Consider the following 109,541-nt stretch of genomic DNA (forward strand, 5'->3'; position numbering starts at 1 on the left):
CCCCTTCGTCATCTTCGTCCGCCTTCGGCTCCCTTCAGATTCCCTCGGGCGCATCTACACGCCCCGCCCTACGCCCGCCGACGGCGCCAAGCGCTGGCGTTGGGGAATTAGCGCTGCGCCGCTGGGCGTGCGTGATGCACGCTTGATCCTGGTCGATATGAATCGCCGAATTCTGGTTGGCGAATTGACTACCGCTTGGGGGTGTGGCGGTGGGGATTGGGGCTGGCGTTGATCCGTTTTTTTACTGGCCCAGGAAGCCTCGGCGGTAGCCCATGCCTTGGGAGATGGATTGGGCGCAGGCGGCGACGTCGGGGGCCAGTTGTTTCATGCGGGCGGCGCTCAGGCGGTCCAGGGGGCCCGAGATGCCGATGGCGGCGACGGGTTGGTCCAGGCTGTTGAAGAGGGTGACGGCCAGGCCGCCTACGCCTTCGCGCCATTCGCCGCGGTTGACGGCGTAGCCGGCGCGGACGACTTTGTGCAGTTCGTCTTTCAGGAGGGGCATGGAGACGATGGTGGCGGGGGTGTGGCGGGCCAGTTTTTCGGCGTAGCGTTCGACGTAGCCGTCGGGCTGGTAGGCGAGCAGGGCTTTGCCTGTGGCGACCGCGTAGGCGGGGGCGCGGCCGCCGATCATGGAGTAGGCGCGGATGGGTTGGGGGCTGTCGATCTTGTCGACGTAGACGACGTCGAAGCCGTCCAGGACGGATAGGTGCACGGTCTCGCCGGTCTGGTCGGCCAGGGTGCGCATGTAGGGCGCGGCGAGTTTGCGGATGTCGAGTTGGCCGAGCTGGCGGGCGGCGAGTTCGAACAGGCGGACGGCGCCGCGGTAGCCGCCGCCGTCTTCGTCTTTGATGACGTAGCCGGCGTGGATGAGGGTTTGCAGGGTGCGGTGGGTGTTGCTGCGCGTGAGGCCGACGCGGGCCGCGAGCGCATCGATGGTGCGGGGCGGGTTGTCTACGTCGGTGACGGCCTCCAGCACCATCAGCCCCTTGAGCAGTGTCTTGTCCATTGTTCTGGTATTTCCCAATATTTAGGACGCGAACATAGCACGGGCGCCGGCCCGCGAACAGGTCTTACTGGGCGGGCAGCGCGGCGCGCACGGCGGCGGAGCGGTCCCACAGGTTGGGGATGCTGGCCGCGGAATATCCGGAGACGAAGGGTTTGGCCTGGCCGGTGGCGGGGTCGTAGACGTGGCGCGAGACGGCGCCGATGTTGCCGCCGTACATATGCACGCTGATGGAGACCTGGTCGGCAAAGGCGTTGGAGACGCGGTGGATGTCGCCTTCTTGCGGCGACAGGCGTTCGACGTCGCCGGGGCGCAGGGTGTCGGGTTCGCCGAGGGTGGACAGGCGGCCGTCGGCGGCGCGGGTGTAGCGCTGGTTGACTTCGGCGCCGCGCAGCATGCCGACGTAGCCCCAGACTTCGTGATCGTGCACGGGCGTCTGCTGGCCAGGGCCCCAGACGAAGCTGACGAGGCTGAAGCGTTCGAGGGGGTCGCAATGCAGCAGGTATTGCTGGTAGTACTGCGGGTGGGGCACGGTACAGGCGTCGGGCAGCCAGTCGTCGTGACGGATGAGCGCGGCGAATTCGGCTTCGAGTTCGGCGGATTGTGCCAATCCGGCGGGCGTGGCCAGGCGGGTGGCGGTGGCAATGAAGTGGCGCAACCGGTCCAGGCCGGCGGGTGCTTCGGACATGCTGGTGTCTCCGGATCGGGCAGGGCCGCGTCCGGGCCATGCCGTTGAACAATCCCAATTAGGCTATCCAGTATCCATGATTCGGGACGTTGGCGGCAATGCCCGATGCGGACCGGAAGGGCGCAAGGCTTGACAGGGCCCTGTCGGCGCGTGCAGCGTAGCGGGCTGTTCACTTGAGATGGTTTTGCGATGACCCCTGCCCCACTTTCCATTCCGCCCGCACTGGCCGACACGCTGGCGCGGGCGGTGAACGTCGTCGTCTTCACGGGCGCCGGCGTGTCGGCCGAAAGCGGCATCGCGACATTTCGCGATGCGCTCACGGGGCTGTGGTCGCGTTTTGATGCCAGCGCGCTGGCAACGCCCGAAGCGTTTGCCGCGCAACCCGACATTGTCTGGGGCTGGTATGAATGGCGTCGCGCGCAGGTCGATGGCACCGAGCCCAATGCCGCGCATCGCGCCATCGCGGCGTTGGCCGGGCACGTGCCGGCACTGACGCTGATCACGCAGAACGTGGACAATCTGCACGAACGTGCGGGCAGCGCCCAGGTGGTGCATCTGCACGGCAGCCTGCATGCGCCGCGTTGCTCGCGCTGTGCGCGCCCCGCGGCGTTTCCCGCGGATGACGCGCACGTCATTGCAGACGAAGGCCGCGCCATCGCGCCGCCGGCATGCGCGCATTGCGGCGCGCCGATACGGCCCGGGGTCGTGTGGTTTGGCGAAAACTTGCCGACCGACGCCTGGCAGGCCGCGCAAGCGGCCGCCGAACACTGTGATCTGTTCCTTTGCATCGGCACGTCGGCGCTGGTGTACCCGGCCGCGCAATTGCCGCTGCACGCGTTGCGGGCCGGTGCCACGGTGGTGCAGGTCAATCCCGCCGCGACGTCATTCGATGGGCAGGCCCACTACAACCTGCGCGGCGCCGCCGCAGCGGTGATGCCGCGGCTGCTGGAGGCGGCCGGGTTCTGAGTTGCGCCCTGCCTCGTGCCCTACCCCGCCCCCTACCATTTGCAGCCGTCATCGCGCACGGTATCGGCCAGCAGGAACGGCAAGGCCAGCAAGCCCAGATGGGCATGCGCGTCACGGCAAGGCGGCCTGGCGCTTTGGGCGATGCCCTTGGCCAGCGCCGAAGGCTCGGCCCGCGGCTTGGGCGCCAGGTCCACGCGGGCCTCGCCCCGCGCGCGCGGCGCCCCTTGCGCGGCTGCGTCTTCGCCGCGCCAGCGGAAATCATGTGGGGGTGAGCCGGCGGGCGCCGAGGTCGGCTTGGCCGTTGACGGTGTGGCGGTCGGCGATGTCGAGGTCATCGGCGCTGTCTGCGGCGCTTGCGGGGCCGCGCGCGATGCAGGACGCGGCGGCGTTGAAGGTGCCAGTCGCGTGGCGGGCGCCGAAGGCCTGGCCGATTCCCGCGGGCGGCTGGGCTGCCCGGATGCGGCCGGCTCCTGCGATCCCCCCGCCTGCGATGGCGGCAGCGCCTCGGGCAAGGTGGCCTCGCGCCGCGCCGGCTCGACCGGCAACAAGTCCACGAAGAATGCCGTTTCCTGCCGCGGCGGCAAGGGCATCGCGGGCCGTTCGCCCGCCTCGCACCACAAGCACCACGCAAGCAACGCATGCAGGCCGCACACGGCTCCCGCGGCCCACCAGGCAATCCTGTGCACGCGCGGCGCGGGCATGACGTGCGAGGTGTCGATCACAAGCGAAGACATGACGGCAAACCCGGTCGGACGCTGACGAACAACTCGCCATCTTGCTGGCAACGGGCCACGCACAGCCTGTTGCCGCGTGAAGATTTGTGAAGATGTTTGGTGGCGAGAGGACTACGATGAAGACGCGTTGGCGATGCAGGGGAAACCCCACGTCTCACCATACGCGCAGAGGGATACAGTGGCACAAAATCCTTGCAGCCCTGGAGATCATCATTCCGTTTTCCTGGAGACTTCCCGACGTGTTCGTGCGCTCGCCCGACGGTGTCTTGCACCGGGTGGTGCGCCATGCCACGACCACGGAAGCCATCGCCAAACTCGAGAGCATTCCCAGCAACTACCACCTGGATTGCGAATGCATGCTCGACAACGGCGAGGCCCTGTCCTGGATCGGCGAGAACCTCTATCGCCAGGTCAACGGCGGCACGATCTTCACCGCCGAGCCTGGCGCCGCGCCGCCGCCCGCCGATGCACGCAAAAGCGCCAAGGCCCGAAACACCCTGCGGGACGCCTGCCGCCCCGCCGCCGCGCACAAACCTCCCATTGCGCGGCAAAGCGTCGTACCATCAGCTGTAGCAAGTCTAAAAACCGGCAACGATTGGAGCCTGATACGCGCCTGGCGCGAGCACCTGAACATCAGCACTGCTGACATGGCCGCTCGACTGGGCGTTGATCACTCCATTTACATCGAATTGGAAAGGCCCCGCCCGCGGCCGCGCCAGATCATCCTGGACCGCATTTCGGAAGCCTTGGGCGTGTCACCCGACCAACTCGATGATTCATCGTTAGGAGGGCACTTTCATTGACGCCAGGCCAGGGTTGTCATGACCTGTTCGCCTGGCTTGATGAAACTGTTCGAGCAACTTTGGCGCCGCGTGAAAGACGGCCCGCGCATCGGAGGTATTTCAAATGCTCGGAACCGCAAGACGATTGACCGACGTCCTGGCCACTGCCCCGGACGGCACGCTGTACCGCATCGAGCGCTTCGTGTCGGACCCGGACGCCTATTCAGCGCTGGGCACGTCCCGCTTCGATCCCAAGACGCACTGCGTCTGCCGCACCAGTTCAGGCGAGAAGGTCTCGTGGCTGGGCGGACAGGTCTATCAGCTGATCAAGAACGGCACCTGCCTGACGGCGGTCGATCGACGACGCGGCTGATGCCCGCAAGCCCCTACCCGCCCCGGGCGCGCGCGCCCGCCTTTCCCGTGAAACGGGCCACGACGAAATCCACGAACGTCGTGAGCTTGGGCAGCGCCTGCCTGTCTTTTGCGTACAGCAACGTGATCGGCCGGGCGGCGGGCCAATGGGGCTGCAGGATCGGCGTCAGCCTGCCCGCGCGCACGTCGTCGGCCAGCAGGATTTCCGGTTGCAGCACGATGCCGAAGCCGGCCAGGGCGGCCTGGCGCAGCGCCTGGCCGTTATTGGAAATGAAGCGGCTGGTCGGCGGATAGTCGGCGTCGCCCCCCATGCCGTCGGCCAGGCGCCAGCCCGTGCGGCGCCCCCAATAGGAAAAGTCCAGGCATTGGTGGCGCGCCAGGTCGGCGGGCGTATCCGGGATGCCATGGCGCGCCAGGTAGGCCGGCGCGGCGCAGATGATCATCTGGTAGCTGCCGATGCGCCGCGCCACCAGGCCGGAGTCTTGCGGTTCACCAATGCGCACGGCCAGGTCGTAGCGCGAGGCCACCATGTCCTCGACGACGTCGCTCAATGCCAGCTCGACGCTCACATCCGGATAAAGGTCCAGGTAGTCGGCCACGGCCGGCGCCAGGGCCACCGACCCGAACGACACCGTCGACGTGATCCGCAACGTGCCGCGCGGCGCGACACGCAGCGCTTCGGCACCCTGCTCCGCATCGCGGATGTCGGCCAGGATGGCCTTGCTGCGCGCGTAGTAGGCCTGGCCCGCCTCGGTCAGGCTCTGGCGGCGAGTGGTGCGGTTCATCAGGCGCAGGCCCAGCCGCGCCTCCAGCGCCTTGATGTGCTTGGCCGCCATGGCGGGCGACATCTCGTGGCGGGCGGCGGCGGCCGTCAGGCTGCCCAGCTCGACCACCGCCACGAAGATCTCCATGCTGAGCAGACGATCCATGAATTACGCACCCTGAGTGTGAAGTGTTCCAACCATTCCTGGATTTTTCCATAGGAATGCAACCGGCAGAATGCTTTCATGCGCTGGCGGACGGTCCGCGGCGCCTCATTCACGGCATAACAGGAAACCCCATGAAAATCATCCTTATCGGTGCCAGCGGCACCATCGGCCGCGCGGTCGCCCAAGAACTCGGCCAGCGCCACGAGATCATCACCGTGGGCAAGACCCAGGGCCAACTCCAGGTGGACATCACCCGCAGCGACAGCATCCGCGCCCTGTTCGAACGGGTGGGTAAAGTGGACGCCATCGTCTCCACCGCCGGCGCCCTGCACTTCGGCCCGCTGGCGGAAATGACCGCCGAACAATTCAAGATCGGCCTGCACGACAAGCTGCTGGGCCAGGTCGACCTGGCCCTGATCGGCCAGCACTACCTGAACCAGGGCGGCTCGATCACGCTGACCAGCGGCATCGTCAGCGACGAACCGATCCGCTTCGGCGCCAACGCGTCGGCAGTCAATTCGGCCATTGATGGTTTTGTGCGCGGTGCGGCGGTCGAACTGGCGGGCGCACGCATCAACTCGGTGAGCCCTACGGTGCTGCAGGAGTCGTGGGAAGGCTACGGCCCCTACTTCCTGGGCTTCGAAGCCGCCCCCGCCAAGCGCGTGGCGCTGGCGTACAGCCGCAGCGTCGAAGGCGCCCAGACGGGCCAGACGTACCGGGTCTGGTAAGCCGCGCGTCGCGAAGTGACAGGGTGGAGATCGATGCCTGCCAGGGGCCGCGCAAGGTCAATGCGGACGACGCCTTGAAAGCGAAAATCGCGGTAGCGGTGTAAAGAGAAAAATGTACACTTTTCGCTCTTCCGGGAGAACCGCATGCGCAACGCCCTGATCCTGACGTGCCTGGCCGCCGCCGCCCTGTCCTCCGCCTGCTCGTCACGGCAAGCCTATGGCACGGGGCAGGCATGGCAGCAGAACGAATGCGGCAAGATTTCCGACATGCAAGAGCGCCAGCGCTGCATGGGGTCGGCTTCTACGTCCTACGACACCTACCAGCGCCAGCGACAGGACATTCAGAAATAGGCATCGCCGATATACCGCCACCAAAGCAAACGGCCTGACGGAAAACCGTCAGGCCGTTCGAATAAGGTGGCGCGCCCGGCAGGATTCGAACCTACGACCCCCTGGTTCGTAGCCAGGTACTCTATCCAGCTGAGCTACGGGCGCGCTAAAGAGGCGTGTTTATAACATGAAGCGGGAAGGGTCCGCAAATCAGCTAGGGCCCTGCCTGCGATGGGCGTCGGCATGCGGGGTTGCACAACACGGGGTTGCGTAACATCAAATGGCGTGCAGGCACGCCGCAGTACGCTGGATTGAACGGCACGCACGCCTTCACCCAGCGACTGACATGGCCAAGAAATTTCCACTGCATCCCAAACATCCCGAGCGCGTCTGCTGGGGTTGCGACCGCTACTGCGCGACCGACGCATTGGCCTGTGGCAATGGCTCGGACCGCACCATGCATCCCGCCGAACTGCTCGGCGACGATTGGTACACCGTCGGAAACTGGGGCTTGGATGACAGCGAAGAAGAGACCGTGGCGCAGACCCGCGCAGCTTGATGGGTCTGCTTGATGGGTCATCGCGGGATGCGTTATTGCTGGACTGATCATTGCAGGATGGATGGATCATCGCTGCATTGATCGCACCTGACACGCAAAATCACACGCAAAACCAACACACAAAACTACCGCGCAAAACAAAAAGGCCTTCGATGCGAGATCAAAGGCCTTTCCATTTTTACTGCTGCTTTCTTTGCGGTTTTGTTGGCGCGCCCGGCAGGATTCGAACCTACGACCCCCTGGTTCGTAGCCAGGTACTCTATCCAGCTGAGCTACGGGCGCTCCGGCAAAGAGGCAAAATTATATCAGAATAATTTTACCGCTGCACTGCAATCTGCTTTTTCACTATTTTTTCATTGAATTCAACGAATCGATTTCAATGGCGCGCCCGGCAGGATTCGAACCTACGACCCCCTGGTTCGTAGCCAGGTACTCTATCCAGCTGAGCTACGGGCGCGTGAAAAAGCAAGCCTTGAATCATAGCGTTGTTTCGCAAAGCGCGCAAGTCGGGGGCGGATGACAGCGACAGACTGCGCCGCGTTGTCCGCGCTCCGCCTCACCGCTCGCAGCCCCTGCTGCCCTACCCTCGCCACCTGCACATTGCCTCTGGGGCATTGACCACCCAGCGTCTCCACATCGGGTATCGACAACACGTCTCATTTTCATTGACTGACGGTCAGTCATGAAATATAGTCAATCCGGCCTATCGCGGCCCCGCACGCGTGCCCTCTTCCAGCCGTCCACCATGATCGCTCCCTTCCCTTTTGCCTCAATACCCGCAGCAGCGGATCGTTCGGCCTCCACGCCGCCTGCCTCGCATCCTGGGTGCATCGGCCCGCTGCCCATCGGCGGGCTCACGGTGGTAGTGGGGCCCGCGGGCTGCGGCAAGACACGGCTGCTGAGGCGCATCGCCCACCTCCTGGCCGATGACGAACCTGCTGCCCGCACCATCCTGGCGGATCGGCAGGCGGCCAGCGTGGCGTCACTGCGCGTGTTCGAAGCGCTGCTATTGGCGCATAAGCAAGGCGATCGCTGGGCCGTGGGCGCGCATGAAATCCAGGCGGTCGGCGCCAGACTCGAACAGGTGGGCCTGACGCAGGCCGCCGGCAAGCTGGTGGCCGACCTGGCCGGCGATGCGCATTACCGCTTGCGCTTGGCGCAGGCGCTGATTCGTCGCCCCGATGTGCTGCTGCTGGATGAACCCGATCCCCCACTGCCCCAGGCCGCGCAGGCCGGCATTGCCGCGCTGCTCAAGCGCGCGGCGGCAGAACAGGGCATGCGCGCGGTGATCGCGATGGCAGACCTGCACACGGCATTGCAGGTCGCCGACAAGCTGTTGGTGCTGCGGCAGGGGCGCCTGCTGGCCATCGGTACGCCCGATGAACTGCGCGACCCGCTGCGGGCGGGTCGTCTCGACATCGCGCCTGCGCCGCCTTGAGTCCCCATGCAGGGTGATCCGAATCGCCCACCGGCAACGACGCCTGATCAGGCGAAGCGCCCTGTAAGATCCGTCACCCCCGCAGCGGCACGCCCAGCATGCGCAGGTACGCATCGGCAACGCCATCCGCAAAATCCGTGGCATCCGGCAGTTTGGCCAGGATGGCGTCGTCCGTTGCACAGTGCACGCCCGCGTAGATCAACAGCGCGGTCATGCGGGGGTTGTCGAGCTTCCAGGCGCCGGCCTTCATGCCGGCCTGCAGAATGCCGATCAGTTGTCGGATCACGGCGTTTTCGGTGTGGCCTTCGCGCGCATGGTGATGCGTGTGCGTGAACACAATGTCGTGCACCCGATAGGTGCGCAGATACGTCGTCACGTTGGCGTGGATCCAGGCGCGCAGCCGCCCGACCCAGTCGTTGTCGGCGCAGGCGCCAATGGCCTCGTCCAGCGCCTGCACGAACTGGCCGACATAACGCTCGGCCAGCGCGACCAGCATTTCCTGCTTGGACGGGAAATAGACGTAGAACGTGCCCTTGGCCACGCCGGCTGCTTCCGTGATCTCGCTGATGGTGGTGGCGTCCACGCCCTTTTCCAGGAACAGCGCTTCGGCCGCGCCCATCAGTTCTTCCAGCCGCACTTCCGGCGGCTTGGTGCGGGACGGCGCCGCCTTGCGCGCCGATTCGGCTGCGGAATTGTCGGTCATTGCTTTCACTCGGGTTTCACCAATTCCACCAGTCTAAGGGAAATCTGCGCGGCGCTCCCCGGCGTACAGCTTGCTGACAGCAGAACGTCACATCGATAGAACCTTGCGTCTCTAGCCTAGCGGCCGTTAACGATGCCGGCTGTCATCCGGCGATCCCGTGGCGCAATGACAGGGCGCCGCCCTCTCCGCAAGGTCTACAACCATGTCTGAAAAAGAAAAGAGCGCGAACGCGCAGGCTGCCGCGACGCCGACGGCCGCTGACCCCGTGGGCGCCGATTCGCCTGTCCGCGCCACCCGCCGAGGCTTCCTGACCGGCATCGCCGCGCTCGGCGCCAGCGCCGCCACCCTGGGCGCGCTGGCCGGGTGTTCCAGCGATAGCGATGACGACAACAACGGCACCACGACGCCGCCTCCCGCCACGCCGCCCGCCGCGCCCGACGTCACTGCGCTGCTGCGCAAGAACGTCAAGACGGTGGTCGTGATCTTTGCCGAGAACCGCAGCTTCAACAACCTGTTCTCCAATTTCCCCGGCGTGGAAAAGCCGCTGTCCGCGCTGACCGCCGCCGACTACACGCAGAACGACCGCGACGGCACGCCGCTGTCGGTGCTGCCCCCCGTGTGGGGCGGCATGGTGCCGACCTCGCAACAGGCCAACCACGTCACCTACCAGGTCGACCAGGCCGCGCCCTACATGAACAACCTGGCCAACGCGCCGTTCGACCTGCGCGGACCGCAGGGCGAGCCGCTGCCGCAAGGCGTGGTCACGCGCGACCTCTGGCACGTGTTCTACCAGAACCAGATGCAGATCAACGGCGGCAAGAACGACCGCTTCGTCGCCTGGGCCGACTCGGGTGCGCTCGTCATGGGCCACTACAGCGATTCCGCCTACAACCTGCGCCTGTGGAAGCTGGCCCAGGAATTCGTGCTGTGCGACAACTTCTTCCAGGGCGCATTCGGCGGTTCGTTCCTGAACCACCAGTACCTGGTGGCCGGCCGTCCGCCGTTCTATCCCAACGCCACGACCTCGCCGGCCAGCACCCAGATCGCGCAGCTGCAAAGCAGCGACCCGACCGACCCGCGCCTGCAGCCCAAGCCCACCTCGCCCGCCAGCGCGCTCACCGGCATTCCGCAGTTCGGCGCCAGCGCGCTGACCCCGGACGGCTATGGCGTCAACACCATGGCCCCCCCCTACTGGCCGTCGTTCTCGCGCGACGCCACGCACCCCGAGCTGGCCGACGCCACCAGCCCGCAGACCATGGTGCCGCAGGACCACAACAACATCGGCGACCTGATGACGGCCAAGGGCCTGGACTGGGCCTGGTACGCGGGCGGCTGGCAAGCGGCGGTCGACTCGACCGCCAACACCGGCTTTCCGTCGTCGCCCAACTTCCAGGCGCACCACCAGCCGTTCAACTACTTCAAGACCACCGGCCCCGGCACCGCCGCCCGCTCGTCGCACCTGCGCGATGGCGGCCTGGGCGACCTGTCGTCGACCAACAAGTTCCTGGCCGACGCCGAAGCTGGCACGCTGCCCCCGCTGACGTTCTACAAGCCGCAAGGCAACCTGAACATGCACGCAGGCTACGCCGATGTGGACTCGGGCGACCGCCACATCGCCCACATCGTCGACAGCCTGCGCAAGAGCGCGCAATGGCAGAACATGGTGGTGGTCATCACCGTCGACGAAAACGGCGGCTGGTGGGATCACGTGGCGCCGCCCCAGGGCGACCGCTGGGGCCCCGGCACGCGCATTCCGGCCATCGTCGTGTCGCCCTTCGCCAAGAAGGGCACCGTGGATCACACCATCTACGACACCGGCTCGATCCTGCGCCTGGCTACGCGCCTGTTCGACCTGCCCACGCTTGACGGCCTGAAGGCCCGCGACGACGCCATGAAGGCACGCGGCCAACAGCCCATGGGCGACCTGACCAACGCGCTGACGTTCAGCGCGTAAGGCTGCAAGCGCTGGCGTCAGCGGCATCGTTCGCCGCTGACGCCGACGCATGCATTGCGACGTCAATATCGGCCGTCTTGTATGGCGGTCAACTCAGCACATTCCAATCCCAGTGGGCCTGCCTCGGGAAATCACCAATTCCCATTCTTTGCCGCCGCTCGTTATCGTCACTACCAGATACATCGAGAATTGTTTTGTCTCCTCAACTCATCAGGAGCGGACATGGCGAAGAACCCCCCTGTAGGCGACGGCCAACGCAAAGGCCAGGTACGAGAACGCAGCCAGACCCAAACGCCTTCTGGCAACTACGTGAAGCGCGACACCAACACAGGGCGCTTCATGGACGTGAAGTCAGACAAAACCCCATTCAAAGGCGTTCGCAAAGAAAAATGAACAAACCCCAGCGCCGCTCGTTCCTTCGACTCATCCCAAGCTCCTGCGTGCCACTCTGTGCGGGTGCACTGCTGGGGCTCACGCTCATCAGCGTTCCTCAGACATCCGCAGCACGCGGTAGCGGCTACAGCAGCAGCCATGGTTCATCGCAAAGCTACCACGCACCGTCCGCGCCCCGTTCAACCATGCCCAGCTACGGCACAGGATCCAAATCAAGCAGCACCGGCGTGCATGGCTACACCAACAACAACGGCACCTACGTCGCACCACACCAGCGCTCCACGCCCGACAGTTCCTTGAACAACAACTGGTCCACCAAGGGCAACACCAATCCGTATACGGGCCAGCCTGGAACCAAGCGCGGAAGCCCCTGGGGCAATTAGGCGCCGCGGACAGCCGGCAGAAGAGACGACCGAATGATCGGTCGTCCATGGCCGTGCGAGAATTCGCCATCCCCCACTGGATGGCTCCGCTTTGAAACACCTGCTCGCCGGCCTGGACAGACTGGATGATTTCGACGAAATCATCGACGTGCGCTCGCCGCTGGAATTCGCCGACGACCACATCCCCGGCGCGATGAATGCGCCGGTGTTCAGCAACGACGAACGCGCCCGCGTGGGCACGCTGTACCGCCAATCGCCGTTCGACGCGACCCGCCTGGGGGCTGCGCTGGCCGCGCGCAACATCGCCGCTCACCTGGACACCACCTTTGCCGACCGCCCGCAAGGCTGGCGCCCGCTGATCTACTGCTGGCGCGGCGGCAAGCGGTCGGGTTCGATGACGGTGATGTTCAACATGATCGGCTGGCGTGCGCGGCAGCTCGATGGCGGCTACAAGACCTATCGGCGCGCCACGCTCGACCTGCTGGACACGCTGCCGCCCACGCTGCGCCTCATCGTGCTGACCGGCCCCACCGGCAGCGGCAAGACGAGGCTGCTGGACGCCTTGGCGCAAGCTGGCGCGCAAACGCTGGACCTGGAAGCGCTGGCCGCGCACCGCGGCTCGTTGCTCGGCGCCTGGCCCGGCATGGCGCAGCCCACGCAAAAGGGTTTCGACACCCATCTGGCCGCCCGCCTGCGTCAGCTGGATCCCGCCCGGCCCGTGTTCGTCGAAGCCGAAAGCCGCAAGATCGGCGCGGTGGCGCTGCCGGCTGCCCTGTTGGCGGCCATGCATCAGGGCGCCTGCATCGCGGTCACCGCCAGCGGCGCTGACCGTGCGGCCTTTCTGCAACAGGACTACGCCCAGCTGTTCGCCCATCCCGATTGGTTCAAATCCCAGCTGCAACGCCTGGTCGGCCTGCACAGCCGCGACACTATTGCAGCATGGCATCGCATGATCGACGAAGGCCGCCGCACCGATCTCGCGCGCGAGCTGATCGAGCGTCACTACGACCCCACCTACGCGCGCAGCAGCCACGTCCATTTCGCGCAGCTTGCGCAGGCCCTGCCGTGGGTCTTCCGGCCCAACGACGCCGACGTCGTGGCGCAGGCGCGCGCCCTGCTGGACACGCTGGGCTGAACGCGCGGCCGGGTGACGGACGAGGCTTCGTCCTGGCATTGCATCGCCGGTGCGGGTTTGAGAATTTTCTGGTTTTCAGTCGCTTACCAGTCCTGCCAATCAATGCAGCGCTTTTGAGAATCGTCCTGTTTTTTAGTGTCCTGCCGCAACGCAACATGAAGGCTACCGCTACGTCATCGCCTTTGTCCGAGACGTGCCAGTACGCTTGAACGACGCAGGGGTTCTCCGGCCAGATTCTGTTCGATGTGTATGGGTGCGCCAAGGCCAAGGGCCCAGGAGCCCTCATGCGCACCCCTCTGAACCCCATCATGCTCGGCCTGCTGGCCGCCACGCTGCCCGTTTTTCCCGCCGCGACATCGGCCGCGGACCTGGGCCAGGTCATCGTCAATGACGCCACCGGCAGCACCCAGCTCACGCTGAACAACGGCGACACCGTCACGCATGCCGGCACCGGCGCCGCCATCGACGTTTCCGTGGCCGGCAATGCCGTGCGCGGCGACGGCGTGACCGTCAGCGCCGGCTCGGCTTCCGCCCGGGCCACCCTGGGCGTGCGCGCCAGCGCGGGCGGCAGCGTCACCTTGACCGGCAGCACGGTCAAGACGCTGGGCGACGGCCAGGGCGCCCATGGCCTGGCCGCCATCGGCGCCGGCAGCCTGATCACCGCTGGGCAAACCGATATCTCCACGCTGGGCTCGTATTCCCATGGCGTCTACGCGCAGAACGGCGGCCGCATCGACCTGGACGGCGGCAGCGTCACCACGTCGGGCAGCGGCAGTAGCGCCCTGCGTGCCGAAGGCGCCAACGCCGTCATCACCGCCAAGGACGTCACCGTCGCCACGTCGCTGTACAACGCGGGCGGCGCCTACGTCGACAGCGGCGGCCGCATCGCCATGGAAGGCGGCACCATCACCGCCACCGGCAATCTTGCGCCCGGCGTGAACGTGAATGGCCAGAATTCCCTCGTGACCTTGCGCGGCACCGTGGTCAACGCGGCCAACGGCGCCGGCGCCAGCGTACAAGGCGGCCGCTTCGAGATGGACGGCGGCAGCATCACATCGAGCGGCGCCGCGGTCATGCTCAGCTCGGGCACCGGCCCCGCCGCCGTCGCCGACATCCGCAACGCCACGCTGACGTCCACCGGCGACGTCAGCTACGGCATCAACATCAATGCCAAGGACACGTCCGCCACCGTGGACAATGTCTCCATCTCGGCGTTGGGCTACCTGGGCACCGGCGTGTGGCTGCCGTCCACCGGCACGGCCTTCACCGCCACGCGCTTCGACATCGCGTCGTCGCACGTGGGCATCGACAACCGCGCCGGCGTGGTCACGCTGACCGACGGCACGGTCAAGACCCTGGGCAACAACGCCCATGGCCTGTATGTCTCGCGCGAATACGGCAGCTCGGCCACCATCCAGGCCACCCGGGTCGACATCGACACCCAGGGCGATGGCGCCGTCGGCGCGCTGGCCCGCGTGGGCGGCGCCGCCGTCACCCTGGAAGATGTCAACATCACCACCCGCGGCGCCAGCGCCTACGGCCTGTTTGCCAGCGGCACCGGCGCCAGCCTGTCGGCGCGCAACACCGTCGTCAACACGTCCGGCGCCAACGCCTCCGGCCTGTCGATGAGCAACCGCGCCGCGGTCACGCTGGACAACACCCGATTCACGATGCAAGGCGCGGGCGCCAACGGCATCTGGAGCTACCTGACCGGGGCCGGGCTGAGCAACAGCGTCGTTCTGCGCAACGGCAGCCAGATCAGCACCCAGGACGGCGTGGGCCTGCTTGCCTCGGGCGGCGGCCATACCTTCCTGGTGTCGGATTCCAACATCACGACGCGCACGGGCGGCGATATCGATAGCGGCGTGTTGCTGCATTCGCGCTCGGTCACCGTGACCAGCGGCGGCGTGTCGACCGTGATCGAAAGCGAACAGGTCAACCTGGACGCCTCCAACGCCGTGCTGACCGGCGACGTGCTGGCCGACAGCGGCACCGTGGACGTATCGCTCAAGAACGGCTCGACCCTGACCGGCGCCCTGGTGCAGCGCGGCCCCGGCCGCATCAACAGCCTCACGCTGGACAGCGCCAGCGCGTGGACCGTACGCAATGATTCCAGCCTGGGCACGCTGAACAACGGCGGCACCGTCGCCTTCGCGGCGCCGGCGGGCGGCACGGGTTTCAAGACGCTGACGGTCAACAATTACATCGGCGGCGGCACCCTGGTGCTGAACACGCAGCTGGGTGATGACGCCTCGCCCACCGACAAGCTCGTCATCGATGGCGGCACCACGTCGGGCAACACGTCGCTGCGCATCGTCAACGCGGGCGGCAACGGCGGCCAGACCGAATACGGCATCCGGGTCGTCGAGACCGTCAACGGCGGCACCACCACCGCCGATGCGTTCCGCCTGGACAGCGGGTCCACCGGCTTCCGCGCCAGCGCCGCCACCGTGTCACTGAACGGCTACGACTACAGCCTGGTGCGCGGCGGCAACGGCGGCGTGGCACCCGACTGGTACCTGACGTCCGACTACACCCCGCCCACGACGCCGCCGGGTCCCACGGACCCGACCGACCCCATCGACCCCGGCACGCCCGCCCCGCCTGTCACGCCGCCCGATCCGGTGCTGCCCGGCAATGGCTTCAAGAACGTATCGCCTGAAAGCGGCGCCTATGCCGGCAACCGCCTGGCCAGCACGCGCCTGTTCACGCACAGCCTGCACGACCGTGTGCCGGCCTATGCCGATGGCGACACGACGGCCGCGACCGGCCGCGGCCTGTGGGCCCGGGTGCAGGGCCGCCACGACAGCGGCTTGCGCATGTCCGAAGGCCACGTCGATGTCGATACCGACAGCGCCATGGTGCAGTTGGGCGGCGACGTGATCAAGGCGGCCGTCGGCCAGGACGGCGCCGCCTACGCGGGCCTGATGGGCGGCTACGGCGATGCGCGTTCGCGCGCCGTGTCCACGCTGATGCTGCCCGGCACCACGGCGCAGACCCGTGCCCGCGCACGCGGCAAGGTCTCCGGCTACGGCGTGGGCATTTACGGCACCTACTATGAAAACGATCTCACCCGCCTGGGCGCCTATGCCGACACCTGGCTGCAATATGGCCGCTACACCAACCAGATCAGCAGCGAACTGGGGTCCGTCCGCTACCGCTCCAACGTCTGGAGCGCTTCGCTCGAAGCCGGCTACGCACTCCAGCCTTTCGCGGGCGGCACGGCGTTGGACGCCCTGGTGATCGAGCCGAATGCGCAGGTGATCTACACCCGCTACGACGCCAAGGACGCCACGCTGCAAGGCACCCGCATGCGCAGCGACGGCGACAACGCCTGGAATTCACGCGTGGGCGTTCGCGTGTATCCGCGCGCCGCGCCCCAGGCCGACAAGCCGGCGGTGCGCCCGTTCCTCGAGACCAACTGGCTGCATAACGGCGGCAACCCCAAGGTGCGCATGGGCGAGAACACGCTGGCGGCCCTGCCCGCCCGCAACGCGCTGGAACTGAAGCTGGGCGCGGAAGGCCGCATCGGCAAGCAGGTGCAGGTGTCCGGCCACGTGTTCGGCCAGGCCGGCAACCACGACCAGCGCGGCTACGGCGGCATGCTCAATGTCAGCTACCGCTGGTAGGCGGCAGGGTGACGCTGGCCGGGGTCATACCTCGGCCAACGCCTTGCCCAGCGCCGCCGTCAGGGTAGCCAGGCCCATGCGGGTAGCGTCATTCAGTCCACCCGCCGCCAGCTGGTCTTCGACATGCTGCGTCAGTAGCTGCAGATCGCGCGCCTGCACCGCCGCGAAGCCGCCCCGCATGCGGTGCAGCACTTTGCGCAGGTCCGACGCATCGCCCGCGGCCAGCGAGCGCTCGAGCCGGGCCAGGTCCTGGCCCATGGTCTGCAGGAAGACCTCGCGGTACTTCGCGGGTATCACCGGCACGGCCGGCGCCGTGGGCAAGGAAGCAGCCGGCGTCTGACTGCGGTCGGCCAGGCTTGCCTGGGCCGCGTCGGCCAGGCTTCGATAGACCCGCAACTGATGCCACAACAGGCTCAGCTTGATCGGCTTGACCAGCCAGTGGTTCATGCCCGCCGCCTTGCAGCGGGTCTCTTCGTCTTTCAGAGCATTGGCCGTCACGCCGATGATGGGCACCGCCGCATCCAGTGCGCGCAAGGCGCCCGCCAGCTCGTAGCCGTTCATGCGGGGCATGTTCACGTCGGTCAACACCACGTCAAAGGGCGCAATGTGCCACTGTGCCAGGGCCTCGGCGCCGTCGGGCGCCACCGTCACCTGGCAGCCCAGCTGCTCGAGCTGGTCGCGCATGGTGACCTGGTTGATCGGATTGTCTTCGGCGACCAGCACCCGCAGATTCAGCGGCGCATAGCGCACCACGGCCGCCTCGCGGGCGATGGCGGCGTCGCCGGCCGCGCACCGCGCCACCGCGAAGCCGATGCTGAACAGGTCGTGCCGGTCTGCCTGGTAAGGCGTTTCGGCCAAGGCATCCCCGCCCCCAGCCGACACCACCGGCCCGGGCCACGGCATGGCGGGCATCACGTCACCGGCGATATGCACGTCGACCAGCACGCCGTCGCGCGCATCGTCGCGAGGCGCGTCTGCTGGCGCCAGGCAGGCGGACGCACCCCAATGCGCCAGCCACAGGCAGATGTTTTCGCTCAGTTCCTTGCGTGAACTGCGCACATAGGCGAGAACGCCCGCCAGTTGCGGCGCAGGCGCCGGCCGCGCCTCGGCCACGTCCAGGTCGATGGCCAGCGAAAAGCTGCTGCCCAGGCCGAGTTCGCTGGTGACCTGGATGCTGCTGTCCATCAGTTCGGCCAGGCGGGCGCAGATCGACAAGCCGATGCCGGCGCCGCGCACCAGATGCGAGCCGCTGTCGATCTGGTAGAACGGCTCGAACAGGCGGACCTGGTTTTCCGCGCTGATGCCCACGCCGCTATCGACCACCTGCATGTGCAGCCGCACCCGGCCGCCCGGCAGGTCTTCGGCCCGCAGCCGCGTCACCACATGGCCCGAATCGGTAAACTTGATCGCGTTGTTGACCAGGTTGTTCAGGATCTGCCTGACGCGCCCGCCGTCGCCCATGACACTGGCCGGCACCGCCGTATCGACGCAGCTATAGATCACCAGGCCCTTCTGCTCGGCCATGCCAGCGTACGAGGCCACGCAGGCCTGCACCAGCTCGCGCGGATCGAAACGGTCCATTTCCAGGGCCAGCTGGCCCGATTCGATCTTGGTGATGTCCAGGATGTCGCTGATCAACTGCTGCAGGATCACCGACGAATCCTGGATGCGGTCCACGTGGCGGCGCTGCGCGTCGTCCAGTTGCGTCAGGGACAGCACTTCCAGCGTGCCCAGCACGCCGTACAGCGGCGTGCGGATTTCATGGCTCATCGTGGCCAGGAAGGTCGACTTGGCCTCGTTGGCACGGTCGGCCTGCTGCTTGGCCTGCGCCAGGGTGTGTTCCATTTCGGCGCGGGCGCTGATATCGGCAAACGCGCACAGCACGACGTCCTGCTTCTTGTAGCGGGTGGGCGCGAAGGCCACGAACAGCGGCCTTTCTTCATGCGTGCGAAAGGTTTCGATCGTGCCCGGCCCTGTGGCGCCCAGCACCTGGCGCAACAGCTTGTCGGCGTCCGGCGAATCGTGCAGCTGTTCGCCCACGCCGATGCCCAGCCATTGCGCCGCCAGCGCATTGCCGAACACCACCCGCCCCTCGGGACGCGACAGCACGCACAACGCGACGGGGGCCGTATCCAGCACGGTGCGGCTGAATTCCTCGCTTTCGACCATGTCCAGGTGCGCCAGCTCGGCGGGCTGGATCACGCGCCGGTTGTACCAGAACAGATAGCCGGCGCCCGCGGCCAGGCCCACGCCGAACATGAGCAGCACCGCCACCGGCAGCCACATGTTGGCCCGAAAGAAGCCGCCATAGCCCACGCGGTAGTAGGCGGTCCAGGTCACGGTGCGGTCTGCGATACGCAGGATCAGGCCTTGCGACGTGAAATGGAACCCGGCTTTCGCCACGGGCGGCGGCGGGCCGTCGCCGATCAGCACCGTGCCGTCCTGGTGCTGCAGCCAGAACTGGTCGTACAGGGGCACATTCAACACCTGCTCGGCCACGCTGACGCGGCTGCGATTGAGCAAGGACACGGCATAGACGTTGCGCCGCTGGGTCACCGTGCCGTCCCTGGCATTGAGCGGCAGCATCACCGGCAGCATGGCGATCATCGTGTTGGGCAGGTCCGGGTCGCGCAGCCAGGTCACATTGGCGCCGTCGCCAATGGCGCGATCGTCCGGATCGGTGCCGCCGGATGCCGCCTGCACCGCATCCACCACCGACAGGAAGGTCGCCCGCGTCAGCGGCTCGTAGCCGGAGACGGCCGAGATCGCCGGCACGCTCAGGCTCAGTTGCTGGCCCGGCGAAATGACGAACAGCGGCGCCGCCGGATACACCGACGCCGCCCAGCGGGTGGAATAGAAATCCGACATGTAGCCGCCGATGCCGGTGAACACGCCCTTGACCACCGGACAGGCATCCGGGCTTTGGCACAGCAGCGAAAAAGGCATGGCCGCAATCGCATGCTGGCCATCGAAGAATTCCCATGACGCCCGCTCGAAACCCGAGGTCTCGCTGACCGGGGTCGCGGACACGAGCCGGTGGCCATCCGGATTCTGGCCCTGTGCGTGCAGCCCCTGCAGAATGGTTTCATGGGCGCGGACATAGCCCGTCAGGATCGAGAAGTCGATCCGCAGCTTTTCCTCTTCCTGCTGCAGGATGCGCTGCCCGCCCCAATACAGCACGCCCCCCAGCACCAGCAGCAGCGGCAGCACGCCGAACAGCGCGATATTGAGCCGGCGCGACACGCGGATGACCTTGATGAGCGGCGTATCCAGTTTCATGGGCAGCCTTGCCTAATAGGGTATCGCCTGCGGCAGCCCCGGTGCGTGCGCCGCCTCGTGGCCGGGTTCATGGGCCAGCAGGACATTGAATGCCGCCAGGTCGACCGCCGCCGAGATCAGGAAGCCCTGCACGCAATCGCAGCCGATGCGGCGCAGGAATTGCAGGTCTTCGAGCGTTTCCACGCCTTCCGCCGTGACCTGCAGGCCCAGCTGTCGACCCAGTTGCACGGCCGACACCAACGCGGCCGCGCGGACCTCGTCGCCCGCGGCGCCATGGACAAAGGCGCGGTCTATCTTCAGCTCGGTGAATGGGGTCGAGATCAGGCTGTACATCGAACTATATCCCTTGCCGAAGTCGTCTTGCGACAGGCCGAACCCCTTCAACCGCAAGCGGCTGGCGCCCATATAGTAGTTGCCGGGCGTCACGGTCATGTCGTCCTCGAGAAGCTCGAATGTTACGTCTTCGGCCGGGATGCCGCTATGGGTGACCTGCTCGTACAGTTCGTCCGGCAACTGCGGCCGGTCCAGCAGGCTGACCGGCAGATTCACCGACACCGGAATGCGATGCCCAAGGCGACGCCAGCTGCGGCTGGCCGCCAGGCTGTCCTCGAGCATGCGCATCAGCAGTTCCAGGTCCAGCCCATAGTCACGCACGGTGCGCAGGAACGATCCGGGCATCATCAGCCCCAGCCCGCGGTGCTGCCAGCGCACCAGCGCCTCAGCCCCGACGATGGCGCCGGTGGCAAGCGATTTCTTAGGCTGGAACCAGGCCTGGATGCTGCCGTCGCGCAGCGCGGCCACCACGCTCTGGCGGTCGAGCAGGCTGCTGGCGTCGTCCTCATCGCCTGGCGGGGTGGGCGCCGCTTCAAGCGGGCGGTGGCGCAGGCGGTCTGCCAGGCCGGCGATCTGCTCGCGCGTCACGGGCTTGACGAACGCCCCCAGCATCGCAAAACCGTTTTCCTTGGCCATCAGGCCGATGCTGTTAACGATCCGGCGCGAGCACGCCGTGGCAATCGCCAGGATCGGCCGCAGGTTCAGGCGGGCCAGTTCGTGGATGAACTGGGCCCCGTCCATCCCGGGCATGCTCACGTCCATCACCACCAGGTGATAGCCCTCGTCGCGTATCCGCACCAGCGCGTCCGGCGCGCTCTCCAGCGTATCCACGCGGCCAAAGCCGGCGTCTTGCAGCAGGTCTTTCAACTGCATGCACTGCAAGGCATGATCGTCCAGGACCAGCACTTTGTAATCGGACAGCCTGTTCACTTCAATTCCTTTGCGATGCCATGCAAGGTTTGCGCCAATGCCATGAACGGCAGCGGCTTGGACAACACCTGGGTCATGCCCGCCGCCAGCGCACGCTGGGCGACTTCGGCCGCCGAACTCGACGTCAGGCCGATGAGGGGGCCGGCATAGCCACCGGCCCGCAACGACCGCGCCAATTCGAAGCCATTGACGATGGGCATGTTCAGATCGGTCAGCACCAGGTCAAAGCGCTCGGCGTCCCAGCGCCGCAGCGCCTCGCCGCCATCGGACGCCAGCGTGACCGTGCAGCCCAGGTGTTCCAGTTGTTCCTGCAGAATCAGCTGATTGATGGCGTTGTCTTCGGCCACCAGCACCCGCAGCCCCAAATGCCGCGGCCGGGCGCCATCCTGATCCTGCTCGCCGCTTTCCTCGCCATCCTGCGCCATCTGCACCGCGCGGCAGATGCTGGCCGGATTGAAGGCGCTGGCCAGGCCCAGGCGGCCCGTCGAGGCCAGGAACGCATCCTGACTCGCCCCCGGCGCCGACACGCGCACTCGCGGCTGGCGCCAGCGCGGCTGCGCTGCAGCGGGCGGCCAGGCCTGTACCAGCACGGCACCCGCCAGGTCGGCCGCATCCGCCTGCTTGCGGTAGGGCAGCGCGATCGCGCCGCAGGCATTCAGCCAGCTGCACACATTGGCCACCACCTCGGGCACCGCGCCATCCACATAGACCGCGCGTGGCTGCAGTACGACCGGCACGGCGGTCGGAGCATCGCCCGTCGCCGTCGGCAGCGTCAGGCAGAACGAAATGCTGGTGCCCAGCCCTTCCTCGCTGATCACCGACAAGGTGCCGCCCATCAGGTCCGACAGACGTCGGCATATCGTCAAGCCCAGGCCCGTGCCGGTGACATCGCCGTCCTGCCCTGCCGGCGCCCGGAAATACGGTTCGAACAGCCGTGCGCGATGGCTCTCGCGGATGCCCGGCCCGGTGTCGGCCACCTGAAAGCGCAGCCGCACGCGCCCCGGCCCGTCGGATTCGGCGCGGGCGCGCAGCACCACCCGGCCCGACTCGGTGAACTTGATGGCATTGCTGACCAGGTTGTTCAGGATCTGCAGGATGCGGATCGCGTCGCCCATCGTCGCCAGCGGCATGCCGACGTCGGTGATGGCGTACAGGTCCAGCCCCTTGGCTTGCGCCCGGGCCAGGTAATTGGCCACCACCTGCTCGGCCACGTCTGCCGGCGAGAACGCGCCGATCTCAAGCTCTTCCCGCCCCGCCTCGATGCGCGACAGATCCAGCGTGCCGTTGATGGTGCGCAGCAAGGTCGACGACGATTGCTGGATGGTCCGCAGGTATTGCTCCTGCTGGCCGGACAGCCCGGTCAGCGCCAGCAGTTCCAGCGTGCCCAGAATGCCGTACAGCGGCGTGCGGATCTCGTGGCTGATGGTGGCAAAGAACATGGCCTTGGACTCGCTGGCCTGGTCGGTGGCCAGCTTGGCGCTGCGCAGGGCGCGTTCCACCCCTTTCTGCGCCGTGATGTCGCTGATGCCGCACAGCACCACGTCTTCGGACTGGTACGTGGTGGCGGCAAACGTCAGGTAGGCGCTGCGGCCGTCGGCCAGCGCGTATTCCTTGCCGCCGGTCTCGGCGCCGGCCTGGCGCAGCGTGTCACGCCACTGGTCCTGCTCGCCCAGCCACTGACGTGCGGCGGCGTTGGACAGCAGCAAGGCCCCGTCCGCGCGCCGCAACAGGCACAGGCCCACGGGCGCCACTTCGACGATCTTCTGGTTCAGCGCCACGCTGTCCACCAAGGCCTCGTACTGACGCAAGGCGGGCCTGACCAGCCGGTTCCTGATATGGCGCACCGCCAGCAGCACGATGGCGATCAGCAGCGCTGCCACGCCGCCCGCCGTCCAGAACGAGCGCGCGCCGTCTTCCAGCAGATCGCTGATCGGCACGTAATAGGCCAGCCGCCAGCCCGCCTCGCCTACCGACTTCACCAGCACCAGCGTCTGCGGCCACCAACCGTCACCCTGCAACCGGAAGGCATCCTGCGACCGATGCGCGGCCGTCTCCTCCACGCCCGCCGGCAGGTTGCCGCTGTGCAACGCCATCACGCCATTGCCGTCGTACAACGCATAGCTGGCGCCGCCGCTGGCGCACTCTGCCTGGCCGACCACCGCGCCCAAGCCCCCGACCTCCAGCCCGACCCAGGTGCCCTCGACGCCGTCGATATCCACGGGCGTGTACAGGAACAGCCGGTTGGCCGGGTCCATCGGCGGGCGCAGCCAGACGATAGGCGTGCGGCCGTCCCGCCCGGGTGCGGTGGCGTGCTGGTGCAGCGCCTGCGCCAGCCATCGAAATATCTCGTCCGTCAGCAACGGCCCGTCGTGCGACGCCTCGTCCTGGGCCGACAGGTGCCTGGCCATCGGATCCGCCGGCGATACGTACACGACGTGCGCCTGCAAACGCGCCACGTCCGCGCGGTCGCGCGGCGTCAGGATCAGCGCCCATTCATAGCCGCCATTCGTCTCGATGAGCGGGTCGACGCTGATCTGCCCCGTCTCGCCAAACGTGCGCGGCGTGCGCGACACCGGCATGCGATCGGTATTGCGCACCGCCGATGCCGCCACGGACCGCAGCAGCGCTTCGCGCTGGTCGAAATACAGCTGCGCGTTGTACGCGCCGGCATTCATGCGGCGGCGGTATTTCGAGACTTCCCCCGTGAACGACCAATAGGCGTACAGCGCCGTTCCCACCAGAATGCAGGCCGTCAGGGCGACGGCGAACAGGTGAAGAAGAAGCATGGGCAAACCCGGGGCCGCCGCCGTCAATGCTTCCCGCATGCGGGGCTTTACGATCATGAATCGATCATAAAATTCGGCGTTGGCGGCAGGGTTGAGAATATTCTCAAAGGCGGTGCGTCCTGCCAGGCTTGCTACCGAAAGGACTGCGTGAACCCGCAAGGTTTCATCGTCCTACTTGTGGCAACCTGACGCACCAAGAGTCGATCGCGACGATACACTTTTCGCACCGACTCCCGAACAGGCCCGCATCTTGCTCCGTCCCCCGCTTCGTACGATTCACACGCTCGACACCACGCCCCAACGGGTCACGCCAAGCGCACTCCCTACCCGCCTTTCGGCGTACCTGCCCGCCACTCACGAAGTCGCGGCAGAAAACACCGGTGCCCAGGCGCGTAGGTCTGCTTTCCAAGCAGCCCGCAAAATTGGGGTCCCGGATGCACTCGTTCGCGAGCAACTCAATCTGATGGACGGCATCCGCCGGGCACGCGGCCTTCCCCGGCCCACCCTCAGCTATCACGCCACCGATGTGCCCGACATTTTCATCGGCATGGCACTCGAAGCGCGCGTTCCCGTCGATGCCGCAACCGCTTTCGCGACGAACGTCGAACTCGCTGCCCAAATGCATCGGCAAGGCATCGATCCCCATCCTCGTTTCGCGGTGCTGTTCAGCAGGTCCGAAGCATGAGTTGCTCACCCCGGCAACTGCTCGCAGCGGCTACGTCTATCGGTATCAAGGGCAATACGGAAGCGCTACATCGCGCCACGGCGAGCCGCGCGTACTATGCCGCCTATCACGCAGCAAAGGCCTACCACGATCGTCTGGCCTCGCCGGGCAGTGTCGCGTATGCGAAGGGGGGCATGCACGAAGTGCTGCATACCCAATTGCGCTATCCCACTGTCGCCGATGCAAAAGCAAAAGCCGAAAGCCGCGCTTTAGGAAATCTCTTGATGGCGGTTTACGCCCTGCGTGTCAACGCGGACTACAAGCCAGAGCAGGATTTCTTGGCCACGGCTGGCTTGGCTGCTCTTGAAAAGGCCAGCACCATCATTGAAGCGATCAATCAAGTGCACGCATAGTCTCGCATCGGTAAGCCCCCACTCAAGCCCCATCGCAAGCCATGCAGGACCCACGCCGCGCGTAGTCCAACCTCCAGTACCAGGCAAAATCTCAAACAAACCACTTTGGTCTGCAATCTACCAATTTGGTATATCATGCGCACCGTGCATCGCAGGGTGCACACGCTATCCCCCTGGACACACACTGGAGAATCCCCACCGTGAAGGCAACTCTTGCGCTGTTGGCGCTGCTACCGCTTACGGCCTGCGTCACCGATCAGTTGAACAGCGGCTTCGCCCGCCTGCGAGGCCAACCGGTCTCCCTGGCGATGGACAGCCTGGGCGTGCCCAGCAGCGAGCGCACCATTGCTGGCCGTCACGTCTATACCTGGACGAACACCGAACTCGTGTCGCGGTATCAGCCGACGACCAGCTACACCACCGGCAAAGTCCCCGCCAAGTCCGGCGACGCGCGCTACTCCGGCTCCACCATCGGCGGCACCACCGTGCAGACCAGCGCCACCTGCAAGATCGACGCCGAAGTCGACGAGCAGCAACGCATCCGCAACATCTCGTACGATGGCACGATCGACGCCTGTGCCAAGTATGCGCAAGCGTTGAACCGCTGACGCCTTGACCGACTGATCCGATCCCGGCCCGCCCATGCCGTCGCCAACGCGCCGGGCCCGGGCACTCAAGGAGCCCCTCTTGCCTGCCGACGCAGACTCCTCCCGCAATCCCGCCAACGCGGTACCCACCGACAAACACGACCTGCTCGGCGCAGAGGTCATCGTGGCGTCGGGCTATCCCGCCGTGCGCGCGCAATTGCCCGCCCTGCTCGTCTGGATGCAGGACATCAACTGGCCCGTCGCCCGCGTGCTGGCGCCCTTTCTGGCCGGCATCGGCGCGCCGCTGGCCGACCACGTGCGTACGATCCTCGCGTCCGATGACCCCATCTGGACCTACAACGTCCTGGCCTATCTGGTCAGCGCATCCGCCCCCCTCGCCGTGGCGGTGGAACCGCAGTTGACGCGCCTGGCGGCGCAGCCCAGCCAGGCAGAGCGCGACGAAGGCGTCGACGAACTGGCCCGCCAGATCCTGGCAACGCTGCACGCGCACCGCTAAGGGCACCGGGGCAAGCCCGCCCCGTCCGCCCACGAATGTAAAAGAAGTAAACGATTCGACGCGGCGCGGCGACGTCCTTGTCCGCCACGCACGACGTGCCGCAAGCACGTCGCCAGGCAGCGCCCTATGAAGCGCCCTCGCTTTTCCCGAACCTTGCCCGATGGGAACCCCGGCAAAGCCGATTTGCCGACAAAAAAGGGGTTCGAACAGGCTGTTGAATCCACGCCACACCCCCTCTCGCCAGGTTCACAAGCTGCTGGCATGATGCGGCGCGTAGGGAACCTGTCTGGCAACTGAACAAGGAAAACAAACGTGCGATTCAGCTTTTTCAAGGCCCTGCTGGCCGGCCTGATCGGCGCCGTGCTGAGCGGCTGCACCACCTGGGACGTGGCGATGATGCGCCACAAGGGCAAACCCGTGAACGACATCGTGGCCGAATGGGGCGTCCCCGATCGCGTCTACGCCAGCGACGACCTGCCGGTCGGCCAACTGGTCTACCAGTGGCAGACCTCCGGCGAAGTCTCGTGGGATGAAGCCGTCGGCACCTTCTACGTGCCTCCGCCCGGCGGCGTCAGCTACGGCTTCGGCAACAACACCGGCACCATCTATCAACGGCGCACGGGCGTGGCCAACTGCTACACCATGCTCCACGTCAACGAGCAAGGCATCGTCGTCGGCGGCGACCTCGTCAACCACGGCACGACATGCAAGATGTGGTGATGGCAACGCGCCGCGCGCCGCCCCTGCGGCCGCCAGCCCGCCCCACCTCGGACAACCCGCGAACCCATTCCCGATGACGACCATGAAAGCCACCTTCGCTCCCTTGCTCGCCCTGGCCTTGCTGGCCAGCCCCGCCTTCGCCGCCGAAAAGAAACCCACCGCCGGCGACATCTCGCGCGCCATCGCGTATGCCGACGTGATGCGTGCCTTTGCCTACGGCGAACAAGCCGAGAAGTACAAGGCACGCTACGACAAGATCGGCCCCAGCCAGGACGGCCTGGAAGCCATGACCAACGCCGCCAACCTGATGACCCTGGCCAACCAGGCCATGCGCGCCGCCTGCGCGCGTGAACCGCACTACGTCGAGAAAGGCATCGAGGCGTTTCGTTGCAGCAAGATCAAGTAGTCAGCTGACGGCAGCGCCAAACGAAAAAGCCCGCAGAACGAAAGTTCTGCGGGCTTTTATTCAGCTTGGCAAAGCCAGGCTGAGAATCTGGCGGAGATGGTGGGATTCGAACCCACGATGCAGTTTTTAGCCACATACTCCCTTAGCAGGGGAGCCCCTTCAGCCTCTCGGGCACATCTCCGAAGAGAACGAGATTCTAGCACGACTTTTTAACGGTTTTTCCCTGGCGGGGCCTGCCCGTGAAAAAAATCGTGCCGGAACTGCGATCCTCAGGCCTTGGTGGCGGGCGCCTGGTCCAGGCCGAAGGCCTTGTGCAGTGCGCGCACGCCCAATTCCATGTACTTGTCGTCGATGATGACCGAGGTCTTGATTTCGCTGGTGCTGATCATCTGGATGTTGATGCCTTCTTGCGAAAGCGTCTGGAACATCAGGCTGGCCACGCCGACGTGCGAGCGCATGCCGATGCCGACGATCGAGACCTTGGCGACCTTCTCGTCGGTGGACAGCTCGCGAGCGCCCACGGCGGGGATGACTTCGCGCTTGAGCAAGTCGACGGCGCGGGCGAACTCGTTGCGGTTCACGGTGAACGAGAAATCGGTCGTGCCGGCCACGGACTGGTTCTGCACGATCATGTCGACATCGATATTGGCGGCGGCAACCGGGCCCAGGATCGAGAAAGCGATGCCGGGCTTGTCGGGAACGCCCAGCAGGGTGATTTTGGCTTCGTCGCGGCTGAAGGCGATGCCGGAGACAACGGCGGCTTCCATTTTTTCGTCTTCCTCAAAAGTAATCAGCGTGCCCGAAACCATTTCCTGGTCGAGCGGGATGAGCGGGTCGGTCAAGGACGACAGGACCCGCGTCGGCACACGGTATTTGCCGGCGAATTCCACCGAGCGGATCTGCAGGACCTTGGAGCCCAGCGACGCCATTTCCAGCATTTCCTCGAAGGAAACGACGGCCATGCGGCGCGCTTCGGGCACCACCCGCGGATCGGTCGTGTAGACGCCATCCACATCGGTGTAGATCAGGCATTCGTCGGCCTTGAGCGCCGCCGCCACGGCCACGGCCGAGGTGTCGGAGCCGCCACGGCCCAGCGTCGTGATGTGGCCTTCCGGGTCCACGCCCTGGAAGCCCGTGACGATGACCACGCGGCCGGCGTCGAGGTCGGCGCGGATGCGGGCGTCGTCGATGGACGTGATGCGCGCTTTGGTGAACGACGAATCGGTGCGCACCGGCACTTGCCAGCCCGCGTAGCTGCGGGCGGCCACGCCTTCGGCTTGCAGCGCGATGGCCAACAGGCCGCTGCTGGCTTGTTCGCCGGTGGCGGCGATCATGTCGAGCTCGCGCGCGTCGGGCTGGGGCGTAATTTCGCGGGCCAGGCCGAGCAGGCGATTGGTTTCGCCTGCCATGGCCGACGGCACCACGACAACCTGGTGGCCGGCAGCGTGCCACTTTGCGACGCGTCGCGCCACGTTCCGGATGCGCTCTACCGAGCCCATCGAAGTACCGCCATATTTATGAACGATCAGGGACATCTCGTACTCTGGCTGGGAACCCGCCGCAAGTGTTGACGGGCAAAACCTCATATTCTATCGCGGCGGTAAAAATTTGCGCAGCACGTGGAATTTTCTTTCCATTCCACGGTCATTTTTCGCGGAATTTGTCGTCTTTCGCTGAATTTTCCGGCGCTGGGGCCGGGATCGGACGCGGTTCCGCCGACAGTTGGCCATCGTCCGGCCGCGCTTCCAGCCACACCCGCCCCCGGTGGCAGCGGATCACGTGCCCGGCCTGCTCCACCCGCAACTGGCGGTCGTGTCCCAGGCTGTGCAGTTCACGCAGTTGGCGCAATAGATCGCGCAGGCGTGCATCGGTGGGCATGCGGGCGCCGTTCTGCGCCAGCCAGTAGCGCAGCGCCTGGGCCTGGCGCGCGGGCGACAGTTTGCGCCAGGCGGCCAGCGAAAAGCTGGCGCCGTCCGGCCCGGGTTCCAGGCCGGCCAGGTCGTCGCGGGCGACTTCGTCCAGGATCTCGGCGGCTTCGGCCATGTGGCGGGCGTGGCGGGCGACGATGGCGCGCCAGCCGGGCCAGCGGCCATCCAGCGCGGGCGCCAGCAGTTCGCGCAAGGCGGCGCGGGTGTAGCGGGGATCGGCGTTGGTGGGGTCCTGTACAGGCCGCCAACCGGTGGCGTCGGCAAATTGCGCGGCGGCTTGCAGGATGGCGTCCCTGCCCTCGTCCAGCCAGGGGCGCAGGTAGGTCAGGCCATCGCGGCGGGTCAGCGGCGCCATGGCCGCCATGCCGGCCAGGCCCGTGCCGCGCAACAGGCGCAGCAGCACGGTTTCGGCCTGGTCGTTGCGGTGATGGGCCAGCAGCACCAGCGTCACGCCGTCGTCCTGGGCCAGACGGGCCAGGGCTGCGTAGCGGGCGTCGCGCGCAGCGGCCTCGAGGCCCTTGCCGGTGGCCTCGTCCACCTGGACCCGCGCCAGCCGCAGCGGCGCGCCCAGCAGATCGGCCAACCCCCGCACCTGCTGGCTCCAGCCATCGGCGGCCGCCTGCAGGCCGTGGTGCACATGGAACAGCAGCACCTCGACGCCCGCGGCGCGCGCCACGGCCGCCGCATGCACGGCCAGCATGGCCGAATCGGCGCCGCCGCTGACGGCTACGGCGATACGCCCCGGCGGTTGCGGCAGGGACTGCAAGGTGCGCCGCAAGGCGGCGGCCAGGTCAGGCGATACGGGATAGGGAAACGACTGCCCCGCGCTGGCCGCGTCAGACGGATCGGATGCGGCGGGGGGGCAGGTCATGGCGGACGGCGCGAAGAGAGCCTGGCCGCGGCGCCGGCACGAGCCGGCGCGCGGGGCGCCCTTAAGCGCGCACTTCCTGGAAGGCGCCGTAGGACAGCACGCGCTGGACGCGCTGTTCCACGAGTTGCTCGGGCGTCAGGCCCTGCAGTTGGCGCAGGGCATCGCCCAGCGCGCGGCGCAACAGGCGCGCCATGACGCGCGGGTCGCGGTGGGCGCCGCCCACCGGTTCGTTGATGACGCGGTCGACCAGGCCCAGGTCTTTCAGGCGCGGGGCGATGATGGCCAGCGCTTCGGCGGCCTCGGGGGCCTTGTCGGCGCTGCGCCACAGGATGGACGCGCAGCCTTCGGGCGAAATCACGGCGTAGGTGGCGTACTGCAGCATCAGCACGGCGTTGCCCACGGCAATGGCCAGGGCGCCGCCCGAGCCGCCTTCGCCGATGATCGTGACGATCACGGGGACCTTCAGTTCGGCCATGGCGTACAGGTTGTGGCCGATGGCTTCGGACTGGCCGCGTTCTTCGGCGCCGATGCCGGGATAGGCGCCGGGGGTATCCACGAAGGTGAACACGGGGATGCCGAATTTTTCGGCCAGGCGCATCAGGCGCAGGGCCTTGCGATAGCCTTCCGGACGCGGCATGCCGAAGTTGCGGGCGGCGCGTTCCTTGGTGTCGCGGCCTTTCTGGTGGCCGATCACCATGCAGGGCGTGCCGTTAAAGCGCGCCAGGCCGCCCACGATGGACTGGTCGTCGGCGTACATGCGGTCGCCGTGCAGTTCGTGGAAGTCGGTGAAGATTTCGCGCACGTAGTCCAGCGTGTAGGGACGCTGGGGGTGGCGGGCGACGAGCGCCGTCTGCCAAGGCGTGAGCTTGGCGTAGATTTCCTTGGCCAGTGACTGGCTCTTCTGCTGCAGACGCCCGATCTCGTCGGAGATGTCTACCGCCGAATCGGCCTGCACGTAGCGCAGCTGCTCGATCTTGTTTTCAAGCTCGGCGAGCGGCTGTTCAAATTCCAGAAATGTATTGCGCATGTAGTGTGGTTCCGTAGATGGGCGACCTGGTTTGCGTCAGTATTGGACCGGCGTCGGTTCCAGACTGCGCCACAGATACCAGGTAGCCACGGTACGCCAGGGTTGCCACGCCAACGAGACTTCGCGAGCCTCGAAGCGCGAGACAGGCTCGCCGCTGAAATAGTGTAGCGAGATTGCCTTGAGCAACCCAGGATCATCCAGCGGCAGAACATCAGGCCGCTGCAGATTGAAAATCAAAAACATCTCCGCCGTCCAGCGTCCGATGCCCCGGATGGCGGTCAATTCAGAAATAACGGCTTCGTCGTCCATGGCCGCCCATTTTTCAGGGTGGACCCGGCGTTCGCCGAAATGCACGGCCAGGTCCAGCACGTATTCGGCCTTGCGCTGCGACAGGCCGGCATTGCGCAGGCCTTCCAGGCCCACGCGCAGCACCGCCACGGGGGTGGGCCGCTTGCCGGCGGCTTCCAGGAACTTGTCCCAGACGGCGTCGGCCGCCTTGGCCGAGACCTGCTGGCCGATGATCGCCCGCGCCAGCGTCACGAAAGGCGTGCCGCGCGAGGTCAGCCAGACCTCGGGGTGCTGGGGGATGATCTTTTTCAGGATGCGGTCGCGCCGCATCAGGTGGGCGACGGCGGCCTCCCAATACTCAGGCTTGGGAATGTCGGTATCTACGATGGACATGTGGGGCGTTTCCTGGGGGTTCACGCCCGACGCCATTGCGTCAGGCCGCCCGGTTTGTCATCGAGTTCGATGCCGGCATCGCGCAGCTCGGCACGGATGCGATCCGCCTCTGCGAAGTTGCGGGCCGCCTTGGCGGCCGCGCGGGCGTCGATCAGGGTCTGGATGGCGTCGGCGTCCAGTTCGCTGCGTACGCCTTGTTCCATCGCGGCCGCCGAATAGCGGGTGGACGACTGGAAGTAGGCGGCCGGGTCCTGTTGCAGCAGGCCCAGCAGCGAGGCCAGCGCCTTCAGCTGGCCGGCGCTGCGCGCGCTCTTGCTGCGGTTGGCTTCGGACGCCAGTTCGAACAGGGCCGCGACCGCGCCGGAACTGTTGAAGTCGTCGTCCATGGCGGCCTTGAAGGCTTGCGCCTGGGGGTCGTTCCAGTCGATGCCCTGGTCGTCGGCCGGCACGTTCTGCAGCGCCTGGTACAGCCGGTCCAGCGCGTTCTGGGCGTCGACCAGGTTGTCCGGCGTGTAGTTCTGCGGGCTGCGGTAGTGGTTGCGCACGATGAAGAAACGCACCATTTCGGCTTCGCGCGGGTTGACCCGGTAATCGGCCTCGTCGGCCGCGGGGTCGCCCTGGGCGATGGTCTGGCGGATGGTGCGGAAATTGCCCAGCGACTTGGACATCTTGTCCGAATCGACCATCAGCGGGCCGCAATGCATCCAGATGTTGGCCAGCACGCCGCCGAAAGCGCCTTCGGTCTGGGCGATCTCGTTTTCGTGGTGCGGGAATTTCAGGTCGGGGCCGCCGCCGTGGATGTCCAGGGGCAGGCCCAGCAGCGATTTGCTCATGGCCGAGCATTCGATGTGCCAGCCCGGACGGCCCATGCCATAGGGCGATTCCCACTTGGTGTCGGCGGGTTCTTCGGCCTTGGCCGATTTCCACAGCACGAAATCAAGCGGGTCGCGCTTGGACGAACCCACTGCCACGCGTTCGCCGGCGCGCAGGTCGTCCAGCGTCTTGCCGGACAGCTTGCCGTAGCCTTCGAAACCGCGCACGGCGTAGTTCACGTCGCCGTCGTCGGCCTGGTAGGCCAGGCCCTTCCGTTCGAGCTTGCCGATGATGTCAAGCATCTCGCCCACGTATTGGGTGGCGCGCGGCTCGCGGTCGGGCGTGTCCACACCCAGCGCGCGCTCGTCGGCGTGCATGGCGGCGATGTAGAACTCGGTGACTTCACCGATGCGGCGGCCGGTTTCGACGGCGCGGCGGATGATCTTGTCGTCGATATCCGTGATGTTGCGCACGTAGTCGACGGCCAGGCCGCTGGCGCGCAGCCAGCGCTGCACCACGTCGAACGACACCAGCATGCGGGCATGGCCCAGGTGGCAGAAGTCGTACACGGTCATGCCACACACGTACATGCGCACCTGACCAGCCTGGGCCGGCTTGAACGGTTCTTTGGTACGCGATAACGTGTTGTAGATTTGCAGCATGGCGCTTTTGAGGTTGTCCAAATTTTTTCCGGGGCGGCTGCGGAAAACGTTGTGCCCGAAGGACGATACCTTCAGGGCTTGCCGCCGGTGGGTTGCCGACGTTGCCAGGATTGCCGCCCGCGGGGTTTAGGCCTCCCCAGCACACTTGTCGGCCTGTCCCGACACACTTGTCGGCCTGTCCCGACACACTTGTCGGCCTGTCCCGACACACATGTCGGCCAGCGTTTTGCCTCAATGTCGAGCCAAAAACTGAACCGAGGCTAAAATGGCGGTCGTCAAGTATAGCAAGCGGCCCGGTCGCGCGCGTAAGCGCGCGCCAGCCACGACTTTTAACGGATGCCCACGTGACTATCAAGCCGCGTTTTTGCGTCACCCTGCTCGCACTGGCCCTGGCCGGCGCGCCGGCTGCCGGCGCCTTTGCCCAATCCATGGGCGGCTCGGGGCAAAACCCGAACGCCAACCGCACCACGCTGGACCCCATTCCGCCTGAAGGCGGCTGGGAAGGCCTGGCCAATGTGCTCAAGTCCGTGCAGCCCAGCGTGGACACCCGGCTGCAGCCCAGTGCCTCGCAGATCACCAACCACATCGAACGCCTGCTGAACCACGGCGACAACGCCGAGGCGCTCGAGATGATCGAAAAGCGCGAGGCCCAGATCAAGGACCAGCGCGGCACCGACGTGCAGTTGATGTTCCAGCACGCGCGCGCGCTGGCCGCCCTGGACCGCAAGGCCGAAGCCATCGACATCTACACCGAGATGACGACCCGTTTCCCGGAACTGCCGGAACCTTGGAACAACCTGGCCGCTCTATATGCCAGCCGGGGCGAACTTGAAAAAGCACAAGACGCCCTGCAACAGGCCTTGCGCGCCGACCCGGGCTACGCCGCCGCGCGCGCCAACCTGGGCGACCTGCAATTGCTGCAGGCGTTGCGCACCTACAAGCAGGCCGCCAAGGAAGGCGTGCCGGGCATGCAGGACAAGGCTCGCGAAGTCGAAACCATGCTGAAGGATAGGCAACACAAATGATGTCCCGCTATTCCCCTCTCCACCTGCTGCGCCTGACGGCGTGCTCGTTCGCGCTGGCCGCCTTTGCCCCAGCGCTCGTCAGCGCCGCGCCTGCGGCCGCCCCCTCAACCTCTCCCTCTGAAGGCACAAAAGCCATGAGCACCAATCCCCGCGTCAAGCTTCACACCAACCAAGGCGACATGGTCATCACCCTGGACGCCGCCAAGGCGCCCAAGACCGTCGAAAACTTCCTGACCTACGTCAAGGAAGGCTTCTACAACGGCACGGTGTTCCATCGCGTGATCGACGGCTTCATGATCCAGGGCGGCGGTTTCGAACCCGGCATGAAGCAGAAGCAGACCCACGCCCCGATCGAAAACGAGGCCAACAACGGCCTGAAGAACGACAAGTACACCCTGGCGATGGCCCGCACCAGCGACCCGCACTCGGCGACCGCCCAGTTCTTCATCAACGTGTCCAACAACGACTTCCTGAACTTCACCGCGCCCACGCCCAATGGCTGGGGCTACGCCGTGTTCGGCAGCATCACCGAAGGCACCGACGTGGTCGACAAGATCAAGGGCGTGAAGACCGGCAACAAGGGCTTCCACCAGAACGTCCCCAACGAAGACGTGATCATCGAGAAGGCCGAAGTTCTTGAATAAGCTTGCCCTGGCCGGCCCGATCTGGCTGGCATCCGACCTGCACCTGGGGCCGGCAACGCCGGCCACCTCGGAGGCCTTCCTGGCCTTCCTGCAGGCCGCCGAAGAAGAAGCTGCCGCCCTGCTGCTGCCGGGCGACATCTTCGATGCCTGGATCGGCGACGACGTGATCCGCGCCGCGCCGCCGTGGCTGGCCACGGTGCTCAAGGCGCTGCAGGCCACAGCGGCGCGCATTCCGGTCTGGCTGGGCCGCGGCAACCGCGACTTCCTGATCGGCGAGGAACTGGCCGCCGCCGTGGGCGCCAAGCTGCTGCCCGAACCGGCGCTGCTGCAGACCGACTACGGCAACGTGCTGCTGACGCACGGCGACGAATTCTGTACCGACGACGCCGCGTACCAGCAGTTCCGCCAGATGGTCCGCAACCCCCAGTGGCAGGCTGAATTCCTGTCCAAGACCATTCCCGAGCGCCTGGCCATGGCGCAGCAGGCCCGCGGCGAAAGCCAGGCCGCCAACCAGGCCAAGTCGATGGAAATCATGGACGTGAATGCCGGTGCCATCGCGCAGGTCTTCCGCGACTCGGGCGTCAGCGTGCTGGTGCATGGGCATACCCATAGCCCCGCCCGCCACGTGCTTGACGTCGACGGCAAGAAGCGCGAACGCTGGGTACTGCCCGACTGGGACTGCGACCACGTGTCGCCGCCCCGCGGCGGCTGGCTGGTCATCGACCAGGACGGCCTGCAGTTCTACGATCTTGACATCGAAGCGTAGGCCTGGGGCCCGCCCCCGCCACGCTCCATGAAAATGGGCCGCGTCATGTGACGCGGCCCATTTTTTTACCTGCGCGCGGGGCCAGCGCCCCGCGCCAGGCGGCATCAGAGGAAGATCCAGGCCGCCACGATGGCGCCGAACACGATGCGATACCAGGCGAACACGCGGTAGGTGTGGTTGGCCACGAAGCGCAGCACCGCCCGCACCACCACGATGGCGCTCAGGAAGGCCGCCACGAAGCCCACAGCGATGCCGGACAGGTCGTGCTGGGTGAGCAGGTCCATGTTCTTGTACATGTCGTACACGGCCGCGCCCAGCATCGTGGGCATGGCCAGGAAGAACGAGAACTCGGTGGCCGTCTTGCGCTGAATGCCCGCGATCATGCCGCCGATGATGGTGGCGCCGGACCGCGAGGTGCCGGGGATCATGGCCAGGCATTGGGCCACGCCCACGCCCAGCGCCTGCTTCCAGGTGATCTGTTCCAGCGTGCGGGCGGTGGCGTGTTCGTCGGACGCGGTGTCGTCCGCGGCGCCGGGCACGTCGCCCGGCGTGTGGCGGGTACGGCGCTCGACATACAGCATGATCAGGCCGCCCAGCACCAGGGTCACCACCACCACGCTCGGGTGGTAGAACACCTGCTTGATCGACTTGATGAAGATGGCGCCGATGACGGCGGCCGGCAGGAAGGCGATGATCAGGTTGCGGGCGAAGGCGACCTCGCTGGGCACCCCGGTGAGCGTGCCGCGGATCAGCTGCATCAGGCGGGCCCGGAAGATCCACATCACGGCCAGGATGGAACCGAGCTGGATCACGACTTCAAACACCTTGCCCTGGCTGGATTCGAAATTGATCCAGTCGCCGATCAGGATCAGGTGGCCCGTGCTGGACACGGGGATGAATTCCGTCAGGCCTTCGACGATGCCCAGGATGAAGGCCTTGATCAGGTAGAGCGTGGAATCGGTCACGATGGCGGGTTCCAGGTAGATGAGGTCGGGTCCGGGGTTGGCGGCGCTAGTCGTTGGTCAGCGACGCGTCTTCGTCCAGCAGTTCGGGCGCGCGCTTTTCAACGCGCACCAGGGCAATGCGGCGGCCATCCATTTCCAGGACTTCGAAGCGGAAATGGTCGTGGTGGATCTCGTATTCGCAGACATCGCCCGGCTTGGGCAGATGGCCGAAACGCGACAGCAGGTAGCCGGCCAGCGTGGAGAAATCCTGGGCGTCGTCGACCAGGCCTTCGGTTTCCAGCACTTGTTCGACATGGTGCAGGTCGGCCGCGCCGTCGATCTTCCAGATGTTGGGGCCGTCGGCGACGATGTCGGGCAGTTCGTCTTCGTCGGGGAATTCACCGGCGATGGCTTCGAACACGTCGATCGGGGTCACCAGGCCTTCGATGGCGCCGAACTCGTCGGCCACCAGCACCAGCTGGCCACGCGAGCGCTTGAGCGTGTCCATCAGGCGCAGGATGCCGATGGCCTCGTGCACGATGATCGGATCGCGCAGGCGGTTGCGGCGCACGCGGCCTTCGGTGATCAGGTCGGCCACCAGGTCCTTGGCGCGGGCGATGCCCAGCACTTCGTCGAGCGAACCGCGGCAGACCGGAAAGAAGCTGTGTGGCGCCTCGGTGATCTGGCGCCGGATGGTGTCGGGATCATCGTCGATGTTGATCCACGACACGTCGGTGCGCGGCGTCATGATCGAACGAATGGAACGTTCGGCCAGCGTCAGCACGCCGCTGACCATGTTGCGCTCTTCGACGCCAAAGGCCGGCATGGCCGGGCCGTCGGCGCTGGGCAGGTCGGGTTCTTCGGCGGGCGGACGCTTGCCCAGCATGCGCAGCACGGCGGACGCAGTGCGTTCGCGCATGGGGCGGCGGGCGTCCAGCTTGAGCAGGTTGCGGCGCGCGACCTGGTTGAGCGACTCGATGGCGACCGAGAAGCCGATGGCGGCGTACAGGTAGCCCTTGGGCACCTTGAAGCCGAAGGCCTCGGCCAGCAGCGAAAAGCCGATCATCAGCAAGAAGCCCAGGCACAGCACGACCACCGTGGGGTGGGCGTTGACAAAGCGCGTGAGCGGCTTGGACGCCAGCAGCATGATGCCGATGGCGATGACCACGGCAATCATCATGATGGCCAGGTGATCGACCATGCCCACCGCGGTGATGACCGAGTCCAGCGAGAACACGGCGTCGAGCACCACGATCTGCGTCACGATGACCCAGAAGCTGGCGTACACGCGCGGCCCCGATGAGCCGCCATGCTGGCCGCCTTCGAGGCGTTCGTGCAGTTCCATCGTGCCTTTGAACAGCAGGAAGAAGCCGCCGACCATGAGGATCAGGTCCCGCCCCGATGGCGAGAAGGGTCCGACGGCAAACAGGGGGGTGGTCAGGGTGACCAGATACGACATGACCGACAAGAGGCCAAGCCGCATGACGAGCGCCAGGCTGAGGCCCAAGATGCGCGCACGGTCGCGTTGCGACGGGGGCAGCTTGTCCGCCAGGATGGCGATGAAAATCAGGTTATCAATTCCCAGGACGATCTCAAGGACGACCAGGGTAAGCAAGCCGACCCACGCAGCGGGGTCCAGCAGCCACTCCATCAGGAGCTCCAGAAGTTATGCGACCGGTAATCGTACATGGAAAATCCGTGACACGCCGGTGACACGCCTCGTCCGCACGCCCTACGGCCGCGGGTTACGGGGCGATGAGACGCCTGGACGAGGCCATGAAAAAACCGGCCGCGACGGGCCGGTGATCGATGCCGTGCCCGGCGGCCATGGCCGCCGGTTCATGCGGCAGGCTCAGGCCGCCGGGGCCGGATTCAGGGCCGACAGCATCTGCGTGAAGATCTTGGGGCTGGCGGCCAGCACGTTGCCGGAATCCATCCAGCCCTGCTCTCCGTCGAAGTCGGCGACCAGGCCGCCGGCTTCCAGCACCATCAGGCTGCCCGCCGCCAGGTCCCAGGGCTTCAGGCCGACGCCGCAGAAGCCGTCCAGGCGGCCGCAGGCCACGTAGGCCAGATCCAACACGGTGGCGCCCAGGCGGCGCACGCCGGTACTGCCTTCGGCCATGTTGCGGAAACGGGCCGAGCCTTGTTCCGGATCGCCGGAATTGGGCCAGTGCGCGCCCAGCAGGGCCTCGTGGTAGCGGGAGCGGCCCGACACGCGCACGCGGCGGTCGTTCAGGAACGTGCCGCTGCCACGGCTGGCCGTGAACAGTTCGTTGCGCGACGGATCATAGATGACCGCCTGCGTGACCTGGCCGCGCTGCGTCAGCGCGATCGACACGGCGTAGTTGGGCAGGCCGTGGATGAAGTTGGTCGTGCCGTCCAGGGGATCGATGATCCATTGGAATTCGGCCTGGTCGGGGCCCTGCAAGCCGAATTCCTCGCCCAGGACAGCGTGATCCGGGTAAGCGGCGTGCAGCGTCTCGACGATGGACTCCTCGGCGGCGCGATCGACTTCCGTGACATAATCGCGCGGCCCCTTGCGAGCCACGCTGAGTCGTTCCAAATCCATGCTGGCACGGTTGATAATGGTGCCGGCACGCCGGGCCGCCTTGATGGCGATGTTGAGCATCGGGTGCATAAAATTCCGTACGTATGCGGTGAACAGGCCGCTAGCCGCCCCCCCGGGCCGGCCGTTGTCCCCATAGGGGAAATCGACCCAAAAAACCAGGAAGGCACTAAGCCAAACGTGCCATTTTAAATGACTCAAGCATTTTCACGCGTTCGGTTCATTATGGTGAACCCCAGCCACCCCGGAAACGTCGGTTCGGCGGCCCGTGCAATCAAGACCATGGGCTTCTCCGAATTGGTCCTGGTGGGCCCGAAATTCGCCGATGTGACCACCCAGCCGGAAGCCGTGGCGCTGGCCAGCGGCGCCCTGGACGTGCTGGAAAACGCCCGTATCCACGACACCCTGGAAGAAGCCCTGGCGCCGGTCACCCTGGCCTTCGCCCTGACCGCCCGGGTGCGCGACCTGGGTCCCCCGCCCTGCGACATCCGCCAGGCGGCCGATCTGGCCTGCGCCCACCTCGCCGAGACGGCCGAAGGCTGCACCGCCATCGTGCTGGGCACCGAGCGCGCCGGGCTCACCAATGAGCAGATCGGGCTGTGCCACCGCATCTGCCACATCCCGGCCAACCCCGAATACAGCTCGCTGAACGTGGCCCAGGCGCTGCAACTGGCCGCCTGGGAACTGCGCTACGCCCTGCTGGTGGACCAGGGCGCCGCCCTGCTGCCGACCTCGACCGCGCAAGAGCCGTCGCGCGGCGCCCAGCCGGCCTCCGGCGAGGCCGTACAGGCATTCCTGGCCCACTGGGAAGAAGCGCTGGTGGGCGTGCAGTTCCTGGACCCGGCCCATCCCAAGAAGCTGATGCCGCGCATGCGGCACCTTTTTTCGCGCGTGGGCCTGACCCGCGACGAAGTCGACATGCTGCGCGGCGTCTGCACCGCCATGCTGGCCACCGCCCGGGGCGAGCGCACAAAAAAATAGGGACGGGCATCGCCCGTCCCTGCGCATCGGCTGCGGGCGGCTGACCGCCCGCGGCACGAAGAAGATCAGTCCACCGTGGCGCCCGAGGCCTTGACCACCGGGGCCCAGCCTTCCACTTCCGACTTGATGAACTGGCCGAATTCGGCCGGCGTGGTCTTCACGCCCACGGCGCCCAGCTTTTCGAAGCTGAGCTGCACTTCGGGCTTGTCCAGCGCCTTGACCATGGCGGCGTTCAGCTTGTTGACCACGTCGGGCGGCGTGCCGGCCGGCGCGATCAGGCCGAACCACGACGACACGTCGAAGTTGGCGAAACCGGCTTCCTTCATGGTGGGCACGTCCGGCGCGCTCTTGGAGCGCTCGCTCGTGGTCACCGCCAGGGCGCGCAGCTTGCCCGATTGCGCGTGCGGCCAGGCCGACGGCATGTTGTCGAACATGAACTGCACCTGGCCGCCGATCAGGTCGGTGATGGCCGGGGCGCTGCCCTTGTACGGCACGTGCAGCACGTCGATGCCGGCCTGCATCTTGAACAGTTCGCCCGCCATGTGGATGGACGTGCCGCTACCCGACGAGGCGAACGCCAGCTTGCCAGGGTTCTTCTTGGCGTAGGCCACCAGTTCCTGCACCGTCTTGACCGGCACCTGGGGGTTGACGACCAGGATGTTCGGCACCTTGGCGCCCAGCGCCACGGGGGTGAAGTCCTTTGTCAGGTCGAACGTGACGTTCTTGTACAGCGTCTGGTTGATGGCGCTGGTGACCGCCACGAACAGCAGCGTGTAGCCGTCCGGCGCGGCGCGCTGCACCTGGTCGGTGGCGATGTTGCTGCCGGCGCCCGGCTTGTTTTCGACCACGAACGATTGGCCCAGGGCTTCGGTGAGCTCCTTGGCCATGATGCGGGCGATCACGTCAGTGGTGCCGCCGGCGGAAAAGCCGACCACGATGCGGACAGGTTTGTCGGGGTAGGCAGCCTGGGCAGAACCCATTGCGAAAGCGCTGGCGGCGGTAGCCAGCAGCGTGGCGGCAACGCGCCGCAGACCAGGCTTTTGACCGGTAATCATAGAGTCTCCGTGCAGATACTGTCCATTAGATGGACGTTTTGAATTATTGGATGACGCATTTTGATCTATACACGAGCGAGGCATCAAGGTAGAGTCCACGCTACGGACTATGGTTTTCCCTTGACCGTTCCGCAATAACCCCCCAAGTTTTCAGAGAGTTGCATGCAAGACAGCGATGCCGCGGCCGCAGGCCCACGCACATTGCGGCGCGGATTGGCCGTTCTGGCCGCCCTACGGGACCAAGGGCCCGACGGGCTCAGCGTGACTGATATCGCCCGGCTCACGGGCATACAGCGTCCCACCATCTACCGGCTGCTGGCCGCCCTGCTCGATGCGGGCCTGGTGCTGCCTGTCACGGGCACCAAGAAATACCGTGCCCAGCTGGCGGTGGACCCCGACACCCGTTCCCGCGATCCGCGGGTGCGCCAATTGCTGCCCGTGCTGCGCCGACTGGCCGACCGGACCGGCGACGCGGTATTTCTGGTGGTGCGCGACGACGACGATTCCATCAGCCTGCACCGCGAAATCGGCAGCTACCCGGTGCAGATCCTGGCCACCTACGCCGGCAAGCGCCAGCCGCTGGGCGTGGGATCGGGCGGCATGGCGCTGTTGGCCGCCCTGCCCGACGACGTTGCCCGCGGCATCGTCGAGCGCAATTCCAGCCGGTTGGACGAATACGGCGGCATGACGCCGCAGGAAATGTTCCGCCTGATCGAAAACACCCGTGCACGCGGCTATTCGGTGGTGGGCAACCACGCCGTGCGCGGCGCGCTGGGCGTGGGCTGCGCGCTGCTCGATGCGCAAGGCGCGCCGCTGCTCGCAGTCAGCGTCACGGCCATCATCGACCGCATGCCGGCGCAGCGCCAGCGCGAAATCGCGGGGTGGATCAAGGGCGAACTGGCGCGGCTGGCCGTGCAGGCCTGACGCCTGCCTTGGACGGCGGCGCACCTTTGCTGATCCGACGGTCGGCCACTGGCCGGCCACGCTAGCCTGGCCGCCAGCGCTGAACCCCACAAAAAAAAGGGCGTCCGTGCCAGCACGGACGCCCTTTCTGTTTGCGCGGACCGTTCAGGTCGGCGCGCCGGTCTTGGGGTTCTGGATCTCGCGCAGCGGGATCGGCGCCTGGAAGCCGGCGGCTTCGAGCGAGCTGCGGATTTCCTGGTACAGGCCCCAGCGCAGGTCCCAGTACTTGCCCGCTTCGGCCCACACGCGCACGTTCACGACCACGCCGTTTTCCTTGTAGTCGACCACCTTCACCAACGGCTTCGGGTCCTTCAGCGCGTTGGCATTGGCATCGACGATGCCTTGCAGCTTGGCCAGCACGGCGTTCAGGTCGTCGCCATAGCGCACCGGCACGGGGATATCCAGGCGGCGCGTCTTGTTGCGGCTGTAGTTGGTGATGGTGGCATTCCAGACCGTGCTGTTGGGCAGGGTCAGGTGGATGCCGTCGACCTGGACGAGGCGCGTCAGGAACAGGCCGACTTCTTCGACCGTGCCCTCGGCACCCGTGCTCAAGCCCACGTATTCGCCCGCGCGCACCGGGCGCAGGATCAGCAGCATGATGCCGGCCGCGATGTTCTGCAGCGTGCCTTGCAGCGCCAGGCCGACGGCCAGGCCGGCGGCGCCCAGCACCGCGATCAGGCTGGCGGTCTGCACCCCGAAGCGCGCCAGCACCGCGATGAGCGTGAAGATGCGCACCGTCCAGACCACCGTGCTGTAGAACATGGGCACGATCGTCGGATCGATCTTGCTGGAACGCGTGGCGATGCGCCGTACCCAGCGGCCGAGCAGCGCCGACACCCACCAGCCGATCACCAGGATCAGCAAGGCCACCAGCAGATTGATGCCCAGGTCCACCAGCCTGGGGGCCCAGGCGTTGAATTCCTTCAAGGCGTCTTCCATTGTTATTGCTCCCTCTTGCAAAAAGACAGCCGAAAACTTTATCAGATGCGGCTTGCAGGCAGGGCAGGATGACGACGCCGGTGTGTCAAGCTTTGTAAGGATTCGATCCGCGCGTGGCGCCGGCGACCTTGCGGAAGTGGTTGTCCCAGGCCCGCTCGCGCGAAGGCGGCAACAGCGGATGTTCCGCACCCGCGGCGTCGGTGCGCAGCATGGCGCCCAGGCCGCTGCTGATGAGAAAGCCCGCTTCTTGTGCGGGCGCCACCCCGCAGCCGTCGGCCAGGCGCGTCAGCCCCAGGCTGCGGCCGCTGTCTGCATCCCAATACAGCACCTGTCCGCCCACCGGGCTGGATGTCGCCACCACCTTGCCGGCGGCGTCCACCGTCACCGACCCCACGTAGTTGCGCATGTCGCGAAGCGCCTGCGCGGGTCCGGCGAACAGTTCCAACGCGGCGCCGCGGCGGTGGCGGCCGACCAGCGCGGGGCGGTCGCCGGCCGGCCCCATGTACTGGCAGCCGAACCACACGCTGCCGTCGGCCGCCAGCGCCAGATGGCGGATCGACAGGCGGTGCAGCTCGGGCGCCAATTCGACCCGTTCGAGCAGGCGCCCGCTGGCCGCGTCGATATATGCCAGCGACGGGCGCATGGTGTCCAGGTTCAGTTCCAGCTTGCCGTAGTCGGGATGCGTCAGGATGCCGCCGTTGGCCACGCACAGCGTCTTGCCGTCAGGCATCAATACGACTTCGTGCGGGCCGATGCCGCCGCTGTCGAATTCGCCGACGCGGCGGTAGTGGCCGCCCGGCGTGGCATCGTAGAGGCCCAGCACGCCGCGGCCGCCATCGAAGTCATTCTCGGTGGCCGCCAGCAGCCGGGCCCCGTCGAAATAGGCGCCGTGGCCAAAGAAATGGCGGTCGTCGGGCAACGGCAGTTCCACCGGTGCGCGCTCGCCGCGCAGGTCGAAACCCAGCGCAAAAAAGCCCGGCTGGCGGCCGAACACCACGGCGCGTTCGCCGGCCGGATCGATGGCAAAGCTGTGGCCGCGCGCGGGCATCGGCAGCACGCGGTGGTCCTGGCCGGTGGCGTCCAGCACCACCGCTTCGTCGCGTCCGCCGCGTTGGCGCGCCGTGACGTAAAGCGCAGCGTCGCCCGGCGATGGCGCGGCCTGCGCGCCTCCCGGCCAAGCCAGGCCGGCACCGACCATGCCGGCCGCTGCAGCACTGAGTGTTCCACCGGATGTTCCACCCAGGGCCACGCTCAATCGCACGCCCAGGGCGCTTGCCGCCGCGCGCGCCAGGAAATCACGGCGAGTCGGCTGCGCGGACGGCTGGCCGCTCGCCCGCCCTGCCCCGCGTGCCGAGGAACGATCAGTCGCCATCGAGCGCGTTGAAGCCGATGGTGACACCCAGCGCGGGCGCCAGGTCCTGGTCGACGATGGCCTTGCCGTTCTTCAAGGTCAGCGCGGCCAGCTCCAGTTGCCGACGCCCGTCGGCGTCAGCCAATGCCGCGTCCAGCGGCGCGGGCACCTCGCGCAGCGTCGCCGCCGCGCTGGCCAATTCACCCAGCACCGATCCCGCCATCCATTCGCCACCCTTGGGCAGCACATAGCCGCCCGCGGTGTAGAACGCCGCCAGGCCGTCCAGGTTGGCGGCCAGCGTGCGCGTGGTCAGGCCGCTGCGCCAGAAGGCGGCGCGCTTGGGCCGCGCGTTGGCGGCTGAATCGCCCAGCACCGGCAGGATCTTCACGTCGCGCGCGAACTGCAAGCCCGTGGACAGCGCCTTCATCGCTTCGGCCGCCACTTCCTGCGGATCGCGGTAGAGGTCGTTGCCAGCCTGCGGCCGCGCGAACTGGCGACCGAAATCGCCCTGCGCGCTCCAGGCCTGGGCCACGTCCCGCGACATGGCGGCCACGTTGGCCGACACCGCCACGGCGTAGCCGCAGGCGTAAGGGAATGTCGGCGTGCCGGGCTGCGTGGCGCCCGCCTGCTTGAGCAGCGCGGGTTCGCCATACAGCACGTATTCCAGCGCCGGCAAACCTTGCACGGCCACGCTGCGGCCGGCCAGCGCGCCGGGCTTGAGCAACTCGGCGTCCTGCGCGGCGATCAACGCCTGCACCTGCTTGGGCATCACGCCACGGGTGTCCGGCCAGAACGCCAGGCGTTCAAAGCGGTTCGCCTGCACCAGCGGCCCGAAGCGCAGGAACTCGATGCGTGCCCACGCCTGCGCCAACCCGGCGAACGCGTCTTCGACGCGCTTGGCGCCCGCCGCGTCCGGCTTGCTGCACCAGGGGCCCAGCGCACCTTCCAGCGCGCCGGCGGCCTCGGCCATGGCGGCCACCGCTGGCCGGGCGTAGTCCTGCGCCAGGCGTTCGCCCAGGTCCGCAGGCAGTTCGGCGCGGACCGCCAGCGGCCAGGCCGACGTCCCGGCCAGCAACACCACGGCCAGTGCGGCCTTGGCTGGCAAGATCCGACGCACAACAAGGGATGCCATCACAGCGACTCCAGGAAACGAATGAGATCGGCGCGTTCTTCAGGCGTCATCGCCACGACGCGATCGCGCGCGGGCTGGCCCGCACCGCCGTGCCACAACACGGCTTCGAGCAGCGTGCGGGCGCGGCCGTCGTGCAGCCAGGTGGCGGTCGGGTTCACGGTCTTGGTCAGGCCGATGCCCCACAGCGGCGGCGTGCGCCATTCGCGGCCCGTGGCCTCGCCGTCGGCGACGCCGTCGGCCAGGTCGTCGCCCATGTCATGCACCAGCATGTCGGTGTAGGGCCAGATCAGCTGGAAGCGGTGTTCGGCCTGCTTGGCGTTGCGGCTGGTGACGTACTTGGGCACGTGGCAGGCCACGCAGTTGGCCTCGTAGAACAGCTTCTTGCCTGCCAGCACGCGGGCATCGTCGGCGTCGCGCCGCTGCGGCACGGCCAGGTTGGTGGAATAGACGGTGACGAAGTCCATCAGCTTGGCCGGCACTTCCTCGGGCCCGAAACGCGGCTGCGCGCCATGCGGCATCTTCAGGCACTGCGTCTGAGCCGGCGTACAGTCGCCGTAGTGGTTGGGGAACATGGGCGTGGACAGCCCCATGTCGTTGGAAAAGGCGGCAGCGCTCTGCTGTTCGACCGTGGGCTGGCCGGCCTTCAAATTGAAGCGGCCCAGCACCCGCGCGCCGGTGCGCACGTCGGTAACCCAGTTGGGCTTGCCCACGATACCGTCGCGCTTGTCTGCGCCGACGTTGGCCAGGATGTCCGATTCGTGGATGGATTCCAGCAGCCCCAGGCCGATCATCGGCGGCGCCAGGCGTGGCGAGATCTGCGTGTCTTTGCGCATGGGGCCGTAGCCCGGGTTTTCGATGCGATACACGGGCTGCATCAGCGTGGCGGTTTCGCCGCCATTGAGCGCGACGGTGACCGGCGTGTATTCGATCTCCATGCGGCCTTCGGCGGGCAGGCCCGCCACCGCGAAGTTCTGCAACTGCACGCCGTAGACCGGCTCGGGCAGCATAGCCAGTTCACCCGGCGCCAGCTTGGGATGGCCGCGGTCCGGGCCTTGCGGCACGGCCAGGCGCAGCAGCAATGCAACGGCATCGGGGCGTTCGAGGGGATCGAAACCCGGCACCGAGCCGCGCCCGTCCTTGGTGTGACAGGCCTGGCACGACCGCGCATTGAACAGCGGCCCCAGGCCATCGGACGCCTGCGTGGACGCGGGCGCCGAGACCCAGTCCTTGCGGAACAGGCCATTGCCGACCTGGAATTCCTGGCGGCGTTCGAAGCTCATGTTGGCCGACGGCTGCGAGAAGATGTCGGCGTTGATGAGCTTGTTGGTGGTGGTGGCGCCCGCCTGCATGGTCTCGAAGGTCTCGGCCTTGGAGAAGTCACGCGTGGGCGCGGTAATGGCGAGGACGCGTTTGAGGTCTTCGGCAGTCAGGTCATCGCGCCCGGCGGGCGCGGGGGGAGCGGCGGCGGCGCCGGCATGGGCCGACGCCGCCAGTACGGCGGCGAATACGAGCTTCACTTGAATACGGCGTCGGGTTTATCCAGGCTGTCGGAACCTTCGATGGCGACCTTGCCCAGGTCCAGCAACGTGATCACACGTTCCAGGCTGCGGGTCTGGTCGACCAGGCGGTCGATGGCGGCCTGCACCACGGCGTTGCCTTCCTTGTTGCCGTCCGCGATCATCTGGTCGTAGGTCTCGACCGTTTCGGCGCGTACCTTGAGCGCCTGCATGGCGGCCACGGTGGCGTCCAGCTTGGCGCGCACTTCGACGTCCAGCTTGGGATCGCGCGCCTTCACCAGTTCGGACAGGCTGGCGCCCTCCACGGTCTTGCCGTCGATGCGCGTGTACGAACCCAGGTAGACATTGCGGATGCCGATCTGGTCGTAGAAGTGCGAATTGTGGGTGTTGTCGGAGAAGCAGTCGTGCTCTTCTTCGGGATCGTGCAGCATCAGGCCCAGCTTCATGCGTTCGCCGGCCAGTTCGCCGTACGACAGGCTGCCCAGGCCGGTCAGCATCGCGATCAGGCCGGCCTTGGGGTCTTCTTCGACCGCCTTGCGCGCGGCGCCGTCCTTTTTCCAGTTGCCCACCATTTCTTCCAGGTCGGTCACCAGCAGGTCGGTGACAGCCTTCAGGAATTCGATGCGGCGTTCGCAGTGGCCGCCGGTGCACTGCTTGGGATCGAAATCGGTGTGCGGGCGGTTGCCGGCATGGCGCTCTTGCGGCGTGCCCTTGCGGTCGGCCGGCGCGGGGCCGGTGCCGTTCAGGTCCTGGCCCCACAGCAGGAATTCGATGGCGTGGTAGCCGGTGGCCACGTTGGCTTCGTTGCCGTCGGCTTCGTGCAGCACTTCGGACAGCAGTTGCGGCGTGATCTTGCTGACGTCGACGGTCTTGCCGCCCACCGAGATCTTGGAATTGGCGATGACGTTGACGGCGTAGTAGGCGTTCTCGTCGTTTTCGGTGCCGTAGGACGCATCGACGTAGTCGATCAGGCCTTCGTCCAGCGGCCAGGCGTTCACGCGGCCTTCCCAGTCGTCGACGATGGGGTTGCCGAAGCGGTACGCCTCGGTCTGCTGGTAGGGCACGCGCGCGGCCAGCCAGGCATCGCGGGCGGCCTTGAGCGTCTGCTCGCTGGGCTTGGCGACCAGGACATTGATGGCGTCGCGCAGCGTCTTGGCAGCGGTCAGCGAATCTTCGTAGCCGGCCAGCGCCAGGTCCGAATACGTGGTGACCACGGCCTTGGGCTGCACTGCGGCGTGCGCCGTTCCCCCGAACACCGCGGCCGCCAGCACCGCTCCCAACAACAACTTGCGCATCGACTTTCTCCCGTAACGCGAATGGGGTTCCGCCCCGCGGCGGCCCCATTCAACCTTGAATTTTGTGGATGCGAGTGTAAACAATTTTCGTTTGATGTTCAGCGAAAAGTCAGATACCTGACATTTCGCCGAATGAATCCGCCACGATTTTCCGGTCTTCAGACGAAAAAAAGCCCGGAATCCGGGCCCTGTCGCGCAGCCGGGGCCAGGCCTGGCCCCGGCGCGTCATCAGCGTTGCAGCGGCGCCTTGGCCGTTTCCTTGGCCGCCAGCACCGCGATGGCGGTGACCAGCAGCGCGGCGGCGACGTACAGCGAGATCGCCAGGGTGGAATTCCACGACTTGAACAGGCTGGCGATGATCAGCGGCGCAAAGCCCCCGCCCACGATGCCGGCCAGCGTGTAGGCCAGCGACGACCCCGCGTAGCGCACCCGGCCCGGGAACTGCTCGGTGATGAAGGCGGCCTGGGGGCCGTACATCATCGCGTGGATCAACAGGCCCACCACCACGGCGGCGCAGATGGCGACGGGATGCGCGGTGTCCATCAGCGTGAAGAAGACGAACGCCCACACGATCCCCAGCGCGGCGCCGGCCAGGTACACCGGACGACGTCCGATCTTGTCCGACAGGTGCCCGAACAGCGGCACGGCCAAGGCATTCAATGCCGCGCCCAGCATGGTCGCGGTCAGCGCCATGGGCCGCGACAGATGCAGCACCGTCGTCACGTAGGTCAGCGTGAACACCACCACCAGGGCATACAGCACGTCCGAGCCGATGCGCGAGCCGCCGGCCACCAGCAACTGGCGCCAGTGCTGGCCCAGCACGTCCTTGATGGGCGTGCTGGCGGTTTCGCGCTTTTGTTCCATCTCCAGGAACACCGGCGTTTCTTCCACGCCACGGCGCAGCCACAGGCCGAACAGCACCAGCGCCACGCTGGAAATGAACGGCACACGCCAGCCCCAGGCCTGGAATTCCTCGGGGCTGAGCCAGGCCGAGATCACGGCGATGAAGCCGGTGCCGATCAGCGTGCCGCACGACGGTCCGACCTGCGTGAACGAGGCGTTGCGGCCACGCTGGTTGGGTTTGCCGTGTTCCATCGACAGCAGCACCGCGCCGGCCCATTCGCCGCCCAGCGCCACGCCCTGGATGAAGCGCAAGGCCACCAGCGCCACCGGCGCCCAGACGCCCCAGCTGGCGTAGGTGGGCAGCATGCCCATCAGGCCGGTCGAGATGCCCATGATCACCAAGGTGGCGACCAGCACGAACTTGCGGCCCAGGCGATCGCCCAGGTGGCCGAACACGAAGCCGCCCAGCGGCCGCGAAACGTACCCGACCGCATAGGTCGAGAACGCCAGGATGGTGCCCGTCAGCGGATCGAACGACGGAAAGAAGATCGAATTGAAGACCAGCGCGGCCATCAGGTTGTAGATGGTGAAGTCGTACCACTCCAGCGTGGTGCCGACCGAGCTGGCCATCGCCAACCGTTTCATCTTGTCCGGCGAGGCCGCCGGGTGCGCGGTTGCCGGCGCATGCAGCGTGTTTTCAGCCATTGTGTTTCCCCATGTGTGGTGTGTGGATTGCGCCGCAGATCAGCGCAGGTCGGCGTCCGCCAGCTTCCAGCCCAGCGCGAGCAGCCAGGCGTCGGCGGCGCGTACGCCCAGCGCCGCAGATGCCTGCTCGGCCAGCGCTCGGGCCGCGTCGGCCGAGCTGGCCTCGACGACGAAGAGCGGGTCCAGGCGGCGGTTTTCGGTGGATTCACGCGGCAGCGGGCCGCTCAGGGCGGCGTCCGGTGCCAGCAGGTACGACTGCACGAAGCCGTCGGTCTTGGCCAGCGTGGCGCCTGCCTCGGCGGCGCGGTCGACCAACGCTGCGGCGTCGCCGCCGAACACCAGCGGCAACACCGCGATATAGCTGCCGCTGCCGAAGCCGGTCACGGCCTGCACGGCGCAGACGCGGCGCATTGGGTCGCGCATGCGGTCAAGATTGGTCACCGACCACGGCGTCTGGCGTTCGAACGCCGCGCGGTAGTCGGCGGTGGTGAAGGCGCCCAGCGATTCCGTGCGGTACAGGCCCAGGTACTTGCGTCCGCCCGACAGCGAGAAATAGCGCGCGCCCGACAGAAAGCCCGGGATGCGCACGCGCTCTTCGACGTGCTCACGGTCGTACCAGCGATTGAAATCGGTTTCGAATGCGGGATCGACGTCGCAGGCGACGAACAGCATCCCGTTGGGCGGCAGCGTGGAAGACGTGTTGGCTTGGCTCATGGCAAGAAGAAAATCCCTTCGGTTGCAGAAGGGGGTCATCTTCGGCCGACAGGCCTTTTCCAGCCAAACGAGTAATTTTTCGCGGCGGCAACAGAATTACTGAAAGCCCACTAAGGGATAACTCTATTGCGTCGAACCGAATTTAGGCGACGTGACCGACGCGGTGTACTGGTCGGATGCGCGGCTGGCCAGTTCGGCCACCAGGCGAATGGCATCGGACCCGGCGCCTTCCAGGTAGCTCACCACCAGCAATTGCGGCGGCACCGGCATGTCGCTGCGGATCACCTGCATCTCGCCGCGCGCCACGTATTCATAGATGGGCGGCAACGGCACCAGCGCACGGCCGAAACCGCTGCGCACCAGCCGCGCCAGCGCCGAGATCGAGCTGACGCAGTGCACCTTGCCCAGCGGAATGCCGGCCTCGCGAAACAGGTTTTTGAGCGCCTCGTGCGGTTGCGAGCCGGGGCTCATGGTCAGCACGGGTTCGCTCAGCAGCTGCTGCACCGTCAACGTTTCTTCGTCGCCCGCCGGCCCGACCCAGCCCATCTCCATCGGCAGGCACGGCGTGCTGATGACGCCGGTGTCCGTCAGCAGGTCAGTCTGGAAGGCGATGTCCAGCGTGCCTTCGCGCAGGCCGCGATGCAATGCGCGGGTGGTTTCGGAAGTCAGCTGCACCTCGATGCCCGGATAGGTGGACCGCAGGTTGGTCAGAAAGCCGATCAGCCAGGTGTGCACCACGGTTTCGATGGCGCCGATGCGCACCAGGCCGAACACGTCGTCGCCGGTGCGGCCCAGCGACAGGATCTGCTGGCGCAGTTCGAGCAGGCGTTCGCCGTAGTCCAGCAGGCGCGTGCCCACGGCCGTCAGCCGCAGCTCTTTGGCATCGCGTTCGAACAGCCGCGCGCCGATGTCCTCTTCGAGCGAGGCGATGCGGTTGGCCACTGCAGCCTGGGTGATGTGCAGGCGGTCGCTGGCGGCACGGAAACTGCCCAGGCGGGCGGACCACAGAAATGCTTCAACAAAACGGGTATTCATATCCGCGGCGCGCCTGGCGACGCGCCCCTTTTTCAGTACGCCAAGGCGGCAAGCCTTGATCCGCCCACATCCTACCGCCTGACGGCGCGCGCCCGCCACTGCCGCCCTGCCGCGGTGCCGATCATGCACCAATCTGGTTCACGACACGCCCCGACGCGGATCGCCTGCCCGCGCGGCCCCGGGAAACGGTGCCATGTTCACAAGTTGGCACGGGTCTTGCTTGTGTCCCTGGTATGCAAGCTTGTCTACAAGCGCCCATCCCGCCGACCAGGAGTTCCGCATGACCAACCGCCCCGCGCCCTTTGCCTTCAACGCCACCCGCCGCAAGCTGATGCAGGGCGCCGCGCTGGGAGCCGCCGCGTTGGCCGCGCCCGCGCTGGTGCGCGCGCAGTCCGGCCCGACCATCCGCATCGGCTACTGGCCGGTGGCTGCCGGGCTGCCGTTCTATGCCGCCATCGAAAAGGGCTACTTCAAGGAAGCCGGCCTGAATGTCGAAGCGTTGAAGTTCGCCGGCGCCCAGCAGGTCATGGAAGCCATGCTGGCCGGCCGCGCCGACGGCAGCGCCAATGGCACCGGTTCGGCCAACCTGGCCATCGGCGAGATCGCCTCGCCCGGCCTGTTCAAGATTTTTGCGTCCAATCCCAGCAACGCCAAGAACGTGCTGGACGAGTTCATTGTCGCGAAAGACAGTCCCATCCAATCCATCGCAGACCTCAAGGGGAAAAAGGTCGGTTCTGGACCCGGCATCCAGAATGCCACGCTGGCCAAAGCAGTGCTGGAGCGCGCCGGCGCAACCGGGGCAACCGTGGTCGAGTTGGCAATCAGCCAGCACGTCGCCGCGGTTGCCGCCGGCCAGTTGGACGCGTGCTACACGCTGGAACCCACGGGCACGGTCGGCCGCCTGAACGGCACCACCCGCGTGCTCGAAGCAGGAGTGATCGCCAAGTACGTGTTGGGCGATCCGATGGCGCCTTGGTTCGGCGGGTCGGCCTCGCTGACCACCGCGTTCCTGAAGAAGTATCCCGAGGAAAGCAAGAAATTCATCGCCGCGTACGCCCGCGGCATCGAGCTGATTCGCACCAAACCGGACGAGGCGCGCCCCTTCATGAAGGGTTACACCGCCATCGAAGGCCCCATGACCGAAGCCGTGCCGCTGGCCGCCTACACCCTGTACAACGAGTTCACCCCCGGCGACATCCAGTACTTCCAGAAGTTCTTCGACCTGTTCGCCGACAAGGGCATCTTCGCGCAGAAGGTCGACGTGGCCTCGATGCTGTACAAGGGCTGAGCCATGGATGCGATCAACGCCAACCGCACACCCGGCGCACCGGCCGCCGCCGTGGCGGCAAAGCCGGCCGCCACGGTGGCGCCCCCTGCCATCACTGGCGCGCCGACGTCCCGCCCGCCGCGCAAATGGACCGCCACGCGCCTGTTGCCGCTGATCGGCCCGCTGGCGCTGTTCGTGGTGTGGGACCTGGTGGTGCGGCTGCAACTGGTCAGCCCCGTGCTGCTGCCCACGCCGAGCGCCACGCTGGTGGCGCTGGCCAAGGGCATGGCGGGCGGCCCGCTGCTGGGCGATTTCCTGGCGTCCGTCAACCGCACGCTGCAGGCCTTCGTGATCGCCGGGGTGATCGGCGTGCCACTGGGCGTGCTGCTGGGCAGCAACGAAAAGGCCTATCGCAGCGTGGAATTCCTGGTGGACTTCTTTCGCTCGACGCCGTCGTCCGCGCTGATCCCGCTGTTCCTGATGATCTTCGGCGTGACCGACATGAACAAGATCGCCATCGCCGCCTTCGCGGCCGTGCTGGTGATCCTGTTCAACAGCGCCTATGGCGTCATCAATGCCCGCAAGCAACGCGTGATGGCGGCGCGGGTCATGGGCGCTTCGCGCTGGCAGATCTTCAAGGACGTGCTGATCTGGGAAAGCCTGCAGCCGACCTTCGTGGGCCTGCGCAGCGGCGTGTCGATGGCGCTGGTCATCGTGATCGTGGCCGAGATGTTCATCGGCGCCGACAGCGGGCTGGGCAACCGCATCATCAATGCCCAGCAGGTGCTGAACGTGCGCGAGATGTACGCGTCGATCCTGGCCGCAGGCGCTCTCGGCTATGTGCTGAACATTGTCTTCCTGGTGCTGGAAAAGCGCGTGGTCCACTGGAGCGGCCGATAACCATGTCCACTGTCATCAACCCCGTCATCGCCCCAGCCCCTGCGCCCGCCCCGTTCGAGCCGGGCCCGGCCGGCACGCACATCACGATCCGCGGCCTGACCAAGTACTTCGCCGGCTGGCCGCTGTACGAGAACTTCAACCTGGACATCCCCAAGGGCAAGATCGTCTCGGTGTTCGGCCCCAACGGCTGCGGCAAGTCCACGCTGATCAACATGATCGCGGGCCTGATTCCCATCGACGCCGGCGAGATCCTGTTCGACGGCAAGTCGCTGGCACAGACCAAGATCGGCTACGTCTTCCAGAACTACCGCGAAGCCATGTTCCCGTGGCTGCGCACCATCGACAACATCGCCTATCCGCTGCGGCTGGAAGGCCGCAGCAAGGCCGAGGTCGACGCGCGCGTCGAAGAACTGGTGGCGTCGTTCGACGTCAAGTTCGATCTCAAGCGCTATCCGTATGAACTGTCCGGCGGGCAGCAGCAAACCGCCTCGATCATGCGCGCGCTGGCGCCTGGCCCCGAAGTGCTGTTCCTGGACGAACCCTTTTCCGCGCTGGATTTCGAGATGACGCTGTTCATCCGCGAAAAGCTGCAGGAAGTCTTCATGCAGACCGGCACCACCATGCTGCTGGTGTCGCACGACCTGGAAGAAGCCGTGTACCTGGCCGACCAGGTGCTGCTGCTGACCAAGCGGCCCACCCGCGTGGCCGAAATCCTGAACTACGGCGACGCGCGTCCGCGCACCGTCGAGACCCTGTCCGAACCCGGCTTCATCGGCATGAAGAAACTGAGCCTGGAAATTTTCCAGCGCGAAGTGCGCCGCTAGGCCCTGCCATACCCGCCCTTTTCCGGAGAATCCGCCATGACCCAGGAAACCATCGATCAATACGTCCGCAGCGCACTGGCGCTGTCGGGCTATGCGCTGCGCGAGGCGGATACGGCCGACGTCGTGCAGCAGTTCTCGCGCATCCACGACATCGCCGCCACCTTCATCGACGAGGTCTTGCCGGTGGAATTGGAATCGGCATCGGTGTTCCGCCCGTGAACAGCGCCGTCCTGGAAATTGCGCGGCAGGTGCGCAGCGGCGAACGCAGCGCGACAGCGGTGCTGCAGGCCACGCTGGCCCGCGTGCGCGAGCTTGATCCGCAATACAACGGCTTCACTGCCGTCGTCGAGGCCCGCGCCCGCACCGAGGCCGCCGCCATCGACGCCCGCCGTGCACGCGGCGAGCCCCTGCCGCCCCTGGCCGGCGTGCCCTATGCCGTCAAGAACCTGTTCGACATTGCCGGCGAAACCACGCTGGCCGGCGGCCACGTCAACGCCGGCAACCCGCCCGCTTCGCGCGATGCCACACTGGTGACGCGCCTGCGCGACGCCGGCGCCGTGCTGGTGGGCGCGCTGAACATGGACGAGCACGCCTACGGCTTCACCACCGAAAACACCCACTACGGCGCCTGCCGCAATCCGCACGACGTCACCCGCATCGCGGGCGGCTCATCGGGTGGCAGCGCCGCCGCGGTGGCCGGCGGCCTGGTGCCGCTGACGCTGGGGTCGGACACCAACGGCTCGATTCGCGTGCCCGCGTCGCTGTGTGGCGTGTTCGGCCTGAAGCCCACCTTCGGCCGATTGGCGCGCACCGGGTCCTACCCCTTTGTCGGCAGCCTGGACCACCTGGGGCCCTTTGCCGCCGACGCTGCAGGCCTGGCCGCTGCCTACGACGCGCTGCAAGGCCCCGACCGCGACGACAACGCCTGCGCGCAACGCGCCGCGGAACCGACGCTGGCCGGGCTGGCGTCGGACCGGCCGCTGCGCGTGGCCGCGCTGGGCGGCTACTTCGCCCACTGGACCAGCCCCGAGGCCCGCCTGGCCGTCGACATCGCCGCCCGCGCGCTGGGCGCCGTCGATACCGTGGAACTGGCCGGCGCCGAGCAGGCCCGCGCCGCGGCCTTCATCATCACAGCGGCCGAAGGCGGCGCCCTGCATCGCCGCCGCCTCACCACACAATACGACGACTACGAACCGCATTCCCGCGCCCGCCTGGTAGCCGGCAGCCTCGTGCCCGCCGCCTGGGTGCAGCAGGCGCAGCGCATCCGCCAACGCGTGTACCGCGAAGCGCTGGCGCTGTTCGACCATTACGACGTGCTGATCGCCCCCGCCACGCCCGTGCCCGCCACCGTGATCGGCACCGACAGCCTGACGCTGGCTGGCCGGACGTTGCCCGCGCGCGCCAGCATGGGCCTGTTGACCCAGCCCATCTCGTGCCTGGGCTTGCCCGTGTGCGCCGCGCCGACGTGGCCTGGCGTCGGCCGCGACGCGCACCTGCCGCTGGGCGTGCAATTGATCGGCGCGCCGTGGCGCGAGGTCGACTGCCTGCTGGCCGCGCACCGGCTGGAGCGGGCCGGCGCGGCAGGCGTACGCACCGTCACGGCCGCCGTGGCCGCCACCCCGGCCGCGTCAGTAGCTGCGGCATAGATCCGCCCATCGACCGTCACCCCAGGCCCAGACATGGACTCCCCCTTCGCCGTCCTCGATACGCCCCGCAATCTGGCTGATGCCGCCTACGGCACGCTCAAGCGCGACATCCTGGATTTCAGGCTGGCGCCCGGCGACCGCTTCACCGAAACCGAAATCGCCGACCGCCTGCGCGTCAGCCGCACGCCGGTGCGCGAAGCCTTGTTCCGCCTGGAACGCGAGGGCTACCTGGAGGTACGCCAGCGCAACGGCTGGCTGGTCAAGCCGCTGGACTTCGATACGCTGGACCACTTCTATGAACTGCGCTGCGTGCTGGAAACAGCGGCGGTGCGCACCCTGTGTGCACCAGGCCAGATTCCCGATCCGCTACGCGCGCTGCAACCGCTGCTGGACACCTGGCTGGTGGATGCCGAAGACTATTCCCACGATGGCGATTGGTTGGCCAACCTGGACGAGCGCTTTCACATGGACCTGGTCGCCGCGGCCGGCAACCCCGAAATCGCGCGGGTGCATCGTGCGGCCACCGAGCGCATCCGCATCGTGCGGCAGCTGGACTTCACCCAGCCCGAACGCATCGCCCGCACCTATGCCGAACACGGCGCCATCCTGACCGCCATCCTGCAGCGCGATGCCGGGCAGGCGATCGCGCTGCTGCAAGCGCATATCGGCGACAGCCAGGCCGCCGTGCGCAAGATCACGCTGCATCGCATGTACGCCACGCGCCGCGCGCAGGCGGCTTAGGCGCGGCGGCATGGCAACCGACCCCGCGCAGCGAGCGGGCCTGCGCCCGCCGCCCGCGGCAGCATGTCGTTCAGCGCGGCCGCAACCAGCGGTCCAGCCGGCGCGTGACGAACGGAATGCACACGTACACCATTACCGGCGTCAGGGCGACGCTGGTGATCAGCGCACGCCAGAACACCGGCAGCACCGTGAGGTGTTCGCTGACCAGCAACGAGAACGCCAGCAGCACCGGAAAATACGCCAGCCAGATGCTGACCGCCTGCTTCCAGCGCGGCGGCGTGCTGCTGCTTTGCGTGCCGAACCAGGCGTCCATGCCGCTGACGCGGCGCGCATGGCTGGCGCGAACCAGGTTGGCGCCGCGTTCCAGCCACATGCGGCGCGGCAGCGATTTTTCCCAGCGCGTCAGGCTGGCCTCGTCGTTGAAACGCAGCACGATCTGGTACTGGTCGCCGCCTTCGGGCGGTTGCAGTACGCCCGACCCGAGAAAGCCGGGAAAACCGGCGGCGAGGATTTCGCCCTGGCGCATCCAGGACAGGAAATCGCCGTAGCGTTCGGGCGTGATGTGACGAGTGACCAGCATGGTGACCGGGGCGGAAACTGCGGAACTGGACATGGCGGAACTCCTGGGGCAGCGTACAGCGTGTTATGCAGTGTTTACCCTAGCAAGCCGCATGCCAGCCTTGCAGCGCAGCATCTGCCCCGCAGCAAGAGCGATATTGACCACCGCCGCAGAAATTGCGCACCGCAGCAGACACCATATTGGTGATTACCCTAAATAACGCACCATAACGGTGCATGATCAACCAGGAATTCGATGGACATCAATCTGCCCGACGTCGTCGCCGAGGTCACCGCCGCTTTCGCCCGCTATGAAACCGCCCTGGTCAACAACCAAGTCGACGTGCTGGACGAGCTGTTCTGGAACAGCCCCCATACCCTGCGCTATGGCGCCGGCGAAAACCTGTACGGCTACGACGCCATCCGCGCCTTTCGCGCCGGCCGTTCGCCGCAAGGGTTGGCGCGCCGCGTACTGCGCACGGCGATCACCACCTATGGCCGCGATTTCGCCACTGCCAACCTCGAATTCCAGCGCGACGGCAGCGACCGCATCGGCCGCCAGAGCCAGACCTGGATGCGCACGCCAGCGGGCTGGCGCGTGGTGTCGGCCCACGTCAGCCTGATGGCCGGGTAGGCAGGGCGGCAAGGCCTGACCCACATCAAGCCGCGCCATAACCTTATTGGCCCAATGGCATTGAGCCGTCATGAGGACAGGTCTACACTGGCCTTTCCCTAGTCCCCTGGAGCATCCGCCCCATGAGCACCTACAAGATCGCTGTCTTCGTCGGCAGCCTGCGCGCCGCGTCGATCAACCTGCGCCTGGCCCGTGCGCTGGAAAAACTGGTACCCGCGGACTTCAAGTTCGACTACGTCAGCCTGGGCGATGTGCCGCTGTACAACCAGGACAACGAGAACAACCTGCCCGCGCCCGCCGCCAAGCTCAAGCAGCAGATCCAGGACGCCCAGGGCATCCTGTTCGTGTCGCCCGAGCACAACCGCTCGTTGCCCGCCGCCGTCAAGAACGCGATCGACTGGGGCTCGCGTCCTTGGGGCCAGAATTCCTGGACCGGCAAGGCCGTGGGCATCGTGGGCACCTCGCCCAGCGCCGCCGGCACCGCGCTCATGCAGCAGCACCTGCGCAACATCCTGGCTGCCGAAGGCGCCGCGGCCCTGACCACGCCGGAAGTCTTCCTGCAGTACACCGATGGCCTGGTCGACGACCAGTACAACATTACCAACGAAGGCACGCGCAAGTTCCTGCAAGGCTGGATCGACCGCTACGTCGACTGGATCAAGAAGTTCAACGCCTGATCGCCGCCGTGGCCGGGTCCGGGGCGCCTCCCCGCCCGGCACCGATCGCCCGCTTACCTCCGGGCGATCAAGCCCCCCGATACGTCGGGGGGCTTTTTTATGCGCGCGGCTTATCCCCCTGAACTGTGGAGAAGCTTGAGGACAGGTGTGGGGCAGTCTCGAAAAATCGTGTGGGGCCAAGCACTTGCGACAGCCGATCAAACATTGCGCAATCGTCCATTTGGCTGATTTTTGGGCCACTTATCCACCGCCATGGGGATGAATACGGCCTCTTCAGACGTTGCCGCGCCGCCTCATGCCACGGTTGTGCATTTGTCCCAGCATTCTGTGGACAAGCATGAGGACAGACTGAGGGCAGGTACATATTTCCCTTGCGCATCAATGACCTGCAAGGGGTGGTCAAGAAAGGCCCAAATGGGCAGGGGATGGCACCATGTTGTCCCCGGGAAATGTGGATAAGGCTGAGGACAGCCTGCGGGCAGACGAAAAAATTCCTTTGCCAGCAAGACCTTGCGAGAGGCGGGCAATAAACGCTCAGGCCGGGGCCAAGTCCGCATCCGCGGACCGGCATCCCGACGGCAGCCCATGGCGGCCCAAGCTTGTCCCCATGGAATGTGGACAAACCTCTGAACAGCCGCATGACAAGCTGAAAAACGCCTTATCCGACAATCACTTGGAATGAGTGCTCACAAAATGAGCAGACGCCCGACAAGCCCGACCGCCTTCCGGGCATCCACGCGGACACGTCCCGCGATACAGCGTCCCGCCCGCGGCGCGATCGTCAGCCTTCGTTGCCTTCCAGGCGCATGCCGATCTTCAACCCGACCTGCCAGTGCGCCACCTTGCCGTCCTTGATGTGGCCGCGCACCTCGGTGACCTCGAACCAATCCAGGTTGCGCAGGGTTTCGGATGCGCGGGCGATGGCCTGGGTGATGGCGTCGTCGGTGGACTTGGTGGAAGACCCCACCAATTCGATCTGCTTGTAGACATGGTTCGACATAGCTCGTCTCCGTTGTAGAAGGGTGAGTCGCGAATCGTCGGCAGCGCGCGGGGTTCCGGCGCTTACGACCGGCAATCCATTCGAACACCCAGGATACCCGCTGGGCGCTAGAGTGGTGTTACGAGTTCCGACGTTCGCGGCCTCGGTCGCGGCCCAGCTCAGCCCGCTTCAAAGTCGCGCAAGCGCGCCTGCAGAAACTCGCGCAGGCGCTTGACCGTCGGCGACAGCAGCATGCGGTGCACGCACAGGAGGTACAGCGGCGAGGGCTAGCTGGCATAGTCGGGCAGCGCTTCGACCAGTCGGCCGGCGCGCAGGTCACCCAGCACGTCGTAGCGCGACTTGTAGGCCACGCCGTGTCCGGCCAACGCCCAGCGCCGCACCAGGTCACCGTCGTCGCCGACGCGGTCACCCTTGACCGGCACCACCTGGCTGGCGCCGCCGCGCTCGAACGTCCAGCGGTCGTGCAGCGATTCGCCCAGCACGAAGCACAGGCAGTTGTGGCGGCGCAGGTCGGCCGGCGCCTGCGGCATGCCATGGCGCGCGAAATACGCGGGCGATGCGCACACCACGCGGCGGTTGTGCTCGCCCAGCGGCAGCGCCACCAGGCTGGAATCGTTGGGCGTGCCGTAGCGCAGGGCAATATCGACCGGCTGCCGGTACAGGTCGGCCAACCGGTCGCTGATGCGCACCTGGAAGCTCACGCGCGGATGGCGCAGCTGGAATTCGTCCAGCCAGGGCAGCAGCACATTGCGGCCCAGGTCCGACGGAATCGACACCGACAAGGTGCCGGAAATCGCGGTCTTGTCGCGTGCCAGCGCATTCTGGCCTGCTTGCAAGGTCGACAGCGCGGCGCGGGCATATTCCAGGTAGCGCTCGCCGTCGCTGGTCAGGCGCAGGCTGCGCGTGGACCGCACGAACAACCGTGTTTCCAGCGTCAGTTCCAGCCGCTTGAGGGCCGCGCTGGCGACCGCGGGCGTCAGGTCCAGCTCGCGCGCCGCCGCCGAAAAACTGCCGTGATCCGCCGCCGCGACAAAGATCCGCAGGTCTTCAAACCGAAGCATGATGGGCTCATTTTCAAAAAATTATTGAAACTGAGTCCGATGCTAGCCGGTTTTTCATTGCCCGCGGACAGGTAATCATGGCCACACCCCCGAACCTGCAATGGAGTCCCCCATGAAGATCGAACTGAACGGCAAGAAGGCTCTGGTCACCGGATCGTCCGGCGGCATCGGCCTGGCCATCGCCGAGGGCCTGGCCGAGGCCGGTGCGCAAGTCGTGCTGCATGGCCGCAACGCCGACAAGCTCAAGCAGGCCGCCGACGCCATCGCGCGCCATTATCCCGCCGCGCAGATCAGCACCGTGCAGGCCGACATCGCCACCGCCGACGGCGCCGCCTCGATCTGCGCCGCGCATCCCGACATCGACATCCTGGTCAACAACGCCGGCTTCTTCGAACCCAAGTCGTTCACGGAAATCACCGACGACGACTGGCAGACCATGCTGGACACCAACGTCATGAGCGGCGTGCGCCTGTCTCGCTACTACCTGCCGCGCATGCTGGCCGCCAACTGGGGCCGCATTGTCTTCATTTCCAGCGAATCGGCGCTGCACATTCCCACCGAAATGATCCACTACGGCGTCAGCAAGACCGCGCTGCTGGCCGTGTCGCGCGGCCTGGCGGAACTGACCGCCGGCACTGGCGTCACCGTCAACGCGGTGCTGCCCGGCCCCACGCGCTCGGAAGGCGTGGCCGACTTCTTCGCCGAAATGGCCAAGGAACAGGGCGTGTCGCAAGACCAGATGGAACGCGACTTCATCGCCCAGCACCGCCCAAGCTCGCTGCTGCGCCGCCTGGCCACCGTGCAAGAAGCCGCCAACATGGTCGTGTACGCCTGCTCGAAACAGGCATCGGCCACCAACGGCGCCGCGCTGCGCGTCGATGGCGGCGTGGTCCGCACCATCGCCTGATCCCCCTTTTTCGAACCCTGACTCATCGAGCCCCCATGAAAGCCATCGCCTACTTCCAGAACCTGCCCGCCACCGATCCCCAATCGCTGCAGGACATCACCGCCGCCGATCCCGTGCCCGGCGACCACGACCTGCTGGTCGAGGTCAAGGCCATATCCGTCAACCCGGTGGACGTGAAGACCCGCGCCAACCGCAAGCCCAAGGACGGCCAGCCCGAAATCATCGGCTGGGACGCCGCCGGCATCGTGCGCGCCGTCGGCGCCAAGACCAGCCTGTTCAAGCCCGGCGACCGCGTCTGGTATGCCGGCGCCCTGACGCGCCCCGGCGCCAACAGCGAGCTGCACGTGGTGGACGAGCGCATCGTCGGCCGCATGCCGCAAAGCCTGGACTTCGCCCAGGCCGCCGCCCTGCCCCTGACCACCATCACCGCCTGGGAATTGCTGTTCGACCGCCTGCGCGTGCTGGACAACGCCGCCCCCAGCCAGGGCACCTTGCTGGTCATCGGCGCGGCGGGCGGCGTGGGTTCCATCCTGGTCCAGCTGGCCCGCCAACTGACCGGCCTGACCGTCATCGGCACCGCGTCGCGGCCCGAAACCCAGGCGTGGGTGCGCGAGCTGGGCGCCCACCATGTCATCGACCACAGCAAGCCGCTGACCGAAGAACTCAAGCGCATCGGCTATCCGCAAGTGAGCTTCATTGCCGGCCTGAACCAGACCGACAAGCACTTCGCGCAGATGGCCGAGGCCGTCGCCCCGCAAGGCAAGATCGCCCTGATCGATGACCCGGCGGCCATCGACGTGCGCCTGCTCAAGGGCAAGTCGGCCTCGCTGCACTGGGAATTCATGTTCGCGCGCCCGCTGCACGGCACGCCCGACCTGATCGCCCAGCACGAACTGCTGAACCAGGCCGCACGGCTGATCGACAACGGCACCCTGCGCACCACGCTGGGCGAGCACTACGGCAAGATCAACGCCGAAAACCTGCGCCGCGCACACGCCTTCATCGAAAGCGGCAAGGCCCAGGGCAAGGTGGTGCTGGAAGGCTTCTGACACCCACCCGCCCGTTTCAGAAACGAAGCGGGCGGGCCCTGAAAAAAATAGGACGGCTGTCTCGCATTGCCGTAAAGAAAGAGGTACAAACTCGACTGCGCGCGGCAGGCTTTCGGCATGTCGCCGCGTTTTCAGGAGTTTGCTCTGATCTGTCACCTATTCGGCCAAGCTGCGGAACCCATGCTCTGGGGCATGGTGGCGTTCGCCCTGCTGATGCTGCGGCTGGTCCCCCTGCAAGGGTGGAAAGCGGCCGCCGTCGCCGGGGTCACCGCCGGGCTGGTGTTCGACACCATCCAGTTCCGGGTCGGCCCGCCGCGCATGTGGGATTCGCTGGTGTTGGGGTCGGTGCTGGCCGCCCTGCTGGTGGCCGCCGTGCTGGAAGGGCTGTTCCTGCTGCTGCAGCGGGTACGCGCCCGCAGCCTGCGGTCCCGGACCTGACCCGCAGGGCAGGCGTTGCCTCGCCCGTCGGCGGCGTAGTTACATCCCGTTGACGCCGCTGCAAGCTTCTTCACAGAGCTTGATCAAATCCCGTTAAAAAAGGCTGGCCGCCGGCATCAGAATGCCGAATGTCCGGCCGCCCGACGGCCGTGGACTCCCTTCGGAGATCGCTCCATGAAAACCGCCCGAGCCGCCGTGCTCATGTCCCTGGCGGCCCTCTGCGCAGGCTGCGCCGACGGCACCGCCATCCCCACCGGCAACCGCTACGCGCCGTCGCTGGCGTCGTCGGTACGGCTGTATTCCGACCCGCCGCATGCGCCTTATGAAGTCGTGGGCCTGGTCAAGGCCGAAAGCTCGGCCGGCATCAGCGCGCAGGAATCGATGGAATACGCCATCGAGGAATTGAAGAAACAGGCCGCCAGCCTGGGGGCCAACGGCGTCCTGCTGACCGGCAACGGCGCACGCGTCACAGGCACCGACACCACCACGACCTACGACAAGCACAGCCGCCACGCCAGCAGCAGCGACGTCACCGCCCAATTCGTGGAAGGCCGCGCCATCGTCGTGAAATAGGCGGGATGCGGCGACGTGGTTGACGGCACGGGGCCGTTGGTCCGGGCCGTTGGTCCGGATCAACCACCCGCCCTGTTCGGCCAGGGCGCAGACCGCGCCGGGTCAGGCCTGGCCATCGCGCCTGGCGCGGGCATGGGGGTCGCTGATCTCGGCATCCAATTGAGCGATCAGCCAATCGAACCAGCCATTCTCGGTGCGCGCATACACCACCGCGGACGGGGTCTTGCCTTCGCGCCAGCCCGGCTGATGCGCATCCATCCAGGCGGACAGGCTCTTGTGCGGCGCCAGCAGGCCGGACAGCCACAACCACACGTATTCCGGCACATTGCGCCGAAAGCCCTTGGCGCTGGCGTAGATCGTCGGCTCAAGCGGCAGGTTGCCCGAGCGGGCCAGCTTGGCCTGGACCCGGCGCAGCGTCTCGGCCGCGGCCTGCAATTGTTCGGTGCTGAGCTTTTTCACGTAACGACTCCTGGACTGGTTTTGCCGGATTATCGCCGTAGCAGCGGGCGCTTGCCAGCGGACATTCACACCGGCCGGCAGATTCAACGGGGCGGTTGCAGCGCAAGCAGCAGCGTGGCGCTGAAACGCGCGCCCGGCTCCAGCACTTGCAGGCCTGTGCGGGTATCGCCCGCCGCCGCCAGATTGAAGGCGTCGGCCACGTTGGTCACAGGTTCGACGCACAGGAACGACGAGCCCGGCGCGGTGTACACCACCAGATGCGCGAAGGCCGGATCGGCGTGCAGCGCCAGTTCGTGTCCATCCGACCAATGCAGCGTGGCGCGCCCGCCCCATTGCGACAGATAGGTATCGCAGCCCGCGGCCGACCAGCCCAGCTCGCGCACATGGGTGGTCTGGCTGCCGGTGGGCAGGCCATCGGCATCCGCCGGCCAGTGGCGGCGCGCATGCAGCGCCACCCGCTCGGCCGTGAAATACGGATGAATGCCGCAGCCGAACGGCATGGGCGAATCGCCTTTGTTGATCATCAACAGCGTCAGCGACAGGCCGCGCGAATCCAGCCGATAACGCTGCACGCATTCAAATGCCCACGGCCAGCCCAGCACGCCCGCGGGCTGATCCAGCACCAGATCCACCGCATCGTCGGCCAGGTGGCGTACCTGCCAGGCCTGGTACAAGGCGCTGCCGTGAATGGCTTGTGGCCGTCCCGGCAACGACTGCAAAGTATGCCGCGCACCGTTGAAGGTGAACACGCCATCGTGCACCCGGTTGGAATACGGCGCCAGCGGATAGGACCCCGCGCGCGGCCACTTCGCGGGCGACCATTCGGATTCGGTCAACGGCACGATCCAGTCGTGCGCGTCGCTCGACAGGCGCGTCAGGCGCCCGCCGCCACCCGGCGCGAACTCGGCGCGATGGGGGCCAAAAGCAATCGTCACCCGCTCGCTGGCATCCAGCGGCGCGGCAAAAGGCAGGTCGGACATCGGGGGCTCCCGCGGCGCTGCAACGGCCGCGTGGCGCCATTGTGCATGTCCGGGTCTGACGGGGGCAAGCCGGGCGGGCCGACAGGCTGGCTGGCGGCTGATTGATGGCCTGTGTGTCTCTGCTTGCCTGCTTGACTGCCTGCCTGCCTGCCTGCTTGCCTGCTGGCGTGCCTGCCTGCCCGGTCAGGCCAACGCCTTGGCCTGGACAGGCGACTCGGGCAGGCAGCCCAATCCGCGCAAGGTCGCCTCCACGGCATCATCCAGCGGCGTCAGCGGTTCTGCGCCCAACAACTCAACCAGCCGCGCATTGTCCATGCGCAGCGGCTGGCGCCACAGATACCGCATTTCCATCAGCTCGCGCAGTGTCGGCACGAACGGCGCCGCCAGTCGCAGCAGCCACCACGGAAACGCGCGCACTCGCGGCCGAACGCCATGACGCCCTGCCACCCGTACGATCGCGGCCGACATCTGCGTGCCGTCCGCATCCCAATGCCCCGCCATATGAAATGCCGCGAACGGCGCCAAGGCGTCGCGGCGCGCCAATACCTGCACCAACGTGCGCGCCACGTCCGGCAGATAGCTCCATTGATGTCCCACGCCGCGCGCTCCCGGCGCCTGCACCACGGCCACCGGCCGCCCCGGTTTCACCAACCCTTGCGAGAACCAGTTGTTGCCGGCGCGCGGCCCGAAAAAATCGCCCGCCCGCAACACAATCACGCGCACGCCGCGGCCGCTGGCCACTTGCAGCCGATGTTCCAGCTCCACCCGGATCGCCCCCTTGCGGGTCTGTGGATGCTGCGGCGAGGTTTCCGTCAGCACCGGATACGCATCCGGCCCGTAGTTGTAGATCGTGCCCGGCAGCACGATGGTGGCGCCCTGCGCTTGCGCCACCGAGATCGTGTTGTCGATCATCGGCAGCACCAGCTCGCCCCAGCGGCGGTAGCCCGGCGGATTCACGGCATGCACGATCACGTCGCACCCCATCGCCGCCCGCGCTACGTCCTGCCGGTTCATCGCGTCGCCGCGCAGCCAGGTCATGCCGTCCTGCTGCGCCGTTTCCGTCGCCAGCCCTCGCGCCAGGGCGCGCACGCCCCAACCGGCGTCGCGCAACTGGCGCGCCGTTTCACCACCCACTCCGCCCGTGGCGCCCAACACCAGCGCCGTGCCCGGTGGCTGCGCCTGAATCATCGTTGCCATGCTCATGGTCTTGCTCCTGTCGTCCCATGGCAAGCATTCTGGCGCCGTGCCGCCAATAAATAAATTGCTGAACCTGACCGTGCAGCTATACATTTATGCATGACCAACAATATCGGCTGGGAACTCTACCGCAGCTTTCTGGCCGTCCTGGCCGAAGGCTCGCTGTCCGGCGCCGCACGCGCCCTGGGCATCACCCAGCCCACGGTGGGCCGCCACATCGCCGCCCTGGAAAGCGCCCTGGGCCAGGTGCTGTTCACCCGGTCGCAAACCGGCCTGCTCGCCACCGACGCCGCCCTGTCGCTGCGCGGCTACGCCGAAGCCATGCAAAGCAACGCCGCCGCGCTGGAACGCGCCGCGTCCGGCCACGGCCCAGGCATCACCGGCACGGTTCGCATCTCGGCCAGCGAAGTCATCGGCATCGAAGTGCTGCCGCCGGTCCTGGCGCAACTGCGGCGCGACCATCCCGGCCTGACCCTTGAACTGGCGCCCACCAACCGCGTGCAGAACCTGCTGCTGCGCGAAGCCGACATCGCAGTACGCATGGCCCCGCCCAAGCAGGAACAGCTGATCGCCCGCTCGGTCGGCGCCGTCGACATCGGCCTGTTCGCCCACAAAGACTACCTGCGCCGCCATGGCACCCCCACCCAGCCCACCGACCTGGCCAGCCACGCCCTGATCGGCTACGACGCGCTGACGCCCTTTCTGCGCGAAGCCGGCAAACGCTTCCCCATTCCCTGGCACCGCGACACCTTCGCCCTGCGCGCCGACAGCGACCTGGCGCAACTGGCGCTGATCCGCGCGGGTGCCGGCATCGGCGTCTGCCAGGCCGCCCTGGCCCGGCGCGACAAAGCCCTGGTGCGCGTCCTGCCGCGCCAGGCTGCCTTTCCCCTGGAAACGTGGATCACCATGCACGAAGACCTGCGCGCCAGCCCGCGCTGCAAAGTCGTGTTCGACGCGCTGGTCGCCTGCCTGCTGGCGCATACGGGCGCGGCATCGGCCTGACCGCGGGGGTCCCCGGGCACCCGCCGGTCTCTGCGGCCGCAAGACCGGAATGAGGCGAGTGGCAGTCGGCCCCCAAGGGCAGCAATATCGGACCAATGCGACATCACCGCCCAGCGAAATAGGACTGATCGGATATACTGTTTATTCATACAGTACTTAGACCGCACGGGAGGCCCGACCATGACCAGTCTGATCAACACCCCGCCCCCACGCAGCATCTGGCTCAGCGCCTTCCCGCGCCTGGCCGGCGTGAAAAACGGCGACTACCTGCCGCTGGGCCGCCTGCAAGAGGCCACCGGCCTGGAAAGCGGCCCCAAGCTGCGCGACGTCCTGGCCGCCGCTGAACGCGAAGGCCTGCTCCTGATCGATCGCGGCGCCACGCCCGCCAGCTACCGCGCCACCTATGCGCTCGAACGCCAGGTCACCCTGTTCGCGGCCGATTGAGCCACCGTGGCCACATCCGACGCCTCGACCGATAGAGTGCTAACGATCACTTGCAATGCTGTTACATCCGGGGAAATAGAATCCTCGGGAATGCAAGACAAGGAGAAGACCATGCAAGAAGAAACCACCAAGCCCGAACCCACCCGCCGCCGCTGGCCGTTCGGCTACGGCCAGGAAGCCAAGATCGGCTGTTGAATCCGCCCCCGGCGGACATGTCGTAGCACGCGCCTGGCATCCACAGCCGGGCCAACCTAATCCATCCTCACCCGCCGTTAGCGACTGAGCGGGTTGCTGGAACCTCAATGGCTTGCAGTGCCATTCCCTGTCCTGTTTGATACGCGCTTTCCTGAAGAAGGCCACGTAGGACGAGAACTCGTCCTATATGCGGGCGTTTTTGCTGTTTGAATGAGTGGATTTGAGTACCGTGCTTCCGTTGATTCAGAAAACGGAACAGTAGTGAAGCAGGAAGAACAGAAGCGACAGGCTCCAGCGTTGCTGTACCTCGCCCAGATCGAAACTGGCAGCGAGGATTTCTGGGCGACTTTGGTAGTCCTCACAGGGATGCGTATTCCATCTGGACATACACCCCTTGGTTGCAAGAGTGTATCCCACAGGCTACACTCAAAACAGGTCGTCTCGATCGCGTTCAGTACTGACCGTGGTGCGAGGTCATGAAGACCATCCGCACTACGTCGGCCTACGACAATTTTGAATCGACTCTAAAGGATCTCGCGATCCGCGCACGTATTCAGGCACGCATCCAACGCTTGGCTCAGGGCAACGCAGGAGATCATCGCCACTTGAAAAAAGGCGTTTCCGAGCTGCGGGTCGATGCCGGCCCGGGATATCGGGTTTATTACACAGAACGCAACCACGAAACGCTGGTCATCCTCTTGGTTGGAGGAGACAAATCCAGTCAACAACGGGATATTTCCTTGGCGTATGAGTTGGTCGATCTACTGTAGTACCTGCTCGACAGCGAGCCCCCAAGGCTAGACCGCTCCAAAAATGCAGGGAGCTGAAAACCATGAAATTGATCACTCGCGAATACGACATCGCCGAACGCCTCCGTACACCGGAAGAAATGGCACTCTACCTTGACGCCTGCATTGAAGAGAGTGACGGCGACGCCGCATTTATCGCCAAGGCCCTGGGCGATATCGCCCGGGCGAAGGGCATGACACAAGTCGCGAGAGATGCTGGTTTGTCCCGAGAAAGCCTGTACAAAGCGCTATCTGGCGACAGGGTTCCTGACTTTTCCACCATTCTGAAAGTCGCGCGCGCATTGGGCCTGCGACTGCACGCCAGCCCGGCCTGATCCCACTTCCAAAAAATTAGCCGTCAGGCTGCTATTCCCCCAAGTTGAATGCACGCTGGGGGGACATGCCGCAGGACTCCCCGTATCCGTCCTATAAACGAGTCCTTTCTCAGTCCTAGCGAACGGTTTTGCTTATTCTGTCTCTGTTGACGCAAAGAACGGAATAGAGCAATGAAGCAGAATGAACTGACGTACAGGCCACCCGGATCCAGCCCGGGAGGCCACATATCCTCGCTCGGCTCAGGGATGCCTGAGGCCGAAAGTGAACGTATGGACTGTTTGGCACGCATTGAAAAGCGCATGGGTGCCATCGACGACACCCTGCGCCGAATCGAAAAGCATCTCGACATGCCCGGTGCTGTCAGTGCGCCTCAAAAAGAGGTCAGCACCGTCCAGACCATTCTCGCAAGCATCGACGGGAAGCTGGATGTTGGACGCATCCGTGCATCAATCGAGAAGTCCCCCAGCGCCATCTACAAGGAGGTCGCCAGCATCATCGCTCTCATCGGGGCAATCTACTTCGGTCTGCAACACCTGCCAGAGAAGATCCTTGTGCCTATTCATTCGTATTTCTTCTCGCCACCGCCCTTAACCCCTGCGCAGACCTCGCCCATGCCCATGGACGCACAATAAACCTCGTGCAACGCGCCCTCCACATCCCCCGCCCCGGCCCGATACAATCACGGGCATGAATTCCGCAACACAACACTCCGCCGCCGACGCCCACGCGGGCCACACCCCCATGATGCAGCAATACCTCCGACTCAAGTCGGAGGCGGGTCCGTTGCTGCTGTTCTACCGCATGGGCGACTTCTATGAAATGTTCTATGAAGATGCCGAGCGCGGCGCGCGGCTGCTCAACCTGACGCTGACCAAGCGGGGCTCGTCCAACGGCACGCCCATCCCGATGGCCGGGCTGCCGGTGCACGCAATGGAGCAGTACCTGGCGCGGCTGGTAGCGGCAGGTGAATCCGTCGCCATCTGCGAACAGATCGGCGATCCGGCTACCTCCAAAGGTCCGGTCGAGCGCCGCATCGTGCGCATCGTCACGCCCGGCACGCTGACCGACGACGCGCTGCTGCCGGCCAAGGCCGATCGTGCGCTGGCCGCGGTGTTCGTGTCCGGCAACGCGCGCGCCCCGCGCGCCGGGCTGGCATGGCTGAACCTGGCCAGCGGCGACTTCCGCGTGACCGAATGCGCGCCGGCGCAGCTGGAGTCCGAGCTGCATCGCGTCGCCCCGGCCGAGATCGTCTGCGCCGACAGCGCGGAATTCGATTTCCCGTTCGAAGGCGCCCGGTCGCGCGTACCCGACTGGCATTTCGAAAGCGATGGCGCGCGTGCGCATCTGCTGGCGCACTTCAAGACCGACACGCTGGCCGGCTTCGACATCGAAGACATGCCCGCGGGCATCTGCGCGGCGGGCGCGCTGCTGCGCTACGCGGCCCGCACGCAATCGCAGGCGCTGGCGCACGTGCAGAGCCTGTCGGCCGAACGGCCCGGCCAGTTCGTGCTGCTGGACCCGGTGACGCGCCGCAACCTGGAATTGACGCAGACCCTGTCCGGCGAAGACGCGCCCACGCTGTTCTCGCTGCTGGATGGCTGCCGCACGCCGATGGGCAGCCGGTTGCTGCGCCGCTGGCTGCACCATCCGCTGCGTGAAAACGAGCAAGCCCACGCCCGCCAGCAAGCCATCTCGGCCCTCTTGGCCGGCCGCATGGATGTCGAGCAGACCTTCGGGTCTGCCGGCCTGCTGGAAGGCCTGCGCAGTGCGCTGAACGCGTTTCCCGACATCGAGCGTATCGCCGCGCGACTGGCGCTGCGCTCGGTGCGTCCGCGCGAACTGGCCAGCCTGCGCGATGCACTGCAGGCCCTGCCGGCGCTGCGCGACCTCGTCGAGCCCATGGGCGACTCGCCGCGCCTGGGCCAGCTGATCTCGCACCTGTCGGTCGACCCGGCGCTGGCCGCCCTGCTGGTGCGCGCCATCGCCGCCGAACCCGCGGTTGCCATCCGCGATGGCGGCGTGCTGGCCACGGGCTTCGATGCCGAACTCGATGAACTGCGCGGCCTGGCCGCCGATGGCGGCGACTTCCTGGTGCAGCTGGAAGCGCGCGAACGCGAACGCACCGGCATCAGCAACCTGCGCGTGGAATTCAACCGCGTGCACGGCTTCTACATCGAAGTCACCAAGGGCCAGACGGCCAAGGTGCCGGAAGACTACCGCCGCCGCCAGACGCTCAAGAACGCCGAACGCTACATCACCCCGGAACTCAAGACCTGGGAAGACAAGGTGCTGTCGGCGCAAGACCGCTCGCTCGCGCGCGAAAAATGGCTGTTCGAGCAATTGCTCGACGTGCTGGCCGAACACGTGCGGCCGCTATCCGACTGCGCCGGTGCGCTGGCCGAACTGGACACGCTGGCCGCCTTGGCCGAACACGCGCGCCGCCACGACTGGATCGCACCCGAACTGTCCGAGCAGGCCGACATCGACATCGACGCGGGCCGCCATCCCGTGGTGGAACATGCGATCGAACGCTTCACGCCCAACGGCTGCCGGCTGGACCCCGCGCGCCGCATGCTGCTGATCACCGGCCCGAACATGGGCGGTAAATCGACCTACATGCGGCAGGTGGCGCTGATCGTGCTGTTGGCGCGCATCGGCAGCTTCGTCCCCGCCGCCCGCGCCCGCATCGGCAAGATCGACCGCATCTTCACGCGCATCGGCGCCGCCGACGACCTGGCCGGCGGCCGCTCGACCTTCATGATGGAAATGACCGAAGCGGCCGCCATCCTGTCGGCCAGCACGCCCAACAGCCTGGTGCTGATGGACGAGATCGGCCGCGGCACGTCCACCTACGACGGCCTGGCGCTGGCCTGGGCGATTGCCTGCCGCCTGCTGGCGCACAACCGCGCCCTGACGCTTTTCGCCACCCACTACTTCGAACTGACGCGCCTGCCGGCCGAACAGCCCGCCTCGGCCAACGTGCACCTGGCCGCGGCCGAATCCGCTGGCGGCATCGTGTTCCTGCACGAAGTGCGCGAAGGCCCCGCCAGCCGCAGCTACGGGATTCAGGTGGCGCAGCGCGCGGGCGTGCCCGCCGCCGTGATCCGCCAGGCCACCCGCGAACTTGAACGCCTGGAAGCGCAAGGCGCACCCACGCCGCAGCTGGGCCTGTTCTCGGCCGCGGCCGATGCCGACGCGCAGGCCTACGCCGAAGCCGACCGCGCCGACGCCATCGAGGCCCTGGACACCCTGCGCGACGAACTCGCCGGCATCGACCCCGACAGCCTGACCCCGCGCGAAGCGCTGGACGCCCTCTATCGCCTGAAAAAGCACCTGCAATGAACCTCGATCATCCCCTGCCGCTGCTGGGCAACCAGAGCCCCAACGACTTCATGCGCCGCTACTGGCAGAAGAAGCCGCTCTTGATCCGCCAGGCCATTCCCGACTTCAAGCCGCCCGTCACCATCGCGGCCATCAAGAAGCTGGCCCGCCGCGACGATGTCGAGTCGCGCCTGATCTGGCGCGAGAACGGTGAATGGCAGATGGAAAGCGGCCCCTTCGCCCGCCTGCCGAAAGACAACGAAGGCGACTGGACCCTGCTGGTGCAAAGCGTGGACCTGCACAGCGACGCCGCGGCCGAATTGATGCAGCAGTTCCGCTTCATTCCCGATGCGCGCCTGGACGACGTGATGATCAGCATCGCCAGCCACGGCGGCGGCGTGGGCCCGCACTTCGACAGCTACGACGTCTTCCTGCTGCAGGCCGCCGGTGAACGCGAGTGGCGCTACGGCCGCCAGAAAGACCTGTCGCTGGAACCCGGCCTGCCGCTCAAAATCCTGAGCCGCTTCGAACCCGAGGCACAGGCCGTGCTCGCCCCCGGCGACATGCTGTACCTGCCGCCCCAGGCCGCGCACGACGGCATCGCCGCGGGCGACGGCTGCATGACCATCTCCATCGGTTTTCGCGCCCCCACGCAAGCCACGCTGGCCCGCGGCCTGCTGGAAGCCGCGGCCGACCAGGTCATGGCGCGCGTCGGCCTGCTGGGCGGACCTTACGGTGAACCGGCACTGCCCGGCCCCAAGCTGTCGGCCGTGTACCGCGACCCCGCCCAGGCCGCCGTCACGACGCCGGCCCAGGTGCCCGACGCGCTGGTCGAAGCGACCTTGGAAACCGTGCAGAAGCTGCGCTTTGACGACGCGCTGGCCTCGCGCTTTCTGGGCTGCTGGCTGACCGAGCCCAGCAACCTCAGCGTCTTCGACGCGCCCGAAGGCCTGGACGTGGACCTGGAAGAAGACTGGCCCACGGCCGGCAAGCTGGTGCTGGACCGCCGCAGCCGCATGCTCTACCGCGGCAAGCAGTTGTTCATCAACGGCGAAACCGCCATGACGCCGGCCTCGGCCGCGCTGTGCAAGCTGGCCGATGCGCGCAGCCTGGACTGCGCCGACCCCGCCTGCGCACGCCTGTCTGACGAAGCCCGCTCGTGCCTGGCCGATTGGCTGGATTCAGGGTGGATTCATTACGTGGCCTCGTAGTATCCAGACACCTATACGTATCTGTGTTGCACAGAACGCAATGAGGTCTGTGCGCCGGGTCACATAAGGAAAGACATCACACGTGGCAGAAAGGTTTGTTGCCGTTGGGATGCGACCTTTTTAATTTTCACACTCGCATGGCTTACGCCTTCCTGTAGCCTGGGTTCTGGTTTCCCCTGACGGGGTTTCAAGAGTCGTCATCTACAGGAGTCCAAAAATGATGAGCAAAACCTTGATTATTGCGTCGGTGCTGGCGGTGTCGCTCAGCGCCTGCAACAAGAAGGAAGATGCCCCGGCGCCCGCGAACAACCCCACTCCGGGCGCGAGCACCCCCGCGCCTTCCACCACCCCGCCGGCCACCTCGCCGGCTCCGGCCCCCACGCCCGGCACCACGCCTGGCGGCGGTTCGAACAGCCCGGGCGGCTCGACCACGCCCGCATCGTAATTAGAGAAGAACCCCCGCTCTAGGTACGACAAAGCCCCGGCAGCGATGCCGGGGCTTTTGTTTGGGCGACCGTTCAAGCCCGACCTGCCAAGCACGGTGCCTGTTAGCGCCAGGTGCCCCAGCGCAACACCGCCGCGTCCAATCGCCTCGCGATGTCGATCAGCTCGGCGCGTGTCTGCGGCCGCAGTGGGGGGAAGGGATGCCGCGGCGCCTCGCACGCGATCACGCCCCCCTCCTTCATCAGGGCCTTGGCGGCCAGCAAGCCTGCCTGGCGATTCTCGTGGTTGATCAACGGCAACCAGCGTTGATACCGCTCGAAAGCCAGGTCCGCATTGCCCTCTTGATGCGCCTCGATGATCGGCCGAATTCCGTCGGGAAAACCTCCGCCCGTCATCGAACCGGTCGCGCCGGCGGCCAGGTCAGCCAGCAACGTAATGGCCTCCTCGCCATCCCACGGCCCTTCCACGGCATCGCCGCCCAGACGGATCAGATCGCGCAGCTTGTTCGCGGCCCCCGGCGTTTCGATCTTGAAGTACGAAACCTGTTCGATTTCTCGGGCCATCCTGGCGAGCAATTCCGCGCTCAGCACGGTTCCGCTGGCGGGCGCGTCCTGAATCATGATGGGAATATCGATGGCATCCGACAGATGCGCGTAGAAAGACACAATCTGCGTTTCCGGCACCCGGAAGGTCGCACCATGGTACGGCGGCATGACCATCACCATCGCCGCCCCCATGGCCTGGGCCTCGATGCTGCGGCGCGCGCAGATAGCGGTGCTGTAGTGCGAGGTCGTCACAATGACCGGCACCCGGCCTGCCACGTGCTCAAGCACCGTCCGGGTGATGCGATCGCGTTCATCGTCGGCCAGCGAAAACTGCTCGGAAAAGTTGGCAAGAATGCACAGGCCGTCCACACCGGCATCGATCATGAAATCGACCGCCCGCTTCTGGCTGTGCAGATCCAGTTCGCCAGTCTCGGTGAAGGTCGTGGGCACGACCGGGAAAATGCCCTGGTAGCGCGGGACGCGCCGGGTAAGGTTAGGGATCATGGGGTGATATCGACAGGATGGTTGGAAGGGATGGCCGACGGCGATGCCGCCGGGCGCAAGGCGGCGCGCACCACGAAGGTCATGACCACGGCCAGCAACAGCATGGCCGCCAGGAAATACAGCCCGGCCGACAGGCTGCCGGTAGCATCCTTGATCATGCCGACGCCGTAGGGGCCCAGATAGCCGCCCAGGTTGGCCAGCGAGTTGATCATCGCGATGCCCACCGCCGCCCCGGCGCCGGTCAGGAACTCGCCAGGCAACGCCCAGACGACGGCCTGGATCGAGTAGATCGAAAACGCGGTCAGGCAGATGAACAGGAACTGCCAAGCCGGCGACTGCACCCACGCGCTCAACGCCATCGTCGCGGCGGCCACCGCCGACACGATCGCAATGTGCCAGTAGCGTTCGCCCTTGCGGTCCGAGTGGCGCGGCACCAGGCACAGGCCGACCACCGCGAACAGGTACGGCACGGCGGACAGGAAGCCGGTCGCTGCGTCACTGACGCCGAACTGCTTGATGATCGTCGGCAACCACAATGACAGGCCGTAGATGCTCAGCGGAAACGGCAGGAACAGCAGGGCCAGCAGCAACACGCGTTTGTCCTTGAGCGCTTTCAGCGGATTGCCATGCGGCTTGAGCCCATAGGCGGCCTTGTCCGCGGCCAATTCGCGTTCGATCCAGGCCCGGTCCGACGCCGGTAGCCAGGCGGCGCCCGCGGGCGAATCCGGCAGCAGCCGCAACGTGGGCAGGCAGAGCAGCACGGCCGGCAAGCCGCTGAGCACGAACAGCAGTTGCCAGTTGCTCATGCCGCCCCAACCTTGCGTGGACAGCACCAGGCCCGCGATCGGCCCGGTCACGATCAGGGCCACCGGCTGGGCCAGCACCAGCAGGCCGATGATGCGCGCGCGATGCCGCATCGGAAACCACTTGGTCAGAAAGTACAAGATGCCGGGATACAGCCCCGCTTCGGCCGCGCCCAGCAGGAAGCGCAGTAGGTAGAAGCTGGTCGCGCCGGCCGTCAGGGCCATGGCCATCGTGATCACGCCCCAGGTGAACAGGATGCGCGCGAACCAGCGGCGTGCACCGAAGCGCTCCAGCGCCAGGTTGCTGGGCACCTCGAACAGGAAGTACCCGACAAAGAACAGCCCTGCGCCCAAGCCATAGGCGGCGTCGCTGATGCCGACGGCCGCATTCATGTGCAGCTTGGCAAACCCCACGACCGACCGGTCGATGTAGGCCACCACGTAAATCAATGCCAGGAAGGGAATCAGGCGGCGCGTCAGCATGCGGATGATGCGCGCTTCATCAAGCGGATTGGCGTTCCGGTCGGGCGGGGATCCCGTGCTTGCGCGCACGGGGCTTCTGACTTCAGTCATGAGTCTGTCTCCATGGTTTTGGGAAAGATCGGGGGTCGTGTCGCCCCCGTGGGTGATCCCGGGCCTGTCAGCGCCAAAAGGCGCTTCGCACAGGCCCTAATGCGAGTGGCGCGGCACGGCGTGGCCCCGGCAGCCGACCAGGAAGTCCAGGTCGCAGCCTTCATCCGCTTGCAGCACGTGGTCGACATACAGCTTGCGATAGCCGCCTTCGGCAGGCGCTTGTTGCGGCCTGATGCCGGCCATGCGGCGCGCGTATTCGGCGTCGCCGATATCCAGATGCAGACGGCCGGTTTCGCAATCGAGTTCGATCCAGTCGCCGTCCCGCACGATCGCCAGCGGGCCGCCGGCAGCGGCCTCGGGCGCCACGTGCAGCACGACAGTGCCGTATGCGGTGCCGCTCATGCGGGCATCCGAGATACGCACCATGTCCTTGACGCCACGCCGCAGCAGCTTGGGCGGCAGCCCCATGTTGCCCACCTCGGCCATGCCCGGATAGCCACGGGGGCCGCAATGCTTGAGCACCAGCACCGAGTCTTCGTCCACGTCCAGCGACTCGTCGACGATGCGCGCCTTGTAGTGTTCGAGGTTTTCGAAGACCACCGCGCGCCCCCGGTGCCGCAGCAGGCGCGGCGTTGCCGCCGAGGGCTTGAGCACCGCGCCGCGCGGCGCCAGGTTGCCGCGCAGGATGCGAATGCTGCCGTCGGGCAGCAGCGGCTTGTCCAGCGGGCGTATCACCTCATCGTTGTAATGCGGCGCATCCTTGACGTTGTCCCACAGCGACTTGCCGTTTACCGTCAACGCCTGGGGATGCGGCAGGCGCCCGGCCTCGCCCAGGCGGCGCAGCACGGCGGGCAGACCGCCGGCGTAAAAGAACTCTTCCATCAGGAAGCGCCCCGAGGGCATCAGGTCGACGATCGTCGGCGTATCGCGGCCGACGGCGGTCCAATCTTCAAGCTCCAACGGCACGCCGATGCGGCCGGCGATGGCCTTCAGGTGAATGACGGCGTTGGTCGACCCACCTATCGCCGCGTTGGTGCGGATGGCGTTCTCGAAGGCCTCGCGGGTCAGCACCTTGGAGAGCGACAGCCCCTGCCTGGCCATCTCGACAATGCGAATGCCGGACATATGGGCCAACACATAGCGACGCGCATCCACCGCCGGTATCGCCGCGTTGTGCGGCAGCGATACGCCCAGCGCCTCGGCCATGCAGGCCATGGTCGAGGCCGTACCCATTGTGTTGCAAGTGCCGGCCGAACGCGACATGCCGGCTTCGGCCGACAGGAACTGGTGCAGGTCGATATCGCCGGCCTTGAGCGACTCGTGCAACTGCCAGACCGCCGTGCCCGACCCGATATCCTTGCCGTCCAGCTTGCCGTTGAGCATCGGCCCGCCTGACACCAGAATGGCCGGCACATCGCAACTGGCCGCGCCCATCAGCAAAGCGGGAGTGGTCTTGTCGCACCCTGCCAGCAGCACGACCGCATCGATGGGATTGCCGCGGATGGCCTCTTCCACGTCCATCGCAGCCAGGTTGCGCGTCAGCATCGCGGTCGGGCGAAGGTTGGATTCGCCGTTCGAGAACACCGGAAATTCCACCGGAAAGCCGCCTGCCTCGTAGACGCCGCGCTTGACGTGTTCGGCCAGCTTGCGAAAGTGGGCGTTGCAGGGCGTCAGTTCGGACCAGGTATTACAGATGCCGATGATCGGGCGGCCATCGAACTCGTGATTGGGAATGCCCTGGTTCTTCATCCAGCTGCGGTACATGAAGCCATTCTTGTCCGCCGTGCCGAACCAGGCCGTCGAACGCAACCTCGGGGTCGCGTTTGGCGCGGCTTCTTCGGCTTGGGCGTCATCGGCCGCGGGATCGGGATGGGATGCGGTGAGGTCCGCCATGCATGTCTCCAAGCGTTGTCGTTATGTCTGCGGGCCAGTGTAGGAAGATTGCTGCTACTCTTCTAATGAAGTCTTGGCCGGAAGCCATATCGATTCAGGCATCAGTGCTAACCCCTATCCCGCATGCATAACGCCGCCATCCGAGCCAGCCACACCCGACTGAAAACACGCCAATTGCTGCTGTTGGTGGCACTGGCCGACGAAGGCAGCATCCATCGCGCGGCCGACCGCCTGGCGATGACGCAGCCGGCGGCATCCAAATTGCTGCGCGAACTGGAAGACCTGCTCGACGCACCGTTATTCCTGCGCCTGGCGCGCGGCATCGAACCCACGCTTTACGGCCAGGCAATGATCCGCCATGCCCGTGCGGCGATCGGCAGCCTGGAACAGGCCCACACCGAAGTGCAGGCCCTGAAAACCGGACAGATGGGCAGCGTCGCCATCGGCGCCATCACCTCGCCCGGCGTGCGCCTGCTGCCGGCCGCCGTCGCGCTGGCCATGCAGCGCAGCCCGGGCCTGCGGATATCGGTGGAAATCGACAGCAGCAATGTCCTGCTGGAACGCCTGGCGCACGAGAGGCTGGACATCGTGGTCGGCCGACTATCGCCCGAACACGACAAGACGCAGCTGCGTTACGAGCCGCTGGCCGAAGAACCGGTCTGTGCGGCCGTGCGTGTGGGTCATCCCCTGGCCGGCGCAGCCGGCCTGACGCTGGAGCAGGCCGCCGCGTGGACGTGGCTGATCCCGCCTGCGGGCAGCGTGCTGCGCCATCGATTCGAATTGATGTTCCGCCGCGCCAGCCTGCCGCCGCCGGACAAGGTGGTGGAAACCGCCGCGCCCCTGTTCCTGACGCGCATGCTGGTGCAGTCCGACATGGTGGCTGTGCTGACGCTGGACGTTGCCCAGCACTATGCCCGCTATGGCATGCTCGAGACCCTGCCGCTGGATCTGCCCTGCCACATGGACGACTTCGGCATCATCACGCCGACCGACCGGCTGGCCACGCCCGCCACGGAACGGGTGTTGGAAGCGCTGCGCGAGACGGGCCGCGCCGTCTATCGGACGCCCTCGGCCGATGCCGAGCCGTCCATAGAACGTTGAGCCGCCACGCAGGCCAAAAAAAATCCACCCCATCGGGGTGGATCTTGCAAGACTGAGTCCGAGATTCAAGGCCCACGCAGGGGCCTTTGAACCGGGCGGGCGCTAGCTCAGCGCCCGCGGTCGGCATCACATCTTGTCTTTCAGCACGCTCAAGAGACGCTGGGCAGTGGCGCTGCTGTCGCGTTCGCCCTTGGCATCGAGCACCGTCACGTTGGTCTGGTCGCCGCTGGCGGTCAGATGGATGCGGTACTGCGGCGCTTCGGCCTTCTTGTCGCCTGAGAACATGCGGCTGAAGAAGCCCGGCTGGTCGATCTTCTCGCCCGTGTCGGTGTCGAAGTAGCGCACGAAGTAGTCGCCGGCCGAACGGTCGCGATCGTCCACGGCGAAGCCGCCGCCGTCCAGCGCGACGCCGACACGACGCCATGCGCGGTCGAACGATTCGTTGACGATCAGCAGCGCGCCCTGGGAGCGGACGTCCTGTTGCACCGCCGGCTTTTGCGGCGCGGCTTCAGCCTGCTGCACCAGCTTGCGGGCGTTGTCGACGTCAGAGCCCAGGTAGACCATCATGCGCGCCAGCATGGCGGCGTTCAGGCCCGGGTCTTCCTTGCCGTTCTGCCACTGCACTTGCGAGCCGTCGCCGCCAACGCGCTTTTCGAGCATCTGGCGGTGGCTGACGTAGACTTCGGTGTGGCCGTTGACGCGTTCGACGCGGGTGCGGAATTTCTCGCGCTCGCCGCTATCCCAGGCCGATTCCAGCACCGCGCCCAACGCTTGGCGCAGCCAGCTTTCCGGGATCTTGGCGCGGTTTTCCGCCCAGTCGGTTTCGATCAGGCCGGCGCCAGGGTTGTTGCTGGCCACGGTGAAACCATTTTCGGTCCAGAAGTCGACCAGACGCGGGAAGACATCTTCGGGGGCACGGTCGACGACCAGCCAACGCAGGTCGCCGTCGCGCTCGACACGCATGTCCTGGCGGCCGGGCAGCACGTTGCTGGCCTTGGGGCTGGTGGCTTGCGCCTGGCCCTGTTGCTGGAACTGCGAGTACGTCGTCGAGCCGGAAGCGGGCGCGCGGTAGCGCGGATCGCTGGCGGCCTGGGTCAGGTCAGGCGGAATGCTCAAAGGCTCTCCACGCTGAGTGACGGCGCTCTTGTAGTTGACGGATTCTTCATTGCCCAGGAATTGGTTGACCTCGCTGCAGCCGGCCAACAACACCAGAGACATCAATGCCGACAGACCGGCATGACGCTTGTTCATACGTATCCTCACGATATTTAGAGCAGACCCGTTTCCTGGAGCACACGACGCACCGATTCATGGTGCTGCGCCCCCAGTTCAACCAGCGGAAGCCGGTAGCCCAGTGCGGTGCGGCCCATTTCGGCCAACGCCCACTTGACGGGGATAGGATTGGCTTCAACGAACAAAGCCTTGTTCAGACGAGCCAAATGCGCATTTAGTTCACGCACCTTGGGCACATTGCCCGCGAGCGCGGCCGCGCACAGATCGCGCATGAGCTTGGGCGCGACGTTGGCGGTAACGGAGATATTGCCGCGAGCGCCCAGCAGGATCAGGGCGGCGGCGGTGGGGTCATCGCCGCTGAAGACCTGGAAGCTGGCAGGCGCTTCGCGCAGCAGCAGGCCGCCGCGGGCGATGTCCCCGGTGGCGTCCTTGATGCCGATGATGCCCGGCACCTGAGCCAGGCGCAGAACCGTTTCGTTGCTCATGTCGGCAACGGTGCGGCCCGGCACGTTGTACAGGATGGTGGGCAGGTCCACCGCTTCCGCGATGGTGCGGAAGTGGCGGTACAGGCCTTCTTGCGAGGGCTTGTTGTAGTACGGAACCACGGACAGGCCGGCCTGCGCGCCCACCGCCTTGGCGTGACGGGTCAGGTGGATGGCTTCGTCGGTGGAGTTGGCGCCCACGCCGGCGATGACCGGGATGCGGCCCGCGGCATGTTCAACCGCCACGCGGATGAGTTCCGCGTGTTCTTCCATGGAAACCGTCGGCGACTCCCCGGTGGTGCCCACCACCACGAGCGCGTCGGTACCTTCCTGGATATGCCAGTCGATCAACGACCGGTAGGCAGCGTAGTCAAGGCTGCCGTCGGGCTGCATCGGGGTGACGAGGGCCACCATGCTGCCCTGGAAATTAACGCCTGCGGCGGTTGCAGGGGATGCCATAAATGAAGGGCTCCAACGCCCCATGGCGGGATGCCTCAGGGCCAGAATCAATGAAACCGCTGAGTTTAACGGATATTGGCCGAATTCCTACAGAAACCACTGAACGATTGTCGTTCCTAACGCCAGGATCGGACGCATCAATATCCAGAGCACATCGGTGACCAGCAGGACGATCACGATGACCAGGCCATACGGCTCGATTTTCGAGTATTGCCAGGCCAGCCGGTTGGGCAGCAGGCTGAAAACGATGCGTCCCCCATCGAGCGGCGGGATGGGCAGCAGGTTCAGCGCCATCAGCACCAGGTTGACCTGGACGCCGGCCATGGCCATTTCGTACCAGAAGGTTTCCTGCATGCCCGATTCCAGGAACAGGCGCAGCGAAAACACCCACAGGATGGCCATGAGCAGGTTGGCGGCCGGGCCGGCCAGCGCCACCCACAGCATGTCTTTCTTGGGCCGGCGCAGGCGGCCGAAATCCACCGGCACGGGCTTGGCCCAGCCGAACAGCATGGCCGAACCGCCCATGAGCTTGGACATCAGCAGGATCACGGCCGGCACCAGCAACGTGCCGATGGGATCGATGTGGCGCGCCGGGTTCAGGCTGACGCGGCCGGCCTGATAGGCGGTGGGGTCGCCCAGCATGCGCGCGACATAGCCGTGGGCGGCCTCATGCAGCGTGATGGCAAAGATGACCGGTATCGCGTAGACCGCGATGGTTTGGATGAAGTCGTTCATGGCGAACCGGATTGTAGAGGAGCCGCATGACGATATGCACCGCATGGGGCACATCGCAGCGTGCGCGCCGGACGCCTGTGCGCCCGGCGGTGGAGCATGACGGGCGGATTCAGGCCAGGCCCAGCGTGGCCGGATCGCCGCGGCCCACGCGCACCACGACCGGCTCTTCGCTGGTGAGGTCGATGACGGTGGTGGGCGAATGCGGGCAGGCGCCGGCATCGATGATGGCGGCCAGTTGATGATCGTAGCGTTCGCGGATGGCTTCGGCGTCGTTCAGCGCTTCGGTCTCGTCCTTGGGGATGAGCGTGGTGGAAAGGAGCGGCGCCCCCACCTGTTCGAGCAGCCCCAGCATGACCGCGTGATCGGGCACGCGGATGCCGATGGTCTTGCGCGACGGATGCGACACGCGGCGCGGCACTTCCTTGGTGGCTTCGAGGATGAAGGTCCAGGGGCCGGGCGTGGCGACCTTGAGCAGGCGGTACTGGCGGTTGTCGACGCGGGCGAAATGGCCGATTTCAGCCAGGTCGCGGCACAGCAGCGTGAGGTGATGGCGTTCGTCCAGGCCACGCAGGCGGCGCAGGCCGTCGGCGGCGTTCTTGTCGTCCAGGCGCGCGACCACCGCATAGCTGGAGTCGGTGGGCACCGCCACCAGGCCCCCGTCGTTCAGCCATTGGGCGGCCTGCTTGAGCAGGCGCGGTTGGGGATTCGCGGGGTGGATATCTAAATGAAGGGCCATGGGATTATCCTAACACTCTTGAAGGCCGCCCTGCCAACGGCGGCGAAGCAACACATGGCGGCCCAGCCGGCCCGCCCGGAGACACAGTATGCGCCTTGATGATTCCCGCGAAAGCGACAATGTGGAAGACCGCCGCGCCAGCGGCCCGCGCATCGGCGGACGCGGCACCATCGGCATCGGCACCATCGTGCTGGCGCTGGTGGCCATGTATTTCGGCGTCGACCCCAGCGTGGTGCTGCAGATGGCCGAAGGCCCGCCGACGCAGCAGCAGGCGCCCGCCACCAAGCCGCCCGCCAACGACCCGCAAGCCCGGTTCGTGTCCAAGGTGCTGGGCGAAACCGAAGACACCTGGAGCGCCATTTTTCAGAAAGATCTGAACCGCCAGTACGTGGCACCCAAGCTGGTGCTGTTTCGCGGCGCCACGCCCACGGCCTGCGGCACGGGGCAGGCGGCGATGGGCCCGTTCTACTGCCCGGCCGACAGCAAGGTGTATATCGACCTGGCGTTCTTCGACGAATTGCAGAACCGCTTCAAAGCGCCCGGCGACTTCGCGCAGGCCTACGTGATTGCCCACGAGGTCGGCCATCACGTGCAGCATCTGCTGGGTATCTCGGACCAGGTCGACAACCTGCGCCGCCGCAATCCGTCGCAGGCCAACGCCCTGTCGGTCCGGCTGGAGCTGCAGGCCGATTGCTTTGCGGGGCTGTGGGCGCAGCGCGCCAATGCGGCGCGCAACATCCTGGAAGGCGGCGATGTCGAAGAAGCGCTGGCCGCGGCCACCGCCATCGGCGACGACCGGCTGCAAAAGCAGAGCCAGGGCTATGTGGTGCCGGACGCCTTCACGCACGGCTCGTCGGCCCAGCGGGTGCGTTGGTTCAAGCGCGGCCTGGACAGCGGCAGCCTGAAGCAATGCGACACCTTCGCCGCCAGTTCGCTGTAGCCGGACGCGGGGCCGCCAATCCCGATAGCCGGCGGCCCGACCGCGCCAGGCCCGGCGCCGCAGGCTGACGTTGCCCAGCCAAGGCGCCGTTTTTTGCCTGTATATCCATACAGCCGCAAGACCGGCACCGTCTTCATCTTGTAAGATTACGCCCCGCGCAGTTCCCGCTGCGCGGACCAGCTCCCGAAAGGGGGCTTTTCCCATTGGGCCGGACGCTTTATCGACTGCAGACAGCCTGACCGGGAAAAATCCGCCCCCCCTCGCGCTGCCGCGCGCCCGCCACTGCCACGCGGCGACGCGAACCGCGCGACGCATTTCCAGACACTAGATCCGTTTCCATGGCCAACAAGTTCGAACCGCTAATCACCGTTGATGAGGTGCAAGAGATCCTTGCCGAGCCCAAGGAAACCATCAAGCAGATCACCTGGGTGCCCAAGCCGGGCGGCGGCAGCATCCAATGGATGGAATTCGCCAGCCCCTGCCGCATCAAGGGCGAAGTGCGCGACGACGTGATCTTTCGCGCCACCTACCGCGGCGCCCGCACGGTGGTGCACGGCCAGGCCACCATCTTCCTGACCGAAGCATTCTGTGCCAGCCTCTTCGTGGGTCCGCACCGCGTGTTCGGCGTGGACACGGACGACTCGTTCCACACCAGCCTGGTGGGCGAAGGCCGGCCGCACTACCGCAAGCCGCTGGCGGACCGCAGCCATGAACATATCTGGGTGAACGAGGGCGAAGGCTATGCCGAGCCCATCGTTCCCGCCCTGCACACGATCGGCGAGTTGATGCAGTATTTCCTGCCCCGGGCCAACCTGACCCTGACCGGCGGATTCGCGCATCCCCTCAAAGGCCGACAAATCGAACTGATCCTATGAGCAATTTCCTGGAAGCCTCCGGCTGGACCGTCCTGCCGGCGGGCGAGCATGCCATCCGTGCCATCTCGCCGATGACGCTCGGCCTGGACGGCCAGCACGCCGCGTTCTTCATCGCGCATCCGGACGATGCCACGTTCTATCTCACCGATGCCTGTGAGACCGCGATGCACGCATCCAGCTACGGCATCGAGCTGGCCGCCAAGCGCATCGACATCCTGAACGAGACGCCAGGCGTGAGCCTGGCGCATTTCGACAAGTCGGGCGCCATCGTGGCCTCGGGCCCCAACGAGCAGTTGCAGGAAGCGTTGTGGGATGCGGTGAAATTGGCCATGGCCCTGTCGTTCCAGTGCGCCAAGTGGATGCCCCGCTTCAGCCAGCTGCGTTTTCGCGCACAGGTCGGCCGCGCCTTGGCGGCGGGGGTGGGCGTGAACCGGATGGTCAAGGGCGCGCGCGCCAAGGGCAGCAGCGGTCACACCGCCGACTTCGCTTTCGCGGTGCGCGCTGCCGGCAGCACGGCGTTGACCTACATCGAACCGATCGCGCTGAAGGCCGGCAAGAAAATGGACTGGACGCAGGTCTACCAGACCCACGGCAAGATGTCGGACGTGAAAATGGCGGATGCGCGCAACTCGCGCATGGTGATTCTGGAAGACGGCGCGTCGGCCGAGGAATTCAAGAAGGCCGTGACCATCCTGGAACAGTCGGCCACCGTGCAGACCCTGGCCAAGACGCGCGACTGGCAGGCCGTGTTCGCCGACTAGGCGGACGACGCAAGACCGCTGCCGGCGCCAAGCGGCCCGGCGGCGATGCAGACCCGAATTTTCAGCCTGACGCTCAGGTTGGCAATGCTCAGGCTGGCATGTTGGTCAGGCCGTCGACGATCTCGCGGCCGTGCAGGATGGCGGCATGCACCGCTTCGCGCGGACTGAAGACAAAACCGCCTTCGGCGAACCGTGGCACGGGGTATTCGTCGCCGCCTTCGCGGACCGCGCCCGCCTGGACCACCATGACCGATGCGATGAAGACAGGGCCGCTGGGCAACGCTTGAACCTCAGCGCCAGCGCCCCGGGACACTTTGGCCGTCAGCCGGTATCCCTTGTAGATCAAATTGTTCTGATGCACTTCGGATGCCCTCTTTCTGCGAGCCAGCATACCCCGGCTGTTCATGACAGTTCGGATATGTTTTGTAACCCGGGCATCTACTGGAAACATTGTTGCATTGCAGAAGTTGCGTCCCCGTTTCTGTGGCTCGGGCCCCGAGACCGACCCGCGGCGCCGATCTGCAAGCAGGGCGCGGCTGACAGCCAGATGAAGCCGGCGGCCGATGGCCGCCGGGCTGATCCGTCCCGGGGATTTCCCTAAAGCTGTTGCGAAAGCGCACTATTCACCGCGTTTCCGGGCGATTTCGGACCGATTTCGGGGACTGTCGCGAGGCAATCAAACGGCGTTCATGCCCGTCGCAGCCAGATAATCGGGCAAGGTCCAGCCCCGCCCCAGCAGGAACATGCGGGTATGCAGATCGGCCAGTACCGTGGGCGCCACCGTTCGGCCCAAATAGGCCAGGCGCTTGCGCCGCAGGTCGGCGTAGCCCAGCTCATAGTCCCGGGCCAGGCCCAGCCACAGGCGGTGCGCGGCAGGCGACTGGCGCGCGCCGCTCATGATGCACAGGCCCGCATCCAGGCCCCAGCGATAGACGGCGGTGGCCAACCCCATGCCCTGGTAGGGCGCGGCGTACTTCGAGTGCGGGGCGCGCACATAGGGGTCGGCGCGCCGCCCCACTTCGATCAAGCGGTTGAACACCGTATAGCCCGCCAGCCGGCCGCGCCGCACGTCCACCACGTACACGTAGTACTCGCCATCGGCTTCGCGATGGCGAAGCACAAGGCCAGGGATGTCGGTACGGACCTCCTGCAATCCGTGCAAGCGATCCGAAGGACGATTCATACGGTCGTAGATGGCATCGAGTTCCTTGTCCACCTCTTGCGGGGCATGGTTGACGTCGATGCGCAGTTCCGTCGCGACAGGCAAGGCGCGAGGAAAAGCGTGCAGGGCCAGCGTAAGCAAGGCCACCTCCTGTACAGGGCAAATGCCCGATGAAAAAACCCGTGTTTGTGCCGCCCGCCGACGCGGGCGGCAAGGTGTTGAAGTGTCCTAGGCTGCCGCCGGATTGCCCGGACGCGCCCAGTCGGCCATGTCCCCGGACGCAGGGTCCGGCATGCCGAAGAACGCGGGGAACTGGCGCGCGCCCTTGCGCGTGACCGACAGGGCGCGCGAGTCCAGGTCCTTGTCGACCCAGCCGCGTTGCAGCAGCGCATCGAGCAGCGCCGCACCGAGCGCGCCGCCCAGGTGCGAGCGGCGCTCGCTCCAGTCCAGGCAGGCGCACGCAAAGCGGCGGCGGCGCTGGCGCGCCTGGGCTACGTCGACACCCACCTGCGCCAGCGAGGCCTCGCCCAATGGCGTCAGCGCGTAGTCGCGGCCGTCGGCCGCCAGCCATTGGCGCGCCAGCATCGCATCGTGGATGCGCACGGCCAACGTGCCCGCCATGTGGTCGTAGCACGTGCGCGCATCGCGCAGCGCCGACGGCGTGTTGGGCTTGAAGGGCGTGCGTTCGGCGCCCGCCACGACCAGCAACGCTTCAAGCGCCTGGCCCACTTCTGCATTGGCCAGGCGGTAATAGCGATGCTTGCCCTGCACCGCCAGGTCGACCAATCCCTGTTCGCGCAGCCGCTGGAAATGGCTGCTGGCGGTGGACGCGCCGATGTCGGCGGCGGCGGCCAGTTCGGTGGCGGTGCGTGCGCGGCCGTCCAGCAGCACGCACAGCATGCGCGCGCGGGCAGGATCGGCGATAGCGCCGGCAACGGCCGAGAGATTGATGTCGGCGAACTTGGATTCCATCATTCGGCCCAGACCAAAGTGTTGTGTACAGGGACAAGCATACTGCGAGTCATCTCAACAAGACAGCCGGCGCCGCCGGCCCCCATCATGCGCAACGCCCCGCGTTTTTTCGGTTGGAACGTCCTGTATGCCACCTTCGCGCTGGCCATCTTCGGCTGGGGTGTGGGCTTTTACGGACCGCCTGTCTTCCTGCATGCCGTGGTGCAGCGCACCGGCTGGAGCGTGGCGCTGGTGTCGGCCGCCGTGACGCTGCATTTTCTGTGCGGCACCGTGGTGGTGGCCAACCTGCCGCGGCTGTACCGGCGCTGGGGCCTGCCGACGGTGACGCTGACGGGCGCCGTGTCGCTGGCGCTGGGCGTGTCCGGCTGGGCGCGGGCGGACGCGCCGTGGCAGCTGTACGCAGCCGCCCTGCTGTCGGGCATGGGCTGGGTGACCTTGGGCGCGGCGGCAGTCAATGCCCTCATCGCGCCGTGGTTCGTGCGGCGCCGCCCTGCCGCGCTGGGCATGGCCTACAACGGCGCCAGCGTGGGCGGCATTGTGTTTTCACCGCTGTGGGTATTCCTGATCGCGGGTTACGGCTTTGCGCAGGCGGCGCTATGGGTCGGCGTGGCGATGGTGCTGGTGATCGCGGTGCTGGCCCGCAAGGTGTTTTCCATCACGCCGCAGCAACTCGGACAATTGCCTGACGGCGCCGCGGCGGACGCGCCCGCGCAAGCGGCGGTCAACACGCTGGCCCGCGTACCCCGGCTGTGGCGCGACCGCGCCTTCCTGACGCTGGGCGCCGGCATGGCGCTGGGGCTGTTCGCGCAGATCGGCCTGATCGCGCACTTGCTGTCGCTGTTGGCGCCGCTGCTGGGCGCGCAGACCGCAGGCATCGCGATGGGGCTGGCCACCGCCAGCGCCATCGCCGGGCGCAGCCTGGTCGGCTGGCTGATGCCGCCCACCGCAGATCGCCGTAAGGTGGCTTGCGTGTCGTTTGGCGTGCAGATTGCGGGATCGCTGGTGCTGATGCTGGCCGCCGACCATATGTGGGCGGTATGGGTGGGCGTGATGCTGTTCGGCGCGGGGATCGGCAACGCGACGTCGCTGCCGCCGCTGATCGCCCAGACGGAATTCGCGCGCGAAGATGCGTTGCGGGTGGTGCCGCTGATCGTGGCGTTATCGCAAGGCGCCTATGCCTTCGCGCCGGCCGCGTTCGGTGTGCTGCGGTCGGCTTCGCAGGACGCAGGCACGTCGATGTTCTGGTTCCTGGCCTTGGCGGCCTGCGTGCAGGCCGCGGCGATCGCCTGCCTGGCGTGGGGCTGCGGGGCATCGGCGCGGCGGCCCGTGCCCGCCATGGCCTGACCGCCATGGCATCACGCAGCCGGCGCGGGCGGAGCCAGATTCAACGAGCCCCAGCCCGGCCGCGGGCGGCGGTTCAGTCCAGGCCGCCGCGGCGCGCCACCAGGCCTGCCATGACGGCGTCACCCTGTTCGGCGGCCAGGCCCGTGGCCACGCCCTGGCGGTCGGCGGGCGTACGGTTCTGGCTGACTTTCCATTTGCCTTCGATGCGCGTGATGGCGATTTCGACGCCGACGATGGCGCGCATCTGCGCGGCGATGAAATCGTCGGGCGCATCTTCGACCCGCCAGGGCTGCACCCGGGCTTTTTCCTGGGCGTCCGTCAACGCACCGATCTGCGCGCGCACCCAGGCGGGATCGTCGTGGATCACCGGCGTGCCCCAGACGTGCACGGCAACGAAATTCCAGGTGGGCACGACTTTGTGCGTCTCGGCCTTGGTGGCGTACCAGGACGGCGTGATGTAGGCCTGCGCGCCATGGAACACCACCAGGCATTGCGCCCCCGCGGCCAATTCCTTCCATTGCGCATTGGCGCGCGCCATGTGCAGGCGCAGCACGCCGTGCGGCCCTTCCGGATAGAGCAGACAGGGGATGTGGTTGGCCATCAGCCCGCCCTCCCCGCTGGTCATCATCACGCCCAGCGGATGGGCGCGGATGAAATCGTGCTGGACCTCGAGCGAATCTTCACGGAAAGCGGACGGCAGGTACATGGCGGCAATAGGCGTCGTGTCGGGGAAAAACACACGATAGCGCCAGCCTGGCTCCATAGCCAGAGCCATATAAACCCCAATTCATGGGGCCACAATATCGGCCAATGCCTTCACCAGCAGCACCGTGGTGAAGCCGCTGTCCCATTCTTCGTCGGGATAGGTGTCGATTTCGGCGTAGCCGTGCTTGCGGTAGAACGCGCGGCTCTGGGTGTTGAACGTGTCGGTTTCCAGGCGGGCGTCGGCGAAGCCGGCCGCGCGCATGCCGTCTTCGGCCAGCGCCAGCAGCGCCGCGCCCACGCCGCGCCGTTGCAGGTCCGGATGCACGTGCAGCGCCCAGATGAAGTTCTTTTCCCAGTCGACCATGCCCGCCACGCGGCCGTCGACCTCACAGACGTGGAACTGCGCGCCGCGCTCGGCGACGTATTGCGGGATCTTGCCCGAGTCCAGGAAATGCCGGTATTTTTCCGGCGTCATCTGCGGCTGCCAGGTGCCTTCATAGGTACGCGTCAGCACGTCCTCGAGGGCGGCCGCGTCGGCTGCGCGCGCCGGCCGGATCGTCAGGGGGGATGAGGGTTGCGTCATGCGCGGCAGTGTAGCAACTGCGCGCGGGGCTTATCGTCGGACGCGCTCGTAGGCCTGGTTCATGCGCTCGCGCGCAGACGTTTCCTGTTCGTAGGCGCGGTCGTAGGTGTCCAGGCATCCCGGCGTGGGATTGGGCCACTTGATCGCGGCGACGGCGGCGGTGAGCTCGTCCCGCGCGCGCTGCCATTCCTTGACGGCGGCGTACCACTCTTTGGTCGTGTCCATAGTTTCCTCCCTATGTGCACGGCCCCATCGTAGTCCTGCCCAGGCGGGTGCGGCTGATGCAAGCGGTGACGCGGAAGGATGAGACGCTCGGGTTTTCGGATGGCTACCGGGTGGGAACGGATCCGGCAGCACGGCAGGACATGACGTGTCATTGCCAATATCGGACGCATCGCCTTTCGCAGCCAAGGTAGAATTGCGCGCCGCGGCCTCGCGGCCTGCTGCGGTCTCGCGCAAAAAACCCTGCGCGCCGCCGTCGATTGAACCCGCCGCCGCCGCCGCGGTCATAGAAAGCCGGTCCGCATGGCCGGCCATGGGGCGGTTTGGCCGGTTGGCGTTGCCGCCGGCGCCCGCGCCAACCTTGCTGCCGCCTTTCAAGGCCCGCCGCCAGCCGCCGCGAATCCCCGTTTCCTCATATCACGATGTGATGAATATTGACGTCAACCCTCACTTACCCACGGCCGCGGCAAATGCTACTGTTCCGCCTGTGCAAGGAGTACTAGCAATGGATCAGAAGACCAAGCCCTGGGCCTTTCCCAAGCCCCATCCGGAAAACACCCCGCGGGGCGAACGCAACAAGCAGGAGTTCGACGCGCCCGTCGCTGAAAAAGCACCCGCGGCCAAACCGCGCAGCAAGAAAACCGCCAGCGCCGCGGCCAAGCCATGATGCGCGGCTGAACGCCGCCCACATGCCCATGCGCTCCTTCGCCATCAACTGGCTTGCCCGTACCGCCGCGGCCGCGCTCTGCGCCGCATCCCTGACTGCCGTTGCCGCCCCCGACGTCCAGACGGGCGACCTGGTGTTCCAGCAATCTCGTTCCGCGCAAAGCCTGGCGGTGCAGCAGGCCACGCATTCGCCCTACAGCCACATGGGCATGATCGTGCTTCGGCAAGGCCGCCCTTATGTGCTGGAAGCCGCGGCTACGGTGCGCTACACGCCGCTGGCGGCCTGGGCCGCACAGGGCGAACGCGGCGCCTATGTGGTCAAGCGCCTGCGCGATGACACGCAACTGACGCCGCAACGGCGCGACCGCCTGGCCGCCATCGGCGCCACGTATACGGGCAAGCCTTATGACGCGGCGTTCGGTTGGTCGGACGACAGGATCTATTGCTCGGAACTCGTCTGGAAAATCTACCAGCGTGCGCTCGGCGTCGAAATCGGCGCACTGCAGCCGCTCAAGACCTTCGACCTGAGCGCGCCCGCCGTGCGTGCCAAGATGCGGGAACGCTACGGCGACGCCATCCCCTGGGATGAACCGATCATCTCGCCCGCCGCGATGTTCGATTCCCCGCTGCTGCGCTCGCCCTGAACCCGGCCATGGACGCGACGCCGATCCCGTTCATGAACCCGGCCTTGCGCGGCGCAGGCAAGATCACCGGCGTCTTTTTCAACCCCGCCGGCGATATCGCCGCGGTGGCTTCGGTGTTTCCTTTGCTGGCCAATCCGCGCGCGCGGGCTGCCTATGGCGGCGCCGCGTTGCGCTATCGCGTGGGCCTGTACCGGCTTGGCGAGACGACGCCCTTCGCGGTGTACGACGCGCTGCGCCTGCCGGTCAACGACGTGGCGTTTCACCCCACCGAGCCTGTCGTCGTGATCGGCGCGGGCAGCTACGACGGCGGCTATCTGTTCGAAGGCGATCTGGCCTTCTGGAACTGGCAAAGCGGCAAAAGCCGCCGCCCGTACGCGGCCGTTCCCGAAGTGGTGCGCTGCCGCTACAGCGATGATGGCAGCCATGTCGTGGCGTGGGTGCGGCCCTGGGACGAAGAATGGGGCGACCAGGAATACGATGCCGACGGCGACTGGAACCAGGTGCTGGACACGTTGTTCCCCATCCAGGTGGACGATTCGGAGGCCGCGTGGCACTTGCGGTCGCCCGCAACGCTGACGCTGGATCCGGCCACCGCCACGAGCGGCGGCGCCGTCACGCCCGACGTCGATGCCGCCCGTCGCCTGGCGGATTGGCTGGCCTTGCCCGACCTGGGTCTGCGCGGCGCGATCTGGGACCTGGCGTGGCGGGATGCCGACACGCTGGTCGCCACGCACGACGATTGCCTGCTGGATCTCTACGCCGCTGACGGCCGCCTCATCGCCCACCACGAAGGCGGCGGCCATGGCGCGGAAATCCTGCGCGCCGCCTCGATCACCGTGCATGCCATCGCCCCACCCGATCCCGGCGACCGGTTTCGCCGCGATTCCCGTCTGTATGCGCTGCAGGGCGATGCCCTGGTCGCGCTGCGCGACTACGCCGGCCAATACACGTTTTCCATTGCCAGCGACGGCCGCGTGCTGGGACGCCAGGACCGCATGGGCCCGACGCGTCCGCGCGCCCATGACGTCCAGCTCGATGCCACGCTGACAACGGAACAACGCCTGGACGTCGGCCATTACGACTGCTTCAACCACTACGTCGGCATCAACGGCGCCCCCCACCTGTTCGCCGTGCAGGGCACGCCGCCCAGCTCGCACGAAGGCAAGCACCTGTGCATCGTTCACCCGGACGGCCGCATCGAACGCCTGTGGCCGCTGCTGCAACCCGACGGCACGCACGCCAGCCACGCCATGGAATGCCGCGGCGCGTATGTCGACGATGAGCAAGGCCCGGGCGTCATCATCGCCGGCAAGCACTATTGCCCCACGGTGGACAACACATACAGCGGTTTCATCTACCGCAAGAGCCTGGCGCGCGGCGTGCTGGCATGGCGCCACGCCACCCATGCGTCGCCCACCATGATCCTGGCCGCAGCCGGCCTGGTGATCGCGGCATTCCTGGATGGCCGGCTGATGCTGATCGACGCGCTGACAGGTGGCGTGCGGCTCGATACCAAGATCCGCATGGCAGGCGCCGCCACCGTCATCTACGCCCTGGACGCTCGCGACGACCGCCTGGCGATCGGCACGATAGACGGGCGCATCGCCGTGGTCGGCGTCCAGGACCTGCTGGCCGCGCCGGTGACGCGCGGCGGCATCGACCTCGCTTAGAATTCCTGCCATGCACTACACCCAAGACCCCAATACGCCGCCCGCCCCGACCGTCAGCTTCGATGACTTCATGAAGGTCGACATCCGCGTGGGCACCATCATCGCTGCCGATCCGTTTCCCGAAGCGCGCAAGCCGGCCTACAAGCTGACGATCGATTTCGGCGCCGGCGTCGGCGTGAAGAAAAGCTCGGCGCAGATCACCGGCCGCTACGCCTTGGAAGACCTGCCGGGCAAGCGTGTGCTGAGCATCGTGAACTTCCCGCCTCGCCAGGTGGGCCCGGTGCGTTCCGAAGTGCTGGTGCTGGGGCTGGCCGACGACGCCGATCACACCGTGCTGGTGACGCCCGAACTGAACGTACCCAATGGGGCGCGGCTGACCTGAGCCGGGCGCCTGGCTGTGTCACACCCGTGCCACGCGCCTTTTGGTAAACTGGCGTTCCTCTTTGGGGAGTAGCCTCTTCCGGCCCCGTCCGGAAGCGTTTGCGTCAACATTCTTGGCCCCCCTGGCCATGGCGCAAACAACCGATACGGTTTGGCGAGACCATGGACTTTTCCGTAGCTTCTGACCGGGCGATAGGGAAAAAGTCTATGCGTTTCGCCCGGTCGGAGCTTCTCTCGCATGAATGCCCTTTCCACGATCGTCCTGGCCTTCGCCATGTCCACCGACGCCTTCGCCGCCGCGGTCGGCAAAGGCGCTGCGCTGCATAAACCCCGCTTGTCCGAAGCCCTGCGCACCGGCCTGATCTTCGGGGTGATCGAAGCGATCACACCCGTGATTGGCTGGGCCCTGGGTTCCATGGCCGCGAAGTTCGTGCAGGACTGGGACCATTGGATTGCGTTCGGCATGCTCTGTATCCTGGGCGCGATGATGATCCGCAATGGCCTGGGCGCCGACAAGGAAGAAGCCGCCCCCGTCGGCCGCCATTCGTTCTGGCTGCTGGCCGCCACCGGTTTTGCCACCAGCATCGACGCCATGGCGGTGGGCGTGAGCCTGGCCTTCATCGACAACAACATCGTCGTCACCGCGCTGGCCATCGGCCTGGCCACCATGTTGATGGTGACCCTGGGCGTCATGATCGGCCGTCTGGTCGGCAACGTCGCCGGCAAGCGCGCAGAAGTGCTGGGTGGGCTGGCGCTGATCGGGATCGGGGCCACTATTCTGTACGAGCACTTGAAGGCCTGATGCCTGGGCTATGTGCCCAGGCGAATGGCCCAAGCGGCTCAGGAAGCCGTGCAAGCGTATTTCTTTGAAGATGCGACGCACATCCCCGCCCCATCGAGTCCAGACTGCTGGTCAATGCACGCTGACTACAAAGCCGGCTTCTGGATGATGATCGATATCCGCGTGCCCGAGCGGAAGGCGGGAAACCCGAGCATCCCGCCTTCCCGGGCACACTAAACGCCGCTGGCCCCCATCACCGGCACGGCTTGCGCCTTGCCCCGGCGCACGCGCGGGGCGATGCGCTTGGCCCAGAAGGCGGTCAGCATGGGCACGAGCAAGGCGGTGATGACCACGCATGCCGCGACCAGGGCGGTCGCTGCCGGCGCCCACGGCTGGAACTGCGGCGCGGCGGCGGCGACCAGGCTGGGGGTGGCCGCGGCGGCGCCTGCCGTGCTGGACGCGGCCACACCCGCCGTGCCGCGGCCGCCGCCGATCAGGATGTCGGAAATCACCAGCGCCACGCCCGACGCCAGCATCACGCCCACCGCCACCACGATGCCCAGCAAGCCGGTATCCAGGATGACGGACAGATTGATGGTGTTGCCCAGCGCAAAGGCGAAAAACGGGATCAGCATGCGCGGCCCGCGGCTGAAGAAATCGCGCAGGTCTTCGTCCAGGTTGCCGAGCGCAAAGCCGATCAGGAACGGAATCACGACGCCGACCAGGTGATGCGGCTCGAACGCGGCCAAGCCCGTGGTTCCCAGGATGATCATGGTCATCAGCGGACCGGATTCCATGCCGATCAAGACGGATGCGCCGGCCTCTTCGCGCGTGCCGTATTCCTCCATCAAGGACGCGAACAGGCCCGCGTTGGTCATGTCCAGCGCGGCCACCAGCGCCAGCACCGACAGCCCCGCGAAAAAGCCGGTGGCGATGCCGCCTTCCGGCAGCCAGTGCGATGCCAGCAGAGCCACCACCCACGCCAGGCCAAGCTTGGCGCCGATCAGCGCGCCTGACTTGCGCAGCACGGTGCCGGTGGCGCGCAGGTTGATGGATGCGCCCAGGCAGAACAGCCAGACGGCAAGGATAGGCACGACGCCGGTGATCAGGCCGTTGGTGAACGAGCCGAAATACTTGCCGGTGTCGGGCCAGAAGGTGTGCAGCGCGGACCCGAGCAGCAGCGGCACGAGCATCATGCCGCCGGGAATCCGTTCGATGGAACGCTTGATTTTCATGTTGTCTCCGTTGTGGCGCGCGATCAGGCCGCGCTTTGTTTTTCCAATGAAATCAATTTTCATAAAAAAACACCATAGGGAAAGCCCAAATTTCGGGCATTTATCCCTAAATCAACGGGTAATTACCTAGTCATTCATCTCAAAAGGGCCCACTATTTATTTCATATATGAATTTAATTTTTATTAATAAAAATTTAGATGCACTAGCGGTATTGGAGCGTGATCGTGACCATGCCGTTCGCATCGCCCGGCGTGACACGGGACGACACTTGGTAGTACCTCGCGCTGTAGACGAGGTCCCACCCGGGCCCGTGGCTGCCGCGGTCGATCATCGTGCCCAACGGCACCGCGTTGCCGGCCCCATCAAGCAGTTGGATCGCCACCCCTGCGGCGCCACCCGATACCCCCAACAGCCCGCGACTGGCGTCCACCACCCTGTCACTGCTCACCGTCACGCCGACATGGGTGCCGGCGACGCAGGAAAGTCCCAGGTTGAAAACCTTGGCAGGCGTTGTGGCGCCTACGCTGCGAAAGTGGTCAACCGTGAACTGCCCGATCGAAATTGTTCTGTCCGCCCCTGCCGTCGCATGGCACCCGGCCGGCGTGGGGTCGATGTCGATATTCACCGGCCCGCTGCACCACGAATGCGAGGCCGGATAATCGGTACTGACCGGCGCCGAAGCGCCCGCCCAGACCTGACCACGCATCGCGCTGTCAGGGCGGTAAACCGCAGAGCAGGAACCGCCCCCGCGAACCTGGCACTGCACAGCCGCGCCATTGGCCGAACGCAGCATGCGGTTGTCTGCCGTGTAGAGCGTGACCCACGACTGCGCACCGTCCGTCGAACTTGGCTGCGAGAGCAAGAAAGTGACCGCCGTTCGCGTCTGCCGGGTCACCGACACTCCCACGGTTTGGGTCCCGCAATGGAAGGGAGCGGCCCACCCCGGCACTGGGAAACTCACGCTACACACGACCACAGCGCTCACGCATAAGGGCAACCAGGCGACAGGTTTCGGGCTTGTCATTGCGAACGGACGGCGCACAGTCACTGGGCCTATCGGTACGTCACGGTGAACGTGGCCGAACCGTTGGCGTCACCCGTGCCGATGTTCGCTTCGGTTCGGTAATAGCGGGCGTAATACTGCATATCCCAGGTCAAGGCATGGCCTTTGCCCTGATCATCGACAACCCCCAGCTTCACCGGCATCTTCTGTTTGTTGAGCAGCTGGATACCCACGCCGGTCGCGCCACCCGCGACGCCGATAACACCGTTGCTTGCATCCACGATGTTTGTCGACGAAGGCGTGACCAGCACCTGGACAGCGGTAGTGGGACAACGGATGCCCAGCGTGAATGGAACGTCGGACACGACAGAACCAATCGGCGCCGCGAATTCGCTGGTGTTGTGCGTACCCAAGGGCACATTGATGACCGGATTCACGATGGAGCATGACGCGGCCTGGATCTTGCCAGTGAAGCGCGCATTCACCACTTCAGCGTGAGCGGGCACTGAAAGACCCAGCAGTACGCACGCGGCGGCAGCCGCCTGGAAAGGACGAGAGCCAATGATGGTGTTTATGGTCATGATGCTTTTCCTTAAAGAGATGATTAATCAATCGCGGACTTGCACATCGCATCAGCGCGCTGGAATCGCACGCCTTCATCGATTGGTTTCTTCAACGCGTATTGCGCGTCGCACTGCATTCCCTGGGCCTGCCCCCACCGTATGTGAATCGCACCCTGCTCCGCAGCGCCTGAAATAAAGGCCTGGCCATCCTGCCCCACCACCCCGACCTCCTTGCCGCTGGCATCGGCGATCAACGATCCGAAAGGCGGCGCATTGCCGTGCGCGTCGTGGATATCGAGCATGACGCGATAGCCGACCGTAGTGTTGTAGTTGGCCCGCACCACCGCGCCGCGCGTCGGTATCACTTCAACCGCGGCATTCGTGACATCCACGTTGTGCCCCAGGTCTTCCGTCTGCAGGGCAACACGATTGCTGCGGTAGGGCTGCACATACGGCACCACGGTCCGTCCCGCCGCATCGGTGCGCACCGCGGTATGGCCATCCACCCCTACGCCCGCCGCGCCAGGCGCGTCGACCAACGCCACCGTTTCGCCCAGATACTGCGACAAGGTCACGCCCCGGTCATGCGCCACCAGCCCTCCCTGGACGCCCAGCGTGGTCTGTCCATAGCCGCGGCCTTGCGAGCGTCCGACATCCACCCGAGCCGCGCGCCCCTGATAACTGGCCGATGCGCTGCCATTCGGGCCGCCCCCCTCATTGGACTGTCCGCCCGTCACGGAATACGAGAGCCGGCTGTCATCCAATGCGGAACCGAAGACGGTGGCCTGGTTACTCATCCGTCCGCCCGAGTCGGCCGTCAGGCTGTATTGCGCAGTCGCCCTGGTCGAACCGATGGGAATCTGCAGGGTCAGCATGAATTGCCGATTCGACGGCTCGACAGCCATTTTCGAGTAGTTGACGTACACCCCGATCGCGACCTGCTTATAGGCCGTGTTGTAGCCAAGCTGCAGCGTCTGCTCAGCGGCCCCGCCCTGCCAATACGTTTCGTTCCTGGCGGTCACATAGGCATAGCCCCACCCGCCCAGTTGCTGGCTGACCTGGCCTTCGATGCGGCCGCGCCGGCCATGTCGGTTCGTTTCATGAAGCGTGCCGTCGGCGCTGCGCGCCCCCGGCTCCGCGGTCTCGGAGAACGTACGAAAGCCCGACGTGGAATAGCGATAGCCGAGCAGGCGAAAATCCGTGCCGATCGCGGCGAAGGACTTCGCATACAGCAAGCGCAACGATTGCCCGCCAGACCAGCTGCTGCCCTGCGCTTTGCCGCGCGCCCGGGTGGTATCGACAGACACAGCGCCGAAGTCGCCCAGGTTCTTGCCCACGCCCACCAGCCCGGACTGGTACGCACTTGAGCCGATCAAGCCGCCATACAGGGAAAAGCCATAAGGCAGCCCTCGCCCGACCGTGGCCTGCGCGAAGCTCGGCTGGCTGGCGTGCGTATAGCCTGACCGGTATTTACCGGAGGTGGCGCTGTAGCGCCAAACGCCCTCACGCAGCAACGTGGGCACCGCCGAGAACGGCTGCACGAAACGGGTCTCGCGGCCGTCCGCCTCGGTTACCACCACTTCCAGATCGCCGCTGGATGCCGTGGGGTAAAGATCGTCGATCGCAAACGGACCGGGAGCCACGTATTTGGTGTAGATGATGTAGCCGTTTTGACGCACCGCCACCTTGGCATTGGACTGCGCGATGCCGCGAATGACGGGCGCATAGCCCTGCTGGCTGTCCGCCAACATCTGGTCGTCCGAAGAGAGCTGAACTCCGCGGAATTGGATGCCATCGAAAATATCGCTGGGCGACGTGCCGTCGCCCAACAGCAGACGCCCACGGATGGCGCCAATGTCTCGCTGCGCATACGTTTCCACCGCACGCCAGGTCGAGGCCCCCATCATGTCCCGGTTGTAGGTCGAAAAATGCCGTACCCGCCAGGCGCCCAGATTCACACCGCCGCGCACCGCGCCGAAATAGGTATTCCCGGCCGAAGCGCCCGAATAATCGCTTCCACTGCTATTCGCATAATTCAATTGATAATTCAGAATCGCAGCATTGATGCCGTTGTCCCAGCGCTCCCTGGCGACACTGCCGCGAGCCAGGTTAATCATTGCCGCCTGCGGAATACTGATAGACAGCTTCTGTGCCGCCGCGTCGTAATCGATCATTGATTCAGGTATGGATTTCTGCAGATCAACGCAATCGAGTTCGGCAACAGCGTCAATAGCCGGGAAAGCCTGGATATTCAGTCTCCAGGCCAAGAGTTGGCCACGGGTAAGACAGGGTTGCGCATCGCCCTGCCCCGCCGTGACAAAGCGCACCTCTTCTTGCCCCATCAGCACCTGATTGACCAGGACATCCACGCGGTACATACCAGCAAGCACCCGATTGCCTTTGCTGAACAGCGACAGATCGGCGGACTGCGCGCCATTGATTTCCAGGAATCCCGAATTGAATTGCACATCGTCCGACACAACCGTGGCCGCGGCAGGATCAGGCGCGGCGATTGCCGTCGGCGCGACCAGGGTCGCCACCAGCGATAAACCGACCCACTTTGACCATGGGGCGCGACGGGCCCAGCCTCCCGCCCAGGCGAATGCCGCATCGACAGAGCTCATAGTCATGGCGGCTCAACGCCCGGGCGCGTCCGCCGCCGAGTCGCCGGCGATCAGACGACCCTGTGCATCAAGCACCAACGACGTCTTCGGCGTCATCGCCCCAAAATCGTTGATCGTTGTGTAAGTGACGCGGGTGGTCCCGTTGCGCACCGCGAATTTAAGCGGCACGTTCAACGATTGCGACGGCGCGATCATGTCGGGCTTGTACTCTTCCCGATCGGCCCCGTGGACGATATTGAGCGTGGCAATGGTGACGTGATACGACGTAGGGTTGTCGATCCTGAGCGCCATCCGCCCCCCTTGCGCACTGGGTACCAATGACCACCGCAATTGGGACGGCGCCCGATCTGCTTGCCCAGACAGACCTGCTGGACGGTAGAAAAGCTTGATGCGAGTCCGCATGGCGATCTGGAGCGTGTTTTCCTCCGAGGTCTTGGGCGGAATTTCCTTTACGTTCAACCAGTAAACCGATTCCTGATCCTGGCGAATGCCATCCCCGGCTCGCAGGATGCGCAATATATTTTCCTTGCCAGGGTCCAGACGCGACAGCGGCGGCGTGACGAAAAGAGGGGTCTGATTGTTACCCTCGCCCGCATCGACCCAGGCCTGAACCACGTACGGCGTCTTGTCGTCATTCTTGATGGAAACCGAAGCTTGCTGTTTTGCTTCTTCAAAGACCACCCGCGTCCCCCCCACCATCACCGCGGCCGCAGCCGTATTGATCAATGGCAAGAACAGCCCCCCGGCAATGCAGAACATCAGAAGGCGCGCTTGGTGCATGTTGGTTCCGTCCAAAATAAGCAGGCAATAGCTGTCCCGCTGCGCATCGCAATGCGCAGTCACTGACAGTCTTTAAGATTGGCCGGCAGGCTGCCGGCCAGGAGAATACGCCGCCCGAGGGCCCGGGTTTACTGGTATGCCACCGTGAATTGCACGGTGGCGTTGGCAGTGCCCGCCGTCACCGCCGGGCCGCCGCCCACCGGAATGTCGGCGGTTTGAATGTAGGCGGCCTGGAATTGCAGGTGGTTGTCACCCTGAAGCACGCTGTAGTCACCGGAATTGGAACCCACCTGAATGGCAGAGCCAGCGGAGTCCTGCATTTGAATCGCGATGCCCTTGGCGACCGAGGAGATCACTTCGCCCGCGCCGATCTGCAGATTGCCGTCGGCGTCGGAGATGCCATCGAAGCGCACGCTCGCGGTCTTGTCGCCACTGCAGCGCAACAAACCGATGGTGAATTTGGCTGGTGTGGTCTTGGAGCCCTTGGCGGTGAACGACGTGGTGTTCCAACTGCCCATATTGACGGTCATGTTCTGGCTGATTGGGGAAATGGCGCAGGGCGAGGTATTCACCTGGCCGTGGAAACTGATATGGCCGTCCGCCGCCCAAGCCGTGCCGCCAGCGAAAGCGCCACTGACGCCCACGGCAATCACCAGGCAATTCGTGAAGTTCTTCATGATCGATTTTTCCCCGTTGAATCCAGACAAAGAAAATACCGACCAGCATTCAATCCGGCTGCACATTTCACGCAGCGCCGCTGCGGCGCGGGCGGAATTATTTTCGGTATTTTCAGATGCCAGCCCAGGCTTTCTTGAAGGGCTCACCGGCAACGGAAATATAGTTCAACCCATCCGTCCGCTGAGCCAAGAGGATTCCTAAATTACGCGACGCCGCATTATTGAAGAGCCAAAGTCGGCACCTTCATCACGCCCGCGTCAATGTAACAACCAATAGGAATATTCTGAAAACAACGATAATTTCCGCACATCCGCTTGCGGCCAGCAGCATGATAGGAGCCCTACCATAAGCAAGCGGAGCTGTACCGTGAAATACGAATTCGTTATTGCTGATGATCATCCAATTATCCTGGCCGGAATTCGCCTAGCCATCAGCCACCTTCCTGGGTGTCAATTGGTGGCGCAGGCTTCCAACGGCAGGGAACTGATAGATGCGCTGACCAGGCACACGTGCGACGTGTTGATTGCGGACTACTCAATGCCGAACAGCTCTTATCCCGACGGCCTGGCCTTGCTCACTTTCGTACGCCGCCGTTACCCGGAAATTCGAGTCATAATTTTCACGATGATCGACAACCCGCTGCTGATCCATAGAATGTTCGAATTGCAGGTGTCTGGACTGCTAAGCAAAATGGACTCGTTCGAACATATCGAGAACGCGTTGCACGCACTCGATGACGATGAGCCCTACTGCTCACCCATCATTCAAAAAATTCTGCAGTCGTACAAAAACAGCCGACTCGATCCGCATCCGATCGAGCGTTTATCACCCCGGGAACTGGAAGTGCTGAGACTGTGCGCCTCGGGACTGCCCGTAGGAAAAGTCGCCGAACAGCTACGCCGCAGCATCAAGACCATCAGCACGCAGAAAACCACCGCAATGAAAAAGCTGGGCTTCGCCAACGACGCGGATCTGTACAGCGCCATCTTCGAACACAAGCTGCTCAAGAACATCGCTATCTGAGGGCAAGGCCAATCCCTTGTGCCACCGACATCCGACACAGAAAAACCAATAAAAAAGGCGCCTTGGTTTGACCAAAGCGCCTTTCTTCATTGAATTCGGTGGGGTGGCTGATGGGACTCGAACCCACGACAACTGGAATCACAATCCTGCGTAATTCCTAGGTTTTATGCGGTTCTCCGGGCGAAACTGGTGGCATGGCCCTGAAATTCAACCACGGTTTCATGCGGTTCTCCAGGGTGCCGCCACCGCAGATTTCACCCCTATACTGGCCCTTCCCATGGGAGGGTGTCATGTGCAGCCACTACCAAACCCTGAAGGACGCCGAGCTGCTGCTCAAGAAGTTCGGCGTGCCCACCAAGCCGGCCGGCGCCAAGTACGACATGTGGCCGCGCTACCCGGGCGTTTTCATCCGCCGACCGGTCGAGCACGATGCCGGCGACGACGCGGTGCCCGAACGCGAGGCTGTGGTGGGCCGGTGGGGCCTGATCAGCGCTATGACCAAGGCCGACGGCCTGGACAAAGCGGGCAAGCTGTCGACGTTCAATGCCCGCAGCGAGACGGCGGCCAAGTCGTTCACCTTCGGCAACGCGTGGCGTCGCGGGCAGCACTGCATCATCCCGGCCGACGCCATCTTCGAACCTGACTGGCGGTCGGGCACTGCGGTGGCCACCCGGTTCACCCGGGCAGACGGCGCACCGCTGGGCATCGCCGGCCTGTGGGACCGCTGGCGCGACGCCGCCGGCCAGGTGCAAGAGAGCTACACCATGCTCACCATCAACGCCGACCAGGACCCGCTATTTCGGGACTACCACCAGGCCGGCAAGGAAAAGCGGATGGTCGTCATCCTGCCCGAGGGCGCCTACGGCGACTGGCTCACCGCGCCGGCCGATGCGACACGGGATTTCCTGGCGCCCTTCCCGGCTGACCGGCTCGCGGCAACCCCTATGAAGTGACCCCAATTATTGCGGATTACACTGTTCATCCAACCAGTGCTTTCCGCCATGCCGTTCAAAGCCCCCCTCACCCATTCCGAGTTGCGCGCCATCCGCGAGCGTCAGCCGTGGAACGCCGATGTGCTGGCCCTCCTATGGGAGGTCAAGCGCATGCGCTCGATGCTGCTGCGCCTGCATCAGGTGTCCGGCGACCTGAAGCGGCCAGCCGGGCTGATGGGGGACATCTACGACGAGCTCCTGGCGGGCCTGGCCACCGAGCCCTGTGTGGTGGAAATGGACCAGATGACGGCAGAACTGCTGGAAGCGCCGGCCAAGCTGCGCAAGGGGATGGCGCCGCGCTAGTCTGGCCAGGCCCCCACCACCGCGCGATGCCGCGCAGCGCACTCCCCATACAGGGCCGCCAACGTCATATAGCTTCGGGCGAAGTCGTCCCAGCTATCGCTGGTCACCTCGGCCACCGGCTGGCACGGCTGGGCCAGGTTGGCCGGCAGTATTGGCCAGGCGGCCGGCTTCGTTGATGTGCTGCAGCCGGCCAGCGTCAATACGGCAGCCAGCAGGCAAAGGGCTTTGGACTTCCACACGGGTATACCTCTCGATGATCTTGGGCCCGGCGGTGCGAAGCTCGGCCGCGCTGGCCTCGAAGGTGGTGGCGATGCCGGCCAGACGGCCGGTCTGGGTCTTGAACTCGTTCAGCTCGGCTAAGGCGTGGTCAGCGTTGGCCTTCGCCACGCCGTCGTCGTAGCGGCTGGACCCGTACAGCACCACGCAGGCTCCGATCGCCATCAGGACCGCGGCGCCGCCGATCCAGGGCAGAGCCATGCGCAGGAACGGGTTCACCGCAGCACCTGCGCGGCAGCTTGGCGGTAGAGATCCGGCCAGGTTTGCGGATGCGGCTTGCCCGGGCGCCACGTGCGCAGGTACAGATTCCAGGCAGCGTCGGCATCGCCGATCGCTGGCAGCGCCTTCGGATCGGTCCACAGCATCAGCCGCGCGACGCCGGCCGCCAGCACGTCGTCGTATTCGAGCGCGGCATAGATCGCGTCCGGGTCGCAGGCCACGCTGCGAGCCTTGCACAACGCCGCCAGGTGATCCTTGCTCGCCGCGTGCAGAAACACCCCCCACACGCCGCCGCGGCTGGCGCGGGTGCCCTTCTCGAACTGCCAGAACCCGCGCGCCGGACCGCCAATCTGGCGCCGGTGCACGAAGCGGCTTTCCTGCAGGCCGATCGCCAGCAGCATGACGCGCGCGGCCGGCGTATCCATGCCGGCCGGCAGCAGCGCCAGCGCCGGGTTGATGGCGTCAGAAGTGATGGTCTCCAGGGTCATAGCGAGGGTTTCCTGATGTGCTTTGCCGTCACGGCGGCAACGTAGAAGGCGGCCGACGCGGCAAGCGCGGCATCGCCGGCGCTGGCCCAGCCGGCCATGAAGATCCGGCACGCGGCGCCGGTGGCGGTCAGGCTGACCGCGGCCAAGCCGATCCGCTCCAACGTGGTGTCCTTGATAGAGCGCGAGAAGACGGCCAGCACCGCGCCGCCGGCGACGATGAGCCAACTCACAAAGGCCAACACGGCCCAGAGGGTCAAGTAGATGGTGCTGTCCATGTCACGCCCCTTTGCCGCGCACGCGGTCAATCACGGCCTGCCACAGTGCACCGATAGGCGCTGCCTGGACGGCCTCCCAGGCGCGCGACACGATGGCCATGCCGAACATGCCAGTAAGAAATCCGGCCAGGCCTTCCGGAATTCCCAGCAGCAGCGACAAGTACGGTGCGGTGTAATACGCCACCAACGATCCGCTGACGGCCATGCTCAGCCGAGCAGGCCAAGATCCCTGCAGGTAGCGCATGGAAACGGCCGCACCCAGCATGCCGGCGAACTTTGCTGCGAAGGCGTCGAAGTCTTGGAGGTTCAAGCGAGTCCCCTATGGACGAAAAAAAGCCCGCCGAAGCGGGCGTGCTATTTAGGTTGCTCGGGCCAGTCAACGTCGAGCGGGAAGCCCTTTTGACTGGGGAGCCGGCTGAGGGCGACTCGGTACCGTTTCCAGGTTGTCAACGCCTGCAGTTCTGCATCCGTCGCGATGCCGAGGTCCGAGGCATCCTGTAGCGGCGCAATCGCTGCGGTCGCGTGCGCCATCAACGACGACAACTTGGTCGATGCTGCCACCAGAGCCTGTTCCGGCGTTAGGGGCGGAACGTCACCCCACATCGGCATCCCGTCAGAACCAGACACACGGATCTTGCCGTGGGGCACCTCGCCACAACCAAATTGCATATAAAGGGCATCCGGCACAGCCACCGCGTCAGAAGGCCAAGTTCCGCTTCTCTCGTAATCAGCGCGCAATCCGTCAGGGAAAAAAGCATTCGCGGATGCGGAATAGAAAAATTGCATGGAGATCTCCGGTCAACGCCCAAGGGCGTAGTAGCGCATGGTGATTGGGTTGGTGCCGCTCTGCCACAGAGTCACCTGGCTAGTGCTGGTGATCGCCGCCCCGAACGAGACACCGGACGCCACCAACCCTCCGGGGCAGCAGATCGGCTGCATCCCCCCGACCGGGAATGGAATCGGCAGATTGACGACCGTCGGGACGTTGCTCGCAGACACCAGCGCATCCCCGCATTGCAGAATTAAGCCTCCGGGAAGACGCTGAAACCCGTTAGCGAGTAAGGACTGGTTGGGGCCGGAAAACGCGTCAGCGAGCTTCTTCGCCGAGATCAGCACCGTATCGTCCGTCGCCGCCTGGGCCTGGGCGGTTGAAGCGACTCGCGCTTGCACTTGCGCATTGAGCGCCAACAAAAAATCTGCAACCAGGCCAGGTAAGTCACCATCGTCAAGAACGTCGACTCCCGCCTTGTCCGCGATGAACTGACCGATCATCGCAGCCACGAAGGCAGATTGCCGAAGCGGCGTGTTCACCTCCTTAGACTTGGCCACACCGGATTGAAAGCCTGAGGCCCGCGCCAAAAGCGCGGCGTAGTCCGCAGGGGTCATAACATTCGCTCCGGCACCAGTCCCGAACGGGAGAATCTGATTGATAGCCACTGCCATCTCCTATGGTTGTATGAGGTCGCCCCAGACTCCGATATCGAAGCCCGCGATGTACCGATTTCCCACATCAAAGCCGAACAAGGGCCCTTCCACACCGGGAACGATGTAGTAGTTCACGCGCACACCCTCGGGCTTGATCGGGATGTATCCGCCTGTCAGCAAAGCCAGAAATACCGCAGAAGGACGCGAACCGGCGATACCGATATCGATCGACATATCTCCGTTGTCTTGAATGAATACGAAAGTGTTGGTGCCACCAAAGATGAAATTCAGGATCTCAGCAGAACCTTCCAACGTTCCATCCCAGTGGTTGGCTCCGATCTTGGCGCGGATCAGGACCCGATAGGTCTCATCGTCCAAGGAAGTGACGCCTGTATCAGGGTCGAACGGGCCTTGCCATACGCCCTGTTCGAAGCCCAAGCCAGCGACATCGAACGAGAAATAAACACCCTCCAGTGGGGTCCGCACGTTGCGCGAAATTCCCACCCACTCCCCAACTGCATCTAGTTGCACACCGACCGCATCATCAAGGTCGTACGCCGGCACCATCGTCCCATAGCAGTCCTGCGCTCCGACGAAGCACTGCGCGACCGCTTCTACCATCGCCGAGAACTTCGGCTTTCCACGATGGAAGGCCGTGATCAGGTTCAGGTACTTTTCGACATCTGCCATATCAGGTCACCGTGAGCGTCACGTTTGCCGCAGTCATGCTGGCCGCTTGATTGAATGCGAGAGCCACATCGGGAGATCCCGCGCCGCTGGGACCGCTGAGCGTGAGTGCTGCCAGCTTGAAGACCACCCCGCCGCCCACGGAGTTTGCCGCAGTAATCGCGTCTCCCCATTCGACTGACCCGCTGGCACCGCCGCCGATCTGCACGCCGTTCACGTAATCCGCGATGGCCTGTTTGATAGCATTTCCCACCGTCGTCGAATACCCGGTCAGCGCCTTGATGGTCACGGCCGCCGTCAGCGGCGCATTCGCAGGCCGGAAGAAGCGGATCGAATGCGCGATTCCGTAGATATCCGTCACGATCTCAGTCGTGGTCCCATAGGTTCCGGTTCCAGGGGTTTTCTTCGCCGCGATCGCGTTGGCTATCGCTTGCGCGTCACCGCCGTCCACGACCATCGAAATGCTGTGCGAGGGGATGCCGTTGGAATCGGTTGCGTTCGTGTCGTTCTCGTAGGCCCGATATCGCACGACGCCATCCACCGCCGCCACCGCCCCGATCGTGCCTTCCAGCACTGTGCGCGACGGCAGTGCCACCGATACCGCTTGGCGCCGGCGCAGCGTGCCGTCCCGTTCGACAGGCTGGCCAGGCGTGGCGGCGGCGGGGTTGGTCACCGTCTGCCAGCCGCGCGTCGGGGTGGCGATCTTCGACAGCGAACCGGCGGCCGCATTGACCGCGCCAATAGCAGCGCACGTTGCAGTGACCGTGATCTGCCCAGACAGCGGAATCGTCACGGTTGCGGGCAAATTCCATCGGTTCTGCAACAGGTCGTCCTGAACCACGCCGCCGCTGATGATCGTCCCGGCCTGGCCGACGATGACCACGTCGCAGGACGAGAACGAAGCGACCGCGCGCGCGATGCCGTTTATCTTGACGTTGCTGGAGAGCGCCATTCCTTGGGCGCTGGACGGGCTGAACGACGTGAAGACCTGGATCGCGGCGTTGTTCGTGTCGTTGATCGCCATCGCAATAATCGACAGGAACTGACCGTCCTGGCTGTCCGGCTCCAGGTAGACGTCGGCGCCGAAGATGGCCTGATACTGCGCCTTCAAGAAGTCCAGGATTTCCTGATACGACGGCGCCGAAATGCCGGTGGCGGAAATGACCGCGGCGGTGCTGGTGATCATAGTGTCGTCGTAATGGTGGTTTGGCCGTAGGCCGTGCTTATGGTCGCGGCCACGGATAGCGTGCGCGTGTCGGCGTTCCTGGTGCTTGAATAGGCATCGATCTGGGTGACCCCTTGGGTATCCAGAATTCGCGCCTGAATGACGCTGTCATAGCTGTCCTGCGTGTACTTGCCGAGCACGTCGGTGCGCCAGGGCGTTCCCTCGGTGTTATCCAGAAACCACTGGCCGGTGAACAGTTCCAGGCGCGTCAGCACGGCTTGGCCGACGGCCTCGGGAGAATCCCGGTAAAAGTCGGCCTGCTTCTGGCCGAAGGAGTAATCTCCGTCAGTCGTCAGTTTTCGATATCGCATCACCGCTCCTAGTTCACCGAGCCGGAACTACCACTGCCCGTCTGTACGCCTTTGTGGGTATGGCGGTCATCGATCACCTTGCCGTTCGACGTCAGAGTGCCAATGAAGTTGATCGCCCCGGAGATCGTCGTGGCGACCCCGCTGGCGATCGAGCCGATCATGCCGGCCGTCCAGGTCAACAGGCCATTGATCG

Annotated in this window: 118 protein-coding genes, 5 tRNA genes, 1 pseudogene and 1 riboswitch (1 of these 125 running past the window's edge); of the genes and pseudogenes, 59 read left to right on the forward strand and 65 right to left on the reverse strand. The window is 65.8% G+C overall.

Annotated features, from left to right (window positions below; all coding sequences use genetic code 11):
* On the forward strand, positions 1 to 232 hold a 232-nt coding region (locus U858_RS36145), incomplete at its 5' end, for a hypothetical protein (RefSeq protein ID WP_232786538.1).
* 9 nt (positions 233 to 241) lie between these two features.
* On the opposite strand, the gene U858_RS0114950 is transcribed toward U858_RS36145, so the two are convergent.
* Entirely contained in the window at positions 242 to 1,006 is a 765-nt protein-coding gene (locus U858_RS0114950; RefSeq protein ID WP_025137963.1) for an IclR family transcriptional regulator, read from the reverse strand.
* A gap of 64 nt (positions 1,007 to 1,070) precedes the next feature.
* Complete coding sequence (locus U858_RS0114955) at positions 1,071 to 1,691, reverse strand: cysteine dioxygenase (RefSeq protein WP_025137964.1); 621 nt, start codon at positions 1,689 to 1,691, stop codon at positions 1,071 to 1,073.
* 189 nt (positions 1,692 to 1,880) lie between these two features.
* Here U858_RS0114955 and U858_RS0114960 point away from each other — a divergent pair, with 189 nt between their 5' ends.
* Positions 1,881 to 2,657 carry an NAD-dependent protein deacylase gene (locus U858_RS0114960; protein ID WP_025137965.1) on the forward strand — a complete coding sequence of 259 codons (777 nt, stop codon included), beginning with the start codon at positions 1,881 to 1,883 and terminating at the stop codon, positions 2,655 to 2,657.
* Between the two features lie 32 nt (positions 2,658 to 2,689).
* Here the strand turns inward: U858_RS0114960 and U858_RS0114965 are convergent, their stop codons facing one another.
* Positions 2,690 to 2,992 (reverse strand): hypothetical protein, encoded by a 303-nt coding sequence (locus U858_RS0114965; RefSeq protein WP_025137966.1) that lies wholly within the window; start codon positions 2,990 to 2,992, stop codon positions 2,690 to 2,692.
* 70 nt (positions 2,993 to 3,062) lie between these two features.
* On the opposite strand from U858_RS0114965, the gene U858_RS0114970 reads away from it, so the two are divergent.
* The 3 genes from U858_RS0114970 to U858_RS0114980 all read left to right on the forward strand — a co-directional run bounded on the left by U858_RS0114970 (position 3,063) and on the right by U858_RS0114980 (position 4,546).
* A complete protein-coding gene (locus U858_RS0114970; RefSeq protein ID WP_025137967.1) occupies positions 3,063 to 3,416 on the forward strand; it encodes a hypothetical protein in 354 nt (117 codons plus the stop codon).
* A 175-nt stretch (positions 3,417 to 3,591) separates the two neighbouring features.
* The gene (locus tag U858_RS0114975; RefSeq protein WP_025137968.1) at positions 3,592 to 4,194 is read left to right on the forward strand and encodes a helix-turn-helix transcriptional regulator; all 603 of its coding nucleotides are present in this window, start codon (positions 3,592 to 3,594) and stop codon (positions 4,192 to 4,194) included.
* Positions 4,195 to 4,297: 103 nt separating this feature from the next.
* The gene (locus U858_RS0114980) at positions 4,298 to 4,546 is read left to right on the forward strand and encodes a hypothetical protein (protein WP_025137969.1); all 249 of its coding nucleotides are present in this window, start codon (positions 4,298 to 4,300) and stop codon (positions 4,544 to 4,546) included.
* 13 nt (positions 4,547 to 4,559) lie between these two features.
* Here the strand turns inward: U858_RS0114980 and U858_RS0114985 are convergent, their stop codons facing one another.
* Positions 4,560 to 5,474, reverse strand: a complete 915-nt coding sequence (locus U858_RS0114985; protein ID WP_025137970.1) for a LysR family transcriptional regulator — start codon at positions 5,472 to 5,474, stop codon at positions 4,560 to 4,562.
* A 131-nt stretch (positions 5,475 to 5,605) separates the two neighbouring features.
* On the opposite strand from U858_RS0114985, the gene U858_RS0114990 reads away from it, so the two are divergent.
* Together U858_RS0114990 and U858_RS0114995 are read left to right on the forward strand one after the other, a co-directional pair.
* Positions 5,606 to 6,202 (forward strand): short chain dehydrogenase, encoded by a 597-nt coding sequence (locus U858_RS0114990; protein ID WP_025137971.1) that lies wholly within the window; start codon positions 5,606 to 5,608, stop codon positions 6,200 to 6,202.
* Positions 6,203 to 6,346: 144 nt separating this feature from the next.
* Positions 6,347 to 6,553, forward strand: a complete 207-nt coding sequence (locus U858_RS0114995) for a hypothetical protein (protein ID WP_025137972.1) — start codon at positions 6,347 to 6,349, stop codon at positions 6,551 to 6,553.
* 67 nt (positions 6,554 to 6,620) lie between these two features.
* Here U858_RS0114995 and U858_RS0115000 read toward each other — a convergent pair.
* Positions 6,621 to 6,697: transfer RNA gene (locus tag U858_RS0115000), tRNA-Arg, on the reverse strand.
* Positions 6,698 to 6,878: 181 nt separating this feature from the next.
* Here U858_RS0115000 and U858_RS0115005 point away from each other — a divergent pair.
* Entirely contained in the window at positions 6,879 to 7,091 is a 213-nt protein-coding gene (locus tag U858_RS0115005) for a DUF3079 domain-containing protein (RefSeq protein WP_025137973.1), read from the forward strand.
* A gap of 205 nt (positions 7,092 to 7,296) precedes the next feature.
* Here the strand turns inward: U858_RS0115005 and U858_RS0115010 are convergent.
* Positions 7,297 to 7,373: transfer RNA gene (locus U858_RS0115010), tRNA-Arg, on the reverse strand.
* A 98-nt stretch (positions 7,374 to 7,471) separates the two neighbouring features.
* Positions 7,472 to 7,548: transfer RNA gene (locus U858_RS0115015), tRNA-Arg, on the reverse strand.
* A gap of 288 nt (positions 7,549 to 7,836) precedes the next feature.
* On the opposite strand from U858_RS0115015, the gene U858_RS0115020 reads away from it, so the two are divergent.
* Positions 7,837 to 8,529 (forward strand): ATP-binding cassette domain-containing protein, encoded by a 693-nt coding sequence (locus U858_RS0115020; protein ID WP_025137974.1) that lies wholly within the window; start codon positions 7,837 to 7,839, stop codon positions 8,527 to 8,529.
* Between the two features lie 73 nt (positions 8,530 to 8,602).
* On the opposite strand, the gene U858_RS0115025 is transcribed toward U858_RS0115020, so the two are convergent.
* Entirely contained in the window at positions 8,603 to 9,232 is a 630-nt protein-coding gene (locus U858_RS0115025; protein WP_025137975.1) for a TetR/AcrR family transcriptional regulator, read from the reverse strand.
* A gap of 202 nt (positions 9,233 to 9,434) precedes the next feature.
* Between U858_RS0115025 and acpA the strand changes: the two genes are divergently transcribed.
* From acpA to U858_RS33720, 5 genes are all read left to right on the forward strand, one after another.
* Positions 9,435 to 11,186: an acid phosphatase gene (gene acpA / locus U858_RS0115030; protein ID WP_025137976.1), complete on the forward strand. Its 1,752-nt coding sequence runs from the start codon at positions 9,435 to 9,437 to the stop codon at positions 11,184 to 11,186.
* Positions 11,187 to 11,408: 222 nt separating this feature from the next.
* A complete protein-coding gene (locus U858_RS35920) occupies positions 11,409 to 11,579 on the forward strand; it encodes a hypothetical protein (protein WP_198529726.1) in 171 nt (56 codons plus the stop codon).
* Positions 11,576 to 11,962, forward strand: a complete 387-nt coding sequence (locus U858_RS35340) for a hypothetical protein (RefSeq protein WP_232786540.1) — start codon at positions 11,576 to 11,578, stop codon at positions 11,960 to 11,962. Before U858_RS35920 ends, U858_RS35340 begins: the two co-directional genes overlap by 4 nt.
* Positions 11,963 to 12,053: 91 nt before the next feature.
* Entirely contained in the window at positions 12,054 to 13,097 is a 1,044-nt protein-coding gene (mnmH, locus tag U858_RS0115045; RefSeq protein WP_025137978.1) for a tRNA 2-selenouridine(34) synthase MnmH, read from the forward strand.
* Between the two features lie 284 nt (positions 13,098 to 13,381).
* A complete protein-coding gene (locus U858_RS33720; protein ID WP_025137979.1) occupies positions 13,382 to 16,726 on the forward strand; it encodes an autotransporter outer membrane beta-barrel domain-containing protein in 3,345 nt (1,114 codons plus the stop codon).
* A gap of 24 nt (positions 16,727 to 16,750) precedes the next feature.
* On the opposite strand, the gene U858_RS0115055 is transcribed toward U858_RS33720, so the two are convergent.
* The 3 genes from U858_RS0115055 to U858_RS0115065 are packed head-to-tail and all read right to left on the reverse strand — an operon-like array spanning position 16,751 to position 24,054.
* Complete coding sequence (locus U858_RS0115055; RefSeq protein ID WP_025137980.1) at positions 16,751 to 20,005, reverse strand: hybrid sensor histidine kinase/response regulator; 3,255 nt, start codon at positions 20,003 to 20,005, stop codon at positions 16,751 to 16,753.
* A 12-nt stretch (positions 20,006 to 20,017) separates the two neighbouring features.
* Positions 20,018 to 21,268 carry an EAL domain-containing protein gene (locus U858_RS0115060; protein WP_081821616.1) on the reverse strand — a complete coding sequence of 417 codons (1,251 nt, stop codon included), beginning with the start codon at positions 21,266 to 21,268 and terminating at the stop codon, positions 20,018 to 20,020.
* Positions 21,265 to 24,054, reverse strand: a complete 2,790-nt coding sequence (locus tag U858_RS0115065) for an ATP-binding protein (protein ID WP_051593587.1) — start codon at positions 24,052 to 24,054, stop codon at positions 21,265 to 21,267. Before U858_RS0115065 ends, U858_RS0115060 begins: the two co-directional genes overlap by 4 nt.
* 463 nt (positions 24,055 to 24,517) lie before the next feature.
* Here U858_RS0115065 and U858_RS0115070 point away from each other — a divergent pair, with 463 nt between their 5' ends.
* The 6 genes from U858_RS0115070 (at position 24,518) to U858_RS0115095 (ending at position 27,361) form a co-directional block, all read left to right on the forward strand.
* Entirely contained in the window at positions 24,518 to 24,739 is a 222-nt protein-coding gene (locus U858_RS0115070; protein ID WP_025137983.1) for a hypothetical protein, read from the forward strand.
* Entirely contained in the window at positions 24,736 to 25,131 is a 396-nt protein-coding gene (locus U858_RS35650) for a hypothetical protein (RefSeq protein WP_157838805.1), read from the forward strand. Before U858_RS0115070 ends, U858_RS35650 begins: the two co-directional genes overlap by 4 nt.
* Positions 25,132 to 25,331: 200 nt before the next feature.
* A complete protein-coding gene (locus U858_RS0115080; RefSeq protein WP_157838806.1) occupies positions 25,332 to 25,739 on the forward strand; it encodes a hypothetical protein in 408 nt (135 codons plus the stop codon).
* A gap of 79 nt (positions 25,740 to 25,818) precedes the next feature.
* A complete protein-coding gene (locus tag U858_RS0115085; protein ID WP_025137985.1) occupies positions 25,819 to 26,235 on the forward strand; it encodes a DUF5071 domain-containing protein in 417 nt (138 codons plus the stop codon).
* Between the two features lie 312 nt (positions 26,236 to 26,547).
* The gene (locus U858_RS0115090; protein WP_025137986.1) at positions 26,548 to 26,955 is read left to right on the forward strand and encodes a hypothetical protein; all 408 of its coding nucleotides are present in this window, start codon (positions 26,548 to 26,550) and stop codon (positions 26,953 to 26,955) included.
* 82 nt (positions 26,956 to 27,037) lie between these two features.
* On the forward strand, positions 27,038 to 27,361 hold the full coding sequence (locus U858_RS0115095; RefSeq protein WP_232786541.1) for a hypothetical protein: 324 nt from the start codon (positions 27,038 to 27,040) through the stop codon (positions 27,359 to 27,361).
* Positions 27,362 to 27,449: 88 nt separating this feature from the next.
* Here the strand turns inward: U858_RS0115095 and U858_RS0115100 are convergent.
* The 6 genes from U858_RS0115100 to cysS all read right to left on the reverse strand — a co-directional run bounded on the left by U858_RS0115100 (position 27,450) and on the right by cysS (position 33,343).
* Positions 27,450 to 27,542 (reverse strand) — tRNA-Ser (locus tag U858_RS0115100).
* 88 nt (positions 27,543 to 27,630) lie between these two features.
* On the reverse strand, positions 27,631 to 28,896 hold the full coding sequence (locus U858_RS0115105; RefSeq protein WP_025137988.1) for an aspartate kinase: 1,266 nt from the start codon (positions 28,894 to 28,896) through the stop codon (positions 27,631 to 27,633).
* Between the two features lie 109 nt (positions 28,897 to 29,005).
* Positions 29,006 to 30,079, reverse strand: a complete 1,074-nt coding sequence (gene tilS, locus U858_RS0115110; protein ID WP_025137989.1) for a tRNA lysidine(34) synthetase TilS — start codon at positions 30,077 to 30,079, stop codon at positions 29,006 to 29,008.
* A gap of 142 nt (positions 30,080 to 30,221) precedes the next feature.
* Positions 30,222 to 31,187 carry an acetyl-CoA carboxylase carboxyltransferase subunit alpha gene (locus U858_RS0115115; protein ID WP_025137990.1) on the reverse strand — a complete coding sequence of 322 codons (966 nt, stop codon included), beginning with the start codon at positions 31,185 to 31,187 and terminating at the stop codon, positions 30,222 to 30,224.
* 36 nt (positions 31,188 to 31,223) lie between these two features.
* On the reverse strand, positions 31,224 to 31,868 hold the full coding sequence (locus tag U858_RS0115120; protein ID WP_025137991.1) for a DNA-3-methyladenine glycosylase: 645 nt from the start codon (positions 31,866 to 31,868) through the stop codon (positions 31,224 to 31,226).
* 20 nt (positions 31,869 to 31,888) lie between these two features.
* Complete coding sequence (cysS, locus tag U858_RS0115125) at positions 31,889 to 33,343, reverse strand: cysteine--tRNA ligase (protein ID WP_025137992.1); 1,455 nt, start codon at positions 33,341 to 33,343, stop codon at positions 31,889 to 31,891.
* 344 nt (positions 33,344 to 33,687) lie between these two features.
* Here cysS and U858_RS0115130 point away from each other — a divergent pair, with 344 nt between their 5' ends.
* The 3 genes from U858_RS0115130 (at position 33,688) to U858_RS0115140 (ending at position 35,778) form a co-directional block, all read left to right on the forward strand.
* Entirely contained in the window at positions 33,688 to 34,368 is a 681-nt protein-coding gene (locus U858_RS0115130; RefSeq protein ID WP_025137993.1) for a tetratricopeptide repeat protein, read from the forward strand.
* A 134-nt stretch (positions 34,369 to 34,502) separates the two neighbouring features.
* A complete protein-coding gene (locus tag U858_RS0115135; protein ID WP_025137994.1) occupies positions 34,503 to 35,012 on the forward strand; it encodes a peptidylprolyl isomerase in 510 nt (169 codons plus the stop codon).
* Positions 35,005 to 35,778, forward strand: coding sequence for a UDP-2,3-diacylglucosamine diphosphatase (locus tag U858_RS0115140; RefSeq protein ID WP_025137995.1), 774 nt, complete (start codon positions 35,005 to 35,007; stop codon positions 35,776 to 35,778). The genes U858_RS0115135 and U858_RS0115140 overlap by 8 nt, the downstream gene beginning before the upstream one ends.
* A 104-nt stretch (positions 35,779 to 35,882) precedes the next feature.
* Here U858_RS0115140 and U858_RS0115145 read toward each other — a convergent pair whose 3' ends face one another.
* The 3 genes from U858_RS0115145 to U858_RS0115160 form a co-directional block, all read right to left on the reverse strand.
* Positions 35,883 to 36,743 carry an undecaprenyl-diphosphate phosphatase gene (locus U858_RS0115145; RefSeq protein WP_025137996.1) on the reverse strand — a complete coding sequence of 287 codons (861 nt, stop codon included), beginning with the start codon at positions 36,741 to 36,743 and terminating at the stop codon, positions 35,883 to 35,885.
* A gap of 46 nt (positions 36,744 to 36,789) precedes the next feature.
* Positions 36,790 to 38,373: a TerC family protein gene (locus U858_RS0115150; RefSeq protein WP_025137997.1), complete on the reverse strand. Its 1,584-nt coding sequence runs from the start codon at positions 38,371 to 38,373 to the stop codon at positions 36,790 to 36,792.
* A 201-nt stretch (positions 38,374 to 38,574) separates the two neighbouring features.
* The gene (locus U858_RS0115160) at positions 38,575 to 39,360 is read right to left on the reverse strand and encodes an inositol monophosphatase family protein (RefSeq protein WP_025137998.1); all 786 of its coding nucleotides are present in this window, start codon (positions 39,358 to 39,360) and stop codon (positions 38,575 to 38,577) included.
* A 120-nt stretch (positions 39,361 to 39,480) separates the two neighbouring features.
* On the opposite strand from U858_RS0115160, the gene U858_RS0115165 reads away from it, so the two are divergent.
* Positions 39,481 to 40,269, forward strand: coding sequence for an RNA methyltransferase (locus U858_RS0115165; protein ID WP_025137999.1), 789 nt, complete (start codon positions 39,481 to 39,483; stop codon positions 40,267 to 40,269).
* A gap of 65 nt (positions 40,270 to 40,334) precedes the next feature.
* On the opposite strand, the gene U858_RS0115170 is transcribed toward U858_RS0115165, so the two are convergent.
* Positions 40,335 to 41,324 carry a tripartite tricarboxylate transporter substrate binding protein gene (locus U858_RS0115170; RefSeq protein ID WP_025138000.1) on the reverse strand — a complete coding sequence of 330 codons (990 nt, stop codon included), beginning with the start codon at positions 41,322 to 41,324 and terminating at the stop codon, positions 40,335 to 40,337.
* A gap of 162 nt (positions 41,325 to 41,486) precedes the next feature.
* Here U858_RS0115170 and U858_RS0115175 point away from each other — a divergent pair, with 162 nt between their 5' ends.
* The gene (locus U858_RS0115175; protein WP_025138001.1) at positions 41,487 to 42,248 is read left to right on the forward strand and encodes an IclR family transcriptional regulator; all 762 of its coding nucleotides are present in this window, start codon (positions 41,487 to 41,489) and stop codon (positions 42,246 to 42,248) included.
* A 144-nt stretch (positions 42,249 to 42,392) separates the two neighbouring features.
* On the opposite strand, the gene U858_RS0115180 is transcribed toward U858_RS0115175, so the two are convergent.
* From U858_RS0115180 to U858_RS0115220, 8 genes are all read right to left on the reverse strand, one after another.
* Positions 42,393 to 43,226 (reverse strand): mechanosensitive ion channel family protein, encoded by an 834-nt coding sequence (locus U858_RS0115180; RefSeq protein WP_025138002.1) that lies wholly within the window; start codon positions 43,224 to 43,226, stop codon positions 42,393 to 42,395.
* Positions 43,227 to 43,311: 85 nt separating this feature from the next.
* On the reverse strand, positions 43,312 to 44,424 hold the full coding sequence (locus tag U858_RS33725; RefSeq protein ID WP_025138003.1) for a DUF1513 domain-containing protein: 1,113 nt from the start codon (positions 44,422 to 44,424) through the stop codon (positions 43,312 to 43,314).
* 163 nt (positions 44,425 to 44,587) lie between these two features.
* Positions 44,588 to 45,709: an imelysin family protein gene (locus U858_RS0115190; RefSeq protein WP_051593581.1), complete on the reverse strand. Its 1,122-nt coding sequence runs from the start codon at positions 45,707 to 45,709 to the stop codon at positions 44,588 to 44,590.
* Positions 45,709 to 47,226: a di-heme oxidoredictase family protein gene (locus tag U858_RS0115195; protein ID WP_025138005.1), complete on the reverse strand. Its 1,518-nt coding sequence runs from the start codon at positions 47,224 to 47,226 to the stop codon at positions 45,709 to 45,711. The genes U858_RS0115190 and U858_RS0115195 overlap by 1 nt, the downstream gene beginning before the upstream one ends.
* Positions 47,223 to 48,521 (reverse strand): imelysin family protein, encoded by a 1,299-nt coding sequence (locus tag U858_RS0115200; protein ID WP_025138006.1) that lies wholly within the window; start codon positions 48,519 to 48,521, stop codon positions 47,223 to 47,225. Before U858_RS0115200 ends, U858_RS0115195 begins: the two co-directional genes overlap by 4 nt.
* 228 nt (positions 48,522 to 48,749) lie before the next feature.
* Entirely contained in the window at positions 48,750 to 50,069 is a 1,320-nt protein-coding gene (locus tag U858_RS0115210) for an MFS transporter (protein WP_025138007.1), read from the reverse strand.
* Between the two features lie 39 nt (positions 50,070 to 50,108).
* On the reverse strand, positions 50,109 to 50,783 hold the full coding sequence (locus U858_RS0115215; RefSeq protein WP_025138008.1) for a DUF4286 family protein: 675 nt from the start codon (positions 50,781 to 50,783) through the stop codon (positions 50,109 to 50,111).
* 123 nt (positions 50,784 to 50,906) lie between these two features.
* A complete protein-coding gene (locus tag U858_RS0115220) occupies positions 50,907 to 51,818 on the reverse strand; it encodes a LysR family transcriptional regulator (protein ID WP_025138009.1) in 912 nt (303 codons plus the stop codon).
* Positions 51,819 to 52,098: 280 nt separating this feature from the next.
* Between U858_RS0115220 and U858_RS0115225 the strand changes: the two genes are divergently transcribed.
* The 6 genes from U858_RS0115225 to U858_RS0115250 are packed head-to-tail and all read left to right on the forward strand — an operon-like array spanning position 52,099 to position 57,196.
* Positions 52,099 to 53,106, forward strand: coding sequence for an ABC transporter substrate-binding protein (locus tag U858_RS0115225; protein ID WP_025138010.1), 1,008 nt, complete (start codon positions 52,099 to 52,101; stop codon positions 53,104 to 53,106).
* 3 nt (positions 53,107 to 53,109) lie between these two features.
* Positions 53,110 to 53,985, forward strand: a complete 876-nt coding sequence (locus tag U858_RS0115230) for an ABC transporter permease (protein ID WP_025138011.1) — start codon at positions 53,110 to 53,112, stop codon at positions 53,983 to 53,985.
* A 2-nt stretch (positions 53,986 to 53,987) separates the two neighbouring features.
* Positions 53,988 to 54,809: an ABC transporter ATP-binding protein gene (locus U858_RS0115235; RefSeq protein WP_025138012.1), complete on the forward strand. Its 822-nt coding sequence runs from the start codon at positions 53,988 to 53,990 to the stop codon at positions 54,807 to 54,809.
* 36 nt (positions 54,810 to 54,845) lie between these two features.
* Positions 54,846 to 55,028, forward strand: coding sequence for a DUF4089 domain-containing protein (locus U858_RS0115240; RefSeq protein ID WP_025138013.1), 183 nt, complete (start codon positions 54,846 to 54,848; stop codon positions 55,026 to 55,028).
* Positions 55,025 to 56,455 carry an AtzE family amidohydrolase gene (locus U858_RS0115245; RefSeq protein WP_025138014.1) on the forward strand — a complete coding sequence of 477 codons (1,431 nt, stop codon included), beginning with the start codon at positions 55,025 to 55,027 and terminating at the stop codon, positions 56,453 to 56,455. Before U858_RS0115240 ends, U858_RS0115245 begins: the two co-directional genes overlap by 4 nt.
* Positions 56,456 to 56,488: 33 nt before the next feature.
* The gene (locus U858_RS0115250; RefSeq protein WP_025138015.1) at positions 56,489 to 57,196 is read left to right on the forward strand and encodes a GntR family transcriptional regulator; all 708 of its coding nucleotides are present in this window, start codon (positions 56,489 to 56,491) and stop codon (positions 57,194 to 57,196) included.
* A gap of 70 nt (positions 57,197 to 57,266) precedes the next feature.
* Here U858_RS0115250 and U858_RS0115255 read toward each other — a convergent pair whose 3' ends face one another.
* On the reverse strand, positions 57,267 to 57,809 hold the full coding sequence (locus tag U858_RS0115255; RefSeq protein WP_025138016.1) for an antibiotic biosynthesis monooxygenase: 543 nt from the start codon (positions 57,807 to 57,809) through the stop codon (positions 57,267 to 57,269).
* Positions 57,810 to 58,010: 201 nt separating this feature from the next.
* Here U858_RS0115255 and hpxZ point away from each other — a divergent pair, with 201 nt between their 5' ends.
* The gene (hpxZ, locus tag U858_RS0115260; RefSeq protein ID WP_025138017.1) at positions 58,011 to 58,388 is read left to right on the forward strand and encodes an oxalurate catabolism protein HpxZ; all 378 of its coding nucleotides are present in this window, start codon (positions 58,011 to 58,013) and stop codon (positions 58,386 to 58,388) included.
* A gap of 122 nt (positions 58,389 to 58,510) precedes the next feature.
* Positions 58,511 to 59,065 carry an NADPH-dependent FMN reductase gene (locus tag U858_RS0115265; protein ID WP_025138018.1) on the forward strand — a complete coding sequence of 185 codons (555 nt, stop codon included), beginning with the start codon at positions 58,511 to 58,513 and terminating at the stop codon, positions 59,063 to 59,065.
* Positions 59,066 to 59,846: 781 nt separating this feature from the next.
* Here the strand turns inward: U858_RS0115265 and U858_RS0115270 are convergent.
* Positions 59,847 to 60,065 (reverse strand): dodecin, encoded by a 219-nt coding sequence (locus tag U858_RS0115270; protein WP_025138019.1) that lies wholly within the window; start codon positions 60,063 to 60,065, stop codon positions 59,847 to 59,849.
* Between the two features lie 158 nt (positions 60,066 to 60,223).
* A pseudogene (locus U858_RS33730) lies at positions 60,224 to 61,126 on the reverse strand (LysR family transcriptional regulator).
* 112 nt (positions 61,127 to 61,238) lie between these two features.
* Between U858_RS33730 and U858_RS0115280 the strand changes: the two are divergent.
* From U858_RS0115280 to U858_RS0115295, 4 genes are all read left to right on the forward strand, one after another.
* A complete protein-coding gene (locus U858_RS0115280; protein ID WP_025138020.1) occupies positions 61,239 to 62,033 on the forward strand; it encodes an SDR family NAD(P)-dependent oxidoreductase in 795 nt (264 codons plus the stop codon).
* A 35-nt stretch (positions 62,034 to 62,068) separates the two neighbouring features.
* Positions 62,069 to 63,082, forward strand: a complete 1,014-nt coding sequence (locus U858_RS0115285) for a zinc-binding alcohol dehydrogenase family protein (protein ID WP_025138021.1) — start codon at positions 62,069 to 62,071, stop codon at positions 63,080 to 63,082.
* Positions 63,083 to 63,262: 180 nt separating this feature from the next.
* Positions 63,263 to 63,520 carry a hypothetical protein gene (locus U858_RS0115290; RefSeq protein WP_029953908.1) on the forward strand — a complete coding sequence of 86 codons (258 nt, stop codon included), beginning with the start codon at positions 63,263 to 63,265 and terminating at the stop codon, positions 63,518 to 63,520.
* Between the two features lie 174 nt (positions 63,521 to 63,694).
* Positions 63,695 to 64,093, forward strand: coding sequence for a hypothetical protein (locus U858_RS0115295; RefSeq protein WP_157838807.1), 399 nt, complete (start codon positions 63,695 to 63,697; stop codon positions 64,091 to 64,093).
* A gap of 102 nt (positions 64,094 to 64,195) precedes the next feature.
* Here the strand turns inward: U858_RS0115295 and U858_RS0115300 are convergent, their stop codons facing one another.
* From U858_RS0115300 to U858_RS0115310, 3 genes are all read right to left on the reverse strand, one after another.
* Entirely contained in the window at positions 64,196 to 64,552 is a 357-nt protein-coding gene (locus U858_RS0115300) for a hypothetical protein (protein ID WP_025138024.1), read from the reverse strand.
* A gap of 83 nt (positions 64,553 to 64,635) precedes the next feature.
* Entirely contained in the window at positions 64,636 to 65,532 is an 897-nt protein-coding gene (locus U858_RS0115305) for an aldose epimerase (protein ID WP_025138025.1), read from the reverse strand.
* Between the two features lie 183 nt (positions 65,533 to 65,715).
* Positions 65,716 to 66,735, reverse strand: coding sequence for an NAD-dependent epimerase/dehydratase family protein (locus U858_RS0115310; protein ID WP_025138026.1), 1,020 nt, complete (start codon positions 66,733 to 66,735; stop codon positions 65,716 to 65,718).
* A 93-nt stretch (positions 66,736 to 66,828) separates the two neighbouring features.
* Here U858_RS0115310 and U858_RS0115315 point away from each other — a divergent pair, with 93 nt between their 5' ends.
* From U858_RS0115315 to U858_RS34820, 8 genes are all read left to right on the forward strand, one after another.
* A complete protein-coding gene (locus U858_RS0115315; protein WP_025138027.1) occupies positions 66,829 to 67,731 on the forward strand; it encodes a LysR family transcriptional regulator in 903 nt (300 codons plus the stop codon).
* Positions 67,732 to 67,911: 180 nt separating this feature from the next.
* Entirely contained in the window at positions 67,912 to 68,175 is a 264-nt protein-coding gene (locus U858_RS0115320) for a hypothetical protein (protein WP_025138028.1), read from the forward strand.
* Between the two features lie 671 nt (positions 68,176 to 68,846).
* A complete protein-coding gene (locus U858_RS34815; protein WP_025138029.1) occupies positions 68,847 to 69,140 on the forward strand; it encodes a type II toxin-antitoxin system RelE/ParE family toxin in 294 nt (97 codons plus the stop codon).
* Positions 69,141 to 69,202: 62 nt separating this feature from the next.
* A complete protein-coding gene (locus tag U858_RS0115335; protein ID WP_029953911.1) occupies positions 69,203 to 69,493 on the forward strand; it encodes an addiction module antidote protein in 291 nt (96 codons plus the stop codon).
* Positions 69,494 to 69,664: 171 nt separating this feature from the next.
* The gene (locus U858_RS0115340) at positions 69,665 to 70,126 is read left to right on the forward strand and encodes a hypothetical protein (protein WP_157838808.1); all 462 of its coding nucleotides are present in this window, start codon (positions 69,665 to 69,667) and stop codon (positions 70,124 to 70,126) included.
* 55 nt (positions 70,127 to 70,181) lie between these two features.
* A complete protein-coding gene (mutS, locus tag U858_RS0115345; protein ID WP_025138032.1) occupies positions 70,182 to 72,836 on the forward strand; it encodes a DNA mismatch repair protein MutS in 2,655 nt (884 codons plus the stop codon).
* Complete coding sequence (locus tag U858_RS0115350) at positions 72,833 to 74,026, forward strand: cupin domain-containing protein (protein WP_025138033.1); 1,194 nt, start codon at positions 72,833 to 72,835, stop codon at positions 74,024 to 74,026. The genes mutS and U858_RS0115350 overlap by 4 nt, the downstream gene beginning before the upstream one ends.
* A gap of 217 nt (positions 74,027 to 74,243) precedes the next feature.
* Positions 74,244 to 74,471, forward strand: a complete 228-nt coding sequence (locus U858_RS34820) for a hypothetical protein (protein WP_042885027.1) — start codon at positions 74,244 to 74,246, stop codon at positions 74,469 to 74,471.
* A gap of 103 nt (positions 74,472 to 74,574) precedes the next feature.
* Here the strand turns inward: U858_RS34820 and U858_RS0115360 are convergent, their stop codons facing one another.
* The 3 genes from U858_RS0115360 to U858_RS0115370 form a co-directional block, all read right to left on the reverse strand.
* The gene (locus U858_RS0115360) at positions 74,575 to 75,519 is read right to left on the reverse strand and encodes a dihydrodipicolinate synthase family protein (protein WP_029953912.1); all 945 of its coding nucleotides are present in this window, start codon (positions 75,517 to 75,519) and stop codon (positions 74,575 to 74,577) included.
* Positions 75,516 to 76,895 carry an MFS transporter gene (locus U858_RS0115365; RefSeq protein WP_025138036.1) on the reverse strand — a complete coding sequence of 460 codons (1,380 nt, stop codon included), beginning with the start codon at positions 76,893 to 76,895 and terminating at the stop codon, positions 75,516 to 75,518. The genes U858_RS0115360 and U858_RS0115365 overlap by 4 nt, the downstream gene beginning before the upstream one ends.
* Positions 76,896 to 76,991: 96 nt before the next feature.
* Positions 76,992 to 78,788, reverse strand: coding sequence for an IlvD/Edd family dehydratase (locus U858_RS0115370; RefSeq protein WP_025138037.1), 1,797 nt, complete (start codon positions 78,786 to 78,788; stop codon positions 76,992 to 76,994).
* 123 nt (positions 78,789 to 78,911) lie between these two features.
* Here U858_RS0115370 and U858_RS0115375 point away from each other — a divergent pair, with 123 nt between their 5' ends.
* Positions 78,912 to 79,889, forward strand: a complete 978-nt coding sequence (locus U858_RS0115375; protein WP_025138038.1) for a LysR substrate-binding domain-containing protein — start codon at positions 78,912 to 78,914, stop codon at positions 79,887 to 79,889.
* Positions 79,890 to 80,015: 126 nt separating this feature from the next.
* Here U858_RS0115375 and bamC read toward each other — a convergent pair whose 3' ends face one another.
* From bamC to U858_RS0115395, 4 genes are all read right to left on the reverse strand, one after another.
* Complete coding sequence (gene bamC, locus U858_RS0115380) at positions 80,016 to 81,140, reverse strand: outer membrane protein assembly factor BamC (RefSeq protein WP_029953916.1); 1,125 nt, start codon at positions 81,138 to 81,140, stop codon at positions 80,016 to 80,018.
* A 17-nt stretch (positions 81,141 to 81,157) separates the two neighbouring features.
* Positions 81,158 to 82,063: a 4-hydroxy-tetrahydrodipicolinate synthase gene (gene dapA, locus U858_RS0115385; RefSeq protein WP_025138040.1), complete on the reverse strand. Its 906-nt coding sequence runs from the start codon at positions 82,061 to 82,063 to the stop codon at positions 81,158 to 81,160.
* A gap of 87 nt (positions 82,064 to 82,150) precedes the next feature.
* Positions 82,151 to 82,798 (reverse strand): site-2 protease family protein, encoded by a 648-nt coding sequence (locus tag U858_RS0115390; RefSeq protein WP_025138041.1) that lies wholly within the window; start codon positions 82,796 to 82,798, stop codon positions 82,151 to 82,153.
* Between the two features lie 109 nt (positions 82,799 to 82,907).
* Positions 82,908 to 83,534, reverse strand: a complete 627-nt coding sequence (locus U858_RS0115395; RefSeq protein WP_025138042.1) for an L-threonylcarbamoyladenylate synthase — start codon at positions 83,532 to 83,534, stop codon at positions 82,908 to 82,910.
* 88 nt (positions 83,535 to 83,622) lie between these two features.
* Between U858_RS0115395 and U858_RS0115405 the strand changes: the two genes are divergently transcribed.
* The 3 genes from U858_RS0115405 (at position 83,623) to U858_RS0115415 (ending at position 86,110) form a co-directional block, all read left to right on the forward strand.
* Positions 83,623 to 84,474 (forward strand): neutral zinc metallopeptidase, encoded by an 852-nt coding sequence (locus U858_RS0115405; protein WP_025138043.1) that lies wholly within the window; start codon positions 83,623 to 83,625, stop codon positions 84,472 to 84,474.
* A gap of 338 nt (positions 84,475 to 84,812) precedes the next feature.
* Entirely contained in the window at positions 84,813 to 85,349 is a 537-nt protein-coding gene (locus tag U858_RS0115410) for a hypothetical protein (protein ID WP_025138044.1), read from the forward strand.
* Positions 85,346 to 86,110 carry a DUF1828 domain-containing protein gene (locus U858_RS0115415; protein ID WP_025138045.1) on the forward strand — a complete coding sequence of 255 codons (765 nt, stop codon included), beginning with the start codon at positions 85,346 to 85,348 and terminating at the stop codon, positions 86,108 to 86,110. Before U858_RS0115410 ends, U858_RS0115415 begins: the two co-directional genes overlap by 4 nt.
* 88 nt (positions 86,111 to 86,198) lie before the next feature.
* On the opposite strand, the gene U858_RS0115420 is transcribed toward U858_RS0115415, so the two are convergent.
* The 3 genes from U858_RS0115420 to U858_RS0115430 all read right to left on the reverse strand — a co-directional run bounded on the left by U858_RS0115420 (position 86,199) and on the right by U858_RS0115430 (position 88,244).
* Positions 86,199 to 86,471 carry a hypothetical protein gene (locus U858_RS0115420; RefSeq protein ID WP_025138046.1) on the reverse strand — a complete coding sequence of 91 codons (273 nt, stop codon included), beginning with the start codon at positions 86,469 to 86,471 and terminating at the stop codon, positions 86,199 to 86,201.
* Between the two features lie 315 nt (positions 86,472 to 86,786).
* Entirely contained in the window at positions 86,787 to 87,413 is a 627-nt protein-coding gene (locus U858_RS0115425) for a hypothetical protein (protein ID WP_029953918.1), read from the reverse strand.
* An 87-nt stretch (positions 87,414 to 87,500) separates the two neighbouring features.
* Positions 87,501 to 88,244: a helix-turn-helix transcriptional regulator gene (locus U858_RS0115430; protein ID WP_025138049.1), complete on the reverse strand. Its 744-nt coding sequence runs from the start codon at positions 88,242 to 88,244 to the stop codon at positions 87,501 to 87,503.
* An 87-nt stretch (positions 88,245 to 88,331) separates the two neighbouring features.
* Here U858_RS0115430 and U858_RS0115435 point away from each other — a divergent pair, with 87 nt between their 5' ends.
* A complete protein-coding gene (locus tag U858_RS0115435; protein ID WP_025138050.1) occupies positions 88,332 to 89,588 on the forward strand; it encodes an MFS transporter in 1,257 nt (418 codons plus the stop codon).
* 73 nt (positions 89,589 to 89,661) lie between these two features.
* Here U858_RS0115435 and U858_RS0115440 read toward each other — a convergent pair whose 3' ends face one another.
* The 3 genes from U858_RS0115440 to U858_RS0115450 form a co-directional block, all read right to left on the reverse strand.
* Positions 89,662 to 90,294: an FMN-binding negative transcriptional regulator gene (locus U858_RS0115440; RefSeq protein ID WP_025138051.1), complete on the reverse strand. Its 633-nt coding sequence runs from the start codon at positions 90,292 to 90,294 to the stop codon at positions 89,662 to 89,664.
* A gap of 81 nt (positions 90,295 to 90,375) precedes the next feature.
* A complete protein-coding gene (locus U858_RS0115445; RefSeq protein WP_025138052.1) occupies positions 90,376 to 90,876 on the reverse strand; it encodes an N-acetyltransferase in 501 nt (166 codons plus the stop codon).
* Positions 90,877 to 90,906: 30 nt separating this feature from the next.
* Positions 90,907 to 91,101, reverse strand: coding sequence for a hypothetical protein (locus U858_RS0115450; protein ID WP_025138053.1), 195 nt, complete (start codon positions 91,099 to 91,101; stop codon positions 90,907 to 90,909).
* A gap of 502 nt (positions 91,102 to 91,603) precedes the next feature.
* Here U858_RS0115450 and U858_RS35925 point away from each other — a divergent pair.
* The 5 genes from U858_RS35925 to mntP all read left to right on the forward strand — a co-directional run bounded on the left by U858_RS35925 (position 91,604) and on the right by mntP (position 95,261).
* On the forward strand, positions 91,604 to 91,765 hold the full coding sequence (locus U858_RS35925) for a hypothetical protein (protein ID WP_198529727.1): 162 nt from the start codon (positions 91,604 to 91,606) through the stop codon (positions 91,763 to 91,765).
* Between the two features lie 22 nt (positions 91,766 to 91,787).
* Positions 91,788 to 92,408 carry a YiiX family permuted papain-like enzyme gene (locus U858_RS0115460; RefSeq protein WP_232786543.1) on the forward strand — a complete coding sequence of 207 codons (621 nt, stop codon included), beginning with the start codon at positions 91,788 to 91,790 and terminating at the stop codon, positions 92,406 to 92,408.
* A gap of 8 nt (positions 92,409 to 92,416) precedes the next feature.
* A complete protein-coding gene (locus tag U858_RS0115465) occupies positions 92,417 to 94,078 on the forward strand; it encodes a hypothetical protein (protein ID WP_025138054.1) in 1,662 nt (553 codons plus the stop codon).
* A gap of 10 nt (positions 94,079 to 94,088) precedes the next feature.
* The gene (locus tag U858_RS0115470; RefSeq protein WP_025138055.1) at positions 94,089 to 94,460 is read left to right on the forward strand and encodes a tRNA-binding protein; all 372 of its coding nucleotides are present in this window, start codon (positions 94,089 to 94,091) and stop codon (positions 94,458 to 94,460) included.
* Positions 94,461 to 94,511: 51 nt separating this feature from the next.
* Positions 94,512 to 94,684: riboswitch (yybP-ykoY riboswitch) on the forward strand.
* Positions 94,685 to 94,697: 13 nt separating this feature from the next.
* Entirely contained in the window at positions 94,698 to 95,261 is a 564-nt protein-coding gene (gene mntP / locus U858_RS0115475) for a manganese efflux pump MntP (protein WP_025138056.1), read from the forward strand.
* A gap of 212 nt (positions 95,262 to 95,473) precedes the next feature.
* Here mntP and kdgT read toward each other — a convergent pair whose 3' ends face one another.
* The 6 genes from kdgT to U858_RS0115510 form a co-directional block, all read right to left on the reverse strand.
* On the reverse strand, positions 95,474 to 96,475 hold the full coding sequence (gene kdgT / locus U858_RS0115485; protein WP_025138058.1) for a 2-keto-3-deoxygluconate transporter: 1,002 nt from the start codon (positions 96,473 to 96,475) through the stop codon (positions 95,474 to 95,476).
* Positions 96,476 to 96,678: 203 nt separating this feature from the next.
* Positions 96,679 to 97,269 (reverse strand): fimbrial protein, encoded by a 591-nt coding sequence (locus tag U858_RS0115490; protein WP_157838809.1) that lies wholly within the window; start codon positions 97,267 to 97,269, stop codon positions 96,679 to 96,681.
* A 260-nt stretch (positions 97,270 to 97,529) separates the two neighbouring features.
* The gene (locus tag U858_RS0115495) at positions 97,530 to 98,060 is read right to left on the reverse strand and encodes a fimbrial protein (RefSeq protein WP_025138060.1); all 531 of its coding nucleotides are present in this window, start codon (positions 98,058 to 98,060) and stop codon (positions 97,530 to 97,532) included.
* A gap of 23 nt (positions 98,061 to 98,083) precedes the next feature.
* Positions 98,084 to 100,666: a fimbria/pilus outer membrane usher protein gene (locus U858_RS0115500; RefSeq protein ID WP_198529728.1), complete on the reverse strand. Its 2,583-nt coding sequence runs from the start codon at positions 100,664 to 100,666 to the stop codon at positions 98,084 to 98,086.
* 12 nt (positions 100,667 to 100,678) lie between these two features.
* Entirely contained in the window at positions 100,679 to 101,446 is a 768-nt protein-coding gene (locus tag U858_RS0115505; protein WP_232786544.1) for a molecular chaperone, read from the reverse strand.
* Positions 101,447 to 101,574: 128 nt separating this feature from the next.
* On the reverse strand, positions 101,575 to 102,123 hold the full coding sequence (locus U858_RS0115510) for a fimbrial protein (RefSeq protein ID WP_025138063.1): 549 nt from the start codon (positions 102,121 to 102,123) through the stop codon (positions 101,575 to 101,577).
* Between U858_RS0115510 and U858_RS35655 the strand changes: the two genes are divergently transcribed.
* Positions 102,122 to 102,325: a hypothetical protein gene (locus tag U858_RS35655; protein ID WP_157838810.1), complete on the forward strand. Its 204-nt coding sequence runs from the start codon at positions 102,122 to 102,124 to the stop codon at positions 102,323 to 102,325. The two genes, U858_RS0115510 and U858_RS35655, sit on opposite strands and share 2 nt — an antisense overlap.
* A 165-nt stretch (positions 102,326 to 102,490) precedes the next feature.
* Entirely contained in the window at positions 102,491 to 103,147 is a 657-nt protein-coding gene (locus U858_RS0115515; protein WP_042885032.1) for a response regulator transcription factor, read from the forward strand.
* A 99-nt stretch (positions 103,148 to 103,246) separates the two neighbouring features.
* On the opposite strand, the gene U858_RS35660 is transcribed toward U858_RS0115515, so the two are convergent.
* Positions 103,247 to 103,362: transfer RNA gene (locus U858_RS35660), tRNA-His, on the reverse strand.
* Positions 103,363 to 103,437: 75 nt separating this feature from the next.
* Between U858_RS35660 and U858_RS0115520 the strand changes: the two genes are divergently transcribed.
* A complete protein-coding gene (locus U858_RS0115520; protein WP_025138065.1) occupies positions 103,438 to 104,100 on the forward strand; it encodes an SOS response-associated peptidase in 663 nt (220 codons plus the stop codon).
* Between the two features lie 48 nt (positions 104,101 to 104,148).
* Entirely contained in the window at positions 104,149 to 104,442 is a 294-nt protein-coding gene (locus U858_RS0115525) for a hypothetical protein (RefSeq protein WP_025138066.1), read from the forward strand.
* A 93-nt stretch (positions 104,443 to 104,535) separates the two neighbouring features.
* Here U858_RS0115525 and U858_RS0115530 read toward each other — a convergent pair whose 3' ends face one another.
* The 10 genes in view from U858_RS0115530 to U858_RS0115575 are tightly spaced (at most 44 nt apart) and all read right to left on the reverse strand, a layout consistent with a single transcriptional unit that may run on beyond the window.
* Complete coding sequence (locus tag U858_RS0115530) at positions 104,536 to 104,919, reverse strand: hypothetical protein (RefSeq protein ID WP_232786545.1); 384 nt, start codon at positions 104,917 to 104,919, stop codon at positions 104,536 to 104,538.
* Positions 104,920 to 104,933: 14 nt separating this feature from the next.
* Positions 104,934 to 105,425: a hypothetical protein gene (locus U858_RS0115535; protein WP_025138068.1), complete on the reverse strand. Its 492-nt coding sequence runs from the start codon at positions 105,423 to 105,425 to the stop codon at positions 104,934 to 104,936.
* Complete coding sequence (locus U858_RS0115540) at positions 105,422 to 105,700, reverse strand: hypothetical protein (RefSeq protein ID WP_025138069.1); 279 nt, start codon at positions 105,698 to 105,700, stop codon at positions 105,422 to 105,424. The genes U858_RS0115535 and U858_RS0115540 overlap by 4 nt, the downstream gene beginning before the upstream one ends.
* 1 nt (position 105,701) lies before the next feature.
* Positions 105,702 to 106,010, reverse strand: a complete 309-nt coding sequence (locus U858_RS0115545; RefSeq protein WP_025138070.1) for a hypothetical protein — start codon at positions 106,008 to 106,010, stop codon at positions 105,702 to 105,704.
* Positions 106,011 to 106,054: 44 nt separating this feature from the next.
* A complete protein-coding gene (locus tag U858_RS0115550) occupies positions 106,055 to 106,486 on the reverse strand; it encodes a tail fiber assembly protein (protein ID WP_025138071.1) in 432 nt (143 codons plus the stop codon).
* A gap of 12 nt (positions 106,487 to 106,498) precedes the next feature.
* Positions 106,499 to 107,137: a hypothetical protein gene (locus U858_RS34270; RefSeq protein ID WP_025138072.1), complete on the reverse strand. Its 639-nt coding sequence runs from the start codon at positions 107,135 to 107,137 to the stop codon at positions 106,499 to 106,501.
* A 9-nt stretch (positions 107,138 to 107,146) separates the two neighbouring features.
* Positions 107,147 to 107,815, reverse strand: a complete 669-nt coding sequence (locus U858_RS0115560) for a DUF2612 domain-containing protein (RefSeq protein WP_025138073.1) — start codon at positions 107,813 to 107,815, stop codon at positions 107,147 to 107,149.
* Between the two features lies 1 nt (position 107,816).
* Positions 107,817 to 108,998: a baseplate J/gp47 family protein gene (locus U858_RS0115565; RefSeq protein ID WP_029953926.1), complete on the reverse strand. Its 1,182-nt coding sequence runs from the start codon at positions 108,996 to 108,998 to the stop codon at positions 107,817 to 107,819.
* Positions 108,995 to 109,348, reverse strand: a complete 354-nt coding sequence (locus U858_RS0115570) for a hypothetical protein (RefSeq protein WP_025138075.1) — start codon at positions 109,346 to 109,348, stop codon at positions 108,995 to 108,997. Before U858_RS0115570 ends, U858_RS0115565 begins: the two co-directional genes overlap by 4 nt.
* An 8-nt stretch (positions 109,349 to 109,356) precedes the next feature.
* A protein-coding gene (locus tag U858_RS0115575; RefSeq protein ID WP_025138076.1) for a Gp138 family membrane-puncturing spike protein crosses the window boundary here: on the reverse strand, positions 109,357 to 109,541 show its 3' portion. It continues 562 nt past the right edge of the window; the window shows 185 of its 747 coding nt (coding positions 563-747); the start codon falls outside the window, past its right edge — the gene reads right to left on this strand; its stop codon occupies positions 109,357 to 109,359.

This window comes from Achromobacter sp. DH1f (genome assembly GCF_000633435.1).
GTDB lineage: Bacteria > Pseudomonadota > Gammaproteobacteria > Burkholderiales > Burkholderiaceae_B > Achromobacter > Achromobacter deleyi.

What these genes read in the sequence shown, in the direction of transcription:
- U858_RS0115290 (WP_029953908.1), top strand. Translation starts at nt 63,263, where the DNA reads ATGCTCTGGGGCATGGTGGCGTTCGCCCTGCTGATGCTGCGGCTGGTC.
- U858_RS0115210 (WP_025138007.1), bottom strand. Translation starts at nt 50,069, where the DNA reads ATGGCTGAAAACACGCTGCATGCGCCGGCAACCGCGCACCCGGCGGCC.
- U858_RS0115270 (WP_025138019.1), bottom strand. Translation starts at nt 60,065, where the DNA reads ATGTCGAACCATGTCTACAAGCAGATCGAATTGGTGGGGTCTTCCACC.
- U858_RS0114985 (WP_025137970.1), bottom strand. Translation starts at nt 5,474, where the DNA reads ATGGATCGTCTGCTCAGCATGGAGATCTTCGTGGCGGTGGTCGAGCTG.
- U858_RS0115415 (WP_025138045.1), top strand. Translation starts at nt 85,346, where the DNA reads ATGAGCAATTTCCTGGAAGCCTCCGGCTGGACCGTCCTGCCGGCGGGC.
- U858_RS0115525 (WP_025138066.1), top strand. Translation starts at nt 104,149, where the DNA reads ATGCCGTTCAAAGCCCCCCTCACCCATTCCGAGTTGCGCGCCATCCGC.
- U858_RS0115365 (WP_025138036.1), bottom strand. Translation starts at nt 76,895, where the DNA reads ATGACTGAAGTCAGAAGCCCCGTGCGCGCAAGCACGGGATCCCCGCCC.
- U858_RS33725 (WP_025138003.1), bottom strand. Translation starts at nt 44,424, where the DNA reads ATGGTCGGTGCCGGCCTGGCTTGGCCGGGAGGCGCGCAGGCCGCGCCA.
- hpxZ (WP_025138017.1), top strand. Translation starts at nt 58,011, where the DNA reads ATGGACATCAATCTGCCCGACGTCGTCGCCGAGGTCACCGCCGCTTTC.
- U858_RS0115250 (WP_025138015.1), top strand. Translation starts at nt 56,489, where the DNA reads ATGGACTCCCCCTTCGCCGTCCTCGATACGCCCCGCAATCTGGCTGAT.
- U858_RS0115405 (WP_025138043.1), top strand. Translation starts at nt 83,623, where the DNA reads ATGCGCCTTGATGATTCCCGCGAAAGCGACAATGTGGAAGACCGCCGC.
- U858_RS0115120 (WP_025137991.1), bottom strand. Translation starts at nt 31,868, where the DNA reads ATGTCCATCGTAGATACCGACATTCCCAAGCCTGAGTATTGGGAGGCC.
- U858_RS0114990 (WP_025137971.1), top strand. Translation starts at nt 5,606, where the DNA reads ATGAAAATCATCCTTATCGGTGCCAGCGGCACCATCGGCCGCGCGGTC.
- U858_RS0115340 (WP_157838808.1), top strand. Translation starts at nt 69,665, where the DNA reads ATGAAGCAGAATGAACTGACGTACAGGCCACCCGGATCCAGCCCGGGA.
- U858_RS0115490 (WP_157838809.1), bottom strand. Translation starts at nt 97,269, where the DNA reads ATGCTGCGTTCGGCCAATGGCGCGGCTGTGCAGTGCCAGGTTCGCGGG.
- U858_RS0115135 (WP_025137994.1), top strand. Translation starts at nt 34,503, where the DNA reads ATGAGCACCAATCCCCGCGTCAAGCTTCACACCAACCAAGGCGACATG.
- U858_RS0115115 (WP_025137990.1), bottom strand. Translation starts at nt 31,187, where the DNA reads ATGCGCAATACATTTCTGGAATTTGAACAGCCGCTCGCCGAGCTTGAA.
- U858_RS34820 (WP_042885027.1), top strand. Translation starts at nt 74,244, where the DNA reads ATGATGAGCAAAACCTTGATTATTGCGTCGGTGCTGGCGGTGTCGCTC.
- U858_RS0115165 (WP_025137999.1), top strand. Translation starts at nt 39,481, where the DNA reads ATGACTCAAGCATTTTCACGCGTTCGGTTCATTATGGTGAACCCCAGC.
- U858_RS0115350 (WP_025138033.1), top strand. Translation starts at nt 72,833, where the DNA reads ATGAACCTCGATCATCCCCTGCCGCTGCTGGGCAACCAGAGCCCCAAC.
- U858_RS0115410 (WP_025138044.1), top strand. Translation starts at nt 84,813, where the DNA reads ATGGCCAACAAGTTCGAACCGCTAATCACCGTTGATGAGGTGCAAGAG.
- U858_RS0115470 (WP_025138055.1), top strand. Translation starts at nt 94,089, where the DNA reads ATGCACTACACCCAAGACCCCAATACGCCGCCCGCCCCGACCGTCAGC.
- U858_RS0115065 (WP_051593587.1), bottom strand. Translation starts at nt 24,054, where the DNA reads ATGCTTCTTCTTCACCTGTTCGCCGTCGCCCTGACGGCCTGCATTCTG.
- U858_RS0114960 (WP_025137965.1), top strand. Translation starts at nt 1,881, where the DNA reads ATGACCCCTGCCCCACTTTCCATTCCGCCCGCACTGGCCGACACGCTG.
- U858_RS0115445 (WP_025138052.1), bottom strand. Translation starts at nt 90,876, where the DNA reads ATGACGCAACCCTCATCCCCCCTGACGATCCGGCCGGCGCGCGCAGCC.
- U858_RS0115550 (WP_025138071.1), bottom strand. Translation starts at nt 106,486, where the DNA reads ATGCAATTTTTCTATTCCGCATCCGCGAATGCTTTTTTCCCTGACGGA.
- U858_RS0115160 (WP_025137998.1), bottom strand. Translation starts at nt 39,360, where the DNA reads ATGCACCCGATGCTCAACATCGCCATCAAGGCGGCCCGGCGTGCCGGC.
- U858_RS0115320 (WP_025138028.1), top strand. Translation starts at nt 67,912, where the DNA reads ATGACCAGTCTGATCAACACCCCGCCCCCACGCAGCATCTGGCTCAGC.
- U858_RS0115025 (WP_025137975.1), bottom strand. Translation starts at nt 9,232, where the DNA reads ATGACCGACAATTCCGCAGCCGAATCGGCGCGCAAGGCGGCGCCGTCC.
- U858_RS0115520 (WP_025138065.1), top strand. Translation starts at nt 103,438, where the DNA reads ATGTGCAGCCACTACCAAACCCTGAAGGACGCCGAGCTGCTGCTCAAG.
- U858_RS0115395 (WP_025138042.1), bottom strand. Translation starts at nt 83,534, where the DNA reads ATGGCCCTTCATTTAGATATCCACCCCGCGAATCCCCAACCGCGCCTG.
- U858_RS0115305 (WP_025138025.1), bottom strand. Translation starts at nt 65,532, where the DNA reads ATGTCCGACCTGCCTTTTGCCGCGCCGCTGGATGCCAGCGAGCGGGTG.
- U858_RS0115230 (WP_025138011.1), top strand. Translation starts at nt 53,110, where the DNA reads ATGGATGCGATCAACGCCAACCGCACACCCGGCGCACCGGCCGCCGCC.
- mntP (WP_025138056.1), top strand. Translation starts at nt 94,698, where the DNA reads ATGAATGCCCTTTCCACGATCGTCCTGGCCTTCGCCATGTCCACCGAC.
- U858_RS0115450 (WP_025138053.1), bottom strand. Translation starts at nt 91,101, where the DNA reads ATGGACACGACCAAAGAGTGGTACGCCGCCGTCAAGGAATGGCAGCGC.
- U858_RS0115370 (WP_025138037.1), bottom strand. Translation starts at nt 78,788, where the DNA reads ATGGCGGACCTCACCGCATCCCATCCCGATCCCGCGGCCGATGACGCC.
- U858_RS0115430 (WP_025138049.1), bottom strand. Translation starts at nt 88,244, where the DNA reads ATGGAATCCAAGTTCGCCGACATCAATCTCTCGGCCGTTGCCGGCGCT.
- U858_RS0115505 (WP_232786544.1), bottom strand. Translation starts at nt 101,446, where the DNA reads ATGCACCAAGCGCGCCTTCTGATGTTCTGCATTGCCGGGGGGCTGTTC.
- cysS (WP_025137992.1), bottom strand. Translation starts at nt 33,343, where the DNA reads ATGCTGCAAATCTACAACACGTTATCGCGTACCAAAGAACCGTTCAAG.
- U858_RS0115255 (WP_025138016.1), bottom strand. Translation starts at nt 57,809, where the DNA reads ATGTCCAGTTCCGCAGTTTCCGCCCCGGTCACCATGCTGGTCACTCGT.
- U858_RS0115360 (WP_029953912.1), bottom strand. Translation starts at nt 75,519, where the DNA reads ATGATCCCTAACCTTACCCGGCGCGTCCCGCGCTACCAGGGCATTTTC.
- U858_RS0115465 (WP_025138054.1), top strand. Translation starts at nt 92,417, where the DNA reads ATGGACGCGACGCCGATCCCGTTCATGAACCCGGCCTTGCGCGGCGCA.
- U858_RS0114965 (WP_025137966.1), bottom strand. Translation starts at nt 2,992, where the DNA reads ATGACCTCGACATCGCCGACCGCCACACCGTCAACGGCCAAGCCGACC.
- U858_RS0115315 (WP_025138027.1), top strand. Translation starts at nt 66,829, where the DNA reads ATGACCAACAATATCGGCTGGGAACTCTACCGCAGCTTTCTGGCCGTC.
- acpA (WP_025137976.1), top strand. Translation starts at nt 9,435, where the DNA reads ATGTCTGAAAAAGAAAAGAGCGCGAACGCGCAGGCTGCCGCGACGCCG.
- U858_RS0115530 (WP_232786545.1), bottom strand. Translation starts at nt 104,919, where the DNA reads ATGGCTCTGCCCTGGATCGGCGGCGCCGCGGTCCTGATGGCGATCGGA.
- U858_RS0115500 (WP_198529728.1), bottom strand. Translation starts at nt 100,666, where the DNA reads ATGAGCTCTGTCGATGCGGCATTCGCCTGGGCGGGAGGCTGGGCCCGT.
- U858_RS35650 (WP_157838805.1), top strand. Translation starts at nt 24,736, where the DNA reads ATGAGTTGCTCACCCCGGCAACTGCTCGCAGCGGCTACGTCTATCGGT.
- U858_RS0115105 (WP_025137988.1), bottom strand. Translation starts at nt 28,896, where the DNA reads ATGTCCCTGATCGTTCATAAATATGGCGGTACTTCGATGGGCTCGGTA.
- U858_RS0115510 (WP_025138063.1), bottom strand. Translation starts at nt 102,123, where the DNA reads ATGAAGAACTTCACGAATTGCCTGGTGATTGCCGTGGGCGTCAGTGGC.
- U858_RS0115150 (WP_025137997.1), bottom strand. Translation starts at nt 38,373, where the DNA reads ATGGAGTGGCTGCTGGACCCCGCTGCGTGGGTCGGCTTGCTTACCCTG.
- U858_RS0115460 (WP_232786543.1), top strand. Translation starts at nt 91,788, where the DNA reads ATGCCCATGCGCTCCTTCGCCATCAACTGGCTTGCCCGTACCGCCGCG.
- U858_RS0115020 (WP_025137974.1), top strand. Translation starts at nt 7,837, where the DNA reads ATGATCGCTCCCTTCCCTTTTGCCTCAATACCCGCAGCAGCGGATCGT.
- U858_RS0115215 (WP_025138008.1), bottom strand. Translation starts at nt 50,783, where the DNA reads ATGAGCCAAGCCAACACGTCTTCCACGCTGCCGCCCAACGGGATGCTG.
- U858_RS33720 (WP_025137979.1), top strand. Translation starts at nt 13,382, where the DNA reads ATGCGCACCCCTCTGAACCCCATCATGCTCGGCCTGCTGGCCGCCACG.
- U858_RS0114995 (WP_025137972.1), top strand. Translation starts at nt 6,347, where the DNA reads ATGCGCAACGCCCTGATCCTGACGTGCCTGGCCGCCGCCGCCCTGTCC.
- dapA (WP_025138040.1), bottom strand. Translation starts at nt 82,063, where the DNA reads ATGGCATCCCCTGCAACCGCCGCAGGCGTTAATTTCCAGGGCAGCATG.
- U858_RS0115235 (WP_025138012.1), top strand. Translation starts at nt 53,988, where the DNA reads ATGTCCACTGTCATCAACCCCGTCATCGCCCCAGCCCCTGCGCCCGCC.
- U858_RS0115055 (WP_025137980.1), bottom strand. Translation starts at nt 20,005, where the DNA reads ATGAAACTGGATACGCCGCTCATCAAGGTCATCCGCGTGTCGCGCCGG.
- U858_RS0115200 (WP_025138006.1), bottom strand. Translation starts at nt 48,521, where the DNA reads ATGCGCAAGTTGTTGTTGGGAGCGGTGCTGGCGGCCGCGGTGTTCGGG.
- U858_RS0115285 (WP_025138021.1), top strand. Translation starts at nt 62,069, where the DNA reads ATGAAAGCCATCGCCTACTTCCAGAACCTGCCCGCCACCGATCCCCAA.
- U858_RS35920 (WP_198529726.1), top strand. Translation starts at nt 11,409, where the DNA reads ATGGCGAAGAACCCCCCTGTAGGCGACGGCCAACGCAAAGGCCAGGTA.
- U858_RS0115180 (WP_025138002.1), bottom strand. Translation starts at nt 43,226, where the DNA reads ATGGAAGACGCCTTGAAGGAATTCAACGCCTGGGCCCCCAGGCTGGTG.
- U858_RS0115265 (WP_025138018.1), top strand. Translation starts at nt 58,511, where the DNA reads ATGAGCACCTACAAGATCGCTGTCTTCGTCGGCAGCCTGCGCGCCGCG.
- U858_RS0115440 (WP_025138051.1), bottom strand. Translation starts at nt 90,294, where the DNA reads ATGTACCTGCCGTCCGCTTTCCGTGAAGATTCGCTCGAGGTCCAGCAC.
- U858_RS0114955 (WP_025137964.1), bottom strand. Translation starts at nt 1,691, where the DNA reads ATGTCCGAAGCACCCGCCGGCCTGGACCGGTTGCGCCACTTCATTGCC.
- U858_RS0115375 (WP_025138038.1), top strand. Translation starts at nt 78,912, where the DNA reads ATGCATAACGCCGCCATCCGAGCCAGCCACACCCGACTGAAAACACGC.
- U858_RS0115005 (WP_025137973.1), top strand. Translation starts at nt 6,879, where the DNA reads ATGGCCAAGAAATTTCCACTGCATCCCAAACATCCCGAGCGCGTCTGC.
- U858_RS0115190 (WP_051593581.1), bottom strand. Translation starts at nt 45,709, where the DNA reads ATGGCATCCCTTGTTGTGCGTCGGATCTTGCCAGCCAAGGCCGCACTG.
- U858_RS0115220 (WP_025138009.1), bottom strand. Translation starts at nt 51,818, where the DNA reads ATGAATACCCGTTTTGTTGAAGCATTTCTGTGGTCCGCCCGCCTGGGC.
- U858_RS0115095 (WP_232786541.1), top strand. Translation starts at nt 27,038, where the DNA reads ATGAAAGCCACCTTCGCTCCCTTGCTCGCCCTGGCCTTGCTGGCCAGC.
- U858_RS35655 (WP_157838810.1), top strand. Translation starts at nt 102,122, where the DNA reads ATGATCGATTTTTCCCCGTTGAATCCAGACAAAGAAAATACCGACCAG.
- U858_RS0115175 (WP_025138001.1), top strand. Translation starts at nt 41,487, where the DNA reads ATGCAAGACAGCGATGCCGCGGCCGCAGGCCCACGCACATTGCGGCGC.
- U858_RS0115495 (WP_025138060.1), bottom strand. Translation starts at nt 98,060, where the DNA reads ATGACCATAAACACCATCATTGGCTCTCGTCCTTTCCAGGCGGCTGCC.
- bamC (WP_029953916.1), bottom strand. Translation starts at nt 81,140, where the DNA reads ATGAACAAGCGTCATGCCGGTCTGTCGGCATTGATGTCTCTGGTGTTG.
- mutS (WP_025138032.1), top strand. Translation starts at nt 70,182, where the DNA reads ATGAATTCCGCAACACAACACTCCGCCGCCGACGCCCACGCGGGCCAC.
- U858_RS0115560 (WP_025138073.1), bottom strand. Translation starts at nt 107,815, where the DNA reads ATGGCAGATGTCGAAAAGTACCTGAACCTGATCACGGCCTTCCATCGT.
- U858_RS0115390 (WP_025138041.1), bottom strand. Translation starts at nt 82,798, where the DNA reads ATGAACGACTTCATCCAAACCATCGCGGTCTACGCGATACCGGTCATC.
- U858_RS35925 (WP_198529727.1), top strand. Translation starts at nt 91,604, where the DNA reads ATGGATCAGAAGACCAAGCCCTGGGCCTTTCCCAAGCCCCATCCGGAA.
- U858_RS0115335 (WP_029953911.1), top strand. Translation starts at nt 69,203, where the DNA reads ATGAAATTGATCACTCGCGAATACGACATCGCCGAACGCCTCCGTACA.
- U858_RS0115570 (WP_025138075.1), bottom strand. Translation starts at nt 109,348, where the DNA reads ATGCGATATCGAAAACTGACGACTGACGGAGATTACTCCTTCGGCCAG.
- U858_RS0115535 (WP_025138068.1), bottom strand. Translation starts at nt 105,425, where the DNA reads ATGACCCTGGAGACCATCACTTCTGACGCCATCAACCCGGCGCTGGCG.
- U858_RS0114950 (WP_025137963.1), bottom strand. Translation starts at nt 1,006, where the DNA reads ATGGACAAGACACTGCTCAAGGGGCTGATGGTGCTGGAGGCCGTCACC.
- U858_RS0115435 (WP_025138050.1), top strand. Translation starts at nt 88,332, where the DNA reads ATGCGCAACGCCCCGCGTTTTTTCGGTTGGAACGTCCTGTATGCCACC.
- U858_RS0115280 (WP_025138020.1), top strand. Translation starts at nt 61,239, where the DNA reads ATGAAGATCGAACTGAACGGCAAGAAGGCTCTGGTCACCGGATCGTCC.
- U858_RS0114980 (WP_025137969.1), top strand. Translation starts at nt 4,298, where the DNA reads ATGCTCGGAACCGCAAGACGATTGACCGACGTCCTGGCCACTGCCCCG.
- U858_RS35340 (WP_232786540.1), top strand. Translation starts at nt 11,576, where the DNA reads ATGAACAAACCCCAGCGCCGCTCGTTCCTTCGACTCATCCCAAGCTCC.
- U858_RS0115310 (WP_025138026.1), bottom strand. Translation starts at nt 66,735, where the DNA reads ATGAGCATGGCAACGATGATTCAGGCGCAGCCACCGGGCACGGCGCTG.
- U858_RS0115540 (WP_025138069.1), bottom strand. Translation starts at nt 105,700, where the DNA reads ATGGACAGCACCATCTACTTGACCCTCTGGGCCGTGTTGGCCTTTGTG.
- U858_RS0115565 (WP_029953926.1), bottom strand. Translation starts at nt 108,998, where the DNA reads ATGATCACCAGCACCGCCGCGGTCATTTCCGCCACCGGCATTTCGGCG.
- kdgT (WP_025138058.1), bottom strand. Translation starts at nt 96,475, where the DNA reads ATGAAAATCAAGCGTTCCATCGAACGGATTCCCGGCGGCATGATGCTC.
- U858_RS0115225 (WP_025138010.1), top strand. Translation starts at nt 52,099, where the DNA reads ATGACCAACCGCCCCGCGCCCTTTGCCTTCAACGCCACCCGCCGCAAG.
- U858_RS34815 (WP_025138029.1), top strand. Translation starts at nt 68,847, where the DNA reads ATGAAGACCATCCGCACTACGTCGGCCTACGACAATTTTGAATCGACT.
- U858_RS0115295 (WP_157838807.1), top strand. Translation starts at nt 63,695, where the DNA reads ATGAAAACCGCCCGAGCCGCCGTGCTCATGTCCCTGGCGGCCCTCTGC.
- U858_RS0115240 (WP_025138013.1), top strand. Translation starts at nt 54,846, where the DNA reads ATGACCCAGGAAACCATCGATCAATACGTCCGCAGCGCACTGGCGCTG.
- U858_RS0115070 (WP_025137983.1), top strand. Translation starts at nt 24,518, where the DNA reads ATGGACGGCATCCGCCGGGCACGCGGCCTTCCCCGGCCCACCCTCAGC.
- U858_RS0115170 (WP_025138000.1), bottom strand. Translation starts at nt 41,324, where the DNA reads ATGATTACCGGTCAAAAGCCTGGTCTGCGGCGCGTTGCCGCCACGCTG.